The organism is Gracilimonas qinghaiensis (genome assembly GCF_046602855.1).
Taxonomy (GTDB): Bacteria; Bacteroidota; Rhodothermia; order Balneolales; family Balneolaceae; genus Gracilimonas.
The window spans coordinates 634,388-749,730 of the sequence record NZ_JBKINJ010000002.1; the positions used below are offsets into that span (position 1 = coordinate 634,388).

Consider the following 115,343-nt stretch of genomic DNA (forward strand, 5'->3'; position numbering starts at 1 on the left):
AACTCGAAAAAACAGATATCAGCAAGCTTCAGGCAATGGGCTGGAAGGCACCGGAAATTTTTAAAGTTAAAGCAGCCGATGGTGACACAGACCTTTACGGAACCATGTGGAAGCCAAATGATTTTGACTCTACAAAAAGTTATCCATTGATAAGTGATGTATATCCGGGACCAAACGGAGAACCAATTCCCCGCAATTTTAGGATTAGCGGTTTCGAAGGCAATAACACAGCTATGGCTCAGCTTGGTTTTGTAGTAATTGCAATGGGGCAGCGAGGTGGATCGTATTTTCGTTCAAAAGAATATTTGAGTTATGGCTATGATAATTTTCGTGATTTCCCGTTGGCAGATAATAAGTACGGCTTAGAACAACTTGCAGCACGCCATTCTTTTATTGATAAAAACCGGATTGGAATTTATGGGCATTCAGGTGGCGGCAATATGAGTACCGGTGCTATTCTTACTTATCCGGATTTTTATAAGGTGGCTGTTTCTTCTGCGGGTAATCATGATCCTAATATGTATTGGTACCCATTTATTGAACTCACTAATGAGGTTGAAAAATCTGTAGAACCTAACACGAAATTAGCCGAGAATTTGAAGGGTAATTTACTGTTGGTGCATGGAACTTTAGATGATAATGTCCATCCTGGACATTCCTTTCGTATGGCTGATGCCCTTATAAAAGCAGAAAAGCGATTCGACATGATGATGTTGCCCGGCGAGGGACATTATATTCATACACTTCCCTATTGGGAAAGAATTATATGGAATTATTTCGCTGAACACCTCTTAGGATACAAAGCTGAAAGTGCAGATTTAAATATTCGTAACTATGAAAATTAAGATATGGATTTGCAAAAACCTGGAGGATTTGTGATGATAAATTATCAGCTTGAGCTCGTGAGAAATAGACAGTTAAATATCGAAGGTTTATCTGGTGTGAAAGAAATAGAAGAAATAGCTTAAAAATTCACCTAAAAAACGTTTTAAATCGGACGCGGACGGGCTGCGATGGAAACTTGTTTGCAAGCAATTAATTTCGCTACTTCAAAGAAATCACAATCCCCGCGCCGGTTAAACCGCAGTTCGCTAACAGGCACCCCGTCATTCAATCAAATAAAATGAATACACTCAAACATCTAAGCTGTATAATCCTGCTATCAATTATAATGTGGGGATGCGGCACACAAGATCAGAAGGAATATAGAGTGGAAATTGTTGCATACGATTATGCATTCCAGGCACCCAGTGAACTACCATCGGGGTGGATAACCTTTGTTTTAAACAATGAGCAAGCTCATGAAATTCATGAGATAAGTTTTGCCCGTATTCCGGAAGGTGTTACATACCCCGAATATTTGAATGAATATGTGGGAGCCTGGGGTATTTTACTGAAAGAGTATCAGGACGGTGAATTTGAACGGCCCGGTCTTTCGGCGCGCGCAAATGAACTGTTGCCCGAATGGGCCGATGGCGTGGAGTATGTGAACGCCAGGGGGCTGGTTTCTCCGGGAAGGTCAGCCGAAAAAACGGTATATCTGGCCCCGGGATTATATTCAGTAGATTGCTGGGTCAAAACGGAGGATGGTATTATTCATTTAACAGCCGGCATGACACGACCGCTTACCATTACGGAGGAATCTGCCAACAGCCCTGAGCCCTCATTTGATAACAGTATAACACTGCATGAAAATGAAATCGATGTTGATTGGAATGCTGAAACCGGTTTTCACTCATTTGCCGTACGGATGGAAGCAGACTCTGAAGGAAAGCCGGCTCATAATAACATTCATCTGATCAAACTGGAGGAAGACACCAATCTGGACGAAGTCAACATCTGGATGGATTGGTACAAAGTTGGAGGCCTCAGAGCTCCAGCACCTGCAGAGTTCCTTGGAGGTGTGAGCACCTACGATGCTATCCCCGGTGAAAGTGCGACTTATTTTTCTTTGGAAATTGATGAACCCGGAGAATATGCCTGGATCGTTCAGGTGCCTGAAGGTGAGCAACTGTGGAGGACATTCAATGTCCAATAACTGGTCTTAAACTAACAGAATGAAAAAAATAATGCAGAAAACGAAAAAATCTTTTAAGGAGAATGTGCTAAAAAGCAGGGTTCTTAATTTCAAATATAATAATTGAGGCTTACAATGAAATCACTTACAGATAAATCAGTCCTGGTAACGGGGGCAACCGGCTTTGTAGGTTCCCGTCTGTCTGAATTATTATCTACAAAAGAAAAAGCAGAGGTTACCGGCATAGGCAGGGACCTTGATCGCGTTTCTCATCTTAAAAAGAAGGGAGTAAGCCTAGAGGCTGTGGACATTCTCGATACGGAGGCACTTAAAAGTATGGTGGAGGGCAAGGATTTCATCTTTCATACTGCCGCTGACATGCAAGCTGATCCTGATACTGCACAATCGGTGAATGTAGAGGCAACTGAAGATTTAGTAAGGCTAGCAGGAGAGGCCGGTGTCTCTCGCTTTATTCACGTGAGTACCGTTGGCGCTTATGATATGGCCGAAGTAGAAGTGGTAGATGAGTCCACGCCACTGGCTTTGGATCATCCTTCTACCTACGCACGAACGAAAGCGCAAGCTGAAAAACGGGCTGCTGATATGGCTGAAGAGTTTGAATTAGAACTTACAATAGTGCGGCCCTCAATGATCTACGGACCCGGGCATGGATTTTGGTCCGAAAGTATGTTCAAGAATGTTCTGGAAGGCAAACCGGTATTCCTGGGAGATGGTTCAACGCATTTTAACCCCGTTTACATCGACGATGTCGTGGAAGCCTTAATACTATGCGCAAAGCAACCTAAAGCGGCCGGGGAATCTTTTAATGTATCGGCAGATATAACAACATGGCGTGAGTTCATGAGTCATTATGGGCGATTGTGCGATAAAGAACCTAAAGGCCTGCCATTGATCATTGCGCGCCTGATGGTTTTCGCCAACAAGATACCCGGTATTAATACCCCAATTGATCAGGGATTCATAGAAATGGCGAATTCTTATAAACGCTTCCCTACCCAAAAAGCAACGAAACTTCTTGGTTGGGGGCCTGAAGTAACTCTTGAGGAAGGGCTAAAAAGAACCACTGAGTGGCTTAAAGAAGAAGGTTATAAAGACTAGATAAAGATTCGGCAAACAAATCTTTCATTTCCCTTCCTTTCGCTCGTTCAAACTGAAATTAGAATCTACCTTTAATCATCATTAAAGTGCATTTCAATGCATATGAGTGAAGGCTTTTGCTTTCTTCCGGGCGTACATAGACGTACTAACGCCAAGCCATAAGATATTTACTCACAATATCTTATGGCTTTTGTGTTTTTAGGGTGGCCAACATACGGCAAACATTTTCACTTAAATGCTCTCTATTGATTCTAAGGTGTATATTCATGGTTTGATCCACAAATCGCCAAATAACAATATTTACACATTAGAAAAACAGCTGTTCTTCTGACTCTATTTTAATGTGAGGTTATATTGCCAATAAATATTACTCCGTCTCAAACTGTGCCAAAAGTGCCGGAATCACTATCATATTCAGCAGAGTTGAACTCAATAATCCTCCAAGGATAACCTGCGCCATTGGAGACTGTATCTCATTCCCCGGTTCACCGGCTGCTAATGCCAGCGGAATGAGGGCAAGCCCGGCCGTCAACGCCGTCATTAGAATAGGATTGAGTCGCTCCATGGCTCCCTGCCTAATCGCCCGTATGAACGCCTTACCTTCCTTTCTAAGCTGTTGATAATGAGATACCATTAGGATTCCATTTCTTGTTGCGATACCAAACAAGGTGATAAACCCAACCATGGATGCAATGGAGATAATCCCACTGGTAAACAGCACGGTGTAAATTCCACCGATCAGTGCAAACGGCAGGTTTACCATAACAAGTAAGGCGGTTTTAAGTGACCCGAATTCTAAGAATAGAAGCAGATATATTGCCGCAATAGCTACAATACTAAGCAACGAAATAGTTCTCGTTGCCTGAGCTTCACTTTCAAACTGACCGCCATATTCCACAAAGTAACTTTGTGGGAAATTGACGTTTTGTGAAACGTTGGCCCGAATGTTATCTACCGTACTTCGGAGATCCCTTCCCGCAACATTAGCCGAAACTACGATCTTCCGCTGAACATTTTCCCGGCTAATGGTATTGGGTCCGCTTCGGGATGTTACCGAGGCCAGTTCTGCCAACGGAACAATGGTTCCGTCTTCCAGGTTGAAGGTTGCTTTTTGCACCGTTTCGATGCTGCCACGGTGATCCTCATCAAATCGAACCAGCAGATCAAACATCTTATCGCCTTCCAAGACCTGTGACACCACCTCGCCTGCAAACGCTACATCTACCATCTCAGCGAGTTGCTGAATAGTAATGCCATAACGAGCCAATGCCCTGCGGTCAGGACGAATCTGTATCTGGGGCACATTTTGTTGCTGCTCAACCGACAGATCCACCACGCCTTCTACCGTTTCCATTTGCCCACGCACCTCCTCGGCCAATGCTCGGAGTCGGAACAGGTCGGTTCCAAAGATCTTCACAGCGATGTTGGCTCGTGTGCCCGAAAGCATGTGGTCAATTCGGTGCCCGATGGGCTGCCCAATGGTGATGTTAGTTCCGGAAACCACACTTAGGTCTTCCCGGAGTTCTGCCAACACTTCTTCTTTGGTGGTTCCTTCCGGGATATCCAGCTTGGCATCAATTTCTGAGGCATTGACTCCCTGGGCATGTTCATCCAGCTCGGCTCTTCCGGTTCGGCGTGAGGTAGAAGCAATAGCCGGATGTTCCAGTAGAATTGTTTCTATGCGTTTGCCGATTTCATTGGATTCGGTCAGCGAGGTACCGGGTATGGTTACTGCACTGATCACCAGCGTTCCCTCGTTAAATTCGGGAAGAAAAGAACGTCCTAAAAAGGGTAATACCACCAATGTGCCAAGAAACAGAACCAGCGTACTCACAATGATGATCTTCTTAAAGCGAATCACCACATTAAGCACGTGCTCATATCCGGATTTAAGTTTTTTGGTAAACCAGCTCTCCTCCAGTTTTCCTTTGGATGCCTGACTGGGCAACAGGTAATAACACATGGCCGGAGTTACGGTCATGGCAATAACCAACGAGGCTCCAATGGAAATGATATAGGCAAGGCCCAACGGCTGCAAAAGTCGACCTTCAATCCCGCTCAGAAAGAACAGAGGAATAAACACGATCATAATGATCAGCGTGGCGTTAATAATAGAAGATCGTATCTCTTTCGAGCCCTCAAAAACGACGTCAATGGACAGCTCCTGTTCTTTTTCAGGTAACTTCGAGTTTTCCCTGAGCCGCCTATAAACATTTTCCACATCAATGATGGCATCATCCACGATCACTCCAATGGCAATAGCCATCCCGCCCAAGGTCATCGTATTGATGGTGATGTCAAAGAATTCCAGTACCAGGATCGAAACGATCAAGGCCAGTGGAATCGACGTTAGAGAAATCAGGGTCGTGCGAAAATTTCCAAGGAATAAAAACAGAATGATAACCACCAGAAAGGCTCCATCCCTAAGTGCTTCCACCACATTTTCGATGGCTAGGTCAATAAATTCGGCCTGACGAAACAAGTGCGTATTGATCTCAAATCCGGCCGGAAGGCTCGATTCGATCTGAGCGAGCGTTTCATCCACCCGATCCGTTAGCTCCAGGGTATTGGTATCCGGCTGTTTTTGAATGGAGATGATCACAGCCGGATCAGCGTTCACGGAGGCATCCCCAATCTTTTGAGCTGCTGCAATTTCTACCGTTGCCACATCTCCAATTGTAATTGGGATATTATTTCGCTGGGTGATCACAGACTGTTCCATATCGTCCACTGAATACGCCCGGCCTATCCCACGGATAGTATATTCCTGACTGTATTGCCTGAAGAAGCCACCAGAGAAGTTTTCATTGGCTTGTTCAGTGGCCTGTAATACCTGATGCAGTGTGATATTGTATTGTTTCAGTTTATCAGGATTGACCCGCACCTGATACTGTTTTTGTCCGCCACCGATGGGGATCACTTGAGCCACACCGGGAATGGCCAGCAACCTGCGACGGATTTCCCAGTCGGCGGCTGTTCGCACCTCAAGCTCCGAATGCTCGTCACTATCCACACTCACTAACATGATCTCTCCCATAATGGAGGAAATTGGTGCCATGATGGGTGGCGGAACTTCTTCGGGAAGACTGGTAGCCACCAGTTGTAGTTTTTCGTTCACAATTTGCCGGGCCCTGAATATATCGGTACCCCAGTCAAATTCTACCCATACAATGGATATTCCTTTGGCTGTAGATGAGCGAACTCTTCGCACGCCTGTTGCCCCGTTCACTGAGGTCTCCACCGGGATAGTTACCAGCCTTTCCACTTCTTCCGGAGCTAATCCGTGGGCTTCGGTCATAACCGTAACTGTTGGTGCGGTTAAATCGGGAAACACATCCACCGGCATCCTATCAACGACATAAATACCGGCCGCTAAAATTACAACTGAGCTTACCAATACGACCAGTCGGTACCGTAACGATCCTCTGATTATTGCATCTAACATAATTTATTTCCTTTCCTGATGATTAATGAGAATGACCGTGTGCAGGTGCTTCAGAGGACAATGAAGCCAATTTCACCTGGTACGCATTAGTAGTAACCACATACTCGTCTTCTTCAAGACCCGAAGTCACTTCCACCCATCCTCGATTTCTTATGCCTGTAGTTATGGCTCTTTTCTCGAAGGATTCACCCGCTACATGCACGTACACCACGAAATTTCCTTCTTCCTCAATGAGCGCTGATTCCAGGATGGCGATCACGTTTTCTTTTCGATCGGTGTCGATCTCAGCGGTTACAAAGAGTCCGCTGTGTAAACCTTCTCGATTATCAATTTCATAGATCAGAGAAAGCGTTCGGGTTTGGGGGTCCACTTGTTTGCCCGCGCTAAGCAAGCGCCCGTTAACCTCCTCCATGTTGTACATTTTCTCATTTCCCTGCACGTAAAAAATGGCCGCTCCGGGATTTTGGATAGCTGTTCGTTCAGATGCGGGAACGTGTAAGCTCAGCCACATTTTGCTCATATCAGCAATTTGCAAAAGCGGCTCTCCGGCTTTCACCTGCATTCCAGGCCGTATATAAGATTCAACCACGGTTCCGGAGATCGGGGCTTTCATTGTAAAGCGATACGAGGATTTTGTGTAGCCATAGGTTTCTACGGTAGAGGTATCAATTTGAGCGATCTCATTGATGGTCTGAAACTGAGTGACTGCTTGTCGGTATTCGATCCGGGCTTTTTCCAGTTCTACTTCCGGTATGGCCTCTTTTTCATATAACCGCTTAGACCTCTCCAGGTTCTTTTGGGCCAAAGAGAGTTGTGATTGCGCATTGATAAACTGCTGAGCATAGTTTTCTCCATCCGCTGATTGTATAGATGGATTCAGCTGCACCAGTGAGGTGCCTTTACTGATGTCTTGCCCTTCAACCGGTAGGCTTTGATTGGCACTGCTCAGTATGATCCCTGAAAATGGAGCCGAAACCGTAACTTCCCTGCTTTGAACTGGTTTGAGCTCGCCATGCGCATCCACTGTTTCTGACAGTGTGTGGCGACCAACTTTCTGCGTAGCAAACGGGATCTTCCACTGCTGCTCTTTCAGAAAGGATATCAAATTTGGATCTTCATCCTCGTGAGTAGCCGGAACGTCTTCTGCAGAGCTATAAACTGGAATGCCATCAACCTGAAGTGTGTCTTCTACCATGCCCTGAATGATAATCGTAAGGTCATAACGTCCTGCCCGGTCAAAGATAACATCCGGACCGTAGATCCCCCGAATTTGAACTTCCGTTTCGGTAAGGGAACCTTCGTTACCCCGCTCAGAGCTAAACACAAACTGCACTTCTGATTCAGAAATGGGGCTGAAATCCGAAAGCCGGGTCAGGTGAACGGCAAAGGTGGCTTCCTGACCCACGATAAGTTCCGGATACTCCATGAAGAGTTCGGTCTTATCCGTCCATTGCGTGATCACTCCGGCTCCTTCCAGTTGAGATTCTCCCTCATGACTATGGGCGTCTTCTCCATCATGGGAGTGGCTATAATCTTCTTGCGCTTGCTGAGTCGTTTGCTCGTGGGTATGATCACCTTCTTCGTCATGACTGTGGCTTTCATCACTGCTACCGCCGCAACCCATCATAAACAGGGATGTACTTAGAATTAGTAATGGTATTAGCTGTTTCATTGCATCAAATTTTGGTCGTGATAGGTTTGTCTAATATTTAGGGAATTAGTAACTGTGCTCTTCATCTCCGTGTGAATGGGTTGAATCTTCATGGCTGTGTTCCTCCTCATCATGGCTGTGGTCACTGTTTTCGTCATGGGCATGAGTTGAATCATCTTCTGTTGAATGGTGGTCTCCACCTCCGATCCGAACTGCATCACCATCATCGGAAGTGGATGATTGAGCCGGAGCTTCATGGGTGTGATCACCGTCTTCGCCATGACTGTGTGTTTCTTGTTCTGAGCCGCAACCGGCGATGATAAATGCAAGGCTTACAAAAAGTGCTGTGAATAGATTTTTCATTGTTCTGAGGTTTTTTGAGTTGAGAATATTTTTCCTGAGGTGATGGTATCGAGGGTAAAAAGAGCTTGTTGGTAATCCGCGGTGATGCGATGTTGTAGGCTGCGACCATCGACGTAAGCCTTGGTGGCATCCAGCAGTTCGACCAGCGAATAACATCCTTCCTGATAAGCAGATCGTGATGTTTCCAACATTTCAGCAGAAAGTGGATTTTGTTGCATCTCTTGCCATTGCGCATACAAATTTTGAACACGACGGTAGGCTACATCCACCTGATTACGAATGGTTCGTCTTTGTAGCTGCAACGATGTTTCCACGCTGCGATGTTCGGCTTCTGCCATGGTGATGCTTCCGCTGTTTCGGTTGAAAATAGGTAGTTGTATGCCCCCGCCAATGACAAAACCTTCCGAGCCGTCCGACTGATTCTTATAGCCGAAATTCACCTTTAAGTCCGGCAGGCGTTCTCGTTTTTCCACTTTGTATTTTAGTCCGAGAGCTTCCGCCTCCAGCTCCATAGCCCGAAGATCAGCCCGACGCTCCAACGCATATTGCTGAAGTGTTTCAAGGTCTTCCATGATCGGCTCTACCGATAATTCTTGTTCCACCTGAAATTCAAAGCCGGGCTCTTCGAATGAAGTGATCATGGAGGCCAATTGGTTGCCAACCTGCATCATTTTCAGTTCTACTTCATTTCGCTCACGGAGGTACCGGTTCTTTTCAACGGTAAAACGCTGCACTTGAAGTCCTGACTCGGTGCCTTCTTCTTGGCGGTCTTTAGCTGATTCCAGCACCTGATTTATCACTTCAAGCGCTTGATCATACACCTCAAGTTTTTGGCCTGAATACCAGTACTCAACATACAGAGATTTTACTCTTTGGATTAAAACCGACCGTTCGTATTGATAGCTTAATCCAGCCGCTTCAGTGCTTTTATCAGCGCTTTTATTTCGGAGGAAGGCCTGCCCCAGGAGTTCAATCGGCTGCGAGATCTGATAGGTGGTTTCATCATAATCGAGCGTACCGGCATTGAGCTGTTCGCTGAAAATGCTCACCTCGGGATTCATATATGATTTATACTGTTGAGCCGTTCCCTGTTTTCGAAGTTCTTCGAGTTTAGCCAGTTCCTGCTGGAGACTGTGTTGCTTGAATCGCTCAACAACCTCCTCTAATGAAAGTGTTGTGGATTGGGCGTGAACCTGCATTGGTACCCATAGGAATACCAAAAACAAGATCCACCACTTGGATGAATTCATAAATAGAATGTATTAATGGTTATAGAATGCTATTGAGATAGCTGAGAAGAGATGCTATCTGGCGGAGGTATAGATCTATCCCAGGGGTGGGCCGCGAAGAGAATAAGAAGAGAAATGATTGGATTGGTATAGATGAACCGGCGGTGGCAGATCCAAATAAAGCAGGATCGAAGACTCTAAAGGTCTTTGGCTGCTTAAAACGGCTGGGGTAGAAAAAAGCTCTGTGTTAGTGGAAGCCTTACTTGTGGTCTTCTGGGTTAATGTTCCCGTTAGATCAACGGTAGGGGTTGGATGCTGATGGGCGTCCCTATCGTCAAATTCTTCTGCGTGGCTATGACTTTGGGCTTGATCTTCGGAATGAGAATGCACAAAGGCGTGGATATCACCATGATCGAAAATATGATCAAATATGCCATGAAAATGCACGCCATTTCCCAAAAATACACACAATACACTGGCCACAATCAGTAGCCTGGCCGTTTGTTTGAACACTATTTTTTGGGTTAACTTTATCACGGATCTAAAATAGGTGCTGAAAGGCTAAAACCAAAAGCTTTTATTACATCTGATCTGGTATAGTGATTTTTGAGAGGAAAATAACGGACATTTTAGATCTAGTAACTTTCAGTTTTTGTAACCCAATTACCGGTAAACAAAAATTCATTCCCCTTCACCTCAGCCACTTAAACAAAAAATAGATTTTGCCTGTAATGATAAATAAAGTGCATTTTAAAGCAATAGGGTGAAGACCTTTGCTTTCTTCCGGGCGAATACACAAAAGTCACATAAGATAACACATCTTGTAAGGCTTTTACTTATTCCCATATCCCAACAAATTTAAACTGTTTTGTTTGGCAAATACAACCCACCAGTCTCCCGTCCGACGACTGAAACATGGCCGGGCAGCACAATCTTGCAAAGAGTCGTCCGACGGATGGTGGTCGAATCGGGGCAGTGTTTTCTGAATCCACCTCCCAACAGCCTTCAGCAATAAAAGCAAACCAATTTTACCTTTCGACTCAAGTGGAGACCTTCCGAACCAGGCTTATAAGTTAGACGCAAAGCAACGCAACAAGTAGAAAATATCCCAACTTCTAACTAAAACCTAACCCCCTAATCTAATATCTCTCTCCTAACACCATACCGAAACCGGCGGTTATCCTCTATATCCTTCTCGCGGATGATGAGCTTTTCATTGACGCCAAAGGTCTCCTGCACTTTTTCATTGACGGAGCGGATAGTTTCATTACGCAGTTTTCTGCGGTAATCGTAGTTATCCACGTCCGGCCACACGAGTTCCTCGAGTTCGTTTGTCTCCGGCATGTAGTCGGCGTTGCATAAAGCATTCAACAGAGAACGCTCGGTCTCATTGAGTTCCTCCTCAAGTTTATCCTTGGAGAATTGTTTTTTGTCCTCGATAGCGGGGATGGCGCTGCCGAATTTCAAATATAAAAGTCCCAGTATCAGCAGTAATCCAAAGCCTAAGGCTGAGGCATAGACCAGGGTCACATCCGGGCCCACCGGCTCAAGTTTCTCCAGAAGCCTTTGTTCAGGTATCTTTTTGACGATCACGGGAAAGAGTTCCTGATTTGACCTATTGTGATAACCAAGCAAGATAAGTTCCTTTGATTTTTGATCGAATAGGACATGAGTGGCAAACATTTCTTCCTCCACAGTGAGATCCAGATCTATAAGCTTGTATTCGGTATGATCCTTCAGGTCAAAAGTTTTTAGATATAGGGAAAGCTGGGACGAACCACTTGTCCTTACCGGAATGTACCAGTTTCCGGAGCTTAGGCTAAAGGCTGTAGAGGATAAGGATGTTAAGCTTACACCACTCAAGGTGCTGATGGCATTGTTTCTCATTGGCCACCCCGACAAAGGCTCCGTTTTCATTACATATGACCATTCCATGGTGTTGAAATCAAACTTCCAGAGGTTATTTTTCCAAGTATGGTTGGAATTGCTGTCATCGTGTGGCCGTCCTTCAATGACATTTCCTCCGTAAATGTAAAAGGATTGCTGATCCGGGACATACATGCCTTTACTGTTGCTCCGCTCTTTGGGAAATGGGGATTTTTCAGCGGGAGTTACGATCTTCCATTCCCTTAGATTCGGCACAAAATGGGTGATCAGGTTTTTATTTTGCCATAAACCGTATCCGCCAAATGCATATATCATGCCTTCACGAAAAAAAGGAGTGTGACCAAACTGATTTTTATGGGGGAAAGACTGATCCAGCCGTGTGACCTCATAATTTTGCAGATTAATACGATAGACAAGGCCTACCCCGACTGACCATAAATACAGGTCTCCCGTAACCTGATCGAATCCAAACTCCTTAGGTTGGTCAAACAGTTCATCCGTTACGTCATCATCAAAGCTGTGCAGGAAATTCCACTCATCTGTTTTCAGGTCATACGACCATAATTCTTCATAGACCAGTGTGTAAATGATCTGATCTACCGTATCAATATCAGCGAAGAAACTGCCCCGGCCTACAAGGATCGGCTGATTTGAATCCTCATATAATCGTGCCACCTGATCTGCGGGATTTGCATGCAATGCTGTTTCACTGAGAATAAAACTCAGAAATAAAAGCCCTAAAGATTTTGCAGACAAAAAGAATAGATGCTGCATGTTTGCCTGATACGTTTTCCGTTAACCTATATCATATAAAATAATAATTTAGCCATAGAAAAGAAGAGATGTTTTAAGAGAAAATGATCCTGTCCTTATGGAAGAGCTATTTAAGATCTATTAGTTCTGAAAATCCCGGTTCAAAATGAAATGATACGCTCAAAAGGGCGTGCTCATCTGAACAATCTCATTAGCCGACCAAGCGTATTCTTCCCTGTGCAAGGGGAGAAACAAAGAGGGGTAGTGAATACGGGCAACCAAGCCATTGCATGCCCCGCACATCCACCACCCGGCTTCGCATACTCTCAGCTCGGCACCTCCTTCAAAGGAGGAATTTCCGTGGTTGGATTCAAACTCTATATAGTCATTCTTAACCCGGTTTATCAGGATGAAGAACCTGAACATGCTTAATTAGGCGCGATCGCCGTATTCAAACCCCGCAAACCCCTCGTCACTAACAGCAAGCCAATGCGGAGCAAGACGCAGGATGTTGGCGCTAAGACTTATGAGTTAGAAACAAAACAGCGTAGTACGTAGACAACCGGTCCTCCGTCCCCGGTCCTCGATCCAAACCATACATGTTAGCCAAAGACCGCCGCGATCAAGCCCAAACCACTTGCACCTTGAACCTAAAACCTAACTAAACACTAACTAATCTTCCTATCCAAAGAATACTTCCCGCCGCCGGTAAAGAACGTGATCATAAACATGAGTAGAAATAACAGCGCTTTTTCTTTCTGTCCGAATGGATCGCCGGCATGCTGTATAAACAGAGCAACGGCCATATTAATGGCGATGATAAATGACGAAAGGCGGGTTCCAAAACCGAACAGCACAAAAAGGCTGCAAATACCTTCAGCGAAAGCAGCAAGGATGAGAGAGATCTCCGGTCCCAGGCCAATAGGATCAGCGAAGGAGAAATCACCTGAAAAGACCTTAATTGATTTTGGGAGACCATGCGTGAACAAAATGGCCCCTGCCCCAAAGCGCAGTAACAAAATGGAAAGGTTGACATCAATGAACTTACTAAGATCGGTCGAGAGTAACTTTTTGAACATGTCAGTTTAATTATGTGGGTTTGCTTTGGACTAATAAAATAAAAATTTAGGACTTTATTCGTATCTCATTTCTCAAAATGTGAAAATCCCAGATGAATCCGTTCACTAAGGAAATTGGACTTAAGTGGAATGCCGTAACGGAAGCCGGAAGCGTTGTGGTGGGCGATGAAGTTAAACTGCATATGAACGTTCAGGTAGTGGAAAGCGAGCCTGTAGAAGCATAGTAAACTATTTATATTTATACCCCCCCCAAGATAAGGCGATCGTTGAGAGCGGTCGTCTTTTTTATGTCGTGTACCTTTGAAGAAATGCTTCCTTATAAGAATGGCCGATCGGGATAAATTTATCCCCGATCTTGATCCTGTTGCCTTCCAGGAACTCGATCTTTGAAAGGGAGACGACATACGACCTGTGAACCCTGCAAAACTGATCATCGGGCAAGATCCCGGAAAGCTCTTTAAGCGAATGATAAAAGGTTATGTTCTTATCAGCTGAGTGAAGGGTTATGTAATCGCCCTGACTTTCGGCAAACAAAATGTCATCGTGTAACACCCGGTAAAGTTTACCATCCGCTTTTACCGTGATGGCAGAAGATGGTCCACTCGCTCTTTCACTTTGAAGTTTGACCTTATCAATGGCTTTAAGGAAACGCTCAAATGAAAAAGGTTTGAGCAGGTAATCGGTGACCCCAAGTTCAAAGGCATCAATAGCGTGTTCGGAATACGCTGTTGACAAGATGATCTGTGGTGGCGCACTCAGTGTTTTTATGAAGCTGAGACCCGATAGTTTGGGCATGTTTATATCCACAAACATAAGATCGGCGGTATGACCATCAAGCCAGCTTCTTGCCTGCAGGGCATCCTGACAAATTCCGGCTACTTCTGTATCAGGGCAGTCAGTGATGTAAGTTTCAAGGATATCCCGTGCAGCCGGTTCATCGTCTATGATCAGGCATTTGATCATGTGAGCTCCATGTATAAATTGGTTTTAAAGATGAGATCATCGGACGATAATTCAAGCCCGAATTTATTTGGATAGGCTAATTCAAGTCGCTTTTTGGAGTTCTCAATGCCGGTTCCTGCCCTTAGTTGGTTCTGTGAATACATATTGACAGGGATAGAGTTTTCGGCTGAAAATTTCAGCGTGTTGTCCTGAATTGAAATATGAATATGTATAAAGCCTTCATCGCTTTGCAGGTCAGCATGCTTGAAGCAGTTCTCTACAAAATTGATCAGCAACAAAGGGGCGATCTGAAGGTCACCGGGTTTTCCATCGACCTTAAAAGTGATCCTGGAGGGATCGTTCAGCCGCATTAACTGCATCTCTACATAATTACTCAGATAATCAATTTCATCTTTCAGGGGGGCGCGGTCTGAACCGATCTGATCCAGAACATAGCGCAAAAGATCAGAAAGCTGAAGGATCATATTTGGAGCTTTATCGGTCTTCTTCAATGCCTCACTGTAGATCGCATTCAGGGAGTTAAACAAAAAATGCGGGTTTACCTGAGATCGTAATGCCTTTAGTTCTGCCTTTTTATTCTCTTCCTCAAGTTGAGCCAATCGCGCAATGTCCTGTTGTTGAGCGAACCAGTTTCTGGCAATGTCGATCATCTGAAAGACAAAGATGTAGACTAAACTGAATCCAATGATCTCTATCGGTTCATATAAGGCCACAAAGTAATAGTCGGGAAAGATCCATACAGAAAGATCATTGAAACTGAACAGATAGATGAAATAAGTGGCACCGAGGAGGAAAAAGAAACTGACACCATAGCCTATAAACTTCCTATCCAAGAGTAGCCTTTTGAAAAGAACCTGATCATGGGCGTGGACAGCAAATATCATGGGTATATGAAACAAGCAAACATAGATCAGATCAAGCATTCGGATCGTCTCAGTTTGGGAAAAGATCTGAAGCGTGAGCCAGAAAGATGCCCCCCAGAATAACAGCCACTGAAAGAAACGCGATCGGACTATGTTGGTGAGCACTTTCAAAGTTGAATTCTTTTGAGATTAATGGGGTCCCTATAGGCTTCCGACATAGTACCGTATTTGATGATAAATTTCTGAAGCTCTTCAGTCCCTGCTGTGATCAAAACGGAATCATTCGTTCTTTCATGTTTGATGCGAACCCTGCTTTCGCTTATCTGCTCCTCGATCCATGAGTCTTTAAAGAGGCTGATCACCAAACTGTCTTCCGTGAGACGTATTTTCGAAAATGTGTGAACCGGCAAATAATGACTGTTTTCAAAGTCAAAAGAACCGAAATCCAGAGGGAAAAGATCGAGGTAGTGATCACCATTAAGCATGGCAAAGGACCCAAAGAAGTAGGAGGAATCGATACGATTTTCATTCAAGTCTTCATAAATGACCATGTAGGAATGATCACCTGTATCTGTTGAGTCACCGCCTTCATCCGTCATGGTAATAGAGAATGTTTCGTTACCCTGAATCCCTGTCATTTTAAGATCTTCGAATTCCCCGTCTTTGATAAAGGTCCAGCGCTGATCATCTTTTTCCCAAACGCCGGTGATACCGTCAACTGCAACGGCTTCCTCTTCACTTACAAGTGGGTGCAGGGATTTTAGAAAACAGCCGCTTAATGTTATAGAGAGTCCCAAAGTCAAAAGTATAAGCTTGATGTAGGTTGTCATAGGTCTTCGATTAGTTATGAGTTCGAAATAAAGAAACTGCAGATAACAAATGGAAGAAAAAATATTCGATGAATAGGGGTATTTCTTCGATGAATGAGGTTTTGTCTGGGATCAGGAGGATCGATTCAGCTGCTAAAAACAGTAAAAGGTGAAATCAGTTCTTTAAATATCGATGAGAGTGCTGTATAATCTGACAAACCAAACTCAATGATCGTTATGAAAAAATATCTATCTCTCTTTACCATATTTTCGTTATTGATACTTACCTCAGCCTGCCAGCCAGTAGAGGAGTCAAACACTGAGCCACAGGAAAGCAGGGAATGGTCAATAGCCCTGCATGGCGGAGCCGGTTATGTTTCCAAGGATATGCCTGAAGATCGTAAACAAGCGTATATGGAATCTCTTGAAGAGGCTCTTTCCATAGGTTCAGAGATCCTCGAAAATGGCGGCACAGCCCTGGATGCCATTGAAAAGACCGTAAATTACCTTGAAGACAATGAAATGTATAATGCCGGAAAAGGCGCTGTATTCACGTCCGAAGGTCGCAATGAACTGGATGCCGCGATTATGGACGGTTCAACCCTGAATGCCGGTGCTATAACGGGCGTTACCACGGTTAAAAATCCAATCTCGCTGGCCCGTAAAGTTATGACAGACTCCAAGCACGTTTTCTTTTCTGCAGACGGAGCTGAGACGTTTGCTGACCAAACCGATGTGGAACGCGTGGATCCTTCTTATTTCTATACCGAAAGCCGATATCAGTCACTGCAACGAGCACTGGAGCAGGAAGAAGAGGGACAGTCAAGCCTGTTGCCTGTCACCGATGAGCAAAAAGCCTGGAAGTATGGAACCGTGGGAGCCGTTGCCAAAGACGTGAATGGAAATCTTGCGGCAGCAACATCCACCGGCGGTATGACGAACAAGAAATACGGCCGCGTGGGTGATGTGCCGATCATTGGATCAGGAACCTATGCCAATGATGAAGTGGCGGTATCAGCCACCGGATGGGGAGAGAAGATCATGCTGAATGTTTCAGCTCACACGCTGGCTATGTACTATAAACTTAACGAAGCGACCCTGCAGGAATCCATGAACTACTTGGTGGACGATGTCCTTGAACCGGGTGATGCCGGCTTCATCGCCGTCGACAAATATGGTAACTATTCCATGAAAACAAACACTGGCTCCATGTTCCGCGCAGCAACAGATTCCGATGGCAACAAAGAAGTGGGGATCTGGGAAGACTAGGTTTAGTTTTGAGTTCTTTGTGACGGAGGACCGGAGACGGAAGACCGGCTTGGACTCGCTCCGGACGCTCTGCGTCTGAGCGAGAACAATCACTTGAATATTGGAAATTGAGTGTTGGATATTGAATATTCACCAACCCGGTCCAAAACATAACGTTCCGGCACTAGCGCAGGCGTCTCGCCTGTGCGGGGGATACGATGAACCGGTTTTCCAAGCCAATATAGCCCACAAGTCATCCTGATGGTACTCCTGAAGGATCTTGCCTTTGTGAAATTAGTAATTTGCTATAGACAAGTGACTCGATACAGGCTCAGACATCCGTTGCCATAGTAACATCTCATGCTTCGCTAAAGGCAGCCGCAGCGTATTAAAAGCAAGCCCAATCACTTGAACATTGGAAATTGAGTGTTGGATGTTGAATGTTCACCACCCCGGTCCAAAAACCTAATCCAGCCCCATTCTAAACTGATCCCTCAGCTCCTGAATATACACGCCGATATCATTTCTAAGCTCAAAGAGGCGGGCATGCAGGTCTAAATATTGATGGGCCTTGAGCAGTTTCTTTTTCTTGAACAGCGGCATCAGCTCCAGACCGTGATTGGCACATTTCAGCGCCTTCTTGGAATAAGCGATGTTGGCGCCGATGTATTCAGGTTCAAATCCAAATGAATGACCGCCGGCAACCTTAGCACCGATCTTAAGCGTTTCATCTACAAAATCCTGAAACTCCTGGGTTTGGTATTTTGGATGGATCGTCTCCGCCCATTTCAGGACATCAACAGCCAGATCCTTGGCATCAACGAAGATCCCAAGATCATCAATATCGGAGTGATCGGAGTACATGTAATCGTCACTCAGGCTTTTCCATTCCTCACCATCTTCAAAATCATCGAAGTCATCTTCATCGGGACCCATATCCATAAAATGATCACTGGAATCACCGAACAGAAAATCCTCGTCATCCCAGTCGTCCTCTTCATCATCCCAATCGTCTTCGTCCTCGGGAAAATAAGCTTCGTCCATTAACAGCTCTTCTTCCACATAGGCTTCAAACGCATCATCCTCATCCTGACTTTCCTTTAGCAGGGTCAGCCATCTCGGGACGTTGCCTTTGGGGTCAGAAGCTATGAATTTCCGCAACTGTTCGCTCTTTCTCTCGACTTCGTTGAGGTGTGCTTCCCACTTGAATTCATCCCATTGGTGATCATCGAAACCATCAAAATGCTGAGGCATATAGGCAGACAATTAGTTGGTGTTTATTATAAGAAAAGAATTGTGAGTAGTTATGCAATACTTTGTGGAAAAATAACGCTTTTTGTGGATAATTAATCTGTCTGTTTGGTAAAAATTTAAGCTTTATTTTATGTGGCACTCACTAATATTCGGCAGATAATGAAACGAACACTCACGTTTTTTTTACTTTTACCCTTGGCGCTTTTAACGGCTAATTCAGCCAAGGCGCAGGATTTCTATTTCGGTAATGATCTGTCTTATGTAAATCAGATGGAAGATTGTGGGGCTGACTTCAAAGAATGGATGCAGCCAAAGGATGTTTATGATCTGTATGCTGAGCGTGGTAACGATCTGGTGAGAGTACGATTGTGGGTTGATCCGGCTTGGCAGGAAGAGCTGAATCAGCCTGCCGGGGTAAAACCGGTATACAGTAATTTCGAGGATGTGAAGGAAACCATACAGAGAAGTAAGGCAGCCGGCATGCAGGTTTTGCTCGATCTTCATTATTCAGATTTCTGGGCCGATCCCGGTCGCCAGGTGATCCCATCCCGATGGTATGATATTGCTTTTGATGAAGAGGCCCTGGCTGATTCTGTGTATAATTACACTCATAAGGTTCTGTCTGACCTGAACACTGAGGGACTGATGCCGGAAATGGTACAGGTGGGTAACGAGACCAATAGCGGAATGATGACGCATCGCTCGATGGACGAGAACTTTGAGGCCACAGAGCCGATCAGCAGTTCATGGCAGCGACACGCCAAAATGTTCAATACAGGTATACAGGCTGTGAGAGATGTATCAGCTACATCAACTGTTGATACCAAGGTGGTTCTTCATTACGCAGGTGTGGGCAGTGGCCTTGATTGGTGGTATCAAAATGCGATCAGTAACGGTATCACTGATTTTGATGTGATCGGTTTTTCATACTACTACGCATGGCACGGAAGCAGCGTTGAAGCGGTAGGTGAACAGATCGGATCCCTGTCACAAAGCTACCCGGATAAAGAGATCATGATCCTTGAAACCGGTTACCCGTGGACTGATGAGAATTTTGACTCCAATGGAAACATCATCACAGATACCACTCCGGAATACAGTCCTCCTTCACCTTCTGTACAGCTCGATTATCTGGTGAACCTGACCAAAGAGGTCATGGCATCTGGCGGGCATGGGGTGATCTTCTGGGAATCAGCCTGGGTCACAACCTCATGCACTACTCCCTGGGCAACAGGCTCGTCTCACGATCATGTGGTCTTCTTTGAGCCGTTCACTGATAACTTTATTGGCAGCGGTGGTGGGCTGTGGTTGGATCCCGGTTTCTATGTAGACATGAATTCGATTCAGGTGATCTACAAAGTGGATATGAACGGTCAGGATCAATCCAATGGAGTCTACATCGCTATTGATGAAAATGAAGACGGCTTAAAAATATCCAAACGAATGTATCATGAAGGGTATGGGATCTACAGCTATACCACGTATTTGTCGCCCGGTACGGAGACAGCAAGTTTCTTTCACACCGGCAGTGATCCCCAAAACAGAGAAACAGTTCCTGCGGCCTGTGCCACGTCAGGTGTTCGTGTGACCACAGTTAGCAACGCCAACATGGAGACGGGTTATCAGTGGGGGACCTGCGATGCCATCGCAGGAGCAGGTTCACGTGATCTGCTGCTGACTATAAGTGCTTCATAGATAATGAAAATATGAGTTACATGTGCTACTTTGGCAATTGCGATACCTTGATTTTGCAGCACCTCAAAACCTGATCTGTTTGGGAACCCGAAAGCATTTTCAGGCTCTTGCAGAGTTCATAAAGGCAATTTATAACAAGATCAGAGTCGCGCCAGCACTTCAACGATAACCTGAGTCATTTTCGGCTCGGCCATGGCAGCTGCAGCCAATACATCTTCTATCACAACAGGTTCAAGGGCATCCGGAAAGCATTCATCTGTGATCACGGAGATGCCAAGCACATCCATGCCCATATGAACGGCCGCAATAACTTCGGGGACGGTACTCATACCAACCACGTCAGCCCCGAGCCGGCGCATATAGCGGTATTCGGCTTTGGTTTCAAGCATAGGTCCGGATGCAGAAAGATAGACGCCCTGATGCATTTTAATGGAGTTTTCGAGAGCCACATTTTCAGCCAGTTCCAGCAGGCGTTCGGTATACGGTTCACTCATGTCAGGGAAGCGCGGACCTAATTCATCATCATTGGGGCCGATCAGTGGATTATCCCCTAAAAAGTTAATGTGATCCGTTATCAGCATGATCTCGCCCTTTTTGTAATTAGGGTTGAGTCCGCCGCAGGCATTACTGACGATAAGTGACTGAGCCCCGATGGCTTTGGCGACTCTTACCGGGAAAGCGATCTGCTGCATGGTATAGCCTTCGTAGTAGTGAAAGCGACCGTGCATGGCTACGATGTCTTTTCCACCGAGCTTACCGAAGATCAGCTTGCCGTCATGTGTTTCCACCGTTGATATAGGAAAGTGAGGGATCTGATCGTAGTCAATGGTGTGCACCGTATCGATCTCATCGGTCAGTTGACCCAAGCCGGTCCCTAAAATAACAAGATATTCCGGCTGAAAATCGGTCTCACCTTTAATATGATTGACCGCTTCATCTCTTTTAGCGCGGAATTCTTCAACAGTATCGTACTTCATAAAAGTGTTGTATTGTATTGGGGCAGGATCGTGCTAATTGCTTAATCTATTTCATCTAGGATGTCATCCAATCGGTCACTGCCGGGAGGGAAAGCGTGGTCTTCATCTTCTTTTCTGGATGTTGTTTCCTCTTCACCTTCATCATCCAGGTCTTCATCGTCTGCATTTTCATCCAGCATGAAGCGGGCTCCGCCACCGTTACCCGTATTTTCAATGGCTTCTTGCAGGTTGACTTCTTTGGGTAGTCTGAAGACATCCATTTCATCATTGCCAAATTGTTCAATAGATTTTTTGGCGTTATCCAAGTAAGAAGAAATGCCGTTTATGATCTCCTCTCTGCGATCCAGTAATCGTAAAATGCTCTGCCGGATCTGTTGACGATTATGATTGGCTTCCTGAATGATAGCATTGGCTTCCATTTCAGCTTTTTCGATCGTGCTTTTAGCCTCCTGACGGGCACCGGTCATTTTCTGCTCAACCGATTCCTTGGCGGTTTGAAGGGTTTCATGAAGGGCGTCTTCAACACGTTCGTAGTGCTTCACTCGATCCTGAAGCTTGTCGATCTCCTGTTCAAGTTCTTTGTTCTTGTTCAGCAGGTTTTCAAATTCATTCGAAACAAGAGTCAGAAAGGCCTGAACGTCAGCGGTGTCATATCCCCTGAGGTTTTTTTCAAAGGTCTGTTGTTTGATTTCAAGCGGAGTAAGTTTCATAAATCAGTGATTTTAGTCGTCCTTAAGCTTATTTAAAGTAACATTTATTCATTTAACATGTTACGCAAATTGCTGTTGTTGTCACGATCCTCTTTGCGTGAAGAACGGATCTCTTCCTCTTCTATTTCGATATCACCCATACTTTCGTGCTCCCCGTCTTCAACGCGATATCGTTCTTCCTCCAGTTCAGCAACTTTAGCTTCAAGGGTAGCTAATTTCCGTTCTGTGTTTTTCTTGAATTCGGCCAAAGCCCTGAAAAACTGTGGATCCAATTGAGAATTACCGCCTTTTCGGTTGATCCACTGCTTGATAAGGCTGAATATGTTCCAAAACAAAAAACCGGCAAATCCGAGCCCGCCTACAATGGCAATGGCTGCAATTAAAAACTCTTCTGGTGTCATATAACCCCTTAATTACGTGTTGGTGTTTTACCTTGGCTGTGAGCTGAATTATCGGGATTTTGATCCTCAACTTCATCATCAATTTCAATATCGCCTAACGAACCTGAGGTCTTGTTCGCAGAGTTTTTGCTCTGTTTCTGAAGATCTGATTCCAGTGTGTCTATCCTGGATTTAAGATTATGCACCACTTTTCGCAGTTCATTCAAGTCCCTCACACTGGTCATTCTCTTTGACTCCATTTCCATTTCTTTTTCTTTGAAAGCGTATAAGAGTCCGCCTGCTATGGCAACAATAGCCACAATGGCGAACCATGGTAATCCGAATAACATAAGCCCTAATTCTTGTGTTAATTACTGTTTGTGCTCAGATAAATTGATCTACGGGAAAACATCAATCATAGTTGCGCTCGCCAAAAATGGCGCTGCCGATCCTGAGCATGGTTGCACCTTCTTCGATGGCTACCTTAAAGTCGTTGGTCATACCCATGGAAAGATGCTCAAGTTGTACACTGCCTTTGTTATATTTTTGATGGGAATCGTACAGTTCTTTCAAAAGCTTGAACTCGTCTCGTACTTCTTCAGGATTATCAACAAAAGTGGCCATACCCATCAATCCTTTTACCTTCACATATTTATAATCCTGGGCTGACTCCAGAATGCCGGCAAGGTCTTCCGGTTTGCATCCTCCTTTTTGTTTTTCATCACTGATATTGACCTGTATCAATGCATTGACCACTCGATCGGCTTGACCGGCGCGTTTATCGATCTCTTTCAGGTACTTGGCTTTTTCAACGGAATGGATCCAGTTTACACGGTCAGAAATGTACTTGACCTTGTTGGTTTGGAGGTTCCCAATAAAATGCCATACAATGGCTGTATTGGAAATACTTGCCATTTTATCCTCCAGTTCTTTCATGCGGTTTTCGCCAAAATGGAACTGCCCGGCGGTAACGGCCTCCAGAATTGCTTCATTGGGCTTGGTTTTACTGACTGCAACCAGGGTTATTTCTTTGGGGTCACGACCTGCAGATTTACAGGATTTCTCTATTTCTTCGTGAATAGAACTTAGATTTTGGGGAATATCTTCATTACTCATATCAAAAATGGTGGTTTTTTAAGGATTCTAAGTAATTAACTGTAAGATAAGCTTTTATCATTCATGAATAAGCCTTATTTTTGGAAGCTCTAAAGACATTGTAATTAATGGTTATTTATTGAGATTGATAAAGCTCAAAGTCATAATTCAACATTTTTCTTCGACGAGAAGGTCGGATTCAATAAAACAAGGGGATAGATAGCATGTCAACCCGAATCCGACAAATATCTACCTTCCTCGATCAGTGGGCTCCACCACAGGTAAAAATGGATTACGATAACGTCGGATTGCTTGTCGGAGACCCGAACGCTTCTGTAAGCTCAGTACTTACCTGCCTTGATATAACCGACGCCGTTGTGGCTGAAGCTATCGAAAAAGGCAGTGAACTTATTGTTGCCCATCATCCTCTGATCTTCAGTAAGATCGGAAGTATCAATCCCACAGATGAACAGGGGCGAATTATTTACAAACTGATTAAGAATGATATCGGCCTGCTGGTGGCTCACACTAATCTGGATGCCGCCCTTGATGGCGTATCCTTTGTGCTTGCTAACATTCTGGGACTCGATAACCTTCGGTTTTTGGACAAGAACTACTCCATCAGTCGAAAGATCAGGCTTATTACCTCCCATACCGACAGTGATGCCGTGTTGAAACTGCTGAACTATCATTCAGCAGAAGAAGCCCATTACTTTGAGGTGAATAATCGTCAGGATGGCCTGAAATGTTTTGAAGCGATCATCGATCAGCATAACGTTTCGGTGCTCAAGAAAGCGCTCAAAAATGAAGGCATGCTGAAAGAAGGGAGTTTTCAGGTGATAGACCTGGCTTCGACCACTCAAAATTTCGGTATGGGTGTGATCGGTGAATATCCGGAAGAAGGCATCGGTAAGAACGAATTTCTGCATTTGGTTTCAAAAGCCCTGGACGTGAAAGCTATCAGGTTTTCCGGTGATGTGGATCGAATTAAAAAGGTAGCGGTCTGCGGTGGCGCCGGTGTCTTTCTGAAAAATAAAGCCATCCAAGCAGGGGCTCAGGCGTTTGTGACTGCTGATATCAAATATCATGACTATTTCACCGAGAAGGATGACTTCCTGCTCGTTGATGTAGGCCATTATGAAAGTGAATTCCCTATTGCTGAAGCCCTGAAAAATGAACTGACCGAAGCATTTGAAAATGTGGAAGTATCGGTCACTCGTACTGTAACTAATCCGATGCAGATCTATGTGTCGGACCCCGAACCAAAAACTATTCAACAAAGTTGACCCTCACTCCATGAATGAAGTATTACAAAAATTAGCGAACCTGCAATACATTGACAGCCGAATTGATGAGCTTAAACAGTTAAGAGGTGACCTGCCTGAAGAAGTACTCGATCTGGAAACAGATATAGCCCGAAAAGAGGCACGTCTGAATAGCCTGACTGAAGAAAAGCAAAACCTTCAGGTTGAGTTGGATAATCTGAAACTGGATCTCCAAAGTTCAAAAGAGAAGATCGAGAAGTATGAAGAGCAACAGCTGAGTGTTAGAAATAACCGTGAGTATGATGCCCTGACCAAAGAGATCGAAGCTCAGAAACAAGTGATCGAAAATGCTGAGTCTCGCATCAAAGAGATCGAGAAGAGGCAGGAAGAGATAGAGCCCGAGATAGAAGTAGCTGAAAATGCACTTGAAGTTGCACAAAAGATGTATGATGAAAAAAGCAGTAACCTTGACGATGTTGTAAAGTCAACACAGGAAGAAGAGGATGAACTGCTGAAAAAACGCAAGGAAGTTGAAGATGAGATCGACGACCGCTACATGCGCAGCTATACGCGACTTCGTGACGGACTAAATAACGGCATGGCCGTTGTGGCAATGGATCGCGGAGCCGCACTTGGTATGGCTCTGCCTCCGCAAACACAAGTGGAAGTTCGCCGTAAGAATAAGATCATCATAGATGAGAATAGCGGGCGTATCGTGGTAGATCAGTCATTCTTCGATAAAGCCAAAAAAGAGCTTTCTATCTGATAGTAGCACATTCAATGTAGAATTTTAAAAAAGGGAAGGCTGGCCTTCCCTTTTTTATTTGGTATGGTTTAGTCATTTGATGTAATAACCAAAGAAAAGCCGTATTTTAAGAAAGCAGGAAAGCCGGATGATCGCCCGGCACATACTTGTTGGTTTATTTCTGATTTTAGAGCTTAAACCTGTCGTTGTCACCCTGAGTGTAGCCAAGTCACATTTGGTCACAAAAGTTAACCGCGAAGGACCTCAGGGATTCAATTAGGGAAGTAAGTTAATTTTCGGATTGAAGAAACAATTATGTGCCGGGAGGAAAGTCCGGACTCCAACAAGCACCGCGCTCCCCGATCCGGTTCAGCCGGCGAAGGGGAGGCTGAGTGAGAGGAATCTCACTTTGACAGACAGTGCAACAGAAAACAGACCGCTTCAAACATAATTGATTATGTGTGAAGTAAGGGTGAAAAGGTGAGGTAAGAGCTCACCGCCCTGTATCGTGAGATCGGGGGCACGGTAAACCTCGCGGGGAGAAAGTTCATGCAGATGGTATATGCCGCTTGTCGTGACGCCATCGGGTGGGACGCGACAGATAAATGATCATCCTCGACAGAATCCGGCTTACAGGCTTTCCTGCTTGAATTTATATCAAAACCTTGCTCCCCAAAGGAGTGAGGTTTTGTTTTTTAGAACCGTCGTTGATCATACAAATAGCCAAAAACTGAGCACACCACCGGTAGAGATAAGAACGATCAGCCATAGCAGTTCCAGGCTTTTCTTCCAGCCCGCAATGAAAAAGAAGAACCCGGCTTTTACCAAGGTATTGGAAATAACGGATATGATGATGCCAAGAGAGGCTACGGCATGGGTGATATCATTTTGTGCCATTTTGGAAAGGGATAGAGTAATTGCATCCACATCCATCAAACCTGAAAGCAGAGCCAGTAAATAGATACCCTCATCCCCAAACCATTCTTTTAAGGCCGTAGAGAGAACTAAAATAACACCAAGCAGGGCTCCAAACTGCAGAGCTGTTTTAAGTTGTAATGGATTGCCAAGGTCAAGAGTAGGGTTATCTTCATCGGGTTCCTTTCCTGAACTTTTATAAAGCCATCCCACGCAGCCAAAGGTAAGTATAAGCATGGCTGCAAGAGGGATCCACAGGGGGTGCAGAAGTTCGGGGTTTACCACAGAAACTTCCACAAATACACGAACAAACATGATAGCGGAAGCTATTAGCACACCGGCTATATAAACCTTGTTTCTGTCTTCTGCGGTTTGTTTACTGATCTGAGCCAGACTTATTGTAACCGCCGTTGATGAAGCGAGTCCACCAATGATAGCGGTCAGAATTGTACCCTTTCCCTCACCGATATATTTTACAAGGATATAGCCTAAAAACGAGAGTCCCGATATCAGCACTACCATCCACCAGATCCAGTATGGATTGAGTGCTTCCCAGGGGCCGTAGCCTTTGTTGGGTAAAATGGGTAAAAGAATAAGCGAAATAATAAGCAGCTTGATACCGGCATAGATAACTTCCACATCGATCTTTTGCAGCCATTTATGGAGTACGGGTTTCATGCTGAGTAAGGTCATGACAACTACCGCGCTGCTCAGAGCTTCGATTTGACTTCCAAGGGCTGCCCAGATTCCTAACACAAAAGTCAGAATGAGGGCGACTTCTGTGGTGATACCAATATCCTCTTTATCCAGAACTTTTATTTCAAAAATGTAGGAAGCAATAACAAGTGCCGTAAAGGATAGAATTGAAATAGGTATCATCCATTCACCGGCATGTGGTACTAAAGCCGCAGTTATGCCGCCAAGGAGCCCAACCAGACTAAACGTTCTAATACCGGCAACCCGGTCGCCCTCATCCTCTTTTCGGCCATACCAACCGCGCTCGGTTCCGATCAGTAAGCCTACGCCGAGGGCAGAAAATAATTTCCAAAGTATGTCTAACTCAGGGTTCATATTTGATAATAAGCAAAGCTACTCAAAATTAAGAATGTAATATTTAGCTACATATTGATCTTGTAGTTTCCCTTAACGTTTCGTTCTATTTGTCGCTTAGCATCTTTTTCTTTAATGGACTCTCTTTTGTCGTACTGCTTTTTACCCTTGGCTACACCGATCAGAACTTTGGCATTACCATACTTGAAATACAGTTTAAGCGGAACAATGGTATATCCTTTTTGCTCGGTAGCTTTTTCGAGCTCTCTGATCTCCCGTTTATTGAGTAATAACTTTCGGGGACGGGTTTCATTATGATTGAAATGTGAGCCGTGTTCATACGGCTTGATGTACATGTCCCTCAAAAATACCTCACCGTTTTGTATATAGGCAAAGGAATCTGCAAAACTGGCCTTGCCCTGCCGCAGTGATTTCACCTCCGTTCCCTTAAGAGCAAGTCCGGCCTCATAGGTCTCTTCAACATTATAGTCGTGGCGAGCCTTACGGTTCTGTATGGTAGGTGTTGTCTTTTTTTCTTTGTTGCTCATGGGAGCTGTATCTAATGAAAGGGCTTATTTGATAAAATTGCCAGGTAAGGCGTATGCAATACGCCCTAATCTTACGGTTTATACTTGAAAGCCGAAATCTTTTAGTTGTTCCAGGACATCTTCAGCAGGTTGCCGGTCAGGGAAGGTTCTGTAGATACTCAATATCTGTTCGATCTCAGCTCTTGCTTTTTCATTTTCAGGATTGAGTTCCAAAACGGCAACAAATTCCCTGAGGGCATTATTGGCATTATCCCGCATTTGAGAAGGATCAGCATTATAGATCAGATAAATACCGTGTTGTAAATGGACCTCTTCCCGAAGTTTTAAGGCTTCTTCAGAAGATGATTCGTCTAGCAAAGTCATTGCTTCATCAAATTTAGCTTCGGTGACCAATTGATCTACCTGTTGCTCGAGTGTCATTTGAGTCGTGTTATCAGATTGCGAACAGGCGGTTATAATTCCAAAAAGGGCAATGGCCAGTAATACTTTTTTCATAATAATATTTAGTTCATGTAAATAGGGTTTGGGCTGATACAGAGTATGAAGATAAGCATACTTAGCCAGCCTATCACGCGACGTGTGGGTGTTAATTTTTCTTCAAAATCAACGGGAGGATGTTCGACTCCTACTGCAAAGGCGATGAAAAAACTCCATACAAGCCATATAAGAGAGGCCTGACCGGGTTCAATGCCCCCAACCAGATAGCTGTAAAACCAAGAACCGGCTAAAGAGACTATCATCATGCTGTAAGTCCAGCCGCGGTCTGTGCGAAAGGCCTTGTTCATAAGTAAGAGAAGAATAAGTGCCCATGCAATCCATCCAACGATCGGCAGATCGATGTATCCTGAAAGATACGAGTTGAGAAATGGCATAACCTCAGCTCCGGCCAGTGCGGTTACAAGGGTAAAAAATAATCGTGCTACTACGCGGTGTCTTCTGTATCCGATCAGTGAGTATAGTATATGCCCACCATCAAGCTGCCCAACCGGCATCAGATTCAAAGCTGTAAAGAACAAACCCAGCCATCCCGCGAAAAGAAATGGGAAGTGATACATTTCCCACATTGGAGGTACGTTGTCAAACAAGGAAGCGAGTCCGGTATAAAGAAGTGTGTTACCTATGGTCAGAACACCCTGTTCGGTTCGGTCTGTGATGTGTTCGGGATAGGTCCCATTTTGAGCAACGTATTCCTTGAGCTCATCATGACCGGCAAAATTCATGACATAATCGGGTTCAGGCAGGGTTGCAAAGCCGATCAATAAAACCACAATGGCAACGATGAATCCTGCCACAGGACCGGCGGCTCCAATATCGAAAAGCTTATGCATCTTTCGGATGCGCTCTTTGATCCGGATCACAGCACCGAGTGTACCGATACCAAGTGGTATGGGGATGTAGTAGGGAAGTGTCACTTTTACCTTATGGTGTACAGCGGCAAAGTAATGCCCAAATTCATGAACGGTTAAAAAACCGAGCAGGAGTCCTGCAAAAAGCAGGCCTCTAAGTAGATCGGTAGTGTTGGGTAAGGCAAAGGGAAACAAAACGGGATCAAGCCCCACAAAGTTAGCCCCGGTCATCGTTACAAAAAAGACCGTTAACAGAAACAAGACGGCATGTTTTATAATGGTCTTGGTGTCCGGCTTGTTCTTGGGTTCTTCTTTGGTAGAAATTACCTCATAGTCTGAATTTATCTCTTCCTGAAATGGATTTTCGCTCAATAGTCTCTGATGAATTTACTGGGTTAAACTCTTTCTTGAAATCGGCATGGTCATACATCTGGCGCCACCGCGTCCGCGGCATAGTTCATGCCCCTGAAAGCTGATGGCGATCTTTTGGTCTTTTCCGGGGTTGAAGTCTTTGTCGGCAAATTCTTCCACAAACTCGAATTGTGTCATTAGGTCATAGCCATGATCCACAAGTGTGTTAAAAGTGTTGGTATTACGTTCATATCCGACAATTATTCCGGGTGCTAAAGCAAAAACATTGGCGCCATCGGTCCATTGTTCCCGAAATTGATTGGTTCTGTTCTCACCGCCACATTTGATGAAGTTGAAATCTCTGGCGGTTGCTTCCTCCAGGGCGCTTTTTAAAGAGGGTTTGGTTTCAGATCTGATCGAATCACCGTCTTTAAACAGGGCAACTACATTTTCTTGTTGTTCCATGATTGCAGGAGGAAAGGCGATGCATTCATTTTCGTCTGCAAAGGTAAAAATAGTATCGAGATGCATAGACGAACGTTGCTTGGGGATATCAACTGCCAATACCGTTTCTACCCCTCGCTGAAGTAACCCTTCGGTTCCTTTCATAAGTCCACTGAAGGATGTCCGCTCACTCATTCCAATGAGCACCAATTTATCAGATACCACAAGCACATCCCCGCCTTCAATGGATTGTTGGCCGGAAATCCGAATGGCATTATTTCTAACAGATTCAAACATTGGATGATACTCAACCAGTGTCTCCATCATCAGTGATTCCCTGAGCCGGGCTTTTTTAGCAGCCCGTGAGATCAATATTCCGTTTCCAACAACTGCTGCAAGGTCTCTTGTAAAAAGGAGATTAGGCGATGGATGAAGGGTGAAGCCCTTTGATTTTTCAAGGTAACCTTGTATCACGAACTTGAGCAGGTCATCAGGCGATAACTGATGCAATTCTTTTTCAATGACGTGTAGATTTTCTTCCGGAAATTCTTTGATCAGCTGTTCAATGAAATACGAGCGGGCATCTTCAATTTTAAATACATCCTTGAACAGATCTACGATCTCGATGACTTGCCCGTCTTTTGGCATGGCAGCTTTAAAGATATCTAGCATATCGAGGTGTTCTCCCCGTGCGTCTTCTTCAAAGATGATGTCATCGAATAAGAGTTCATCCTTAAGTTCAGGGTTTACCAGAGAAACTTCGTGTCCGGGTGTATGAACGATCACTCCCTTTAGGTGACCGATCTCAGAAGAAACATTAATGTCCATATAATGGTTGTCTATGTAGGTTAACAGAACCGTTAAATATAACGGATAACAAGAGCATTTATAAGAAGTAATTGGATCATTGAATTAATATCTTCAATGCCAATCTGAAAACGTATATAATGACCTCAAAATCAGAGATAGAGTCGCTTTTATTTTTAATGGATGATCCGGATCCATTTGTACAGCAAAGTGTGCAAAACAGGCTGCAAGAGCTTGGAGAACGCGCTGTTCCGCTGCTGGATCAGTATAAGTCGACGGTAAAAGGCGCCGATGCCAAAGAAAAAGTGAACGAGGTGATCCATAACCTGACCTTTAATACACTGGAGTCTGACTTTATTGAAGTGCTTGAAGGAGGCTTGAAAACACGGAAATCACTTGAGGTAGCTGTTCTGACTATTGCCCGTTTCGGAAATCCAACCCTGCGTATCAGTGAGTATCAGAAAAAGCTGGATCATTTCGTGCAGATGGTTGAGCCGCAGGTTAAATATAAGCTCGACGAAAAGCGAAAGATGAAGCGGTTACTCAATTTTATTTTTGAGGACTTGAATTTTCATGGCGATGCAGATAATTATCACGCACCGGAGAACTGTTTTTTGGATCAGGTGATCGATCGACGCAAGGGACTTCCAATTTCTTTAAGCCTGATCGTAATGTTTATGGCACGGCGACTTCAAATGCCATTCTTTGGCATCAATATGCCCATTCATTTCATGCTGAATTATGTGGGAGATAAAGAAGAATTGCTTGTCGATCCCTATGATAACGGGGCTATTGTTACCTACGATCAATGCTATTTCTTTTTGAAAAAGAATAATGTTGAACCCCGACCTGAGCATTTTCAGATGGCAACCAATCTGGATATCGTATTACGCTGCCTGAGGAATCTCATTCATAGTTATGAGCGTAAAAAAGAAATGGAGCGGGTTGAGGACCTTAGCAGGCTGCTGAACATAGCCGAGATGTACAAATAGAAGTAGGTCAGATGAAATTTACGGTCTAACTTTGTGGAAATGTAAAGGTAAAAGTAGTTCCTTTCCCTTTTTCAGTTTCGATATTCATTTTTGCATTTAGCTGATCTGAAAAGGATGTAATGAGCATGGTACCAAGACCATTACCCTGATCCATTTCAAAATCATCGGGTAAACCGGGGCCATTGTCAGAGACCCTGAGCAGTATATTTCCGTTCTTCTTTTTCACAGTTATTTTGAGCTCACCATGCTTGCCTTTTTTAAAAGCATGTTTGTAAGCATTTACCACCAATTCATTGATCAATAATCCGGAAGGGATTACCTTATCAGGGTCAACTTCAATTGTATCAAGATCAAAATTTAAAGATACATCATCCTCATATTCAGTAAAAGTACCATGAGTAGCCTCAACAAGGTCCTTGATGTAATACCCCAGATCGATATCGGTTAAGGATTCAGTTTTATAAAGTTTTTCGTGTATTAAGCCTATGGAGTGAATTCTATTTTGGCTGTCCAAGAGTGCATTTTTAGCTTCTTCACTATCTGTATTACCCAGCTGTAATTCTATCAGTCCGGAAATAATGGCGAGATTATTTTTGACCCTGTGATGAATTTCCCGTAGTAGAGTGTCTTTTTCTTTTAGAGATTTTTGGATATCCTGAGTCTTTGAATTTACACGGTACCGTAAAACAAAAACCCATCCTACAATGAAAAGAATTGCAATACCAATTGCGCTCAGGATAAGGTTCCGGTAAAAACGAGGCAATTGTTCAAACTCAAGGTCATCAGGAGTTCTCAAAAATAGCTTATAGGATCTCCGCTCAGGGAACTCAGGATTGTACTCGGTGATAACTCCTTTGACATGTATAACATCACCCTGCCTTAATATTCCAAAATCAAAATCTTCGTAGAACACATGAAAGTTGGAAACATACACCATAATGCTTTTAGCTGTCTCAGCCAAAGAGATGATAACGTATTTCCCATTGAAAGTGGCTCCTTTTTCTATCACACGACCGGTTCCCTCAGCCATCATTCCCAGATAATTGGCTGGATCCTCTGCTACTTTTAATAGAGGTTCAGGAGCAGGCAGGCCGGATGAACTCGGGTGAACAGAGTAGGAGGTGACCTGAACTTCAATGAGACCGTTATATTGGTCGATGTATCCATTTACAACAAGGCTATCACCCACCCGGAAGGGAGTTTCAATATCTTGTGCAAAAATGGAGATTCCGGAGCTATCATTTTGAACGAAAGCCTGTAAAAATTTTTCATGAAGTATCCCGCTGTTGATATTTGCAATGCCAGTAACGGTCACATCTTCTTTAATGTAATCCGGAACCTGATCACCATCAAGGTCCGTACGGATCTGATCGAAGGTCCAGATGGAATCCGACTGAGTACTTTGAGATTGGGCTGGCAGGTATAATGCCGTGAATACCAAAAAAATACCGGTAAAGCCGATGCGTAAAAAATTTGTAATAATTTTACTCATTTATTGAGAAAATGCTTGTAGCATCTATTATCGCTGAAAACTTTAATGACTTAAATATACAAAAAGGAAATTTTCTAACAGGTAATATTGGAACAATCTATAATTGACACAGACCTGGAATTCCCTTCTCAATTATATCTTCCTGACAACAAACCAAACCAGTATTCCCCCAATTACGATACAGCTTATCCCAAACAGGATATTTCCGAAGAATATCTGTCCGAGGCCGTATAGGAATCCAAAGATGGAACCAATTGAAAGTGCAATGTTGACAAGAGAGGGAAGCAGCTCATCAGGAGATTCCTTGCCTTCCGAAAAACGGCTCCAATTACCCATGGGTGTTACCTTGGCATAAAACTTTTTCAGCGTTTTGTCCGATTCCGGTTTTGTAATAAAGGTAGCTGTCAACCAAATGGCTGTTGAAAAAACTGTAGTAAATATCATTCCGCCTGAAAAATCATATCCCATCTGGTTGGAGTAGACAGCCCCGATCATGGCGGCGATCATAGCAGATATCTCACTCCATGCATTGATCCGCCACCAAAACCATCGTAGCAGTAGGACTCCGCCAATGCCCGCGCTAAGAGATAGAATGAATTCCCACCCACCCGATACGGAATCAAAGAAATAGGAAACCCCAACACCCAGAGCGGCCATCAAAAGGGTGGCAATGCGGGAGATAAATACATAGTGTTTTTGAGCTTTATCCTTCGATTCAAAATCCTCCGGTGTTTTGATGAATCGTTTGTAGAAATCGTTGACCACATAGGAGGTTCCCCAGTTAAGCTGTGTGGATATTGTAGAAACGAAAGCCGATAGAAAGGCCACCATCAACAGCCCCATCCATCCTACGGGGAGCACTTCCAGCATCATCAGAGGATATCCCGTTTCGGGATCCTCAAGGTTTGGAAAGACTACCATGGCAACCAATGCAACCAGGATCCATGGCCAGGGCCGTACCGCGTACATGAGAATATTGAAAAGAAGGGTTCCACCTACAGCATTCTTTTCATCTTTGGCAGAGAACATGCGCTGGGCAATATAACCTCCGCCACCGGGTTCAGCCCCGGGATACCAGGCTGCCCACCAGTTCATTCCAACCCAGATGAGAGCCGTCGTCATTGCGATCTCAGGATTTGTGAATGGGTTGAAGCTGAGTACATCGTAGTTGACGGCATCGCTTAATTGTGTTTTGAGTTCATCCAAACCGCCAACATGATCCACAGCAAAATAAGCGAGCGCAATGGTGCCGATCATGGCGAGAATGAATTGAACAAAGTCGGTAACAATGACTCCCCAAAGACCGGAAATAGCAATGTATAGACCGATAAGTCCATAGAGAATGATGATCACGATCCACTGATCGGCCCCGGTAACAACGGTAAGGATCTTGGCCATCCCAACGGTTACCCAACCCATGATGATACAGTTGAAGGGAAAGGCAAAATACAGTGCCCTGAATCCCCTTAAAAAACTGGCAGGCTTGCCGCCATAGCGAAGTTCAATGAACTCGACATCGGTTAGTACATCAGCTCGTTTCCATAATTTGGCATAGATGAAAACCGTCACGACTCCGGATATCATCCAGTTCCACCAAAACCAATTACCTGCAATTCCCTGTCGCGCTACAATGCCTGTGATGGCAAGCGGAGTATCTGCAGCAAATGTGGTAGCCACCATCGAAACACCGACCAGCCACCACGGCAGGTTTTTACCGCCTGCAAAAAAATCATCAAGGGATTCTTGTCCGCGCACTTTAGCTGCCCAGGCTACGCCTATCATCAGGAGGACATATCCTGCAACAACAAGGTAATCAAGGGTTTCAAAAGGCATTTTAAGAAATTAAAAATGAGAGATTTTGGATCTAAAATTATATGCGGAAGAGTATAATCAAAATTTTCAGTTAATAATCCTGATACTTCGGGATAAAATGACTGTATTTTTATTTTCATAAGAAAAAACGCAGTCCTTTGTGGGGGCTGCGTTTATTAATAACAGGTACTGATGATCAGAAGATTAGTTTTTCACTATTTTACTTCTTGTCTTTCATAGCGGGACGTTCGATGTATGGGATTCCGCTTTTGATCCATTTTGGAGCGTCTTTCCCTTTCAGGAAATGCTCATGCCATTGGAAAGCCCGGGTAGCGTAGTCGATACGGTTTTCCTCCCTGCGCAGGCCGTGATTTTCACCTTCGTAAACCAGCATTACATAGGGTTTCTCCATCCGGCGCATGGTATTGTACAGCTCTACTCCCTGATTGAAATCAACAGCTCCGTCCTCGGTTCCAAACTCAACCAGCAGCGGAGTTGTATTATCTTCCATCTGGAAGATGGGGGAGTTCTCAATGAAATTTTCCCAATCATGCCAGTAAGGGTCCGGGAAACGGCCCTGACTCACTTCGAATATCTGAGCATCCGGAGTGCCTGAATTCCAATAAACGGAACCATACATGCTCACCATATTGGTAAGAGGAGCGCCTGCTACGGCAGAATTGAACATATCAGTTTGGGTGATGATGAAAGCCGTTTGATAAGCTCCCCATGAGTGACCTGTCAGTCCAATTTTGGTCTCGTCGATCATTCCGCTTTCTATAACTTTTTCTACGGCAGGCACTACACTTTCAACCGCTGAAACGCCGGGATCTCTAAGCACGTAATTTATGTCAGGCTCAAATACAAAATATCCTTCTGAAGAATACCGTCGCATATTATACGGGCTCGTCCGAGTTGGAATGCTATAATTATGCATGTTCTGTGAACGCAACTCATAGATGTACGTGATCATCGGGTATTTCTTGCCTTCCTCATAATTGGCGGGATAGAGTAATCGTCCCTGAAGCTTGTCTCCTCGGGCATTGGTAAAGGTGACCAGTTCGTCATCAGCCCAATAATATTCGTCTTGTTGAGTATTCGTGTTTGTAAGAGCTGTTGGATTCTCGAAATCGTAGTTCACATGATAGAAGTCTGGGGATTCCGTGGCGGATTCCATCATAAATACAAAATCATTGGTTGATTCTGCTTTATCCAGGCGACTGATCATTTTAGAGTCATAAATAAGTTCTGTTAACTGGTTTCGGTTATCAAGGCGCGCATAGCCACGGTCTTTGGTATAGTAACCATACTTAGAAAAATAGATCGCTTCATTTTCAGATAGATGATCATCTTCATAATCGATCCTGTTTTGGCGATAGCGAATTTCGCTGGCCGTTCCATCGGTGAGCTTCTCATAGTTCTCTCCATTAGCCCAAATGCGGTACACATCAAATTCATCATAGACCAATAGCCAGTCATCGCCCTCTACCCACTGACCTGTGCCAAAGGGAGGAAAGTCTTCAGCGCCAAAAATAGCTTTATAATTTTGGAAACGTGTATCAATGTTACCGGTAATGTTCGTGTGTTTGTCGTTACCGATGTGGTAGGTAAACCAGTTGTTATCTTGGAAGTAGTAAATATATTCACCTCCCGGACTGCTATCCACATTTTCGTGGCGTTCCAGGATCATTTTACGATCGCCTGATTTTACATTGATGACATATACATCATTCCATTCTTCGCGGAAAGCCGGTTCATAAGGATTTGGGTCGTAGCCTATAGCGTGTTCCTGATCACCGGTTAAAGAAACGTTCTCGATCTGCTCGTCTTCAAGCTGCATAAATTCGTTATTATCAAGGTGCCAAGCTGAAAGGTAGTTAGCTTCTTTTAGCTGACTCTGTCTTACTTGCTGCTGCGGCTGAATTGGATCATCCTGCCAGTGCCAAACTTCCACATTGGTTGAATCCATTCCCTCATTCAATTTAGCTATAGCCGAGGTATCTTTAGGCTCTTCTTTTTCTAATTCCCATTCTTTGATTCCAAAAAATACCGTTTCGGCATCTTCAGCCCATTCAATACCTGCATGTTCAACGACCTTGAAATCTTCCGGCAGGGCATTGTTTTGGGTGTGATCGAAGACCTTTTGCGCAGAAGGTTTGGTTACGTCGGGATAGGCAAATACAATATGTGAATCACCTGTATGCACGGTATCAGAGGTAGTTTTCATGAACGCCAATGCGCTTTTCTCCTCATGCCAGGTAAGTCCTTTGTATGCTTCCGTGTCACTGTCTAAAACTGAAATGCTGTTTGTACTCAGGTTTAAAAGCTGCACTCCATTTCCGAGTTTCTCATTGGCATCTATTACCACCGCGAGGTGAGTCCCGGCATCATTAAATCTAAAATCAGACACATTTCCCATCAACTGATTGGTGCCGGTATTTAAATTCCGAATAACAATATCGGTACCACTCGTTTTTACTTCCTCGGCTTGATATTTTTTCATTACCAGGTGACTTCCGGATTCCGAGAATTCAAAATCCTGAATCGCTTTAAACGTATCCACTTTAGCAGAAGTGAGATTTACAAGCCCGAGATCATATTTAACACTCTTGTCATCTTTTTTTAGTTTTTCTTCTTCTTCCTCAGAAACACCTATCCGGAATGCAAACCATTTGCTGTCGTTTGAAAAAGTTGGCTGCGAGCTATACATGAATTTATGCTCTTCTTCAGAATTCACCTTTATCAGCATTAGCCAGCCATCGCCTTCAACTAATGAAATCTGGTAGGCAAACCAGTTGCCGGCATCAGATAAACTTGCAGCGTAGATTTGCTCCCATTGTGCGTAATCGGCCGGAGCAAGGTTCTTTTTTTGTGCTTTCAATGGAGAAGTCAGTAACAAAAGTACCGCTAATACACCGAATAGAGAGTTTTTTAGTGACATTTTATAAATAATTTTATTTAATTGTTAACCGCTATTAAGCGACAGAAGCGGTCATGAATATGGCACTAGTGTACAAATAAGATTTACAAAAAATAAAAAAAGGTAGATTTTTTACAACAAACGGTACTAAATCATAGGCAATCCCAACTAATAAAGTTATTGAACTATAAGAAATGGTATGTGATTTAGAGAATTAGTTAATTACACTCAAAAGATTTAAAGAAATAAAAACCACAATGCCATATCATTTGGGGTGTTCAGTTTGGAGTCAACCGGAATGGAAGGGGGAGTTTTATACTGAAGATGCCAAACCACGTCAATTCCTTTCACAGTATGCCTCCGTTTTTAATGCGGTAGAGGGGAATTCGACTTTTTATAACATCCCGGATGATTCTGTTGTAAAGAAATGGGGCGAACAAACTCCAAGGGACTTCAAGTTTTGCTTTAAGTTCCCAAAGCATATTACTCATGAGAAACGAATGTATAACGTAAAGGGGGACGTGCTTGATTTTGTAAGGTTGTTTGAACCCATAAGAGAAAAGCTGGGGCCTTTCATGATACAGTTTCCTGAAAATTTTTCCCCAAAAGAGTTATACCGCCTTGAAGATGTCTTCTCAATACTGCCAAAAGCCTTTAGCTATTCAGTAGAAGTAAGGCATGAAGATTTTTTTGATCATGGAAGGAATGAGCGAAATCTGATCTCCTTGCTTAAAAGTTATGATGTGGATCGGGTCATATTCGATACGAGAAAGTTGCACTCTATGAAGGCAACCGAATCTTCAATTGCAGAAGCGCAAAAGAAAAAACCAAAGGTACCTGTACGTTTTGATACCACCGGAGCCCGGCCGGTGTTACGGTACGTGGGTTCAAATGACAAACTTAATAACGAACCCTATTTGAAAGAATGGGCCATCATTGTGGCAGAGTGGATAGGCGAGGGACTACACCCGTATGTGTTTATTCACTCACCGGATCGGGTATCACAGGCTGAATTGTGTCGTTACTTTCATGAATTGTTATCTGAATTGGTTGAATTACCCCTTCTTCGGGAATGGCCGGTAAATAAACAGGATACTCAGTTAGGATTATTCTGATTTTTACTCAATTATACCCATGTAGGCCACGCTATTTACATAGGGTTTACTTTCGAGAAGTGTAATGATCTCATCCTCATCATTTGTGCCGGTAAGTATCACGGCAGCTCTTCGTCCTTGATTAAGTGTATTAAATTTCAAATTCTGATACTGGCCTATGATACGGTCTGCATCTTTTATGGCAGCATTATCTTCCAATATTACAAATACGACTTGATACTGATCTTTGAATTTAAAATCGCTGATGAGATCAGGGTCTATACTTTGCAAAGAAATGTCGGTTAGAGGAGCCGTTCCGCCGGATTCAGATTTAAGATATGAAGCTTCGTTGATCACCATCTTGACCGTTTCATTTTTTTGTAGAGATCGTATATCGTCTTTTTCAGGATGATTTTCGATGATCATAACCACATTTTCAAACTCACTTTGCTTGATCTGCAATCCAAGTGAGTGTAGCTCCTTTTGAATGAATGACAACGTTGTTGTATCGTTAAAAACGACCTGTAGTTGACCCTCAGCTAGTTTATACTGTCCGCTTTGGAGCTTATTCAACTCAGAAGTGTCAATAACTTGAGCCTGAATAACAAACAGAGGAAGGATGGTGAATAAAAAAATTAAAAGCGATCTCATGGTATGATTGATTGATGAAAAACCCGTTTCTATAAATAAAAGTAATTTAGCTCTAAAATATGAAGAAATTGATGTGTTGGATTTTAAGTTTCAAACTTCGTTCTTGAATAGATAAATTTTTTCTATAAAACAACTGGTATGGCAAAATACGACGTGATCATTCTGACAGATTCAAGGTATGTTGACCCTGAAGATCCTGATCAATACACTCAAAATATCCTGACAGAAGATAGTTTGGTCAGAAAGGCTTTGGAAGAGAAAGGTTTTATCGTTGAAAGAAGATCCTGGTCCGACCCTGAATTTGAGTGGAAAGAGACGTTATCCGTTTTATTCCGTACCAATTGGGATTATTTTGATCGCTTTGCAGAGTTTTATGCCTGGACAAAAAGAATTTCAGATCACACACAATTTATTAATTCCATCGATCTTTTGAACTGGAATATAGACAAGCATTACCTGGAAGATCTTGGTAATAAAAAGGTGCCGATCATCCCGACCCGTTTCATTCCGCGCGGTTCATTATTGACGCTGAGTGAACTGCATAATTTAACGGGGTGGAATCACACTGTGGTAAAGCCGGCTATCGGTGGTGCAGCAAGGCATACTTTTCAGATCACTCAACGTACTATGAATGAAGTTGAGGAGCACCTGAAACCACTAATGAAAGAAGAGGATTTCATGCTGCAGCCTTTTCAATATTCAATTCCTGATGAAGGCGAGGTCTCCTTGATGATATTTGGAGGAGCCTACAGTCATGCCGTACTTAAAAAAGCCAAAGCCGGTGATTTTCGGGTGCAGGATGATTTTGGTGGAACCGTTCATGATCATATAGCTTCAAAAGAAGAGATCGAACTGGGTTTACAGGCGGTGGAGGCCTGTCCCGAAAAACCGGCTTATGCCCGTGTAGATATCATGAAAGACAATGATGGCAATCTGGCGGTTTCAGAACTTGAGCTTATTGAACCTGAATTATGGTTCAGGAGGAAGCCGGAATCAGCCAAGATGATGGCTGAGGCTGTAGTTGATCGTTTACAACAATAAAGCGTTTGTTAAGCTCATCTAGTTGTTGAACTCCTTAACGTAAGATCGGATCCGTTCTGCATTGATGCCCAGATCACCGCGCCCTATACGTGATTTGGAACGGATATCTATACGACTGCCGGTTTCAGTGGTATCAACCCTGATGACCACATCGTCTATAAAGCCATACCAAGGCAATTTCTCGTATGCTTCAATCTTGCCCTCCTCTCGGCTCTCATTAACTAAAGTCCAGGGCATATCTTTTGCTGTGTCCAAGGCTTTATTATACGCCTCATCATAACTTAACGAGGTTTCAATAGGGGAAATATCCGGATAAAAAGATTTTTGAGTTTCAGCAGGTCCGTCCTCAAATATATATTCGTGTGCATTAGGCGCGTCTACCCTCAGAGGGATGATCTCATCAAATTGAGGAGGATGCACAGTATCTGTGGTAATGTCGTGAATAGGCGGGTAACCCTTTTGGATCTCTAAATACCAATATCCAATATTGACCAATGCAATGATCGCTAGCCCGATACCAAAGGTACCTGCAATAGTCTGATTTTTCGTGCGATCAGGGATCTTAAAAAAACCAATGGCAGAAATTAGACCGCCAAGAATAGCTACTCCGGTACCCCAGGGAATGATGCTAAAACCAAATCCAAATGACCACCAACCCCACTGATATCCGTAACCGGAAAGAATTACGGTTAATCCTCCAATTATAGCAAGAGTGGTTCCGCTAATTATGAGCCGGTTTCCTGTGTGATTAGTCATATATGAACCTTTAATTAATGTGAATGGTCACTGCACCAATATACATTAAATTTGAAGGGATTGGTTTAAAAACAAAAGCCTCACGCTACTATAAGCATGAGGCTCTTAAAATTGATTAATTTATGAAGAGATCTTACTTCAAGGTGCTTTTAATGCGGTTAAAGATCTCATCAATCGTTCCGAGTCCATTCACTTCATGAACTTTACCTTGCTTTTGGTAATGGTCAAGAACAGGCTTGGTTTCCTTGCGGTATACCTTCAGACGCGTTTTTACTTTTTCTTCTGTGTCATCGGCCCGGCCTTCGCCTCTTGAAAGAATGCGTTTAACGAGTTCTTCTTCAGGTACGGAAAGGGAGATGAAAGCGTCCAAAGTGTCATCATTATCCTTCAAATACTCATCAAAAGCTTCAGCCTGAGCAACGGTTCTCGGAAAGCCATCAAGGATGTACCCATCATCATACTTCTCCTTTGAGAGCTCATCAGCCACAAGGTCTACAACTGTTTCGTCCGGCACCAGTTCACCATTATCCAATATAGACTTAACCTTGAGGCCCAGGGGCGTTTCGTTCTTAATGGCTGCACGGAAAATATCGCCTGTGGATAATTGTGGAATATTGAATTCATCCTGCAGTTTTTTGGCCTGAGTTCCTTTACCTGCACCGGGCGGTCCGAATAAAATGATGTTCATGAGAAAATTATGTTTTCTGATTTAGATCGATATGTGTCTGACCTGTCAGGTCAGACAAAGACATGAGCGATCTCTGTAGCTGACATAATTATATCACCTCATAAATGAGACCGCTGTCAGTAAAAGGGTCAGAAATGTAATCAGAATGATTACTTCTTGACTTCCTTATCCTTGATACGAGCTGCTTTACCGCGCAGTTCTCTCAGGTAGAATAATTTAGAACGTCTGACCTTACCTTTTTTCTTAACATCGATCTGAGCGATGAATGGAGAATTCAAAGGGAAAACACGCTCAACACCGACGTTACTGCTGATTTTGCGCACAGTAAAAGTCTTGTTTGGGCCGCTTCCACGTTCGGAAAGAACAATGCCTTCATACTGCTGAATACGTTCTTTCTCACCCTCACGAACACGATAGTGTACATTGACCGTGTCGCCTGCAGTAAAGTGAGGAACATCCTCGTTTATAAGGCTTTGCTCTACAAGTTTTAGCTTATCCATGATTTCTGATTTTTAACCTCCAATCAATGGAGGTTCAGTTATTAATGTTCTTTCTTAAATTTTTTGTACAGATCGTCTCTTCGTTCTTTTGTCTTTTTTAAAGACTGCTCATGCTTCCATTCTTCAACTTTTTTGTGGTCGCCGGAAAGCAGTACGTCAGGTACTTTTAAACCTTTGAATTCTGAAGGCCGGGTATATACCGGCGCTTCCAGCAATCCATCCTGAAATGAATCATTCAATGCACTTCCCACATCTCCCAACACACCGGGAAGAAGCCGGACTATAGCATCGGTTATTGCTAAAGCCGGGATCTCACCTCCCGAAAGCACATAATCACCAATGGAAAATTCCCTGGTGATCAATTCATCTCTTACACGCTGATCAACTCCTTTGTAATGCCCGCACAGGATAATGATGTTTTGTTTCATAGAAAGTGCATTGGCATCTCCCTGTACAAATACATCGCCATCGGGTGCCGTAAATATGATCTCATCATACTCACGTTCGGTCTGGAGTTTCTCGATACAGCTAAAAATCGGCTGTGGAGTTAACACCATTCCGGGCTCTCCGCCATAAGGATAATCATCTATTTTATTGTGTTTGTCTTCGGTATGATCCCGAAGGTCGTGCACATGGATTTCAGCCAGGTTTTTGTCGATGGCCCGCTTTACAATACTGTGGTTGAGCGGACTCTCTAAGAGGGCGGGAACAGCGGATATGATATCGATTCTCATCATATCAAATACCCTCCAGCTCGTCAAGATTCTGGCAATAGATGCTTCCATCGCGGGTGTCTCGCACAAAGTGTTCAATGTAAGGAATGAGTCGGCTGCCCGAGGTGGTTGCTACCACTAATATGGGGTGAGCCGGATTCTCCATTACATCTATCACAAGGCCAAGCGATTCATTCTGATCATTGAATACTTCATGGTCGATCAGGGAATTATCGGTTTGGCTGCTGTCGTCTGAGAGTAAGTCGGCATTTTCTGCTTCCAGAAAGATGCCTTTCCCTTTCAGGGCTTCAGCGGCTGTGCGATCAGCGATATGGTCAAATTGTACAAAGAACGAAAATTTATTTCTCTTACCTTCAACCCGGAAATCTGTGATGCGGGCAGGGATAAAATCGCCACGGTCGTTTCGCAAGTACACCAGAGTGAGATCTTCTACTTTGGCAGGATCATCGACGTCAAAGAAAACCCTGAGGTTGCCTTCGAGTCCATGGGAGCGTTCAACATGCCCCACCTGAACAAAATCCGGTGTAATGGCGTCCTGATTCATAGGCGCCGGATAGTTTGATTATCCTTCTTGTTTACTTTCCCAGGCACGCTGAACCGTTACACGGTCTTCATCGTCGGGTACAAATCCTTTGAGGTCATCAAGATCCGTATCATTGATATGATCAATAGCCTCTTTGGCAGTCATGTCGGTTGAAACCTGACCGGAAGTTTCTTCTTCGTCTTCCTTTGCTTCCTCTTCTTCAGCAGGAGCTTCGTTTTTGGTTTCTTCCTCAGTTTCGGCCTCTTCAACAGCAGGCTCTTCATCAGCATCAGCGATGTTTTCTTCAACGGCTTCGGCTGCTTCTTTTGCAGTAGGCTCTTGTGGCGCTGCCACATCTTCTTCTTCAACTACTTCAGGAGCAGCTTCGGCTTCACCGACAGGTTTTTCAGCGTCAATTTTCTGGTCGTCCTCAACCTCATCCGCTTCTGCTGCTCCGGCTACTTCACCTGATACAGGTTCGGTATCTTTCACGGCTTCTTCTTCAGCAGCTGCAGTTTCTTCAGTTGATTTCTCAGCGTTTTCTAAGGCTTCCTCAATTTTGTCTGCATCAGACTTGGGACCTTTTTCTTTTTCCAGCTCACCGGCTGCTTTTTCAGCTTCAACTTCAGCTGCAGCTTGCTTGGATTTTTCCTGGATATGCTTTTTGTATTCCTTTTCTTCAGCAGCAAGAACGGCCTTATGGTCTTCTTTACGGCTGGCAGCATCTTCTCTTTTGGAATCGCGGTATTCTTTCCACTCAGCCATTGCAGCTTCAATTTCTTCTTCGCTTTTGCCCCAGTTCATGAGGTGGCGTTTGTACAGAATTCCTTCTCTGCGAAGAATTTTTCTAATGGTATCGGTAGGTTGTGCACCGGTATCTAACCAATATAGAATGCGGTCTTCGTTGAGTACCACTTCTTTTTTCTCGGTAACGTTGTCATAACGTCCCACTCGCTCAACAATACGGCCATCGCGTGCTTCATGTCGCTCTGCAACTACGATATGCCAGATTGGGCGTTTCTTACGTCCTTTGCGTTGTAATCTGATTCTTAACAATGCTGTTCTCCACTATGTGTGTTTGAGTTATAAGTTCTTATCGGCCGATAGGCAGATTTTTCAGTCCTTGAAGAGCACGTCCGGCTTTACCCATTTTTGACATGGTCTTCATCATGTTTTTCATTTGATCGAACTGTTTCATGAGTTGATTTATCTCACGAACTGTGGTGCCAGAACCTTGGGCTATTCGTCGTCTTCGACTTCCATTCAATAGCTCGGGATTCTGACGCTCCTCCGGCGTCATTGATAAGATTATAGCTTCAATCGGTTTGAACGCATCGTCGTCGATTTCTGCATCATCCAATGCTTTGCTGGCGCCGGGTATCATATTAACAAGATCACCGAAGTCTCCCATCTTCTTGATCTTTTGAATTTGTTCGAGAAAGTCATTCAGGTCGAATTTATCCGACTTAATTTTCTTTTGAAGTTTTTCAGCTTCTTCCTCATCAAATTCCTTTTGAGCTTTTTCAACAAACGAAACCACATCACCCATGCCCAGAATACGCTGTGCCATTCGGTCAGGGTAGAAAGGAGACAGAGCATCCAGCTTCTCGCCGGTACTCACAAATTTAATAGGCTTGTTAACAACGGTTTTAATGGAGAGGGCAGCACCACCACGGGTGTCACCATCCAGTTTGGTAAGAACCACACCGTCGAAATCAATACGTTCATTGAATTCTTTGGCTGTATTTACAGCATCCTGTCCGGTCATAGCATCGACAACAAACAGGATCTCATGAGGGTTTACGGCTTTCTTGATTTCCGCAACCTCATTCATCATGCCCTCATCTACGTGTAAACGACCCGCGGTGTCAATAATAACCGTATCGAGTGCCAAGCTTTTGGCCATGGAAACAGCCTCTTTGGCAACGCGAACGGCATCTTTCTGTTCGATGGAATACACCGGAACATCAATTTGAGATGCGAGTGTCTTAAGCTGGTCAACAGCGGCAGGGCGATAAACATCGGCGGCAGCAAGAAGAGGATTCCTTTTATGCTCCTGCTTTAAGTGTCGGGCTAACTTACCAACAAAGGTAGTTTTACCCGAACCCTGAAGTCCGGCTATAAGAATTACAGTAGGTGGGGTGGGAGCGAGTGCAATATCAGCCTTTTCACCACCAAATGTTTCAACCAGCTTGTCGTACACGATCTTCGTGAACTGTTGGCCGGGATTAACACTGGTGAGTACATCAGAACCGAGCACTTGCTCTTTAATATCTTCTGTAAACTGGCGGGCAACCTCATAGTTAACGTCAGCATCAAGCAGGGCACGGCGAATTTCACGGACAGTCTCCGCTATATTCACATCCGTGATGCGAGCTTCCCCTTTCAGGGATTGAAATGCTTTATCTAATTTTGAGGACAGATCTTCAAACATAGTATTGTGTCAAATCGATTTTTCTCCGCCAAATACAGAGCCTGTAAAAATACGAGTTCTAATCCGCCTTATCAACAACAATGTGGATAAATGTTTTTTTGATAGATGATAGTGGTTTGACCTCGTTACTTGATCGGGTCGAGAATTCTACATAAAGCAGTTTTAAACCACATGAATCCATCATTTCATTCAGAGTATCATTAAGAATATCTTGTCAAGCTAGAAATGTGCAAGAGTGGTGCCGGAGGCTTCGATATAGCCAGCCTGTGAGCAATTCACCTTATTTACCTTGAAGCCAATTCCATAACACGGATCTCTTAGAAATAGATGATCCATTCCTGCTCGAACTGAACCAAAGGAATGAGTTGAAATAATTTTGAGCTAGAGTCTAAGTCCTAAAATTCGCGATATCACTCATAATCTGATCTAGGAGTGGTAGAAAAGATCGGTTCCCGCCAGTTGGGGATGGTGAGCCGGAGTATATAATAGTATACTCCCATAAATAATAGCGGCAATAGGATCAGTACATTCATCCATCCGATCATATTGAATATAGTATAGAACCCAACGGTTGGCAGTACTATAAACAGAATAAAAGAGATCAGCCAGCCATATCGTTTTAACTTATACAGATCCCATAATATGACAGGAGTGGAGATCACTGCCGCAAAAATACCGGCTCTGGAAACAGCATCCAGAAACAGAAAAGTGGGGCCGGGGAAAGAATCACTCACATCAAAGTTCAAGATCTTCTGCAGTCGGTCCAGATGCCTGTTTGGTTTGTACCTGAGATTCATAGTTGAAAAAAATTTCACAATTTATGTGTAACAATCCGTTTAAATATCAGTGTAATGAATATCCTATCCAAATCGCTGTTTCGGAGGTGAGTTTTAGATTCATGCTCCGGGGCGGCTTTTTTTATGTGTTAATGTGTTAAAGTATCTAAAAGGGTACTTTAACACGTTAAGACCTTCGTACAGAAACACCTTAAAGAACAAATTCACAGTCCTTCTTCAGTGCCTTCTCCAGCATATTTTCGTACTTATCAGCTTCGATTTCAGTGCAGCCAAATTGAGCCAAATGATCCGTGTAAAACTGAGTATCCCACAGCAGAAAGCCATTTTTCTTCAATATTTCATGGCAATAGTACAAGGCCACTTTATCGGCCCACTTCTCTTTTTTGAACATACTTTCGCCAAAAAAAGCAGCTTTGAGCTTTACGCCGTACAATCCCCCCCACTAATTTACCTTCCCGATAGGTTTCCACGCTGTAGGCATTTCCGTGTTGATTCAGTATATCATAGGAGTTGATGATCAGATCGTTGATCCAGGTAGAGTCACGGTTGGCGCATTGTTTGACGACTTCCCGGAAATTATGATTGACATGAACCTCAAACCGTTGTTGCCTGATTATTCGGGCAAGATTATCTGAGGTGTGAAAACCACCGATAGGAATGATTCCCCGCTTTCTGGCAGTGTACCAATCTACATTCTCGGCATCCTTGCTTTCGGCCATCGGGAAGATGCCCTGAGCATAGGCTTCGAGTAGTTTGTCGGGTGGGAGGATGCGCATAGTTAAAGTAAGACATTGCACAGAGCACATAGCACAAAAATATGTGCTGTGTGCAAAGTGCTATGTGTTTTAATTAGAATTCACAATAAAACATGCCTTCGCTTCCGATCGGTGAACCGGGAGGTGTAGCAGGAGCCTCTTCAACTTCAAATTCTTCGGGATTGGTCAAGAACTGTGCGATCAGGTGTGCCCCATATTGGCTATCGGCATCATTTTTACCGGTAAGTACGGTTTGCAGTTCAATAAGCTTCTTATGCATAATAGCCTTGGTCACAGGGTTGGCCCTGTTGGAGACAGCTAATTGAAACATATTTTTGAGAACAACATGCTTTACGGTTCGATGAATTGACCCTAAATATCCTTTAGGTGAGTTTTGATCCCAGCTGATACTAACAAGCGCATCTAGAACTTCTTCGAGGCTAAGATTACCGGTTCGCGCGGAATATTCCACTAATCGATTCGCGCGATCAGCATTTAGGATTAAACTAACGGGAAGGTCGGCTGCTGTTTCAGCAACGGCAAGTGGGTCTAAAGCAGGACCTGTATTACCAATGAATAGTTCACGGGAGTAGCCAAGTCCGGCCGGGCGTGGAGGAATGATCTCTAGTAGATCTTCCGGTAAAGCCAGTGCTTCCGGTGAAATAGTTGCCAGCATTTCATTTAGTGCTTTTTCTTGTGTTGTCCTGTCAACGATCTCAGGATAGGCTTGTTCATCCCCCTTCACTTTGTAGGTGTAGTCGAGTCCGCCGATCACTTTCACAGTTGCCTCTACCTGATAGCGATGGAACAGGTAGATGGGTACGAGTACGTCCTGTAATTCAGCCAGCGGGCGACCGGTTTTCAAGTTAGCCTCCCCAAAATTTTCTAGAGCTTTGTTTCTGATCTCCATGATCTTTGGGAGCTGAGCAACAGGATCATCACCAAATTCCCAAAGGTGTGCATATGGGTGGGCACCGCTTTGCGGCCTCGCATCCTGATCAGATATATATTTCAATCCTGTGCTGTAGGCTTCTGCAAGTATTTCATTTAAAGCAGCCTTTTCGTCGGTTCCATCGGGAAAATCCTGATAGCCATAAGCCACAGCCATTTTATCCCATTCTCCGATTCCAACATCATAGGCATCAGTAAGGTCGATCTCACCATTAACGATCCTAGGTTGTGGATGCGGATAGTCCATCACCGAAGCATCATTATTTACACTTGCTGCAAAATTGTGCGCAATTCCAATGGTATGACCTACTTCATGAGCTGAAAGCTGTCGGATACGGGCCAGCGCCATTTCCTGCATCATGGCATTTTCCTTAGATTCATCAGCATAGGGCGCAAGCAGTCCTTCCGCGATCAAAAAATCCTGACGGACACGGAGTGAGCCAAGCGAAACATGTCCCTTGATGATCTCACCGGTGCGCGGGTCACGAACGGAAGAGCCATAAGACCAGCCCCGGGTTGAGCGGTGTATCCACTGAATTACATTGTAGCGAACATCGAGCGGGTGGGCATCCTCAGGTAGCACCTTCACAATAAAAGCATTCTTATAACCGGCGGCTTCAAAAGCCTGATTCCACCAGCGGGCTCCATCTAAAAGCGCACTTCTGACCGGTTCAGGAGTTCCGTTGTCCAAATAATAGACGATCGGCTCAACCGGTTCACTTACTTCAGCTTCGGGATTTTTCTTTTCTAACCGATGGCGGGAAATGAATCGTTTTACAAGTGGTTCATCTATGGGCGTGCCATAATCCTGATAGGTAATCCCAAAATACCCGGCACGCGGGTCATATTCTCTTTTATTATATCCATCTTCAGGTAGTTCCACAAAGGAATGATGCTGGCGAACCGTGATGGCCTCCGGGGTTGGAACCACGGAGCGAACCCATCCACCGGGATTGCTGCCGGCAAATGTCAGAGTAACTTCAAATTCTGTGTTTTTGGGGAAATTCATGGTTCCCTCGGTATACATGGCGGAACGGTTTTTATCCAGGCTATAGGAACCCTGGTTGGAGCGACGAAGTGAGTTGGTGACGCCATGGGCATCCTGCATTAAAAACGGAGTCAGGTCGATCAATACTTTCCCATCTTCTTCAGCAGCGACCTCGAACCCGGCAAGAATAGATTTTGCAAAAGCCTCTCGAACAGATTTCTTCTCAAGTTCATTATTGGTCTCAGCTCGGAAGCCGTAGTTGGGCTGTATCATCATCACTTTTGGTCCTCGGCGTTCAAAATAAACAATACGAGTATCGCCGAGCTGACCACGGTCCAATCCGATGTCATTTGAGCCAATACCGGCAGTAAGGGAATTTACGTAGATGAATTCAGAATTCAGTTTATCGATCTCAAGCCAAAGCTGATCTTTGGACTCATCATAGTAGTAGTCGAAAAACCCCTCTGTTTTGGTAAGTCCTTCTGTTTTTTCAGTAATAGTTGGGATCTGAGCTAAGGCTTGTACAGAGACAAAAACCATCAGCAGGAATAGTATCGCTCGCTTCATATTTTGGGAATTAGTGATTAGAAAAATTGAATTATGGAACAGTTCAGAATATGCAAAAGATGTAGCGGTAAGGAAAGAGACAAAAAATTAAGGAACAGAGTTTAACAAGAATGATGGGCTAAAGCCCTTAACAGTAAGTGTTTTGTGACATATACACCGGCATGAAGATCAGTGTGATTATCCTCTAAAAACTAAACCTTATTTTTTATATTCCTGAAATTCGCCCGCTCTTAATCTTTTGAAATAATCTTTGGAAGCAGCTCTAACTTTTGGTGAAAGCAGCAGGGCTGAGATCATAGTAGGTACTGCCATGAGGGCAAACATCCCGTCAATCAGGTTGATCACAGCATCAAGGGAGGCAACGGCTCCAAAGATGATGGAGAAAACGTAGAAGTAGTTGTAGAGGTGCTGTTTGTCGGCACCCAGTAAAAAGCCCAGACATTTTGACCCGTAGTAGGAATAGGACAGCATAGAACTGACGCTGAAAGTGAATACAGAGATCATCAACAGGTAGGTCCCAAAAGTGGGTAAGGCCTCGTTGAAGGCATTCAGGGTCAAGGTTACACCATTGGCTTCGGTGGTTTGCCAAACGCCGGTCACCAGAATGGCAAGGGCGGTCATGGTACAAACGATCAGTGTATCGATGGCGGGTTCCATCATAGCAACAAGTCCTTCGCGAACAGGTTCTTTGGTTTTGGAAGCACCATGAGCCAGCGATTCCGTACCAATTCCTGCTTCATTTGAGAAAGCCGCGCGCTGAATGCCAATGATGATCAACTGACCAACGGCTCCGCCCATCACAGCCTTTCCGGTGAAGGCATCCGTTATGATCAGTCCTAAATAATAAGGCACGTCTCCAATATGGACGGCAAGAATAAACACAACGGAAACGAAATAGATAACCACCATAGACGGAACAAGTTTTGAAGCGACTTTACCGATCTTGGTGATACCACCAAAGATCACTAGCGATACCAATCCAACCAGCGCAATACCGGTTATCAGGTTTCCGGAAAAAGCAGCATCGGCTTCAACCCAGCCGTTCGGGATATAAACAAAATCTCTTAAAATTTGAACCAACTGATTTGTCTGAAAGATCGGCAGTGGCCCAAATAATCCCGCAAGAGCAAAAAGGTAAGCAAGTGGCATCCATTTCTTGTTTAAACCTTCGCGTATGACGTACATGGGGCCGCCCTGAATCTTACCTGAGCTGTCTTCACCGCGATACATGATGGAAAGGGTACACGTGAAATATTTAGTGGCCATACCAACAATAGCACTCATCCACATCCAGAAGAGCGCACCGGGACCTCCCATAAAGATCGCTACAGCAACCCCACTGATATTTCCCATTCCCACAGTAGAAGCCAGTGCGGTTGAGAGGGCCTCAAAATGATTTATATCACCGGGATCATCAGGATTGTCATATTTACCGCGAACCAGATCTATGGCATGGAAGAAGAACTTGAATGGGGTAAAGCCCGAATAGATCAGAAACCAAAGTCCGCCACCGACCAATAAAATAACGAGTGGATATCCCCACATGAATGAGGAAAAGGCTGCTAAATATTCTTCGAGGAGTAACAGGGCGATGTCCGTTTAATTGCGATTAAGCGTAGAAACTAATGAATAGAGATGTTAATTGTAATCAGAAGGTGAAAAAAGAGAGGGAACTGAATGGTAAATATATGTTAGCCAATACCATAGAACTTTGAAATTCCGTTGATCACAAATTGTATACCTATAGCCAGTACAATGAAACCCATCATGCGGGTAATAACAGACATACCCGACCTTCCAATATATTTAACTAATTTAGGTGAAACCCGAAGTATGAGATAAGCGAGAAATGCAGTAAATAAAACAGCTAGCCCGCTTACAAAATAATCGGCAATGCCCTGAGCTTCAGATCCAAAACCGATAACAACGGCTATACTGCCCGGACCGGAGAGTAATGGCATGGCTAACGGACTGAAAGAGACGTCTTCTTTATCCATGGCAGCTTCCTGATCTTTTTTGGTGAGTTTCTTACCCGCATTATCAGGGCTCAACATTGAGAAACCTGAGCGAACAATGACAAGTCCACCGGCAATTTGAATGCCGGGAAGACTGATCCCAAAAAAACTTAGGATGTAAGTACCGATCAACAAAAAGGTGATGAGTACGAAGAACATGTACGTACTCGCTTTTCGGGCCGTGCGGATTTTTTCAGGATCGGTGTGGCTTTCCATCAGGGAAATGTACACCGGCATGGCTGCAAAAGGATTCACCACTGAAAACAGAGAGGAGAAACTGGCTGCAAAAAGGCCAAGTGCACTCATAAAGAGTGTTGAAAAGGGTATTATGTCGTTAAATAATTCTTCCATTCGACCCCAAAGATAAGGACCTTTTTATGAATTTAAAGAAGATGTTTTTGCTTTCCGTAAAGCTTAACTTTGGCTTCATAGTATTTATACAACATTGTCTGAAACATTCAGTATCCATTTACTACCAAACATGAGCCTTACACAAAAAACTGCAGATCATATCATTTCAGAAACAAAAGTAATCCTTGACCGAAATATTGCTCGCGATGAAAAATTATTAGCTATTTGCGAATTGATCGAAAAAAAGGTGGATACGTTTGATTGGGTGGGATTCTATTTTGCCGATCCGGGTGGTAAGAAAGAACTGCATCTTGGTCCTTTTGTGGGTGAACCGACTGATCATAACCGAATACCGTTTGGCAGTGGCATCTGCGGACAGGTTGCTGTATCTCATGAAACATTCATTTCTCAGAATGTTCACGAAGAAGACAATTACATTGCCTGCAGTGTGGATGTGCAGTCTGAGATCGTCGTTCCGATCATGAAGGATGATGAATTTGTGGCTCAGATCGATATTGATTCAAACACCCGCGGTTCCATCACCAAAAAGCAAAAAAAATTACTTGAAGATGTTGCTCAATTGCTGGGATCGGAATTTTGATCCTTGCCATTGTCTAGCTTTACCTGAACCGGAAGCATATCTACCGCTGTAGTTACGTTAGAGCTGAAGGTGAATTTATTTTCAGACAAGGCGCTGTGGCATGTATCCATGATGCGTGACTTTATCTCAAACAGATCAAGGTTGGTGTCAAAAAGGTTCGCCCAGAAGAGAACTTGAAGTTCGACGTAAGTTGCGGTGAAGTTTGAAACCTGAATAGAAGAAGCCGGATTATCTAATACCAAATTGCTGTTATCAATAGCTGCCCGAAGAACACGTATGGCTTCTTTGAGATCATCTCCATAATCAATTCCAATGGTGAAATCGGCGCGTCGGAGGCCATCACGTGTAAAATTATGAAGCGCATTCTTGTATATTGTTGCACTGGGAATGTAAACATCACATCCATCTGCAGTACGGATATGGACATCACGGATCTCTATACGTTTGACTATGCCCCGAATTCCATTACTTTCGATAAGGTCACCTACATCAAATGAACGGCTGAAGGAAAGGAAAAACCCGGCAAGCAGGTTTTCTCCGATTTCTCTAAAAGCAAAACCCAAGACCACTGCTACAACACCACCGGCAGCGAGAAAACTGGCGGCTACCTGTGTAAGCCCAAGAATGTTAAGTGCTATTACAAATCCGATCAAATTAAAGCCCCACCTGATAAGTTTTTTAACCAAACGAACTTGTTTAATAGCCGAGGTTCTGGAATCAAGGATTTTTGTAAAGCCACGGCTGGCAATTTTACCGATCAGAAAAAATATTACAAGCAGGGTAAGTGCGGCTATGATCTCCGGAAGCGTATTTAGTATATTATCTAACTGTTCTTCTAATGTTTCTCTCATAATTTTCTGCTTTAAAGCCAATCCACGATCTGATCTTTTTTCTCAACGTCCACATATTTCTCAAAGATCTCATGAAGACTGGAATCTTTTTGTAATTCTTTTCGACTTACGGAATCAAGGTAGGCCTTGATCTTACCTTGATGTAATATCGCAATATCGCCGCAAAGATTTTCAACGACTTCCAGAATGTGGCTCGTAATGATTATGGTCACACCTTTTTCCTTTAATCTGCGGATCACGGTTTTCATGCGTTCTATGGAGATCACATCAACCGATTCAAAAGGCTCGTCAAGCAGCAATAATTTTGGTTCAACCAGAACGGCGGTCACAAAAGCCAGCTTCTTACGGCTACCTGAAGAAAGCTTATTTACTTTGATCTTGGCAAAGTCCTTAATATCAAAATAGTCCATAAGGGAGTAGGCTTTTTCAACCAGTCCCTCTTTATCGATCTCATAGATCTCACAAATGTATTCAATGAATTCCAGACTGGTGAACTGTTCAAATAAAAGGGGAGGCTGAAGAACCGAAGCAATGATCTTCTTGATCTCAAGTTCGTTTTTGGTGTTAAGTTCCATGTTATGGATAGATATAGAGCCTTCTTCAAAGCTCAGTAATCCAGTCAAAACACCGATCAGCGTGCTTTTTCCGGCCCCATTGGGACCAATCAGCCCAAATATAGTTCCTTTTGGAATCTGAAGATTCAAGTCCTTCAAAACGGGCTCGTCTTCATAACACTTTAAAAGATCTTTAATCTCTATAGCTCGTTCCATAATCTCATCAAAACTCGATTTTTAAACAGGTTAACTAATACTTCCATATGCCGCCACAGATAAATACACATGATCACTATCACGGTGCTCATAATAGTAAGCCGGTACCATTCAAGTCCTTCCAAAGGTACGAATACGAGGTATCCCATCGAAAAGATCAGGAATGAGATGGCAAAGGTAACTTTTTGTGGGATTATAGGGTGCTTGTAACTGAAAGAAGAATAGGTGGCACGCTGATACTGGAAATAAGAACTCCACACAAACAGTAGCATGAACATCAAAAAAAAGAAGGTATTGGCGACAAAGATCTGCAGGGGTGAACCGATCTCGGGAATAACAAGCAATTCAAAGACGGTGATCAGGTAAAAGACCAGCAGCGGCAATACGATAACGCCGAGGAAACGTTCTTTGAGCTGTTTTTCCAGGTTGATGGGAAACTGAAGATGAAGGAGGAATTCTCTGTTTTCATAGCCATACATGTTGGCCATACCCATAGCTAACAGAGCTACAGGGATGCCGGCAAGAATGGTTGGGATGAGAATGGTCTTGGCGATCTCAAAATCAACGTTCATCAACAGTGGTACGTAAACCAGAGGAATGACGGTAAGTGTTAGAACCTGAAGGCGGTTGTATGGATGCTTCATTACGTAAAAGTAATATTTACCGGCATTTCTGCCCAGTACTTTTCTTAGAAAGATCCATAACTTGCTGCTTTCCTCTTCTGCCTTTTTAAGGCCCGGATTTAGCAATCCTTCTTTAGTCTTGTTAAAGTGATCTATCACCGTGAGACCAACCAGTAGCAATGAAAATACAAATATGATGGCGGCATTAAGCCATCCGTATTCTACCGTTACTGTTTGGATAAGTAAACCACCGGGAAATAAGGATAGGAAGTAATTCACGGTTTCAACCTGAGGGATAAACTCAGCAAATATCCGGCTGGAGTTGGAGGCAAAAAGGGAGACCAACTGGAATAACCCAAATACCAGAAACAGGAAACCTATCACCACCGCGATGAATCTTTTTTCCACCACACGAATGAATCGGTGCTTTACTGAATAAATGAGCACATAATTCAGGGCAATAGCCGAGAGACCAACCGGGATCTGATAAGCGAAATCGACTTGTATCATCAGGAACACCACCCACGTGAAATTATAGATAATATTTACGGGGTGGCAAAAACCAATGAGCGTTAAATATTTGGCCAATCGCTTAAGAGGAAAGCCAAAACCAAGCAGCTTTCTGTTTTCTTCAATATTCAGGAGCCGCATGTTTGTGAAAGAAAAGTGCATGAGCCAATAGGCATTCCCAAATACAAGCAGGATGAATTTATAAATATCGGGAGTAAGCCAGGGTAATTCTACCTGCATCCATGGCCGACTGTCCATGAGTACCACTACAATAGCGGTACCGATCAGGTTTACCAGCATGATCCCCAGAAACAGGATATAGCCGATGGTCAGCAAAAGCTGGAATCGGTTCAGATTAGAAATAAAGATACGCCAATTCAGCGTCAAAAGCCGGTAGAACAAGAGTGGTTTTGCTTTTATTGAAGTTGTTTAAAATCAGTGCACTATTATAAAATAACAGAACTGTTAATTCTATTTGAAAATTCAAATAAAAGCCATCGGCAGTAAAGGGAAGAAGGAGTTTTAGTTATCTACCAGTTTCAGGAGGTTTTCGGGCACATCTACATCCATTCTCAAAACCTGCGAAGCATGAGTTTTACCCTGAGCATCCAGTTTAAGGGAAACGGTTCCGCCGCCGCCAAGGCTTTCATTCAACATGAAATTTAAGGCACCGATGTTAGGCATCTCATACCGTTCAACTTCACCTTTACACACATGTTTCATGTGCTCCTTAACGCGTTCTGCAGTTAAGTTTTTTTCAAGGAAGGAATAAATTTCGGGATGGCGGGCGATGATCCCAACATTACTGCCATTTCCTTTATCGCCGCTGCGACCGTGTGCAATTTTGAGTAGTTTTACCGTAGGCATAAGAACATTATTTAGGCTGATTTTTTCTAAAGATAACAGGAATTGGTTTTACATCACAATGGATTCGGTTGTAATGTGTAGGAACAGGATCTAACGTTCCTGCATTATCAATCCGATAAATAATAAACTACGGTAGAAACGACTCTCACATTTTTGATATGTGGATTGTTATTATCTCTCGGAGATATACTGAACTGTCCCTTATATGCCGTTTTGATCTTGCCCAGTTGACTGTTGGAATCTTCTGCAAATTTCTATGCAACGGCTCTAGCTTCTATGGTGGCTGCTTCTATCATTTGGGCTTTATGTCATTCAGGCTATTGAAGATATATTCGGGGCGTACCTGATATTCGACCCCGGACAACGTGATAGCCTGTTTACCAAGTTCAGCAAGCTGACTCATAACTTCGCGGATCTTATCTATATTTTCAGAATAAATAGTCACAGTCTGATCGGTAACAAAGCGGAATTGGGCATCCTGCGGGCCTACCCATCGTTGTGCAGTTTTATCGGTTACCAATGGGGTAGAAATGGAGGTTTCATCTTCACTCACTCCAGGATCAGTTAGAAAATTCCTGACTTTTTCACCGCTGTACTCAAGCTGTTCATAAATATTCTCGAGTTGATTACTGGCTTCTGTGAACTGAATGGGCCATATCACAATATCAGGCTTCAGCTTTCAGCAGTTAGCAACTGAAAGCTGAAGCCTGATAGCTGACAGCTAAAATTAAGCGCGTTCAGCCATTTCCAGCCATACGATTTCCTTTTTTTCTATCTCTTCTTTAAGCTCATCTAATTCTTTAGAAAGTTCATTTAAGTCGCCGTATTCCAGATCGCTCGTACCCATCTTTTCTTCCAGCCTGGTCTTTTGTTTCTCTAATTTGGCGATCTCTTTTTCGAGCTTGTTGAATTCTCGCCTCTCGTTGTAACTCAGTTTTTGAACGGATTCAGGTTCCTGTGGTTTTTCTTTAGTTTTTGAAGATGTTTGGGTCTTTGATTCCTTTTTATTGTCGTCTGAAATACGGCTTAGTATCTCATCCCTATATTCATCGTAGGTTCCGTGAAAGTCTCTGATCACGCCCTGTCCCTCGAATACAAAATAATGATCGACCAGTTTGTCCATGAAAAAGCGGTCGTGAGATACAATGATAAGGCACCCTCCAAAGTTTTGCAGAAAATCCTCGAGTTTGTTGAGGGTGAGGAGGTCAAGATCGTTTGTGGGCTCATCCAAGATCAGGAAATTCGGGTTTTTGATAAGTACCATCATTAACATGAGTCGCCGCTTTTCACCACCGCTTAGCTTTTCAACAGGTGTGTACTGCATCTTACCGGGAAACATAAAATGCTCCAGAAACTGTGAGGCCGTGATCCTGTCGCCATTAGCCAGTTCAATGACCTCAGCCACTTCCTTGATGACTTCTATAACGCGCTTGCTTTCATCGATCTGAATTCCTTTCTGCTGATAGTGACCAAAAACGATGGTTTCACCGGTCTCAACCGTGCCGGAATCAGGCTCTATTTCACCCATCAGGATCTTGAGAAATGTACTTTTGCCTACTCCATTTTTGCCAAGTATACCGATGCGTTCGCCTTGCAGGAACTGATAGCTGAAATCATCCAGGATCACCGTGTCATCAAAGGCCTTAGAGAGGTGTTCAACCTCGAGTACTTTACCGCCCATGCGACTCATATTTACATCCAGCTGCATCTCCATTTCTTCACGGGCTGAGTTGGCTTTATCCTTGGTCTCATAAAACGCCTTGATGCGTGACTTGGATTTAGTGGTTCGCGCTTTAGGTCCCCGACGCATCCACTCCAGCTCTTTCTTCATCAGTTTTCCGGCTTTGGCAATTTCCGTAGCTTCAACCTCTTCCCGTTCCGCCTTCTTCTCCAGGTAATATTCGTAATTACCTTTGTGGTGATAGAGCTTTCCGTAATCCAGCTCCAGAATATTGTTACATACCCGATCCAGAAAATAGCGATCATGAGTTACCATCAATAGGGTCATTTTGCTGCCGGCCAGATATTGCTCCAGCCACTCGATCATTTCCACATCCAGATGGTTGGTGGGTTCATCAAGTATCAGCAGGTCAGGTTCATCCAACAGTACAAAAGCAAGAGCTACCCGTTTACGCTCACCGCCCGATAATGAGCTTATTGACTGATCAAGGTCATGAATATTCAGAGCGCTTAAGATCTGTTCCATTTGCTGTTCCACATCCCAGGCTTCGGCAGCATCCATGGCCGCTGAGGCTCTTTCAAATTGTTGCTGCGTTTGTGCGTTGAAGTTTTCAGCCTGATCATGAACCGCCTTATCATAACGCTGAACTATCTTTACCTTCTCGGAATCACCATGAGCAATGAACTCATTAATGGTCATGCTTTCATCAAGTTCAGGCTCCTGTGCCAGATATCCCACCTGTATGCCCTTTTGGATCATTACTTTACCGGAGTCAGGCTCCATTTCTCCGGCAAGAATCTTAAGCAGGGTTGATTTACCGGCTCCGTTGGGTGCTATCAATGCAGTCTTATCACCCTGTGAGATCCCAAATGTCAGGTCTTCAAACAGCGGCTTGATGCCAAAATTTTTGGAAAGGTTTTCGGTGGAAAGGTAGGTCATGAATTGATATTTATGAGATCTCTGCTGATGAATTATTAAAATAAGGAATATGCGACAACAATTAAGGTCATCACAAACTTAATTTTTTGGATTGAATCTGACCGCCTATCTGTTTAAAGTATAGGAAATAAAGAGATACGAACGTGGATTTTAAAATACCTCCGAAAAGAACAAATCAAGAAGGCAAAGAACGGACTGTGGGATTCGAATTTGAATTCACCGGTGTGGAAATGAAAGATGCCGCCGAGATGATCACCGATCTTTATAATGGTGATGTTGAGCAGGTAAGTGGTTACGAGTACAAAGCAGTGAATACTGATTTTGGTGATTTTTCTTTGGAGCTGGATGCAAGCTTATTCCTGAATAAAAAATATGAGAAAGTCCTCAAAACTGTAGGTTTAAATGTTGACAAGCTGAAGAACAAAGACAAGCTGGAAGAAGCCTTGCGAGACATGGCCTCTACTGTGGTTCCGTTTGAGATCATCACACCGCCCATTCAAATGTCGAACCTGCCACGAATGGAAGAACTAGTTAATAAACTTCGGGAATGGAAAGCAAAAGGAACTAAAGGTTCATTTTTTTATGCGTTTGGCTTGCACTTGAATCCTGAAGTTCCTGCACTGAATGCGGGAACATTGCTTAGGCACCTGAAGGCATATGTGATGCTGGATGCCTGGATCCGTAAAGACGCAGAAGTCAACATATCCCGTAAAATAACGCCTTACATCAACGAGTATGGCATGGATTACATCCGGTTTATTTTGCGGGAGGATTATCAGCCCGATCTGAAAGAGTTGATAAGGGATTACTTTACGTTTAAGAACTCAAGAAACCGCCCTTTGGATATGTTGCCTGTATTTATGTATATGGATAAGGCATTCACGTCTAAACTAATGAAGGAGGAGCTGACCTCTGCACGGCCAACATTTCATTACCGTTTGCCCAACTGTTCTCTGGGGGATGAAAGATGGACATTGGCTGCTGAGTGGAACCGCTGGGTCCTGGTAGAAAAACTGGCAGATGACGAACAGGCACTCAGTCAATATTCAAGAGCATTTCTGAACATAGATGATAAATCGGTATTCAGCATGAAGAAAAAATGGATAAAGTTAATGGATAGATGGGTGCAGAATGCTGAGTAAAAAACCGGTAATTGGGGTGACGGGTCCGAATGAAGGAGGTGCCGGCGCATGGTTTTTTACAGCCTTTTCGATCAGGCTGGCCGGAGGCAAACCACTCCGGATAACCCCGAATAAACCCAAAAGTATTGACGAATTAGATGGCTTGATCCTGGGTGGAGGAGCCGACGTTGAGCCACTTAAATATGGACAACAGCGAATAGAACGATCAGTTTTGGTTCGAAACAAAAGGACCATTTTTGAATGGATACTCTCCATTTTATTTTTTCCGATCTATTGGTTGGCTCGTTATTTTCAGCATACAAAGCGCTCCCCCGTTGATCCGAAACGGGATGAACTGGAATTTAAGTTGCTTGGCCGGGCAGTGGATAGAAAGTTACCGGTATTAGGGATATGCCGGGGAATGCAACTCATGAATGTGCATTTTAAAGGAACCCTGCATCAGGATATTCGTGGATTTTACGGTGAAAAATCACAGGTGTCTTCTATTTTTCCAAAGAAACGGGTTGAGGTCAAAAAAAGAAGTAAGCTGCATGACCTGCTTGAAACTGAAGTGTGTAACGTGAATGCCCTGCACAATCAGGCGATCGATAAGCCGGGGGAAGGGCTTGAAGTCGTGGCTAAAGAACTGAACACTGAAGTCCGTCAGGCTATTGAACATACAGAATTGCCTTTTGTAATAGGTGTTCAATGGCATCCCGAATATCTTATCCAAATAGCCCGCCAGCGGAATATCTTTAAAGAACTCGTTAAATCAGCAGCTAAAGCTAAATGATGTCTGAGGTCTGGTCTGAACTCTAAAATTAAGGCTGAAACTTGGTGATGTCTCACCAAAGAAGAATCCAAATAAATAGATCAGCAATCTCTATCGTTCATCTCAGTAGCCTAATATAAAGTTTTGAATATTTATACATGCCGGTTGATGGAGTTGGGAAGAAGCCTCCTCAAATCATCAGGAAGGTCACAGCCTGAATTGCCCACCATCTTTCAGGGTGAAAAGATCTATTACATTGGCTCAGTCCAGTATTTGAAAACTTTAAAGATGCAACTGTTCGCAAGGTGCCTGGCAATCAATACAAGATTCGTGTCTTAATGGTATGCTTTACCTTACTTAGCTTCTCAAGTACCCGGTCGTTGTAGTCCTTGTCAATATCGAGGACAACGTAACCGATGTATTCATTGGTCTTCAGATACTGACCCAGGATGTTAATATCCATATCAGACAGGCAGCTGTTGATCTCGGACAACACGCCGGGTTTGTTCTCATGAATGTGAAGTATGCGGTGTGCGTCTTTCTGAACCGGGAGGTTTAATGAAGGTACAGTATGAGAATCTACCGTGGTTCCGTTGTCTATCAATTTTATCAGTTTGGTGGATACATCTAAACCGATATTGTATTGAGCCTCAAGGGTCGATCCACCTATGTGGGGCGTTAAGATAACGTTAGGCAGATTTTGTAGTTCTGAGCTGAATTTTTCACCCTTAGATTCCGGCTCTTCAGGATATACATCTATACCGGCGCCGGCAATATGACCTGAGTCGACAGCCTCTTTCAGGGCGTTAATATCCACCACAGACCCGCGGGCAAGATTAAGTAAAAAGCTTTTCTCTTTCATCTGTGCCAACTCTTCTTTCCCGATCATCATGTGTGTATCGGGGGTGGCTGGCACATGCAGCGTTATAATATCTGAGATCTCAAGCAGCTGCTTCAGGGAATCAACGCGCGTGGCATTACCCATGGGGAGTTTGGGTTCTATGTCGTAATAGAATACATCAAAGCCCATATTCTCTGCAAGAACGGAGACCTGCGACCCAATGTGGCCGTACCCGACTATGCCGATCTTCTTACCGCGCACCTCATAACTTTCTTTGGCGTCTTTAAGCCAAACACCTTTATGAGCTTCTTTATCACGCAAAGGGATCCGGCGCATAAGCATGATGGATTCAGCGATCACCAACTCAGCAACAGAGCGTGTGTTGGAATAAGGGGAATTGAAAACGGTGATACCATCGAGGGTAGCTGCTTTCAGATCAACCTGATTTGTGCCAATGCAAAAACAGCCAATGGCCTTTAGTTTCGAGGCTTTTTTTATCACCTTTTCAGTGATATGTGTTTTAGAGCGGATTCCGATCAGTTGTACATCTTCCATCTTATCGAGGAGTTCTGCTTCACTTAAGGCTACATCATAAGTTTCAATGTTGTGGAAGCCATTTTGGTTGAAATTTTCAACTGCTTTGGGATGAATGCCTTCTAATAAAAGGACTTTGATCTGATCTTTAGGGTAAGAGAGGCCGTCAGTTTCTTGAGACATAGTTTAGAAAAAAATATTATTTGTGAGTGAGTAGGCTGAATGTACTAAAGATTTAGGTTTTCGATAAGTGGTTATTACAAATGTTATAACTGAGAAGTCAGACTTTGAAACATTATTTGATGTTACCCGAATAAAACCCGAGAATTAATTTTTTAGGGTGGGCAATGGTGGATCCAAATGCTTGCTGCATTATTAATCAAAAACAGGCAAAGGTTATGAAACAGTGCTTATCGATACTAATAGGTGTACTCATTTTTTCGGGAAGTGTGTTAGCTCAGGATGCTTCTCAATTGAAACAGGGGGAGGAGGTCAATAGGTCTCTGACAAAAGGAAGTGAACATAATTATACACTTTTATTAGATGCAGATATGTTTGTATTTGGTCATGTTGATCAGAAATCAGTAGATGTGGTTATAAAGATCATGGGACCGGATGGAGAATTGGTAGGTCAGTTTGACGGCCCGGCGCGAGGACAAGAATCCTTTCGATTCAGCACAGAAGAAGAAGGTATTTATGCAATACAGATCATCCCGTATGAAGACGGTGAGGGTGAGTACTCAATTCTGATACCCGTTATTGAACCGGTTGCTCAAACACCGGAGGGCAAAGTCGACCAAATGATGTCGGAATATTCGGGTGAGGTTCCGGGAGCCGCTGTGATGGTACTTCAGGATGGAAATATATTGTTACAAAGATCATATGGTATGGCAAACTTGGCGTATGATTTGAAAATGCATGATGAGACGGTTCACAATATCGGCTCTACCTCAAAGCAATTTCTAACCTTTGGTTTGCTGCTTTTACAGGAACAGGGAAAGCTTTTTCTGGATGAGGATGTAAGAGTTTACATCCCTGAACTTCCGGAATTTGACCACACAGTGACGCTAAGGCATTTAGTAAATCATACCAGCGGTTACCGGGAATTTCTGAACCTCATGGCTATGACGGGGCAAAACATGAGCCAGGATATATCTCAGGAAAAAGTCATTGAGTTGGTTCAAAATCAGCCGGAACTGCAAAATGAGCCCGGCGCAGAGTTCAATTACAACAACACAGGATATGTGCTTATGACGGAAGTGATCGAACGGGTGACAGAAACAGATTTTCCAACCTGGATGAAAAAGAACGTTTTTGAACCGATCGGTATGGCTCATACAGTGGTGAGAAGCAGTCCTTATCAAATTGTCGAGAATCGGTCCGTGGGATATTCCTATTCTGAAGATGGAGGTTTCAGGGAGGTGACTGATCTGGGCGGTGCTGCCGGGGCAGGGGGCATACATTCAACGATGGGTGATCTTAAAAAATGGATCGAAAATCTGTTAGAGCCGACTGTGGGCACTGAAGAGATGGTAACTGAAATGTCAACGTCATTCAAACTGAATAGTGGAAATGAGACCGGCTATGGTTTGGGGTTATTTGTTGAAGAATATAAGGGGCTTAAACGGATCCAACATGGAGGAGCCGATGTCGCTCACCGTTCTATGCTGATGGTCTTTCCAGAGATCAATGGGGCTGTTGTGACCCAAAGCAATTTTTCTAATTTTGATGGCAACATTGCGAACAAGATAGCGGACGTATATTATTCAGCTCATCTTCAGGAGAATGAAAGTGAAGAAACACCTGATGAAGGAATGGCAGCCTTTGAATATGATCCGGAAGACTTTCAGCCACTGACCGGCCGATACGAATTGAGCATTATGCCGGGCTTTGTGTTGACATTTGACAGGGATGGGGATAGGCTTTACACTCAAGCCACAAATCAGCCCGAGGTCAATATTACAGCTACCAGTGATTCAACCTTTAGCCTGGTTGGGGTCAATGCATCCGTCACGTTCCACAGGAATGAGGATGGCACGGCTGATTCGCTGACACTGCATCAGAATGGGAATCACCTGGCGAAAAAGATCGAATATGAACCATCTTTCGAAGAGCTGAGATCTTACGAAGGCCGTTATTTTAGTGAAGAGATAGATACCATTTATGATATTGTAATGGAAGACAGCTCCCTAACTATGAAAACTTTCCTTATTAAGGACAGTATGCCCCTTGAAGCTACGAATGAAGACACCTTCAGTTCCGGATTCCCAATTGCTGAAGTGAAATTCATAAGGAATGAGGCCGGTAATATCACGGGATTTGAAGCCTCCAATGGAAGGACAAGAGGGGTCTTTTTCAAAAAATGGGATCAGAATTAAATAACGGTTAGATCCATGAGCAGGGCAGGCGATCTGTTACCGGCCCTGTACTCTTTTCCTAAGGCTCATTTCGGTTTTGTATTGTTTGTTATCCCGGATAAGGTGCAGTTCCATTTTTTCGCCTTCCCCATATTCACGCATAAGCGCCCAGGCATGCATTTCGCTGGTTACGCGTTCTTCGCCGATCTGTACGATAACATCACCGGGTATCACTCCACTTTCGTAAGCAGGTCCGTTCTTATTCACTTCCGTAACGAATAATCCCAATACTCTTGGTATACCTGGATATTGCATGATAAGTTGACGGGTCACCGGAACAAATTTCATTCCGGGGTCGTAATCGAGTGAGACTGTGCCGGATTCCTGAAGCTGTGAAATGATCTTCTGAACACGGTTACTTGGGATGGCAAAACCAAGCCCCACAAACCCGCTGCTTGTTCCACCGGTAAATATGAAGGTATTGACGCCCATCACTTCACCGTTGCTGTTAACCAATGGTCCTCCGGAATTACCGCGGTTAATGGCCGCGTCGGTCTGGATCATTTCAACATACACACGGGGATCCTGAGGATCGGGCCTGAAATCACGCTCTTTGGCACTCACTACACCAACTGTAACGGAAGGCTGGCCATCGGCAAAAAGCCCAAACGGATTCCCCATGGCTATACTCCACTCTCCCACCATGATGTTATCAGAATCAGCGAATTCAACATACGGATAAGATTTATCCTGATCTTTTATCTTAAGGAGTGAAAGGTCGGCGAGTTCATCAGAACCCAGTAATTCAGCCTCATAGCTGTTTCCATCTGATAAGGCCACCATGATGGTTTTTGAGTTTTTGCTTGCCACATGTTCGTTAGTGACGATCAAGCCATCTTCACTGATAATAAATCCTGAGCCTACACTTTGTACCTCACGCTGAATGGGGACATCAAAATACCGGAAGAAAAATGAATCAAATTCACGGGTATATCCGCGCTGCAGTTCTGTAACCGTGATGCTTACTACAGCAGGGCCGGCTTTCTCGACGGCATTGGTGATGGCATTTCGGCGGGAGTCTTCAACGGCTACTTGAGGAGTGTCCTGATCCGGTTCATCCTGAACCCTGCCTTGTTGTTCGTTTACTGTGGGAGTGACCGATGCAACGGGGAGAGATTTATCAGTCACTGCAGGGTCATTATTTGAACAGGCTGTGAATATCAGCAGACATACAACTGTAAGACTATTTTTGATCATAGGTTTCAGATAAAATCAATTTCGAAGAATTAAGCTAAACGGATATTACAAACGAAAAGAACCTCTATCAATTGCCATAAAGGATACAAAAAGCTAAAGGTCGTTGTATAATCGCCAAAGCGTAGTGCCAAGCTGCATCATCATGAGGGTCGTTAGCTTATACTCATGGGACGTGAATAGCTTTTTACGTTTTATGACCACATACCCGAATAAAGGAGTTTTAGGAGGGATCTTCATTTTATTTTTGATGAGTTCCTTTTCTGTAAGAGCGAATAATGGAATACCGATCTCAGCAGGCAACCCTTCTTCTTCCGACAGTTCCGGAAGAATACCTTTATCTGAATTGAACACGTTGTTCACCAAGTAAGGCCGTTTTTGCTCAAGTACCAGTTTGAAGGTCGGTTCTTTTTTTAAGTCTTTTGGCCCATATTTTCGGGGAAGTTGTATGCCATAGGCCAAAAGCATCTGAATGTTTTCTTGACTCATGGTCCAGAATGAAAGGTGATCTGCCTCAAGTTTGTTGAATATGATCTTACATAACTTTTGTGAAGTAGAAATAAAATCACCTGATGAGACTTCGAACAAAACACTTTTAGTGATCTCTTTTTTGTCTAGATCCAGTTTCTCAGGCAGGTCGGGAATATCCACATTGGCTACCAACTTGACCCGAATACGGTTCAGCAACTCATCGCGATCGGAATTGAAAAGTGATTTGTCGATGAAATCAGCCGCCCCCAAGCCCAAAGCCTTTTGTTCCTTTTCGATGGTTGGGAGGCTCGTCATGATCAATACCGGAATGTTTTGCATCTTAGCATCAACCATCAAAGCTTCAAGAAACTCAATGCCACTCATACCAGGCATGTGAATATCTGTCAGAATGAAATGGATCTTTTTCTCAGCCAGCTTATTGATTCCTTCCTGAGCAGTATTTGCAGTAACAATATTATAATCGCTGCCCAACATACTTTTAAGCATGATATGCATGGCCGGGTCATCGTCAATTATCAAAAGGCTGTAATTCTTGTCCATTCGTCAGATTTTGTTGATCAGTAAAACGTCGACTAGTTACAGTAATATAAGGCAGTGTCTATAATTGTTCTGCACCGACAGCTATGACATCTTTGATGGCATCTTCAAGGGTTCCCTTAAAATAAGCTCCGGCTGCTTTTTGATGCCCCCCACCATTAAAACTACGGGCCCATTTGTTCACGTCAATATCATCACTTTGTGAACGCAAACTTAGTTTGATGCGGTCTCCATCTTCTCTTAATAGGATGCAGGCCTGAACTCCTTCTACACTCAGCGGATACTGAACAAATCCCTCGGTATCTTCGCTGGTGGTCTCTGTGAGATCAAGCATTTTCTGCGTTATGATGATAGAGGCAAATTTTCCGCCTTTATGCAGGGTAATGGTATCCAAAGCCTGACTCAGTAATTTAAGCTGACGAAGCGGTCGTGAGGAATAGATCCTTTCTGCGATCTCATTCGGCGTGAAATTTCCGCGTTCAAGTAGGTCGGCTGCTGCGTGCATGGTTGCCGGTTTTACGCTGTCGAACTGGAAGGAACCGGTATCTGTGACCATGCCAAGATACATGGCTCGTGCTGATTTCGCATCGATCTGATCAGCATCGTGTTCGGCATATAAATGATAGATCAGCTCGCAGGTTGACGAGGCCGATACTTTAGAGATCGGCGCTTCAAAAAAGTCATCAGGATCAGGATGATGATCTATTATATAGATTGGTTTATCGGTATTAAGAGCCGATTCAGCCGTTTTACCAAACCGGTGCAGGGCATTGCCATCAACAATGATGAATGCATCATAATCCGAAAGGTTCGGATTATTTGGTTTGGTGATGGGAAAATAATCAAGCAGCCAAGTCATATTCTCAGCGATATCATCCTCATTGAAAGCTGAGACATCAACTCCATTCTTTTTCAACCAAAGCGATAATGCGACCTGTGAACCGAGACAGTCGCCATCCGGTCTGAGATGTGAAAAAATAGCAACTTTATTGTGTTGTAATACTTTTGAAATAAATTCTTTAAACATATGTTCTCCTTGGTCCAAAAATAGGCGAAGATTGGCACAAATCCATGTATTTTAAAGCTAAATAATAAGAACAGGATAAACCTGATGCACGCAGTTATAGTTAGTAACGGTTTCCCGCCTTCCAAAAGTTTGCTGGAAGAAGAATTTAAGGCAGCTGATCTGCTACTTGGTGCCGATGGGGGAGGCAGAACTATTTTAAATCATGGCTTTAAACCGGATGCAGTTGTAGGCGACCTAGACAGTTTTGATGCTCCTGAAACCCCGGCCTTTAAAGTAGTTCATAGACCGGATCAGGAAACAAACGACCTCGAAAAGGCGCTTACCTATGCCCTTGAGCAGGGCGTAGAAACCTGTACGGTACTGGGAGCCTTTGGCCACCGGATGGATCATTCTCTTAAAAATATGTCGGTACTCAATAAATTTCACTCTTCCTTTGATGAGCTCATCTTTCGTGACGAGGAGTTCGATGCCGTTCTTATCGAGGATACGTTTTCAGCGAGGCTGCCTGTTGGAAATATAGTGTCACTGTTCCCTGTTTCGGGTGAGGTGACCGGCATTCAAACTGAAGGTTTGATGTATGCACTGAATAATGAAAGCCTCGAAACCGGGGTGCGTGACGGAACCTCAAATGAGACCATATCAGATGAGTTTTCGATACGTATAGAAGCAGGAGCGCTGGTTATCTTTTTCGAACGATGATGTGCCTAAGCTGTGGCGCCAGCAGCTGAATTGGCACGTTCTCTTTTCTTTTTTTCTTCTTCCTTTTCCATGGACTTTTTCCAGGCAAAGTAACCGGCAAAAGCAATGATGGTAAATACCAGGAACTGAAAACTGGTAAGTACCAGTCCTTTGTAAAAATATAGCGGGATGGAAATAAGGTCAGTGATGATCCAGGCGATCCAGCTTTCAAGTTTTTTACGGGCCATCAGGAACATGCCGAGAATAGCGAAACAGGTGGTGAGGGAGTCCCAGAAAGCCACATCACTGTCGGTAAAGGTAGAAAGTACGTAATACAGGATGGTGAATGAGCCAACGGTAAGGGCAACCGAAAACAGGTTTTCAGCATGTGTATTCATGGTAACCGGTACCTGGTCACGGGAATCATTTTTTGGATGAACCCAGTAATACCAGCCATACACACTAACCACAAAATAGTAGAAATTTACGCCCATATCGGCGTATAGCTTGTACGAAAAGGCAATGTACACGTAGATCAAAACACTGATAATTCCGGTGGGGTACACCAGAATGTTCTCCTTCATGGAATACCATACACTAGCCAGCCCGGTGGCCACTGCGATCCACTCAAGTAAAGTGGTTTGGATCACTCCGTTTATAATGCCGTCAATAACGTAGTCCAGAAATTCCATAGATATTGTTGAGAAAAATTCAGCCGTGAAGATAACAAGTGTGGGAGAGACTTATACATAAAAAGCCCGCCAATAATTTAAGTCAGGGAGATTGAGGGGATATCATAGAAAAACGACCCCATAAAAGCAGGTTTTCCATTATAAGGAATTGAGGTTAAGACTAACTATGGTGCTTCTCTGTCTATTATTTTACCATCCAGTAACTGGATCTGCCGGTCTGTTTTGGACGAAAAAGAATCATCGTGAGTGACCATGAGAATAGTTTGATCGAACTCACGTGTTAGGTTCTTGAGCATATCGAAGACATTCATTGCATTCTTTGAATCGAGGTTCCCGGTAGGTTCGTCACAAAAGATAATTCGAGGCTCATTGATTAGCGCTCGTGCAACTGAAACCCGCTGTTGCTGCCCACCGGATAATCGATTAACCCTCTTCGTCGCCTGATCGGCAATACCTAACAGATCCAGTTTTTGCATGGCCTTATCTTCCAGCTCTTCGTGGGGCAGTTCGCCAAGTTTAAGACCCGGAAGCATAACATTATCCAAAGCGGTGAAATCCGCCAGTAGATAATGAAACTGAAAGATGAAGCCAATTGATTTATTGCGTAAATGTGCGAGCTTCTGATTGCTCAGTGATTTCAGATCTACATGGTTGAACAACACTTGTCCCTGATATTCCCTATCCAGGGAGGATAAGGCATACAATAAGGTGGACTTCCCGCTCCCGGATGGTCCAACAATAGAGGCAAATTCCCCCGAGTATATCGACAGGTTGATATCCTTTAACACATGAAACTCCACCGGCTTGTGGAAATACTTGTTCAACTCTTTTGCTTCTAAAACTTTCTTCATGGCTACTGAGACCTGATGATATTGATGGGGTCAATTTTAGAAGCCTTTCTGGCAGGCAGGTACCCGGCTATACCGGTGGCTACCAAACCAAAGACAAATGCCAGCAGATAAAAAGCAGGATCAAAATTGATATTCAGGTATTCCGATGATACAAACCCTTCGATATTAGTTGGAATGATGGAAGTGATCCAGGAGATCACAAACCCGATCAATAAGCCGAGAAGGCCACCCAAAAAACCGATAATAAGGGCTTCCAGTAAGAACACATTCCGAATATCAACATTCGTGTATCCGATCGACTTCAGAATGGCAATATCATTCATCTTTTCATAGATCATCATGGAAAGGATATTGAAGATGCCGAAACCTGAAACCAGCAGGATGGATATGATCACTAGATATGTAACGATATTCTGAATTCTGAAAACACTGAAGATACCTTCGTTGGCTTGTTTCCAATCCTCGGCCGTATATCCAAAACGGGACTGAAATTCACGAGCCAGAACGCCCGATTGATCCACATCCTCGAGTTTTATGTTGATGTCTGTGATGTAGCTTCCGGTCACGTTCATAAGCTTTTGGGTGTTTCGGATACTGCTGTAAGCACGACTATCATCAAGATCTCTAAGTCCGGTTTCTAAAATACCAACTACCTTCATTTGCAGGGCCACACCGCCGGGAGAAACAACCGTGATATTATCATTCAGAACCGTGCCTAATGATTCTGACAAACCGGAACCCAGAATGATCCCGTTGTTTACGGTTTCAAGCCGGATAATGGACCCGCTTACCATATCTTCTTCCAGATCAAACAGCCGGTTTTCCTTGCGGATATCCACTCCATTGATAATACCCGAAACATCCGCAACGCCTATCTTAAAAATAGCCTGGGTACTCAGGCTGGGAGAAACTCCGGTCACTTCCGGATAAGACTCCAGGATCTCCACGATCTGAAGTCCGCGTTTCAGTTTAGGAAGCTCATTTTTACTTTTGATATTGGGCACAGAGATCCAGGTGTCTCCCTCTGAGTAAACATACCTGAGGAGGGGAGGTGATTTTTGGTTTTTATCCTGATAAATGTGGATATGAGCCGTGGCGTTGATGGTCTTCTCAATAAAGAAATCCTGTAAGCCTGTGATCACACCTGCCTGAAAGATGAATACGGTGATCCCAAAGGTAACACCCAGCATAGATACGATGGTCTGTCGCTTCCGGCTGGTGAGATGCGTGATGACGATCTTTAAGATGGGAAAGCGGTTCATGATTCAGGTTTTAAAACGACATCTCCTTCTTCAAGTCCTGAAATAACCTCTGCATTACTCAGATCACGGATCCCGGTTTCAATTTTTTTTCGGGTGTTGTCTTCCAGGATCACCTCATTTTCTTCAGTGATGTAGTTGACCGGAAGCACCAGCACGTTTTCCTTTTCACTGATCACGATATTGGCTTCGAGCGCCATGCCCGGATACATTGGGTAACCTGATGGATCGATGGAGGCGATCACTTTTGCGGTGCGTTCAATGGTATTAATTCTTGGATAGATCACACTGATCACCCCGCTCAAGACGGTGTCTTCAATGGCATCCAGTTCGTAATAGACTTGTTGCCCTTCTTTCACCTTAACAATGTCCGTTTCATCCACCTGCAGTTCCGTTTCAAAATGATCGGTGGCTCCGACCTCCATGATAGGGCGGTTTCCGGCAATAAGCTCTCCTTCTTTGGGGGTTATATCATATACCTTTCCTTGAATGGCAGACAGGATGGTGTAGTCGCCCGTTCTGCTTTGCTGAGCCTGATAGTTATTGCGCGCGTTGTCGAGTTCTATTTGAAGACGATCGCGGGTTTCTTGAAGTTTACTGACCGCAATTTGATAGTTATTCAGAGAGGTTTCGTACTTAAGATTTGCACGATCAAGGTCTTGTTGTGAACCGATGTTGTCTTCCTGAAGCCGGCGGTAGCGCTCAAGATCAACGGAGTCCTGCTTAAATTTGGCACGTGAAATTTCCACTTGTTGTGATAGTTGCTTCAGCAGGTCAGAATCAGGTTGGGCATTTTCGCGGGCCAGCTTAAGCTGATTCCGCGCGATATGAAGGTTCGATTCGTTAGGCTGGTTTTGAAGCTTTACCAGTGGTGTGCCAACGTCAACTTCCTGACCCACGCTTACCAGGATCTCATCAATAATGCCTGAAACCTTACTAGTAACCTCATAATGGCCGATAGGCATTACATTACCGGAGGCATAAACGCCCTGAACAAGATCCATCTTTTTTACCTGAACCTGTTCACGTTCTGAACAACCAATGGATAACAGAACAAGAAGAATTAGTAAGGAGGCAGAATAGAAAGGTCTCATATAGTCAGAATTAGTGCTCCGGGTGAGGTTGCAAAATACAGGTCTTGAAGTACAATATTTTGTCAAAAGAGCAATGTGTTATGAACATCAAAAGATCGTTATTGCCGGGTCTGAATTGCCTGAAAAACAGCGTGTACAAAATAGGCGATTGATCGGCGATAGGTAGATTTAAGCTAATGCTTAATAACTGTTTCATATGACCAAAATGACATTTTAACCTATTTTAAACTTATAACGGCCAATTCAATTACCAGTCAACTTCACAAATGCCGCCCCTGAATTGCATGCTTTCGTTCGTATACTGGTGAAACTCAATTCTAACGCCATTAGGATCTTTTGTCCAAGATTGCCAGGTTTTATCCCCGCCAAGTTCTTTGTCAGTGGCTTCAAATCCATTTGTACGCAGTTTTGAAATAACAAGGTCTATATCATCTGTTTCAATGGCCAGATGATCTATGTTTCCTACGCCTCCGGGCTCCCCTTTGAATACCTCAATAAAGGTCTTTTCACCTAGTTTGACATAGAAGCCAAATAGTGCCATGTCTTTTTCAAATTTGAACCCTTTCTCTAGGCCAAGTGCCTCACAGTAAAATCGTTCGGTCTCAGTAAGGTCGTTGGTATGAATACAAATATGGGCTAATTGGGCGATCATAGAAGTAAAGTTAAATTCAATGTTTAAAATCATAGTAAAATTGAAATGTTCACAAAGAATTTAACTAACAATGGTAGCTTATCCCAAGTATGAATAGTTGAAATGATATTTCAACCGTACTGAGAACATAGAAAGATATTTGAACAGTAAAGTTTTAGTATTTTTATTTTCTCAAACTCACTCACAATTAATCTTACTCTTCATGTACTTTAGTACAACAGACGACGGCATAGAACTCGAAAAAATTCAGAATGACCTCACTTTTTTACATAACTGTTATGTTGAAATGCTGCGTGGTATCGGCGAAGATCAGGTTGCCAATGCCATAGAGCAAGGCCATCATTCAAGATCAGATTCTGAAAAGATCAGCAAGGCGTTTTCGTTGTACTTTCAGTTTATAACCATTGTGGAAGAGAATGCAGCTGTTCAACTGCGCAGAAAGCTGGAAGACGAATACGGACTTGCCCGTATCTCCGGCTTATGGGGAAAGACCCTGCAGGATCTTAGTGATCAAAAAACGCCTGAAAAAGAAATTGTCAAGCAGCTTCCGAAAATAAAAGTAGAACCGGTTATGACCGCTCATCCTACTGAGTCAAAGCGTTCTACGGTCATCGATCAGCTCCGGTCGGTCTATCTGTTGATGGTAAAGCGTGAGAATCAGATGTGGACGGAAAATGAGAAAGATCAGATCCGTGATGAAATAATGACGGCCATGCAGCGATTATGGAATACTGGGCAGGTTTTCCTGCATAAGCCTTCAATACAGGATGAACTCAACAATATCATGCATTATCTCACCAATGTATTTCCAAATGTACTTCCTATGCTCGATCAACGGCTACGTGAAGCCTGGGAAAATGCCGGATTTGATCCTGATCTGCTGGATGATTACAGAAAATACCCTAAAGTAAGCTTTGGGAACTGGGTAGGGGGCGACAGAGACGGACACCCCTTTGTAACAGATCAGGTAACCCGTGAAACATTTTTAGACCTAAGGAAACAGGCGCTGCATTTACTAAAAGATGATCTTTCGGATCTGGCCCAGAAGTTAAGCATATCATCGTATGCAGTTGATGCTCCTGTATTACTGATCGTTCGCATGTCTGAGATGAAAGAACGAGTCGGCGAAGCTGCCAAGCCGGCTCTCGAGAGAAACATAGATGAGCCGTGGAGGCAGTTTTTAAATTTAATGCGGGTTCTGCTGCCACTGCAGGAAAACGGTGAGCCTGTGGAGAAACCTGATGCCGGGCGTTACTATACCTCAGAAAATGAAGTACTCGCCGATCTCGATATTCTTATTGAATCACTGCATGAGATCAACGCTAAACGCATCATTAAAAGTGATGTGGAACCTGTAGCCCGTAAAGCTGCTACTTTTGGATTTCATCTTGCCACAGTTGATATCAGGCAAAACAGTAATTTTCACGATCAGGCGATGGCTCAGCTATTGCAAGCCTCAGGTATTGATGACGGTGAAAATTTTGAAAACTGGCCTGAAGAAAAACGGGTCGCATTCCTAAATGCCGAACTTAAAAGTTCGCGTCCTTTCGTGCGCCACCGTCAGGGGCTTGGAAAGGAAGCCGATGCAGTGCTTGCTTGTTATCATGTGGTGAATAAGCACATCAAACGATATGGCACGAATGGTATTGGTTCATTTATCGTCAGTATGACGCGAAGTCTGTCTGACCTGCTTGTGGTATATGCCCTGTGCCGTGAAGCCGGCCTCATGGAACTCACGGAAGACGGCATGGCTTCCAAAGTGCCGGTTGTGCCTTTACTGGAGACCATCGAAGATCTGGAACAAGGGCCTGAAATATTGGATGAATTTTTAAAACATCCTGTCACACAGCGTAGCATTACGCACCGCCAACAGCGTGATGAAACAGACCGGTTCCAACAGGTGATGGTTGGCTATAGTGACAGCAACAAAGACGGGGGCATTTTTGCCAGCTTATGGAGTTTAAATCAGGCTCAGCTTAAGCTTACAGAAATTGGGAATAAACATGATGTTAGAATTCGCTATTTCCATGGGCGGGGCGGAACCATTAGCCGTGGAGCCGGACCTACCCATCGGTTTATTGCAGGACTTCCCTCCGGTACGGTTCAGGGAGATATGCGACTGACTGAGCAGGGTGAGATGATCTCACAGAAATATGCGAACACGGTGACTGCATTGTATAATTTAGAATTGCTGCAGGCGGGAACGGCATCACATACACTTAGTGATGACAAGGAAGAAGATCTCCAAACAAAGCTTCAGCCTATCGTAAATAAACTATACGATTACAGCCTTGAAAGCTATCAAAGACTTGTGCAATCTGATGATTTTGTGAAATTCTTTTCGCAGGCGACACCAATTGATGTCATTGAATCGAGCAGTATCGGCTCAAGACCGGCGCGACGGACGGGTAAGCGTTCTTTTGGGGATCTCCGCGCCATTCCATGGGTATTTAGCTGGAGTCAGGCACGGTTTTTCCTAACGGGTTGGTATGGAGTTGGATCTGCCCTGGAAAGATTACGCAAAGAAGATCCGGATGCTTTTTCAGAACTTAGCAAAGATGCCGTAAACTTCATGCCATTCAGGTATATCATTACCAATGCGTCATCAGCCATTGCCCTCACAGATATTGAGATCATGAAAAGTTATGCGTCTTTGGTGGAAGATGAAGCGCTTGCAAAAAAATATTTCAAAAAGATCGAAGGAGAATTCAACCGAACGCGAGAAATGCTGGAACATTTATATGGACATAAGCTAACCGAAAGACGTCCCCGAATGTATCGTATGATCGAATTCCGTTCAGAGCGATTAAAGCCGCTTCACCAGCTGCAGATCGAACAGCTAAATACATGGAGAGAACTCAAAAAGGAAGGCAAAGAAGAGGAGGCAGCTGAACAGTTACCTGAAATGCTTCTTGTTTTAAATGCCATTGCAAGTGGTTTGGGCACTACGGGATGATGAACCGGAGATAAGAATTTAAGCAAGGTCATTCCCTTCACATCCATTTTATTTCTTTTAATGTAATTTCTAAATCAGGAAAAAATTCATGGTTTTTTTAGCATCGCTTTGTATTCAGAAATGCGGTTAAAAGCTTTTTCAAAATGTGTATAGCTGACTGTTAAGTACCGGCCTGTGCAATCGGATCAAGCCAGTCACGCATCGCCAAGCTTGAAGGGGGTGATCCAGGTATTTCTCTGGATCTCATGATTAAAGTACTTCTACGGCTTGGAACATCAAAAAAGCAGATTGGAAAACTGTTAGAAGGAGAGTTGGAACCAACCTGATTCGAAGGGTACTTAACGGCCTGGCGCGTAACCGGCGCACAGGCCAATGTGAATGCGATTATAGTTTACTATTTGGCACCCAGAAAACAAAACAGGCAGGGTAGGCGAGGTGCGTCCGCGTTAATGCGCGGGTTAGGTTTAACATTAAATTACTTACTCTTTTCGTGAGTTACCTGTATCCATTCTTTGAGACCTATTAGTACATGTTCTGCGGCAGGTGGGTCCAAGTTCGATAATACTATTATTGTGTTGTCTGTCTTTAGATTAGTCCTGAGCCAAGTATTTGCTCCTTCAATCCCTCCTGCAAATCCAAATCTTGTAGCATTTTTTTGATCTTCTTCAAACTGATTCATCAGGAGGGCAGTGTGCCGTTCATCCAATAACTTACCATCTATTACAGCACGTTGATAACGGTATAAGTCCTCGACTGTTGAATAAGCACCACCTGCGGGGGAACAACGATAAGCCATTCTATCGTAAGCTGGTACTAACTCTCCATTTGAATTTTTTGTATAAGGTGTCGCGCGGCTATCCGCTGGTTCATGAATAAAACACCCTGTAGAAATCATATCAACTGGTTCCCAGATGTTCTTATTCACTGCTTCTTCATATGAGAGTCCGGAAGCAACCTCTATGATGGCGCCAAGCAGTTCATAGTTAATATTACTATAGATCATTTTAGTATCTGGCTCAACCTTGGGTTTAATACTACGGATAAGTTTTACGTAGTCAGACACAGTTCGGAAATCTTTGGGATTGTTTTGATAGGCCGATTCGCTCATATAGTCACCCCACCCTGATTTCATTTGCAGTAAGTGACGAATTGTAACCTTTTGTCCATAATTATTCGGAAGTCCATCAATCCATTTGCCGATAGGTTCATCCAGACTAACAGTACCATTTTGGGCTAGTTTTAAAATTGTTGTAGCTGTGAACAATTTGCCAACAGACGCTAGGTTAAAGGCTGTTTGAGGGGTACTGGCAATGTCTTTATCCCGATCTGCCAGTCCAAAAGCTTCTTCAAGTAGGATTTGATCGCCATCAGTAATCAATACAACACCCCAGAACTTAGTCTCTTGCTCAAGAAGATCTAGTTCTTGTTGTAGCTCTTTCACATTTGAAGCTTCGAACTTTATTGGTTGAGAACGATGATTTTGAGCCGTTACCGATTTTGAAAGCATAATAAATGCAATAGATAGTATTGTAACGGATAGTAAACGGAAGTCTATATTGAAAATATTTTGGACGACAGCTGTTTTCATTGGAAACAATGTTGAATTTGAGTTGATACATTAAATGTAGGAGCTACGTAAAAACAGAAAAATAGTTACAGAATATTTCAGGGAATGCATAGGAAAGATAAAAATTGGTTACACTTAACGACATGGCGCATAAGGTGCGCACGCAAGATTGTTGATCTGTTAAATATTGAACGGAGAGCTAAAAAGCCAGAAAGTTGTAAGAGGGGCGAGGTGCGTCCCCTTAATGCGCGTGTTAGCTGTTTTTCTGCTAGCTATATTTTGATTAATTCAAAATATACTTCATGAATTTCATCGCCAACTGGTACTTCTAAGCGATATTTACTGAATGATTTATGTTTAAAAATGATATTGCCTGCAATATAAGAGCCGGGAAATAGTGTAGTTTTCATGAGCAAGCCTTCTTTTACACTATTTCTATAAAGTTCTGCTTGTCTAGCTTGTTTATTTAGTTGTCTTTGATTTTCTGCTTGGGCAGCTCTTTTTTCACTTTCATCAGTGGTGGTCGAGTTTCCATAATAGTTATATGATGTGCCATCGGAACCATAAGCTGTTCCATAAGTTGTTGTTGTAGAAGTGCCTGCATCCATATCTTCCATTGCTTTACCAAAAGCTGATAAGGCTAATGCCAAGTTTTGTTGGTTACGCATCTTTTTTAAATACCTCTTGGGATTATATGTATGTAGTTGCTTAGTGCTCCCATCAGATTCTATCCCATAAACCTTAACATCTTCTGGAAAGACGTTAATATATTGTTCTTGAGATTCATTTTTGAAGAATACAAAAAGAGTTATTTCTTTATTTTCTCTTTCTCCAAAGAAAGCCACAGTAGAGCTATCTTCTACAGATAATGCTATTTCCTTTCCCTCAGAAAGAAATTTACCAACGCCATTTTTCGTATCTTTTTTAGGTGAGACGTATGAAGTCGTAGAACAACTGGCGATGAAAAGTGAAAAAAGTAACAGTGATATTAAGTTTTTCATAAATATCCCATCTCAGTGATGATTTATGATCATAATATACAAAAAATAGCTAACGACCCGGCGTTTAAGCGGCGAGTCTGGGATTTAAAATTAAGGTTTCGAACCCTAAACGAGTCCGCTTGAAACGCTTGTTATAGGGCGCTCATAAGTTAAAGAAGAAAGTCAATTGCATGTATAGCATTTGCTTTACTACTTAGAATTCCATTTTCCTCTGCTTCTTTGTAGAAGTTAATTACGGCTTGTTTCATTAGAGTGTTGTTCTTTTTCCAAACTGGTTTCAAATGTTTTACCCACAATTCTAATTCCTCTTTAGTAGACACTGAGGATTTTTTACCACCAACAAATACTTTAGCAGATCTCAGAATTGAAGTAGCAAGATCTTTGTCGATGATTTTATCTGGTGTACTCCAATTTTTGTTTTTAAAATACTCGGTATAAAAAGCCAGCTGTTTTAAATATTCAAATGATTTTTTTGACTTCTCATCAGACAGTAAATACTTCAGTTCATCAAAATGATTATTACCCTTTTGAACTGCTTCGAAAAAAGCCAATCCCCAGTTTTTATCTAAGTGATTTCTAAATCGTTTCCATTCTTTATTTAATTCTTTTTGATCGTCTTCCATTAGAATAGATCGAATGATAGAAACTTTACCGGCTTCTTCAACAGCTAAAATTGATAATGCTGTTGCTCGCTCATACCTACCATGCTTATATAACAGCTCAGCATCATCTATAAGTGAATGAGCGTTACTTTTAATGGCATTGATACCTTCAGCAGCTTTTTCTGGTGTTAGCTTTTGATTGTATTGCGATTTTTTCATGCAAATTCAGTATTTGTCAGTAGTTATCGGAATTAGTAGCGAAACTATTATTTGAAGATTCATTTATTAAAAAAGAAACCGGCGTAAAATACTGAACGAGTGCTAATGGTATTGTTGAGTAATATGATGTTTTATTTAACTCTTGTTGACTCATTGCTAATCTATACATTTCAGATTCAATATCATCTGGTAAAGGAAGGAGAATTTCTTGAAATAATTCTTTCTCGCTTTTTTCCTCCACATAGACTGTGACTTTTTCGATATCATTCTCTGTGTATTCTAAGTAGTTAATAGACAATAGACTATCAATGTTTTGGTAAAGGGAAAGACTTTTTTTGAAAAAAGTCTCATTTCTCTGAAACTTAAGACTGTCTTGTATACTTTTTAAAACTCCAATATTTCGTTTTATATTTTGTCTGTATTCGAGAGATTCTTCAATTGAACCTGAAGCAATAGTGTCTAACGGTACTTGGAATGTGTAATAAGGAATGGTTTTACCATTTTCTTTTATCAGAACACGGTGTGTTGGATATTTAAAGTAATTTTTTATGGGTTCGCCCTTTTCAATTCTTTCCTTCATTATTTGGTCTACATAATAAGGGCTTTCAAAAGTTGTATAATCATCAATACTTAATGATGAAATCCCCATTATTAGGATATTTAGGAAAAGTAGATTAAGGGATATTCCAGCCACAATATGGCGAAGACGGCTATAAAAAATATTAGCTGAGTAAAAGAAAATGTAAAGGTATAATATTAATACTATTAGGTTGTGGGCGAAATAATAATTGTAGTTTTCAAATGAAACGAAAAGTCCAAAGAATACTATTTGGAAAGGTGCTATTAAAATCTTGGCAAGAATTGAAAAAAATGTCACCTTTTCAAGAGAAAAGGATACAGGGGTGAATTTGCTGATTGTTAGAGCGCTGACAGATAAAATTAATACTATCGTAAACAAGGATGCTAATTCAAAAATCATGAATTTTATCATCTCTCTCAAAGTAATATTCTCGATGGTAAAATAGCCCAGAAAGATTAGCAGCATTATATAAAAGAGAACCTGTAGAAATTTTTCTTCAAAATCTTTTTGGAAGAATTTTTTAAAAAAAGATTTAGGTTTTAAATAAAAGATTGGCAACTCTTTAATAAACTTTAGAAGCCTTTCAAAACCTACGTACTCTAATATTTTTTCAATCGATCCCATATTGATCTTTTATAGCCCTATAACGACCTTGCGTTTAAACGGCGCGGGGATTATGATTTTCTTTGAAGTAGCAAAATTAATTCCTGGCAATCAATTTCCATCGCACCTCGTCCGCGACCGATTTAAAACGCATGTTAGTGTGCTGGTTCTATTGTTCAATATCCTTCAATAATTTGAAACGGCTCTTTTCTTTCCATTAGTATTCTTTTTCCGGTTGCGTCAATGAAGTAGATTTCGCCTTTACGTGAACTTTCTCTCAACATATTCTTGTAATAAGTACTGTCCGACAACTCCAGTTTGTCATCATCTAAGAAAGCTAAATCGCCAGTTCGTAGAACAATTCTAGAGGAACTATCTGGCGGTATCAAAACTTCACGTTCTCTCAAATTATCAAAGCTATACGATATCAGTTTTAGTGTATCATTTTCCAAAAACCATAGAAACTGATTTAAATGGCTCGAGACTTGGAATCTATCCTCAAAATTAACTTTGACTGTATCTTTGGAGAGATTTTCAATGCGACCAAAAAAATGAATTCTTGGATAATTGTGTGATCCAATTAAATCATAGTGAATTTGAGAATTTGTAAGTACACCTTTCGGCACACTTTCAGGCTTATTACAAGATGAAAGAGCTAAAAAAAGAATAACTAGAATTGGTAGAATAGTTTCTTTCATTTCTCAAGCACACTAACGGTTTGGCGGTTGTGTGGCGAGGCGATTACTATTCCAAAGCCCCGTAGACAAAACGAGTCCGCACGAACCGCTGGTTATGCGTTCGATTCATTAATTCTGTTATTGAGCAATTAAACTTTCAACTTTAGAAACCATCTCTTCTCCACGCAAATCCCGCCCAATAATAACACCCTCTGGGTCAAGTAAGTACATCCTTGGGATTCCTGAAACATTAAATAAACGAGCTAGCTCTCCTTCCCAGCCATCTTCTACATATATTTGAGGCCATTGCATTTCCCTCTCTCCAATAAAGTCCATTAGCGTATCTTTATCTCTGTCTAACGAAATCCCGACTATTGTAAATCCATTATTTTGATAATTTTCATACAGGTCTTTTAAGTGAGGTATTTCAGGTAAACATGGACCACACCATGTTGCCCAAAACTCCAATATTACGTATTGCCCTTCTAAGCTGGAAGGTGAAATCTTATTACCATCTAATGTTTGAAATTCAAAATCAGGGGCTTTTTGACCAATGTTCAAAGATTCAAATTCATGCAAAAACCCCAGTCCCTGCCTGACATAAAATTCATGTGCATCGAGTTCAACAAGTTCACGTGCCAATTCAACGGCCTCATTTTTCGAGCCTTCCTGATCCGACTTTCTTCTTAGTAATTCGAGTAAAACTTCTGATCTGCTTTTCGACTCTGTCAAATTTTCTGATAAATATTCGAGAAGGTCATAATATTCAGACATTCCCAGTTCTTGATTTCTTGCATAAATACTGGAAATAGGAAGAATGATCAGCCTCCAAAGTTCAGAATCATAGTCTAGAGTTTGAAAAGCCTCACTTAAAAATTCTGATTTACCAGTATTACCCCACATTAAAAATGCCTGACCGAATGCTTTCCCACCAGTTTCAGTATCTGGATTCTCTTTGTAGTATGTATAGAACTCTGACGAATAAACATTTTGTAAGCTATCAGAATTTTCAGACTGCCTGATCTTATCCCAAGCTTGATTCATATAGTTATCAAAAGTTGAATCAACTTCTGCAGTTGAACTTTGTCCAAAAATTGTGTGAAATGGGCTAAATATCAATAAAAGGACAATTCCTGATTTAATTCGACTCATCTTACTTGTGTATGGTTTTAATTTGAAGACGCATAACGACCCAGCGTTTAAGCGGCGAGCCGAGTTGTTAAAATTAAGGTCCCGAATCCTAACCGAGTCCGCTTAAAACGCCTTGTTAGGCGGATTTAAATTCTGACAAATTACGAATGAAGTTCACTTTCTCTCTTTTAATGAAACTAGTAATTTTTTTCTGTTCTCCTTCCTCGTCAAAAGTAAACTCCATCAGATTGCTAAAGATTTTATCCTGAGTAATGCTGGTAATCTGTTTAATATATATATCATCTGGATTAAGAATTTCATTTGCAAACACAGGTCCTCGAATAGTGAATTTCATATTATTCTGATCTAAATAAGCAATGTCTAAAAACCTCATAGTCCTGACGACCCGAAACCAATGGGGAAATATGATCAGCCAAAATATTCCTAAAACAAATAATATTGCCAAAGACAGTGAAATGGGATCATTTTGAATATTACTCCAAATACGATTTACAAATAAAACGAATAAGGCACTACCACTTAGAATCACTAATGTGATCCCTAAAAAACTATTATTCCAAAAGGTATTCGATACGTTTTCTGATTTTATCATATATCTATAATTCAAATCCGCCTAACGACCCAGCGCATAACGGGCGCGGGGATTATGAGTTAATAAACGGTTAAAATTTCAAAACAAACAACCCTGGAAATCAACGGTACGTCCGCGTCCCCAGTTGATGCGCATTGTTAGCCGTATTTCTATAGCCAAGTATCGTTAATCTCAGATTTCTTAATCTTAAATTTTAGTTGATGCTTCTCTTTAAGGAATTCAATGATTTCTTGAAGTCCGTATTCAATAGCAAAAGGTGAAAGGTATACTTCTTCAAGCAACTCATTCAGGTTCACATTAATGTTCTTGAAACGTAAATTTTCATCATCGCCAATTCGTGTGAGACAACGAACTTCTTGTTCAAAATTATAGTATATGTGTTTAGTAAGTAGAGTAGAAAATTGTCCAAAACCATACACTGGATTATTTTTATCGAAATATTGTACTTCACCAATAAATATTTCTTCTTTTGCGCTACTAAAGCTACGCTTGAGATGTTCAAGGTCAGTTTTAATTGCTACACCAAGCTTATCTTTCGCATACATTTTCCAAAGTGCAAACGACTCATGTTCTGCGGCAGTCCATGAAGATATTAATGTCTGATTTCTTGGGTAGTCTTCCATGAATTCTTTGAAAACATCAACAAAATTGTCATCCCTACCTTGTCTTTTATCATGCTCTTTCATCAATTTATATACCGTATCTGGAATCTTTCCTTCCAACTGATCACCCAACATTTCAATTGATGAGAAAAAAAGTGTTGAGGTATTTATGATTTTCAAAAATTTCCACAAATCCATGTACCTCCACAAAGGAAGATTCTGAATATTTTTAGTGGTTAAATCTTCGTGATCAGTGTACATGTTGTAATACGGCTAACATAGTATTATCCGAACGAGGGGTTTGTTAGGGCGAACTGTGTAAAACCCCTTGGACCCGCTAATTTGCCCCTTTGTATTCGTATAATGTGATTATTTGGATGTTATCCGAACGGTCGTTCGCCTAAGGTGTTCGTATAAAATCCAAAATTTTTGTAAGGAATTGCTTCCTCATCGCTCTAACAAGATAATACCTTCACTCAATAAATCAAGGTTGTCATGGCAAAATCAAAATTGTTAGAGCAGGTAAGGCAGGAAATTCGCCGAAGAAATTATAGCTATAAAACGGAGCAATCTTATACAAGCTGGGTCGTACGTTATGTTAAGTATCATGGTACGGTGCACCCTAAAAAACTGGGAGATGCGGAGGTTGAACAATTCCTGAATCATTTGGCAAATAACAGGAATGTTGCGGGCGGAACCCAAAATCAGGCGTTGTCTGCTTTGGTGTTTTTATACAAAGAAGTACTGAGTAAGGAATCCCTGGAACTCAGTAATTTAAAACGGGCAAAAAAACCAAAACGTCTACCGGTAGTGTTGTCGGTAGAGGAGACTATGGCCTTGTTTAAGGAATTGCATGGCGTAGCCGCCCTCATCTGCCGGTTACTGTATGGCAGTGGTCTTAGGATTTCTGAAGGATTAAGGCTTCGGGTTCAGGACATTGATTTTGATTACGAACAACTTTGGGTGCGGTCGGGGAAAGGCTTGAAGGACAGGGTGACATTACTACCCCAAAAGTGTATTCCCGAACTCAGGGAACAGATCAAAAAGGTGGAAATGCTTCATCAAAAAGATCTTTCAAAAGGGTATGGTAAAGCTATATTACCAAAGGCACTAGCCGAAAAGTACCCGAATGAAAACAAAGAACTGCGGTGGCAATATGTATTTCCCTCCAAAATAATTTCCAAAGATCCCAGGAGTGGTTTGCAGCACCGCTACCATCTGTCTGACAAATACGTGCAGAAACGAGTGAAGAAAGCCGCAAAAAAAGCGGGCCTGAATAAAAAAGTAACCTGCCACACTCTCCGCCATTCGTTCGCAACCCATCTCCTGCAAAATGGCTACGACTTCCGCACCGTCCAGGAACTCCTCGGCCACAAAAACCTGAAGACCACCATGATCTACACTCATGTGATAAATAAGGGCGGCAACTACATCAAATCCCCGGTAGATATTTTGTAGATCGTCCATCGCAAATCAGTCCATCGGTTTTTCGTAGATCATAAACGAGGGAACAATGATTAACCAAACGACCGAGTTGCGAATCTCTTTAGCGACCCTCTGAAAAACACAAAGTTTCAGAGTTGAAAGTTGGGTGTTCCTTGTTGGATGTTCAATAACTTACCGCCCCTTTAGCACACCCGACAAATTAAGCTTATGAATAGGAATGAGATAAGAAGAAAGCATTTCATCTTTATGAATGCCAAGCTCGCCGGTGCCCCTGAAATCAACCATACACACCTTTTCGGCTGTCTGAACAACTTCCCCGATGCCATAATATTCAGGACTGGGACCATAATATACCAGATCACCTGTTTTCAGGGTGTTATTCGCCCGCCGGTGATAGGGCATGATCACAGGGAGAAGGTCCAGCCGGTAAGATAATTTTCTTTTATTAGAGAGTGCCATCACTCTGAGTTCTTCTGATGAATAAGTATATCTCGCTCAGACCCTGAAAGATGTAAAATTTTGATCCAAATCGCATTGTCAGGAATAAGGGAGCCGATCTTTTCAGGCCATTCGACCAAACAAACGCCGTCACCGTAAAAATATTCCTCGGCTCCAATCTCAAGCGCTTCTTGCTCATGCTTTAACCTGTAACAGTCAAAATGATAAACTGGGATCTCGCCTGAATACTCGTTTATCAAGGTGTAGGTCGGAGAATTAACCTTGTCAGGATCCACACCAAAAAAGGAGGCGACACCCTTTATAAAGTGCGTTTTACCCGCCCCCAGATCACCTGTCAGACAAACCACATCACCGGGACTAAGTTGTTTACCAAACTCAGATCCGGCACGAATGGTTTCATTCACAGAATGAGATCTAAAAGGCGTGTTAAGGTTCATAAAGTAATTTATGCTAACTGATTAATTACAAAAACACCTAAAGATAACACCCTTTCCAAACATCTTTGAGGGAAATATGGGCAGTGTTTTTAATAATTGATGTAAACCCTATGAATTGTAAGAGGTACAGATTTTATATTGTCAGTCACGCTTTTAAAGTGGATAATGGTACAAAACATAAGAACTTATAGTATTCAGAGTTGGGCTGAAATTTCGATTAAGTTTCACGATCAGTATTTCGAATAATATTATGGTTAATCACATCAGGTTGGGCTTATTATCTAAAGACAATTCACTTACTCAGGAAAAAATAATATTGGCCAAGGCCGGAATTTTTTATAATTTAAATAAAGGATAAAAAGGTATTTATCTCTGATAAAAACCGCTTTAAAACTTAAAACCCACAAAAGTTATGAAAATCATAAAAAAACTAGGCACACTGGCGATAGTGACAGTAATATCAATGACATTAATATCGTGTGGAAATACACAAGAAAGATCAAATAACAGTACCACAGAAGATAAGACAGCTTCTACATCAAATACCGGACAAGCCGGAGTTGTGGACGATGAATCTCAAGCACATATCTTGCGAATTGCCAAAGAATCACCTGATCATACCATATTGGAAAAGGCGATCGAAGCAGCAGGGATCCAAAATGTGTTGGCAAATCCGGGGCCGTTAACGGTGTTTGCTCCCAATGATGAAGCTTTTGAAGCACTGCCCGAGGGTACGCTTGATGAATTGATGAAGCCTGAGAACAAATCAAAGTTGGCTAGAATCTTAACTTCACATGCATCCCCGGCTTCACTAAGTAGAGATCAATTGGCCGACGGCATGGAGGTGTACCTTGCTACCGGACATTATGTTCAGTCAGAAGTGAAGAATGGCGATGTATATGTAAACGGAGCCAAAATATTAGCCTCGGTTGATGCCTCAAACGGTGAGGTACACGTAGTTGACAAGGTGTTCTTGGTAGCGAACTAGAAAGAATACTCTCAGTTCATGATTTTAAAGTGCGGTAGCTTAGAGTTACCGCACTTTTTTGGTTATGAGCACTTCTATAATCCTGCATTATAAACATTCAAGTAATAACAGGGTTTATCAGGTCAAAACTCCATGTTCCTTACTTAATACTCATTGCCTTTATTTTGGCTTAAGCGTAGCAATTGGAAGAATAACTTCCTCCATAGACGCTCCGCCATGCTGAAAGGTGTCGCGATACAAATTCTGATATTTGTGATAATTGGTAGGGTATACAAAATAGTAATCCTCGCGTGCCACCATGTAGTTGTTGACAGCACCGACTTTTGGAAGCCTGAATTTCCCGGGATCATCCATGAAAATAACAGCCTCGGATTCATCAGCTTTCAGATTCCTGCCATACTTATAACGCAGGTTTGTAGCCGTGTCTTTGTCGCCGTACACTTTGGTGTCTCTCAAGGCGCGGACTGAACCATGATCGGTAGTGATGACAAGTGTTACATCTTCTTTAGCCAAGCCCTTGAACATTTGCAGAAGTGTGGAATGCTGAAACCAGGCTTCGGTAACAGATCGGAATGCGGAGATGTCGGGAGCCAATTCCTTGATGACATCAGAGTCGGATCGTGAATGAACGAGCGTATCCACAAAGTTGAACACAAAGGCGGCCAGCCGGGATTGAGCATAACTGCCCATGCGGTCCGCTACTTTACGTCCGGCATCAGCATTCAGGATCTTTTCATATTTAAAATTGATGTCGATGCCGTGGCGATCCAACTGCCGTTTTAAAAGTTCTTCTTCGTGGCGGTTCAGAGAAGTTTCATCCTGACCCTGTTGCCATAACTCGGGATACATGCGCTCAATATCAGCCGGATACAGCCCTGAAAAGATGGCGTTACGCGAATAGGGTGTGGCTGTTGGTAAAATAGAGTAGTAGAAATCAGTGTCGATGGAAAATAGATTGGATAGGAATGGCTCAAACAAAAGCCACTGGTCATAACGCATGCAGTCAATAACAAAGAACATCACATTCTCACCTTTATCCAAGTGAGGGTTCACGTACTTCTGAAAGACTTCAGGTGAAAGCATGGGGCGATTTTCATCCTTACGCATCCAGCTTTGGTACTGCTGATCCAAAAACTTACCGAACTCTTTATTGGCCTGATGAAATTGATCGGACAGAACTTGCTTGAGTCCTTCATCGCCATCACCAAGGTCGATCTCCCACTGGCTCAGTTCCTTATATACATCGATCCATTCCTTCCAATGTGTGCCTGGGTGAATGCGTGACGAGAGTTTATTGAATTGCCGCAGATAGGTTTGAGCCGATTTTTCTGACTGAATACGGCTGCGTTCCAAAAGTCGCTTGGTGGTCAGCAGGATCTGATTTGGATTTACAGGCTTGATGAGATAGTCAGAGATCTTTCCACCAATGGCGTCCTCCATGATGGATTCTTCCTCACTTTTAGTGATCATAACCACAGGCAGTGAAGGCTGTATGGCTTTGATCTTTTCAAGGGTTTCTATGCCACCCATGCCGGGCATTTGCTCATCCAGATATACAATATCAAAGGGTTCGCTGCTGATGAGACTGATGGCATCGGCTCCGTTGGTGACCGGTGTGATATCAAACCCCTTTTTTTCTAAAAATATGATGTGTGATTGCAGATGATCGATCTCATCGTCTGCCCAAAGAATTTTTGGCATATGCCTGTTTTGTTAATCTTTAATTATGGATCTAATGTTACAAAGGGGCGAATGGCTTCCAGTCGCTTCTCACCAATGCCCTTTACGTTTATGAGTTCTTCTATGGTTTTAAATCCGCCGTTCGCTTCGCGATACTCAATGATCCTTCCGGCGTAGGCAGGACCAATACCATTCAAAGTCTGAAGTTCATCAGATCCCGCTGTGTTGATGTTGATAATAGCAGGCTTTGTTTCCGATACCTCTGAAGGACTATCTGTCATCTCCGTAAGAGCCGTAGCAGATTTTTGTTCAACAGCAGTTTCAGTATCGGGATTCCCAGCGTTATTAACTGTAAAATCAGGATTATATTTTTGAGCAATTGCCGCTTTTTCGCGTTCGGCCAGTTGTGTCCGTTCTTCAAACAGCTCTAGGATCTCGTCATATTCTTCTTGCTGATAGTTCAGCTTCTGTTCTATAAATAATGAACTGATGAGCAAAAGGCATAAAATTAGCAGTAATAACGAGAAAGAAGTACGTTCTTTTCTCGTGATCTGTAGTTTATCGATCCAGAAAAAGGCCTTTCTTTTGAAATTTTGCAGCTTCATTCAGGTAATATGAGTCTGAGAAAGGAAAAACTCAATAATATTCTTGTTTCAGTCTGCAGGAAGTGTGAAGTTTGGCAAAATTCAGATCATGGCAAATAATTACATATTCAACTACGGCGACCAAAAGATCATTTACCAAACTACAGGTTCGGGTAAACCCCTCGTAATACTGCATGGTTGGGGCAGTAGCAAGCGGGTAATGATGCCGGTGGCTCAAAATTTGTCACATCTCAGGACGAGTTATGTGCTGGACCTGCCGGGCTTTGGTGATTCACCGGAACCGGATCGAGGCTGGTCAATAGATGATTACACCGATGCCGTTGAAGCGTTCATTAAACAACTACCGCATGAAAAAGTGGACGTTTTGGTACATTCCTTCGGCGGAAGGATCATTCTGAAATTGCTGGCCCGTGGATTTGGTAAGACTCACATCGATAAGGTGTTGATAACGGGAGGAGCCGGGATGAAGCCAAAGCGGTCCATGAGGTACTATATCAGAAAGTATACCGCCAAAACGCTTAAGGCTCCATTCATGATGCTTCCGGTAAACCTCAGGGGAAAAGCACTGAGCTGGCTGAGAAGTACATCACTATGGAAAAGCCTGGGTTCAAGCGAATACAGTGAATTATCCGGGGTGATGAGGGAGACCTTTGTGAAATCGGTAACGGAATATCTGGAACCAACATTGCCTGAGATCTCTCATGAAGTACTGTTGATCTGGGGACGAAACGATGATGCAACGCCTGTTTATCAGGGTCAGCGCATAGAAAAAGGGATTGAAAATGCAGCTCTTGTGATTATAGAGGATGCCGGCCACTATGCCTTTCTTGATAAGCCCAAACAGTTTGCAAGGATTGCGGAAGCTTTTTTTAAATAGGTGTTAGGTTTTAGGTTCAAGGTGCAAGTAAATTCTAACACCTAACACCTAACACCTAACACCTAACACCTAACACCTTGAACCTTGCTTCTATATCCTCCAATTATCCGGGATATCCAATTCAGCTTTAATACCCAGTGACTCGATCTCCAGGCCTGCATTCAGCAAACTGATGGCTTTCTTTTGGGCAGTACGGCTGCTTTTATCGCCATTTATACCATAGATCGGATCATCGATGATCGGGTGTCCCCACTGTTCCAGATGTAGGCGGATCTGATGGGTTCGGCCCGTTTTTGGGTGGCATTTTATAATGGATGAATTGCTTCCTTTTTCTACTACCTCAAATTCCGTGATGGCTTCTTTGGCTTTAGTAAGACCCAAACTAGACTCGAATACAAAACCCGTTTTACGCCGAATGGGTGCATCGATGATGGTAAACGGTTTATCAGGAGTGCCGTCAACTCTAGCGAAATAGGTTTTTCTGACATCGGAGCGGCTAAAACTGATCATAGCTCTTTTTGCAAATTCCTTATTGCGGGCAAAGAGAACCAATCCTGAAGTAACGGCATCCAGCCGGTGTACGATCCGCAGGCCATTATATCCCTGTTCTTTCAGGATCTCAGTCATGGAATTCTTGTTGTATCGTCCGCCGGGATGCATAGGCAAAGGGGCCGGTTTGTAGACTATCAGGTAATCCTCATGCTCCTCCAGCACGCGTACTTCATCGGGGACGGACGGTTCAATAGCCCTGGGATTGTGGTGAAAGATTTCATCCTCAAGTTCCAGAATATGATCATACCTGACCTCACTGCCATTCACTCCAACCAGTCCGAAGCTGATCTTATCTTCCCAAACTTTTTTTTCATGAAAAGGAAAACGGGTGGTCATAGCGTGGAGCAGGGTTGTGCCATGGAACTCCTCTTTTACCCTGAACCGATAGGTGATGGGGTAGGGTTTTACAAGGCGAATATTACGCGCATCCAACAGGTCGTTCCTTGAAGTCCTCGCCAAAGTAATTGTACCATTTTCGGAATGGTTTGAAGGCGTTTTCAGGATCGAAAGGTCGTTTATATTCACTTTCCATACACGCTTCACTGCAGCAACCTTCCATTTTATAGGCACCTTCCTCGGAGCACACAAAGAGCTTATTGCACTCCATATTCGCGCAGTTTATATAAGTGTCTGCCGGTTTTCCGGTGATCTCACATCGCGCGATCGGCTCCAGGTCTTTGGGATTTACAGGTACCACCAGGCGATCGTCAAATACAAAACACTTGCCTTTGAAATGTTTACCGCCTTCTTTCTTGCCATAGCGTAAGATACCGCCATGCAGCTGATTGACGTCATCCCAGCCTTTCTCTTTCATTAGAACAGAGAATTTTTCGCACCGGATACCACCGGTGCAATACATCAATACTTTTTTGTCTTTGGGAATGTCTACTTCATCCAGCCATTGCGGGAAGTCATAGAAATTCTCAAGGTCCGGTTTGATGGCTCCCTCAAAATGTCCAACCTTTGATTCATAATTGTTGCGGACATCAATCATCACGTGATCTTCTTCTTCCAGCACACGGCGCCATTCTTCCGGCTCCAGGTAGTTTCCTCCATTTTCAGGATCAACATCGTCCATATGCAGAGAAACGATCTCATCACGCACCTTACAGGTCAGCCGGGGGAAGGGAATGTAATCAGATTCATCCTGCTTGAATGCAGTATCAGAAAAACCGGGAGTAGACCATACAAAATTCTTGTACTCATCGATCTGTTGTTCTGTTCCGGCTGCCGTTCCATTCAGCCCTTCATCGGAAATGTAAATGCGGCCTTTCAACCCGATCTCTTTACAGAATTTCTTGTGGGCTTTGCAGAACCTTTCCGGCTCCTCTATCTTCTGGAAGTTGTAGTAAAGTATTACTTGATACATTTTTCTCTTAAATTATAAGTATAAGAAGTGTCAGGTCTTGACGTTCATCATTTGGGCGAACCTGAAAGTTAAGCAAAATACAAACAATGCATAAGTCCGGATTTACAAATAAAAAAATCAAGAGAGTTCTGTTTCTGATGTTCTTTTTACCGGGAATGGCATTTGCACAGGTACAGCCGGTAAATAACTCTCTGTTATCTGTTCAGGCCTCATTCGAAAGAGGGGAAACCGGCCTTCAATCTGCGGCTATGAGACAGTTAGAGCTACTTGAGCGACCTGCAGATAGGGATGGTCATCAGCCAGTCAAGTGCATTACTCCAACTACCATGTTTTTGCATGAGCACCGGAATGAGCTTAACTCTGAAGTGCTTGCAAAAGCTCAAAGTCTCGGGCTTACAGGTCAAAGGAATATTTCCATGGCTGAAGAATCTTATATCTCACCGTCCGGAAAGTTTGAGATCATTTATCAGACCTCAGGCCCGGATTCTGTCTCGATAACAGATAATGACGGAAATGGCGTGCCGGACTATATAGACCACGTGGCTGAGTCAGCTGATTCATCCTATCGGCATGAGGTCATTAATATTGGATTTAAAGACCCGATTCCGGCGGGTCAAACCTATAAGGTATATGTGGAAAATGACCTTTCAGGTGGTGCCTATGGATATACCAACACATCTGCTTCATCACCGGGTGGTACTTACATAGTCATTGAGACAGATTTTGATGGGTTTCCCGAGAATACACATCCTGAAGGTAATCAAGTAGGAGCTATTTACGTGACGATGGCGCATGAGTTCAAGCATGCCATTCAGTATGTGCAAAACAACTGGGCTTCACCATCAGGGGCTTTTAACTGGTCAGAAATGGACGCTACGCTGATGGAAGAAGTCGTTTATGACGATGTGAACGATTATTATAATTATATCAAGAACGGTCTCAATTCTGACAACCCCAATTCAAGCTCCATATTCTTTTCACCCGCTTCAGGTACACCCGGAGCTTATTGGCACGTAAGCTGGATGATCTATTATTATGAAAAGTTCGGAAGCGAAATTTGGCGGGATGTCTGGCAGGAAATTGAGGGCGAGAATACTTTAAGTATTGACGATGCCTTGCGACGAATTCTTCCGGGTCAAAGTGAAGATTTCGGCAAGACTTTTGTGCAAAATCATCTGTGGCACCTGGCATCCGGATCAAGAACGGGGACTGACTCTTATGGATTTGAGGAAAAAGACAATTATCCGAACTCTAACTTAGAGGCAACCTTCAATTCAGTACCGGCAACAAGCGTGAACTTGAATAGTGTGGATCGCATGGCTGGACGTTATTACGAGATCATCCCGGGCTCTAACGATGAGGGCGCTATCGAAGTGGCGGTAGATTTTGACAGCACGCAGGTTGGGGTTGGTCTTCTGCTTTATAAGAAAAATGGAGAAATGAGCGACGTGGTTATCACCGGAGAAAATAAAGGACAGGTGTTTGTCCCTGCCCAGCTAGCCTGGACAGACATTGATCGTCTCGGTATTGTGGTAGCTAATTACAGTAATTCTGAAATCACCCGGAATCTTAATATTCAATTCGGGAAAACCGGGCAGGAGGTTGATATCCGTGATCCTGCTTATGGTGATCTTCCGGAACAAATAGCTGTATACCAAAATTACCCTAACCCATTCAATCCATCCACAAAGATCCGTTTTGAACTTCCTCAGTCGGCATTCGTAAGGCTTGAAGTGTACGATATCATGGGGCGGAAAGTTCAGACGTTGGTAAACGAAACCTTGACTGTCAGAAGCAGGCCATACGAATACACCTTCAATGCTAAGGGATTAAGTTCCGGAGTATATATTTATAGGCTTAAAATTGATGACGAGATCATTACCAAGAAAATGACCTATGTGAAATAACTTTGGCTACCATGCCGGAAGTATCTTTCCCCTCACTTTTCCGAAGCCTACCCGGTATCCGTCACCCTGACCAAATCCGGTCATTATCACTTCGTCCCCGTCTTCAAGATAGCTTCGTTTCTCACCGTTGGGCAGTTTGATAGGGTCTGTTCCCATCCAGGCTAATTCCAGCATGCTTCCGTAAGAATGTTTTTCTGAACCGCTGATAGTGCCCGAACCAAAAAGATCGCCTGTTCTCGCATTGCAGCCATTTACAGTATGATGAGCCAGTTGCTGTTCCATGCTCCAATAGAGGTTTCTGTAGTTTGAGGTGCAGATCTTGTACGGTTGATCCAGTTTCTCAGTTTTTAAATAAGCTTCCAATTGTATATCAAAAGCGGATCTGTTGTTCGATGTTAGATAAGGAAGGGGTATTGGTTCCTGTTTCGGAGGTTTTGTTCTGAAAGGTTCAAGGGCCTCTAATGTAACTACCCAGGGAGAAACAGAAGTCCCCCAGTTTTTAGCTAAAAATGGACCTAATGGCCGGTATTCCCACGTTTGGATGTCTCGTGCACTCCAGTCATTTAGCAATACCAAGCCGAAGATGTGATCTGCAGCTTTTTCTATTGGGATCGGCCGACCAAGTTTGTTTTCCGGTCCGGTCAAAAACCCGACTTCCAGTTCAAAATCCAGTTTTTTGGATTCAGAAAATATAGGGTTTTCATCGTCATCGGAAAGTACCTGTCCTTTTGGCCGGTGCAGATCGGTTCCACTCATAACAATAGAGCTGGACCTTCCATGATAGGCCACGGGGAGATGTTTCCAATTAGGAAGAAGGGCATTTTCAGGATCGCGGAACATAGCCCCTACATTGCGGGCGTGCTGCTCGGATGAGTAGAAATCAGTATAGTCTCCCACTTCTACCGGAAACAGTAGCTGAACTTCGCTTTTTTTATAAAAAGCTCTATCCTTTAATAATTCGTCATCCCTCAGCGTTGGATCCTCTGCTGAAAGCAAAGCCTGAAGAGTACTCCGGGCCTCGGCCCAGGCCGCTTTACCCATGCTCATGAAATAATTAAGTGAGGAATCCTGAAATGCCATCTGTTCGCTAAGCTCGGGTCCTGTGAACAGGCCTTCTTCATCCAGAACAAACAGGTCGAGTACGTAATCCCCAATAGCCGTACAGAGATGAATTTCCCCTTTATCGGTCATGAAGGCACCGTATGGCAGGTTCTGAATGGGAAAGTGAGAATCGGGATCAATGTCTATGAAAGATCTGAGCATGCTTGTATTTCTTAGTTATTTATAATTTCATGGGATGATAACAAACCTTAATGTATCCCAAAATCTTAAATAATGCGGAATAGCAGAATATTAGCTAAAATTGCATATTTTACCTTTATAGCATTTATTCAGTTGAACGTTGGTACAAATTAAGGATTTGCTTTATGACTAAATCGGAGGTACTGAAGTCGATTTCAAAAGAAATGGATCTGACCATATCAGAAACAGAGGAATTATATGACTCTCTTGTGGATGGGATGAACATCCTGCTTTCCAACAATGTGGGATTCACCCTGCCGGGAGTTGGAAGCTTCACTACCGAACTCCGGGATTCTCATAAGTCATATAATCCACATTATGAACAAATGATGTTGATTCCTCCTAAAAAGGTCGTGCATTTCAGCCAAAGCAGCACCCTGAAAGAAGAGATAAACCGGGGTGATGATGAATAAAAAAGTAACCTATTCTGATATCGTAAATGCTCTCTCTAAGAAAACGGGTTTCAGCAAGCACAAGAGCGAGGAATTTGTTAAAGCCCTTCTAAATGAAGTTAAAGACGAACTGAAGGGTTCAGGTAAAGCCTCGATCACAAACTTTGGAAGTTTTAAAGTCAAAGAGGTAGCCGAGCGACAGGGGAAGAATCCACAGACAGGTGACCCCATCACAATACCGGCTCATAAAAGGGTTTCCTTCTCACCATTTAAGTCACTGCGGGAAGATGTAAATGCCGAATACGGACACCTTGAAAGTGAGCTTATTGAAGAGGAAGAATCTTCTGCAGATAACGTGGCGACTGATCCGGGTGAATCTCCTGAATCAGGTGAAGTAGAAAGTGAAGAGAAGATTGATGAAGATAATGAAGATGATATAAGCTCTGCCGAGGCAGAAACTGATGAACAGGGCTCAGATGCTGAGCCTGAGGTAAAATCAACTCTCGAAGAAGAGGTTGTCAATGAAAGTGAAGAGCCGGATATTTCAGAAATAGGGGAAGCCTCTGACTCTGAGGAAAAGATCTCTGAACCGCCGATAAGGAAAGAAAAGAATTATACTAATTTACTGGCTTCACTTGCTGTCCTGTTGCTAACAATAATTGCAATTACATCTGTTTGGTTTCTAATGGATAATGGCAAAAAGGAAGGGCAGCAGAATAATGCAGTCACCCGGAATAATGTTCAGTCCGGAAATGCAGCCGATGGGCGGGAAGTCGCTCAATCGCAAAATGTCAGGAATTTTGAATCAATTAAGAATGAGGCGGATGAACTTGAGAAAAGGCTGAATAAAATGATCGAAGAGGAAGAGCGACTCAAAGCACAAGAAAAAGAAAGAGCAGAAAGATCAGTTGCTGCCCGCGAAAGCACTTCAAATAATGATTCATCAGAAGGCAATGGATCTAATTATTCAGTTTCAGAAGATCAGCCATCTGTTCAAAATTACGAGGTCGAGGAAGGGGAATGGTATTGGGTGATATCAGATAAACTATATGGTAAACCACGATTCTGGCCATTGCTCTTCAAAGAAAATCATTCGGTCAATGAAGATCCTGATAAGCTGTTTGAGCAGGTAAGTATTAAAGTGCCTGATATGGAGGGTACGGCTGCTAATCCGACCAAACAAGATTATAAAGAGTTGGCGGCGGCCTCGAAAATGGTGGCTCAAGCTTATAAGAATGCCGGTAAAACCGAAAAGGCAAATGAGTACGCTAAATTTGCCCGCATGTGGGAACAACTTGGTGCCTGACGGGTTACTTGGTCAGTATATCTAAAAGGATAGCATCGGCGATCTTTAACCCTTTCTTAGTGAGCTGTATGTTTTCGTTAAGAATAGCTTTTTCATCATATTCCAAATGCTTGAGGTGTTGAAGCTGATCGGGGTTGAATGAATATTGATACCGGTTTTTAAGCTCATCAATAGATACTCCGGTTCGGGTGCGGAGACCTAACATTAGTCGCTCTTCAGCAAGATCATGTATATCCAGAAATTCAGCTTCAAAAGGTTGCTCCCAATCACTCTTCAGGTAGGACCTAAGGTCCGGTTTGTTACTCCATCGTTGGGCTGAACTTAAATCTTCATCCCACCAGAAAGAATGAGCTCCCGGTCCCAGTCCCAGATAATTAACGTGACTCCAATAATTTGAATTGTGAACGGCTTCCTTACCCAGTTTAGCATAGTTACTCACTTCATACTGCATGATACCGGCTTCTTCCAGCTTATTGATCACCAGATCAAAGTGCAGGGCAACGGTGTCATCCTCAGGTGGAATAATGCGTCCGAGTTTAACTTGCTTACCGAGTCGGGTCTGAGGCTCAACGGTGAGGGAGTAAGCAGAAATATGAGGAGGATCAAATTGAAGAATTGTGTCAATATCCTTTTCCAGCAAATCCAGTGATTGTCCCGGATTGCCATAGATCAGATCTACCGTAAATACGTTAAAATCAGAAGACTGCAATAGTTCAAGACACCGAAGGGCTTCCTCAGAATTATGGGCCCGATGCATGAAATTTAGAAGGTCAGTATCAAAACTTTGAACACCCATACTTGCGCGGTTTACACCGGCGCTTTTAACACCTGAAAGAAACTCGCGCGTTACATCGTCAGGGTTCATTTCCAGGGTGATCTCTTCAGCCTGAAGGTCAAATACCTCATCAATGGCAGTCATGATAGCTTCTACCTGGGAAGGAGTTAGCAAGGAAGGAGTTCCGCCGCCAAAATATATTGTTTGAATAGGATCAATGGTGAAACGCGAATCTTTCCTGGATTGGATCTCCCGGATCAGTTCATCTACAAAATCCTGTTTATACTCTTGTCGGGTTACGAAATAAAAGTCGCAGTAGGAGCAGGCTTGTTTGCAAAAGGGGATATGAAGGTAAAGACCGCTCATGGGAGTTTTGAGTGTTAAGTTTTGAGTGCTGAGCTAAATAAGAATTAAGCACTCAAAACTAAAAATTACTTAGTGTAGAATGGATTTTCTTTGTGTTGATCTTTGCCTTGGTAGGCGCGGGAGTACTTGACGTAATTGGACGCGTACTTTCTGATTGACGCGATCTCCTCAACAGTAAGCTTTCTGGCTTTAGTTGCGGGTGAGCCCATATAAAGATAGCCGTTTTCAAGGGTTTTACCGGGAGGGACCAGCGTGCCGGCTGCCACGATCACGTCTGACTCAATGACGGCTTTATCTAAAATCGTGGCATTGATGCCTACCAGTACGCGGTCATTGATGGTGCATCCATGTACCACAGCTCCGTGACCGATGGTTACTTCATTCCCAATAATGGTCGGACTGGTCTGATTCATCACGTGAATGCATACGTTATCCTGAACATTGCTCCGATCACCTATCTTAATATAATTGACATCCCCGCGAATGGTAACATTGAACCACACGCTGCTTTCTTTTCCAAGCGTAACATCGCCTATGATCTCTGCACTTTGGGCAATATGAACAGAGTCATCAAATTGAGGAGAACGGCCGAGAAATTCGTGGATCATGGAAGTGAAGGTTTGTGGGATTTAAACGAATAGAAAGGTAGGGAGAAAAAGGAGTCAATATCTACCTGTGGAGAAGCTTTCAGCAGTCAGCTATCAGCTTTCAGTTATAATCCAAAAAACTGACAGCTGAAGACTGAGAGCTGATAGCTAAAACAACCCCTCACTTCTCAAACTCACAAAATCATATCCGGCTATGATCACATGGTCATCCACCGGAATGCCAAAAAGCTTACCGCATTCGGCGATTCGCTTGGTAAGCTGGATGTCGGCTGTGGAGGCTTTGTTATGTCCCGATGGGTGGTTGTGGATGAGGATAATGGAGTTGGCTTCATTCAGCACAGCCTGACGCATAACCTCCGCTGTATCTACGATAGTAGCGGTCTTACCGCCGTTGCTGATCTTGGAGAAGCCCATCAGCTTTTTGGCGTTATCCAGAAAACCGACGATAAAGGTTTCTTTGGTAAGGTGACGGAGTTTTGGGGCAAAGTAGGCGTTTACATCTTCCGGTGAGGTGATCTGAATTTCTTCCCCGAGTGCAGCCACCTGTAGGCGTCGGGCAAGTTCAAAAGAAGCCTCCAGCGTGATGGCCTTAACCTTGGCGATACCGGGAATCACCTGTAGGGATTTCCAGTCCTTGCGAACCAGGTTGTGCAGGCCTCCGAACTGGTTGAGCAGGGCTTTGGCCGTATCTATCACATTAAGCTTTTTGGTTCCGGTACGGATCAGGATGGCTAGGAGCTCGGCATCGGACAGGGAGTCAGCTCCATAGTTCATGAGTTTTTCGCGCGGCTGCTCATCGGGCAGCATCTCTTTGACAGTACGGTTATGGAAGTTTTCAACGGAAAAGGATTCTTGGTGTGTCATATCTCTCAGTTTGTTTTCTTTTTATAGAGTGAGAGCGATGAAAAAGGAAATCCTTACAAATTTTTTTCTTTCAGATAAAAACTAGTAGGTAGGTGTGCAGTAAGGGCGTATTGCGATACGCCCTTACGCGGATCAAAACAAAGTGATCTCTCGGTTAATGCCTGCCGGACTGAGATCTAAAAGCATCAGGAGGAATCAAATGTTGATTCTATGGCAAGCATTTAGATTCCCGCCTTCGCGGGAATGACGGAGTGGTTAGGAGTTATTGGTCCTCCGAATACTCCAGAATATCTCCGGGCTGACAGTCCAGGGCTTCACAGATGGCTTCTAATGTTGAAAAACGTATGGCCTTCGCTTTACCGGTTTTCAGGATCGATAAGTTGGACATGGTGATTCCAACCTCTTCCGAAAGCTCGGTGAGGCTCATCTTTCGCTTGGCCAGCATAACGTCAAGATTTACAATTATGGCCATGGCTACACCGTTAATTTTTGTTCCTCATAAATGCGGGTGCCTTCTTTGAATACATACCCGAGCACGATCATAAAGATGCCTGCGAACATGAAGTCCTTCCCAAATAGATCTAAATAAGTGACATCAATGCTCTCGGGGAAACCAAGGTTATTTAAGATCGGTAAGGAAATAAAATGCCCCATATTCAAAAACTGAAAGGAGAAATTGATCGCGCCTACTGCTAACAATATTGTTCCGATTACTGAAAGGTGCGTTGAGTTTTTTGCATGAAAAGGACTTCCTTCAGCTACGTTTCTTAGGACCTTTGCAAAAAAGAATAATAGAATAAAAAACACGGCATTTTCATAGATCTTTAATCCATTATAAAAGAAAAAACCACTTTTAACTTCGTTGTATGGTCCTGAAATGTGTATGTCAGTGGACATACGTTCAGGTATGCTTATGTAAGTGTTTTCAAATTCTACATCCCTGTATTCCTCAAACTGCTCGAGTTCAATATGAACCGGAATATTGTCAATGATCACATAATCGTTTGAGAATAGCGAGGCTGACATGAATAGTTCAACCCCAAGATTAATAATGATCAGCCAATATCCGATCTGACAGATATAGAGTAAAAAATAAGCAAGAGACCAGTCTTTTCTGATATTCATAGCAGCCAAATTGATTTCTATTTCCTCAAAAATAAAACCAAATAATTAGTGAATAGCAATAATAATTTATTGATAAACAATATATAGTTGCCGATTAAAGAAACTAAAGTGACTAATGATTGTGTTTAAATTGCAGGTTAGTATAGTTATGAAAAGAGGAAAAAGGTCAGAGAAAAACGCCCTTACAATGTCATCTCACGGCGCATGCTTGAGATCAAAGTGCTGACCAAAGCAAGGTATGTGTTAAATGGCAAGATCAAGATTCCCGCCTGCACGGGAATGACCATGGGGAGAATATCCAACACTCAACACGCAATAACCAATATCCAGGTGATCTTACTTGAGCATTCTGTGATGAATATTGGTTATTCTTACTCGGTACCACCCATCAGCGGCTCATTAAACGCACGGATGCTGGAGTTGGGTAATCCTTCCGGGTAATTATCCTTTACCATTTGAAGCGCATCGATCACCATTTTGAGGTGGAGTTCTTTAGAGTTTTGGTAGAACGACTGGGCATATTGGGAAAGTTTAGGCTTACCGTGCAAGGGCTTATCACTAACACAAAGCAGAGTAGCGTGAGGGATGCGATATCGAAATCCATTGGTGGCTACTGTGGATGACTCCATATCAACAGCAACGCTTCGGCTCATGTGGATTTCTTCGACCGTTCGGGCTTTCGAGAATTCCCAGTTGCGATTAGCTGTGGTGTATACGGTTCCGATACGGTGTTTCATCTCATTTTTGTCCAATGCTTCCTGCATGTACCGGTTCAGGATGTAATTTGGTGAGATCGGAATCCCTATTGGGAAAACATCATCCAGTACTCTATCGGCTCTGTAGTAACCATTTGCCAGCACGAAATCACCGATACCCTGGTGATTTCGAAGTCCGCCGCAATGACCGACCATCACCATGGCATCAGGCCGAAGCACGCCAACGTGGTCGGTAATAGTTTTGGCATTTGAAGGCCCCACACCGATATTCACTAATGTGAGGCCGGAGTTATTTTCCATTTTGTGGTGGTAGGCTGGCATCTGAGCACCTTCGTTCACCGGTTTTTCACAATTGGGAAACATGTCAAGGAACACATCAACATGCATATCGTAGTTTGTAAACAGAATGTATCGCTGGAAATCTTCCGGTTTGGTTCCTGTATAGTGGAAAAGCCGGTCCAGGGAAATGTCAATGCGTTCGGCGCGGAATAGAAAGAGTTTCTTTTGGGTGATATCCCATTCGTTTTCATCCAGGTTATCGAATAGAACGGGGTCATGTAGTGGCAGAACATCACGTGAAGGTTTTACAAAAACCGTGGCATCATTTTCCACAAGGCGTTTAATTTCTCTACCCAAATACCAGCGATAGGCAGCGGGCTGGGCTAATTCTCCGTCTATGACGGGGTTGTGACTGCTCCATGAACGCTCAACGATCAATTTTGGATATTTACCGGAAGCATATATTTTCTCCATCAGGTCCAACGCTTTATCTATAGCTTTTTTAAGTTCTGCCTCCGAAGAAAACTGATCTTTAACTAATTTGAGCGTGTCCGACATCTATGAATACCCGTAAATTTAAATTTTCGATTGAACCGTGGATCACCACGAAAGAAGAGCTCAAATATACGACGAATATCTTCAAACTTTTAAGTCGGGATATGAAAATTATGTCAGAAGATCATTCGGCTACATTTTCGATCATTAAGGCACCTGAGTGGATGAACGTGATCCCTCTGACTTCAGATAATGAGATCGTATTGGTGGAGCAATTTCGTTATGGTATAGAAAAACCCACACTGGAATTACCTGGAGGTATGGTTGATGAGGGAGAAACTCATGATGAAACCGCTCGCCGGGAATTACTTGAGGAAACAGGGTATACAGGAAAAGATTGGAGTTATTTAGGTAAAGTAAGCTCGAATCCTGCTTTCCTGACAAACTATACTCATTTATACGTAGTCAAGAATTGCCGAAAAATTCAGGAGCAGCAGCTCGATGGGAACGAAAGGATCAACGTTCATACCATGCCACTGGATGATTTTCTGGAGTTGGTGAATGAGGGAACGGTTCATCATTCCCTGGTGGTAGCGGCCGTGGCAAAGTTCTTGTTGTGGGAACGTACCTTAGCTCGCTGAGCCGAAGGGTAGTTGCATTGGCTTAGGTGGAATCTGAGGTTCAGGCAGGAATTCCGAACGAGACGTTCGTAACGAGTGCAAAGACTTAAACAGATCAACCTGAGCTGAAATCGAACGAATACCTTCTTACTTTCAGTTATCACAATCCATCAACGAAAAGAAATTAAATTAAACGACTATGTTAAAAACCGGAAGCAAAGCTAATTTCGATTTTACTGTAAAGGCAGTCCAAAACGGAGAAGAAAAGGAGATCAATTTTAAAGACCTGCTGGATAAGCCCACTATTGTGTCGGTATATATGAAGAATAATACCAGTGGCTGTGATCGTCAGACAAAAGATCTGGCAGATCATGCCGAATGGTTCACTGAAAAAGGTTACAATCTTGTAGCATTAAGTAAGGATACCTGCGGTTCACATAAGCGCTATGCAGATAAGCAGGGAATTGATTTTACGTTGGTTTCGGATCCCGATTATAAATTTGCAGAAGCCACGGATTCCGTTGTTCAAAAAAAGATGTATGGAAGAGAGTATGAAGCTCCTTCACGTTCGGCCTTTGTTATTGATACAGATGGTACTATTTTGGGAACTATCAAAAAAGTGAATACGAAAGACCATGCCGGAGAGTTAAAAGAGCTGGTCGAAGAATTGAATTAATCCTGTTTATACATGAAAAGTCTCGTCATTGTAGAGTCTCCTACAAAAACCAAAACTATTAAGAAGTATCTGCCTAAAGGGTATGTAGTAGACTCCTCTATGGGTCACATTCGTGATCTGCCTTCCTCGGCCAAGGAAATTCCGGCCAAGTATAAAAAAGAGAGCTGGTCAAATTTGGGTATCAATGTGGATGATCGTTTTGATCCGCTGTATGTGATCCCCTCATCTAAAAAGAAAGTAGTTACCAAGCTCAAAAAGTTGCTTAAAGATGCGGATGAACTGATCCTTGCAACGGATGAGGATCGTGAAGGGGAAGCTATTTCATGGCATCTTATGGAGATCCTGAAACCGAAAGTGCCGGTTAAGAGAATGGCATTTCGCGAGATCACCAAAGAGGCAGTTATGAACGCGCTGGAGAACACCAGGGATATAGATATGAACCTGGTCCATGCTCAGGAAACGAGACGAATTTTGGATCGCCTGGCGGGATACACGGTTTCGCCACTGCTATGGAAAAAGATCTCCCCGGGTCTTTCAGCGGGACGCGTACAATCGGTAGCAGTAGAGTTTTTGGTTGAGCGCGAACGTGAGCGCATGAAGTTCAAAAGTGCAACCTACTATGATCTGAAAGCTCAGCTTCATAAAGAAGGTGATGACTATAAATTTGATGCAGACCTGACACACCTTAATGAAAAGCGTCTTGCCAGCGGTAAAGATTTTGATGAAAACACCGGTAAGCTGAAAAAGCCTGAGTCCGTAGTTTTACTGGATGAAGATAAGGCAAGCGTCCTTGTGGATGACCTTAAGGAAGCAAAGTGGTCTGTGATCAACGTCGATGTTAAAACGCAGAAACGTAACCCGGCGCCACCTTTTATTACCTCAACTCTGCAGCAGGAAGCTAACCGCAAGTTTGGGTTTTCAGCTCGCGACACCATGAGTGTGGCTCAGAAATTATACGAAAAAGGTTTTATTACGTACATGCGTACAGATTCAACCCGATTATCCGGTCAAGCCATCAGTGCTGCCCGCGATGCGGTGACGGATGAATATGGTGAAGATTATTTATTTGAGCGGGTTCGCAATTACAGTAAGAAAGGTAAAGGTGCTCAGGAAGCTCATGAGGCTATCAGGCCATCAGGCTCGCGTTTTGTTAAACCGGGTAAGGCCGGGTTAAGCGGCCGAGAGTTCAAACTTTATGACCTGATCTGGAAGCGTACCATCGCTACTCAGATGGCTGAAGCGGAACTGGAGTTTACCAACGTAACGATCCGTGCAACCAATAATGGAACAGATGCAGATTTCAGAGCCGGCGGCAAGAAAATTATATTCCCCGGTTATTTTCGGGCTTATGTAGAAGGCAGCGATGATCCGGAAGCAGCTCTTGAAAATCAGGAAAATTTCCTTCCGGCAATGAGTGAGGGAGATGGTACTGGGCTTGATGATCTGAACTTTGTCAGCCATGAGACCAAACCTCCTGCACGCTATACAGAAGCAACTTTGGTCAAAGAACTGGAGAAACGAGGTGTTGGTCGGCCAAGTACCTATGCGTCCATCATCAGCACCATACAAGATCGCGGTTATGCGAAAAGCGAAGGCAAAACATTGATCCCAACCTTTACAGCCTTTGCGGTTTCTTCATTACTGGAGAAACATTTCCCGGATCTGGTCGACAGTCAGTTTACTTCTGATCTTGAGGATAAGCTGGATGCTGTGGCTGAAGGGAAGCAGGATCCGGTCAAATACCTGGAAGACTATTATAACGGTGAGAATGGCTTGAAGGCCAAGGTTGATACTCAGGAAGATAAGATCGACCCGCAGGAAGCCAGATTACTGGATCTGCCATTGGATGGTCTGGAAGGCATTAAAGTGGCTGTTGGGCGTTTTGGACCCTATATCAGTAAAGGAGAAGATGATGACAAAATAAATGCATCTATACCTGAACAGTATAATCCAAGCGATCTTACGGCAGAGTTTATCGAAGAGATCATCAAAACTGAAAAAGAGGGCGACACCCCGATCGGGAAGGATCCTGAAACGGATGAGCCAATATTTCTTCTTACAGGTCGATATGGTCCCTATGTGCAGCGTGGTGAAGTAACGGAAGACAATAAAAAGCCGAAACGCGTGTCCTTGCTAAAAGGTATGGAACCGAGTGATGTGGATCTGGATCTGGCCCTGAAACTGTTAGAACTTCCTCGGAAGCTTGGTGAGCATCCTGAGGATGGAAAAGTTGTTAAAGCCGGAGTTGGACGATACGGTCCATATGTGGTTCATGATGGTAAATTTAAGTCTATTCCCAAATCGGATAATGTTCTGGACATTGAACTGGACCGTGCCGTTGAATTACTGGCTCAAAAGAAGAAATCGAGAAGAGGAAGTAATGAGATTCAGGATCTTGGTAAACATCCGGATACCGATAAACCTATTAAGGTGATGACCGGTCGCTATGGTCCTTATATCAAGCATGGCAAAAAGAACATCAGTTTACCGGACGGGGAATCACCTGAAGACTTTACTCTTGCTAAAGCCATGGATCTGATCAAGGAAAAAGGATAATTGGTTCAGGGTTGAACCGATTTCGCTGATCGGTGGCTTTATAATTTTTTTTGTAGATTTATATTCACTACTGTCATTAACATAAAGACAGCCTAAGGATCTCATGCAAAAACGCAGCGATTTTTATTTTAAATATCCACCCAATATCCACGAACTGGATCTGGCAACCATGGTGAATATGTATCGCAGCCGGGGCGAGCCGAGAAAGGCTCAACCCGGTCAACCGTTTGCCTGTGCATCATCGGGTCATTTATTAAGAGAGGCTAAGTGGTGGTTTGGTCTATACTATTCGCAAAGTACATGGGATGAGTTGCTTACCAAAGGCAGTGAAGGTTTTCCACTGACTGATATCGAACTTAATGTGTTAGGGTCAGTTTACATAAGTGAAGATGAACCGCCTCACCGGGAGTATGTGGAGAAAAACGCCGGGGTTACCGAAAAACTGGCGTATTTGATAGTCAACGACTTGCGTTCCTTTGGTTTTTTGGATGAAGATGATTCCGGTTTTCTTAGGATCACTCCAAGGGGAGAAAAAGCTCTGCATGGATTAGCCCGTCGTATATATGAAAAACGCTTTATGCCGGAAATGCTTAAAACCTTTACACCATCTGATGAACCTCAGATCGAGCAGGCACAGAAAGAAGATAAAGAGCAAACCAGCTTATTCTAAGGACCTACTCTGTGGATACATACAATTTTGAGGATAATTCTTTTTCTTTTAAACGATATCCGGAAACCACCAATCGATCACTGCGTGCCTGGAGTGCAGCTGATGAATATTTGATCAAGAAACTGTTTGAGGATGATCCGGATACCGGAAATGTCCATATCGGCATTTATAATGATCGCTTTGGTTTTTTGAGCTGCTTGTTGAAAAAATTTGAACCTACCGTTGTAACAGAGAGAAAGAGTCAGCAGCGATCTGTAATCCAAAATCTGGAAGCCAACCGGATAGATCTAAAGCTAATTAAGTTCATGGATCCTTTGGAATGTCCTGTGCAAAACTTTGACAGGGTATTGCTCAATATCCCTAAGTCCATGGACCTGTTTGAGTTGTACCTGCATCAGATCCATTCAAATTTAACGGATAATGGTACGGTGCTTTGCGGGTTCATGACAAAGTATTTCACTCCTCAAATGCTGAATATCGCTGAAACTTATTTTGAGAATGTTGAGCAGAGTCTGGCGCTTAAAAAGTCACGCGTATTGGTATTAAAAGGAAAGAAAGAGTCAGTAAACAGATCTCTTGTTCACCGACTGAATTACGATTTTGGCAGGAAGACCCAAAGTGTAGTTCAACAGAATTACGGGGTGTTTTCAGCTGATCATATCGATTACGCTACCCAGTTTTTGATCGATAACCTTCAAGTCAAAGAATCTGAAAACAAGGTGCTTGACCTTGCGTGCGGTAACGGGGTGATCGCCATGGCAGTTCAGCTTCAAAAACCGGAAGCTGAGATTTATCTAACAGATGATTCCTTTCTTGCGATCGAATCCGCCAAATTAAATATTGATGGCCCCGGCGTTCATTATTTCTGGAACGATCGGTTGGATGATATTCCTAAAGATAGTCTTGATCTGGTTGTGACCAATCCTCCTTTTCATTTTGGATTTGAGACGAACATTGAAGTGACCATCAGACTGTTTAACGAAGCGGCTGACAAGTTAAAAAAAACAGGCAGGTTTGTATGTGTAGCCAATCAGCACCTGAACTATAAAACACATCTCGAAAAGATCTTCAAGGTAAGTGTTCTTGCCCAAAACGATAAGTTCATCGTTTATGAATGTGGGTTTGAAGGTTCTGGCCCTTAAGGGGACACATATGAATAACCCCGGATAATGAAATGCGATAGCATGGAAGCAGTCCGGGGGTAAATAAAAAAATTAAAAAAAAGCTTCGCCCGATAGGTTGTTTTGCTTGTACTTATTTTCATAGCTTGGGCAACCATCTCAATTACACCTACTCGCCAAACCCTGCGATTGCACTGAAACGTTGATAAACACTGATGCTTGGGTTTTCTTTTCTTTGACTATCTACCCCAGGGTTGCACACGCTCGCGCGGTCTTACACTGGGCTATTCATATGTGACCCTTTCAGGGCCTGTGTGAGAACGAGACCAAATGATAGAGTTACCAGTCTACTTAAATCAAAATTACTACCCCCACTTTCTTCTCAATTCGTAATGTTTATATTCAGGGTAGTTATTAACAAATCATGGGATATTTATGAAACGACGCATCACTTTTCTGATACTTACTCTTGCACTCATAACAGTTCACATCAGTTCTTTTGCACAGGGAACTCAGTTACTCAGGGAGCCCACAATATCTGACAACGGGATCGTGTTTGTGCACGCGAATGATCTTTGGAAAGTTGGTATGGAAGGTGGAAAAGCCATTCGACTGACAAGCAACATCGGAGGCGAAAATAACCCTCATTATTCACCGGACGGAAGTATGATCGCTTTCACGGGACAATATGAAGGCAATTCGGATGTGTATGTAATTCCTTCTGAAGGTGGTTCACCGAAGCGACTGACCTGGCATCCCGGGACGGATGAAGTTACTGGCTGGACACCGGAGGGTGAGGTGCTTTTCAGGTCAGGAAGAGATGGTCATCCCACACAACTTAACAGGATCTGGAAAATTGATACGGATGGCGGGAATGCAGAAGTGCTTCCGGTTCCCCGCGCTGCTACAGGTGAAATGTCCTCCGATGGAAAATATCTCGCCTATAATCCGATCACATTCTGGGATCCGGAGTGGAGAAATTATCGGGGTGGACAGGCACAACCTATTTGGATCGTTGATCTTGAGACTTTTGACCTGATCCAAACACCACGACCCGATAATGAAAGACATACCGATCCGGTGTGGCACGATGGAAATGTATTCTATCTTTCCGAGCGTGATTATGCCAATAACATCTGGTCATTCGATCCTGAAACAAAAGAAGAAAAACAATGGACCTTTCATTCCGACTTCGATGTGAAGAGTCTGGATGCCGGTGATGGAATGATCGTTTATGAGCAGGGCGGATTTCTCCACCTGCTGGATCCTGCAAACGGGAATACCGAGCAGCTGGAAATTCAGGTATCCGGTGACATGAGCTGGAGCCGGCCGCGATGGGAATCACCTGATGCTAACGACTTGAATAACGCTTCAATATCGCCGACAGGAAAACGAGCCATCTTTGAATTCAGGGGTGAGGTCGTGACGGTTCCAAAAGAAAATGGTACATGGAGACGGCTTAGTGAATCATCAGCGAGCGCAGAACGATACCCTATATGGTCACCTGATGGTGAAAGAGTGGCCTGGTTTTCAGACCAAAGCGGTGAGTACACCCTTATGATCACTGATCAGTATGGATTGGAAGACCCTAGAATGATAGAGCTTCCAAATCCAACTTATTATTTCCGACCTGATTGGTCACCGGATGGCAAATACATAGCCTATACAGATACTGATTATAATCTGTGGTATGTAAATGTGGAAAACGGTATTGCCAAAAAAGTAGATACTGATGGATATGCACATCCTAACCGGACAATGAATCCAATATGGTCGCCTGACAGTAAATGGATCGCCTATGTGAAACTGCAGGATAATCAGTTCAAAACGGTTCAGGTTCACAATATTGAAACAGGAGATACCCATCAGCTGACGGATGGGATGTCGGATGCCATTACACCGGTTTGGAGTGAAGACGGGAAATATCTTTATTTCCTTGCGAGCACTGATTATGGGTTGAACACGGGTTGGCTGGATATGAGCTCATACAACATGCCGGTTACAAGAGCACTATACATGATCGTTTTGTCTGATGATGAGCCGTCACCTTTATTGCCAAAAAGTGATGATGAAGAAGTACCTGAAACTGATGAAACAAACGGTGAACCCAAAAATGAAGCCGTATCAGTAACTATTACTCTTGATAACATTGCGGAGCGAACGCTGGCATTGAATATCCCGGAGCGAAACTATACAGGATTGATGCCTGGTCCGGGTGGCGATGTATTCTATACGGAGTCAGTTCCAAATGAAGGAACGCGCCTTAACAAATATGATCTGGAAAAGCGTGAAGGCAGTCTTTTCGTTAATAATTTTAATGAAGGCGCGGTGTCTCAGGATAGAAAGAATCTGTTGTATAGAAGTGGTGGAAACTGGGCTATCGTGACTACTGAAACAGGTGAAAAAAGTGCAGGTAACGGAAGCCTGAATATTTCAGGTATCAATATCAAAGTAGATCCGCAGAAGGAATTCCATCAGATATTCAGAGACGGCTGGCGCTTCATGCGCGACTTCCTGTATGTGGATAATATGCACGGTGCTCCATGGGATGAAGTCTATGAATGGTATGCTCCGTGGGTAGATCATGCAAAACACCGTTCCGATCTGAATTATGTGCTGGATATTATGAGCGGTGAGGTGGCTGTGGGTCACTCTTACGTTGGCGGTGGAGATTTCCCTGACCTTGATAACGTACAAGCAGGCTTGTTGGGCGCTGATATTTCAATTCAGAATGGAGCGTATAGAATTGATAAGATCTATTCAGGAGAAAGCTGGAATCCTGATCTCACAGCCCCGCTGTCAGGACCTGGAATTAATGTAAACGAAGGTGACTACATTCTGGAAGTGAATGGGGAAGCATTGGATACATCAGAGAACTTCTATACTTATTTTGAGGGAACTGTTGGCCGACAGGTCAAATTACTGGTCAATGATCGTCCTCAATCCAACGGGGCAAGGCTGGTGACTGTAGTTCCTATTGGAAGTGAAGCCGGTCTGAGAACCCGTGATTGGGTGGAAGGCAATCGCAGAAAAGTCAATGAGATGTCTGATGGGCAGCTTGCATATGTCTGGGTGCCGAATACCGGACAGGGTGGATATTCCTACTTCAATCGCTACTATTTTGCACAGCAAGATAAAAAGGGTGCTATCATTGATGAACGTAACAATGGGGGAGGTTCAGCGGCTGATTACATGGTTGATATCATGGCGCGTGAGCTGCACGGGTTTTTTAACAGTAAAGCTGCAGACCGTAAGCCTTTCACAACACCGGGTGCAGGTATATGGGGACCTAAGGTGATGGTCATAAATGAACGTGCCGGTTCCGGCGGTGACCTGCTTCCTTTCCTCTTCCGTAAGATGGAGATCGGTCCATTGGTTGGTGCTAAGACCTGGGGTGGATTGGTTGGAACCTGGGATACACCACCTTTTGTGGACGGCGGTTATTTTGTAGCACCACGAGGAGGCTTCTATAACCTGGACGGTGAATGGGATGTTGAAGGTGAAGGTATAGCTCCTGACATCGAAGTGATGCAAACACCAAAAGAGGTGATCGACGGACATGATCCTCAGCTTGAAGCAGCAGTGGAAGAAGCTCTTCGCTTACTTCAAAATTATGATGACCCGATCATCCCCACTCCTGAAGATCCGATACGTTGGAAGCGACCGGACCGTGATGGGGACTAAGTCCATTTCATTTTATTGAAATTAAATCAGCCTGGTGGATTTAAATTCATCAGGCTTTTTTTTTGCCGGAAATCCATCATTCCGTCCTGTATAATTTGGCATATTAAATTTGATTCAAGCCATGGACGGGGTGATGGATGAGGTTGACAAGGCTGTCAAACCTATGACTCACTCCATCACCCGGTTCCAAATAGGTTTAGACTGTAGGTGATGAGTATATGCGGAACCGAATGATGGAGTTGCCTGTTTAAAACATGATCAAATAAGTAACTTTTGCAACGGCAGCCTGACTGTTCATGATCATATCCCGGTGCGGATCGAACAGGGTTTCATTATCTCCTGTGAGATGATAGGAAGTATTAAATACAAAGAACAGGTCGCTGCCCGGTGTATGGATCCAGTTGATGCGGATATTAGCCTGCAGGTCTCTTGAAAAGTTATCGTATTGTATCAGAGCTTTTGCAAACAATTTACGGCTTAGCGCTCCCAGAATAGAAGTCGATACCGTTGTGGCTTCAAACTCCCCGTTAGTAATAGGAAGGTCAATAATACTATGATCGAAATTCGCTTCAAGGTGCAAGTGCTTTGACTGACGATATCCAATACTTCCATTGAAGCCTTTTCGGTTTCCACTGAAAAATTCACCAATACCAATAGAGGCGGATCCGAATATACGTCGACTCTCATCAGTAGTTACACTCAGGCCAACTCTGTCAAATGTGTAATCGCCTGCTGGAATAATAGCATCAGGCCGAATGTTGAAGGGAGCAATTAATCGTTCAAACTCACGGTTGGCAGAAAGTGTCACATTTTGCCGTCTGCTGAACTCTGCCCTTATCCTGCCTGACCAGTATGCAGATTGTTTTACACCATCTTGTCCTTCTATATAATCATAGTCTGTTCCAATATTAAAGCGGCGAATACCTGGAATTGCTGCTATATCAACAGTGGGATTATAGCCCATATTACCTGAGTACTCTCTCATATCTAATCTTCTCACAAATCCAAGAGCCGGAGCATAATTAGTTCCAACACTGGTGTAAGAACCGCCGACTTCATATGTGTCGTTCTGAAGCTGAAGACTGGTATGTCCGGCTTGATCGTTCAACAGATCGGTGTCGTCCCATACCTTGGTATACCAGGCATTGAATTCACTGGAAGTCCAGAACCGGTATTTAGTATCAAACCCGAGTGCCCGGTTATAACCATCTATTTGTTCTACATTAGTAACGATACTACCAACTGTGGCACGAGGAAAGATATCTGTTCGGATTCTGGCTACAGAATTATTGACGGATTGACTGCCAAAAGCTTGTTTGAATTTATCTCCGGTCTCAATATTCATGGCTCCGATCGAAAATCGTCCCACCTGTCCGGTCATGCGTGCTCCCGTAAGGATCTGATCGGTCAATCCGATTCGCCTTGAGAAAAAGGTCTGGGTTGAGCGACTGTTACCGTGCAGAAAAAGGCCTGATCGCTCCAAGAAGAATTCCCTTTTTTCCGGAAAAAAGAGGCTGAAGCGCGAAAGATTCAATTGTACGTTATCAGACTCCACCTGGGCAAAATCCGTATTTAAGGTCATATCCAATGTTATATTAGAGGTAATACCCCACTTCAGGTCACCGCCAATGTCGTAGGTATAATCGGTATTTGTAGCTTCATTTTGAAGGTCGGGGCGAACTTCCTGAACGCCTGAGATCACGTAAGGTTTAAGCTCAATATTGTTCCCGCGGCGGATATTTTTGATTCCTTTCAAGGTGCCATATTGTGAAGCAGCAGCCAATACACCAAAACTGCCTCCATATTCCATTCCGATAGCCGGCCAGAGCACGCGTTCATTCTTGCGGTTGATCATGCGGGATACCATCAGCCCGAACTCAAGCTCTTCACCCTCAGGAAAACGTAACTGACGAAAAGGAATGGAAACCTCAAGAGTCCAGCCCTCATCGTCGATCTTAGTTTCGCTGATGAAGACCGCATCCCACGAAAAACTTTCATAACTGATCTTCTCGTCGGTTATCAGGGCATCATCCTGTGTACCCAGTGCATTTATTTCGAACAGATAAGCATTACGACCATCGCGATAGGTGTCTATACCAATGTAGGCATGATCATCCCGGTTATTGCGGCCGCCGCGTTCCAGGTTCTTAGCACGGATAAGCTCAGGATTCTTATCATAAAAACGGAATGCGAAGTAAAGGTGGTCGCGATCGTAGGCTATGCGCACCTCAGTATCTTCAGTGGCTTCGGCTCCGTCGTCAGGCCATACCTGTGTAAGGTTTGTGATGGGTGGAATGTCCTGCCACACTTCGTCACTCAGGTTGCCATCAACATAGGGTGGGTTTTCGGTAAAAACAGCGGTAACTTCGAAATCGGTCGGTGCTGGAACCGGTGGCTGTATCTGTCCAAAAGCACTAGTGGAGTATGCTGTGAACAGGATCATAAAAGCTGATAAATGTATGAACCTCATTACGTTCCTGATATTTGATCATTAATAGAAGTCAGAAAAAGTAAAGATTTTGAGCATCAGTCGGTGGCTTGAAATGTTAAAATAATGAAATGCTTTATTTTTTTGCCTCACTCAAAGATCCCTTGAGTGTTGAGCGAGGATGATTATATAAATTGAGAAATAATGTTAGTCAAGCGGAGGCTTAAGGCTTCTTTGATCTTAGCCAAAACAAATTCTTTTGTTAATAAGTATAACGGAGGCTTCAATTCAGTCTCCGCAATTACTGTAGAGACTGAATAGGGCCCTGGATGCTTTGCTTAAATTTAAATATTACTCTGCATTTTCTATGATGGCATCTGCCACACGCTGTGGTACACGTTCATCAAAGGGACTTGG

At 43.3% G+C, this 115,343-nt stretch carries 105 protein-coding genes, 1 other RNA gene and 1 pseudogene (2 of these 107 running past the window's edge); 31 read left to right on the forward strand and 76 right to left on the reverse strand.

The genetic code is table 11. The annotated features are described in order from the left end of the window. From ACKGJO_RS12680 to ACKGJO_RS12690, 3 genes are all read left to right on the forward strand, one after another. A protein-coding gene (locus tag ACKGJO_RS12680) for a S9 family peptidase (protein ID WP_411323811.1) crosses the window boundary here: on the forward strand, positions 1–845 show its 3' portion. 1,453 nt of this gene lie to the left of the window's left edge; the window shows 845 of its 2,298 coding nt (coding positions 1,454–2,298); the start codon falls outside the window, past its left edge; its stop codon occupies positions 843–845. Between the two features lie 278 nt (positions 846–1,123). Beyond that, the gene (locus tag ACKGJO_RS12685) at positions 1,124–2,038 is read left to right on the forward strand and encodes a hypothetical protein (protein WP_411323812.1); all 915 of its coding nucleotides are present in this window, start codon (positions 1,124–1,126) and stop codon (positions 2,036–2,038) included. Positions 2,039–2,152: 114 nt separating this feature from the next. Continuing rightward, a complete protein-coding gene (locus ACKGJO_RS12690; RefSeq protein WP_411323813.1) occupies positions 2,153–3,136 on the forward strand; it encodes an NAD-dependent epimerase/dehydratase family protein in 984 nt (327 codons plus the stop codon). Positions 3,137–3,503: 367 nt separating this feature from the next. Here the strand turns inward: ACKGJO_RS12690 and ACKGJO_RS12695 are convergent, their stop codons facing one another. The 6 genes from ACKGJO_RS12695 to ACKGJO_RS12720 form a co-directional block, all read right to left on the reverse strand. After that, positions 3,504–6,581: an efflux RND transporter permease subunit gene (locus ACKGJO_RS12695; protein ID WP_411323814.1), complete on the reverse strand. Its 3,078-nt coding sequence runs from the start codon at positions 6,579–6,581 to the stop codon at positions 3,504–3,506. Between the two features lie 22 nt (positions 6,582–6,603). After that, positions 6,604–8,253, reverse strand: a complete 1,650-nt coding sequence (locus ACKGJO_RS12700; protein ID WP_411323815.1) for an efflux RND transporter periplasmic adaptor subunit — start codon at positions 8,251–8,253, stop codon at positions 6,604–6,606. 45 nt (positions 8,254–8,298) lie between these two features. Further along, a complete protein-coding gene (locus ACKGJO_RS12705; protein WP_411323816.1) occupies positions 8,299–8,595 on the reverse strand; it encodes a hypothetical protein in 297 nt (98 codons plus the stop codon). Continuing rightward, complete coding sequence (locus ACKGJO_RS12710; protein WP_411323817.1) at positions 8,592–9,845, reverse strand: TolC family protein; 1,254 nt, start codon at positions 9,843–9,845, stop codon at positions 8,592–8,594. The genes ACKGJO_RS12705 and ACKGJO_RS12710 overlap by 4 nt, the downstream gene beginning before the upstream one ends. Before the next feature lie 75 nt (positions 9,846–9,920). After that, positions 9,921–10,337, reverse strand: a complete 417-nt coding sequence (locus tag ACKGJO_RS12715) for a hypothetical protein (RefSeq protein WP_411323818.1) — start codon at positions 10,335–10,337, stop codon at positions 9,921–9,923. A gap of 621 nt (positions 10,338–10,958) precedes the next feature. Then, a complete protein-coding gene (locus tag ACKGJO_RS12720; protein ID WP_411323819.1) occupies positions 10,959–12,485 on the reverse strand; it encodes a hypothetical protein in 1,527 nt (508 codons plus the stop codon). A gap of 150 nt (positions 12,486–12,635) precedes the next feature. Here ACKGJO_RS12720 and ACKGJO_RS12725 point away from each other — a divergent pair, with 150 nt between their 5' ends. Then, the gene (locus ACKGJO_RS12725; RefSeq protein ID WP_411323820.1) at positions 12,636–12,896 is read left to right on the forward strand and encodes a hypothetical protein; all 261 of its coding nucleotides are present in this window, start codon (positions 12,636–12,638) and stop codon (positions 12,894–12,896) included. Positions 12,897–13,132: 236 nt separating this feature from the next. Here ACKGJO_RS12725 and ACKGJO_RS12730 read toward each other — a convergent pair whose 3' ends face one another. Then, on the reverse strand, positions 13,133–13,543 hold the full coding sequence (locus ACKGJO_RS12730) for a DoxX family protein (protein ID WP_411323821.1): 411 nt from the start codon (positions 13,541–13,543) through the stop codon (positions 13,133–13,135). A 107-nt stretch (positions 13,544–13,650) separates the two neighbouring features. Between ACKGJO_RS12730 and ACKGJO_RS12735 the strand changes: the two are divergent. Beyond that, a pseudogene (locus tag ACKGJO_RS12735) lies at positions 13,651–13,767 on the forward strand (YceI family protein); the annotation flags it as partial. 61 nt (positions 13,768–13,828) lie between these two features. Here the strand turns inward: ACKGJO_RS12735 and ACKGJO_RS12740 are convergent. From ACKGJO_RS12740 to ACKGJO_RS12750, 3 genes are read right to left on the reverse strand one after another with little or no spacing between them, the layout of a single operon-like run. Further along, the gene (locus ACKGJO_RS12740) at positions 13,829–14,506 is read right to left on the reverse strand and encodes a LytR/AlgR family response regulator transcription factor (protein WP_411323822.1); all 678 of its coding nucleotides are present in this window, start codon (positions 14,504–14,506) and stop codon (positions 13,829–13,831) included. Continuing rightward, entirely contained in the window at positions 14,503–15,534 is a 1,032-nt protein-coding gene (locus tag ACKGJO_RS12745) for a sensor histidine kinase (protein WP_411324090.1), read from the reverse strand. The genes ACKGJO_RS12740 and ACKGJO_RS12745 overlap by 4 nt, the downstream gene beginning before the upstream one ends. A gap of 2 nt (positions 15,535–15,536) precedes the next feature. Further along, positions 15,537–16,199, reverse strand: a complete 663-nt coding sequence (locus tag ACKGJO_RS12750) for a hypothetical protein (protein WP_411323823.1) — start codon at positions 16,197–16,199, stop codon at positions 15,537–15,539. A 216-nt stretch (positions 16,200–16,415) separates the two neighbouring features. Between ACKGJO_RS12750 and ACKGJO_RS12755 the strand changes: the two genes are divergently transcribed. Next, complete coding sequence (locus ACKGJO_RS12755) at positions 16,416–17,447, forward strand: isoaspartyl peptidase/L-asparaginase family protein (protein ID WP_411323824.1); 1,032 nt, start codon at positions 16,416–16,418, stop codon at positions 17,445–17,447. Between the two features lie 444 nt (positions 17,448–17,891). On the opposite strand, the gene ACKGJO_RS12760 is transcribed toward ACKGJO_RS12755, so the two are convergent. Further along, complete coding sequence (locus ACKGJO_RS12760; RefSeq protein WP_411323825.1) at positions 17,892–18,680, reverse strand: hypothetical protein; 789 nt, start codon at positions 18,678–18,680, stop codon at positions 17,892–17,894. Positions 18,681–18,839: 159 nt separating this feature from the next. Here ACKGJO_RS12760 and ACKGJO_RS12765 point away from each other — a divergent pair, with 159 nt between their 5' ends. Beyond that, positions 18,840–20,375, forward strand: a complete 1,536-nt coding sequence (locus ACKGJO_RS12765; RefSeq protein ID WP_411323826.1) for a glycoside hydrolase family 53 protein — start codon at positions 18,840–18,842, stop codon at positions 20,373–20,375. 140 nt (positions 20,376–20,515) lie between these two features. Here ACKGJO_RS12765 and ACKGJO_RS12770 read toward each other — a convergent pair whose 3' ends face one another. The 5 genes from ACKGJO_RS12770 to ACKGJO_RS12790 all read right to left on the reverse strand — a co-directional run bounded on the left by ACKGJO_RS12770 (position 20,516) and on the right by ACKGJO_RS12790 (position 23,558). After that, positions 20,516–21,352 (reverse strand): purine-nucleoside phosphorylase, encoded by an 837-nt coding sequence (locus tag ACKGJO_RS12770; RefSeq protein WP_411323827.1) that lies wholly within the window; start codon positions 21,350–21,352, stop codon positions 20,516–20,518. A gap of 41 nt (positions 21,353–21,393) precedes the next feature. Beyond that, on the reverse strand, positions 21,394–22,062 hold the full coding sequence (locus ACKGJO_RS12775) for a DivIVA domain-containing protein (protein ID WP_411323828.1): 669 nt from the start codon (positions 22,060–22,062) through the stop codon (positions 21,394–21,396). A gap of 44 nt (positions 22,063–22,106) precedes the next feature. Next, entirely contained in the window at positions 22,107–22,463 is a 357-nt protein-coding gene (locus tag ACKGJO_RS12780; protein WP_411323829.1) for a hypothetical protein, read from the reverse strand. Positions 22,464–22,471: 8 nt separating this feature from the next. Continuing rightward, a complete protein-coding gene (locus ACKGJO_RS12785; RefSeq protein ID WP_411323830.1) occupies positions 22,472–22,792 on the reverse strand; it encodes a hypothetical protein in 321 nt (106 codons plus the stop codon). A 61-nt stretch (positions 22,793–22,853) separates the two neighbouring features. Continuing rightward, positions 22,854–23,558 carry a YggS family pyridoxal phosphate-dependent enzyme gene (locus tag ACKGJO_RS12790; RefSeq protein WP_411323831.1) on the reverse strand — a complete coding sequence of 235 codons (705 nt, stop codon included), beginning with the start codon at positions 23,556–23,558 and terminating at the stop codon, positions 22,854–22,856. Positions 23,559–23,761: 203 nt separating this feature from the next. On the opposite strand from ACKGJO_RS12790, the gene ACKGJO_RS12795 reads away from it, so the two are divergent. The 3 genes from ACKGJO_RS12795 to rnpB all read left to right on the forward strand — a co-directional run bounded on the left by ACKGJO_RS12795 (position 23,762) and on the right by rnpB (position 26,196). After that, entirely contained in the window at positions 23,762–24,823 is a 1,062-nt protein-coding gene (locus tag ACKGJO_RS12795; RefSeq protein WP_411323832.1) for a Nif3-like dinuclear metal center hexameric protein, read from the forward strand. A gap of 10 nt (positions 24,824–24,833) precedes the next feature. Further along, positions 24,834–25,568, forward strand: a complete 735-nt coding sequence (locus ACKGJO_RS12800; RefSeq protein ID WP_411323833.1) for a zinc ribbon domain-containing protein — start codon at positions 24,834–24,836, stop codon at positions 25,566–25,568. A gap of 256 nt (positions 25,569–25,824) precedes the next feature. Further along, positions 25,825–26,196: RNase P RNA component class A (gene rnpB / locus ACKGJO_RS12805), an RNA gene on the forward strand. 62 nt (positions 26,197–26,258) lie between these two features. Here rnpB and ACKGJO_RS12810 read toward each other — a convergent pair. From ACKGJO_RS12810 to ACKGJO_RS12830, 5 genes are all read right to left on the reverse strand, one after another. Continuing rightward, a complete protein-coding gene (locus tag ACKGJO_RS12810; RefSeq protein ID WP_411323834.1) occupies positions 26,259–27,533 on the reverse strand; it encodes an MgtC/SapB family protein in 1,275 nt (424 codons plus the stop codon). Positions 27,534–27,580: 47 nt separating this feature from the next. Beyond that, on the reverse strand, positions 27,581–28,060 hold the full coding sequence (gene smpB / locus ACKGJO_RS12815; protein ID WP_411323835.1) for an SsrA-binding protein SmpB: 480 nt from the start codon (positions 28,058–28,060) through the stop codon (positions 27,581–27,583). A gap of 78 nt (positions 28,061–28,138) precedes the next feature. Beyond that, positions 28,139–28,555 carry an outer membrane protein assembly factor BamD gene (locus ACKGJO_RS12820; RefSeq protein WP_411323836.1) on the reverse strand — a complete coding sequence of 139 codons (417 nt, stop codon included), beginning with the start codon at positions 28,553–28,555 and terminating at the stop codon, positions 28,139–28,141. Positions 28,556–28,563: 8 nt separating this feature from the next. Continuing rightward, positions 28,564–29,778 carry a site-2 protease family protein gene (locus ACKGJO_RS12825; RefSeq protein WP_411323837.1) on the reverse strand — a complete coding sequence of 405 codons (1,215 nt, stop codon included), beginning with the start codon at positions 29,776–29,778 and terminating at the stop codon, positions 28,564–28,566. Between the two features lie 15 nt (positions 29,779–29,793). Then, the gene (locus ACKGJO_RS12830) at positions 29,794–31,029 is read right to left on the reverse strand and encodes an arginine deiminase (protein WP_411323838.1); all 1,236 of its coding nucleotides are present in this window, start codon (positions 31,027–31,029) and stop codon (positions 29,794–29,796) included. A 119-nt stretch (positions 31,030–31,148) separates the two neighbouring features. Between ACKGJO_RS12830 and ACKGJO_RS12835 the strand changes: the two genes are divergently transcribed. Next, positions 31,149–32,000: a transglutaminase family protein gene (locus ACKGJO_RS12835; protein ID WP_411323839.1), complete on the forward strand. Its 852-nt coding sequence runs from the start codon at positions 31,149–31,151 to the stop codon at positions 31,998–32,000. A 25-nt stretch (positions 32,001–32,025) separates the two neighbouring features. Here ACKGJO_RS12835 and ACKGJO_RS12840 read toward each other — a convergent pair whose 3' ends face one another. The 3 genes from ACKGJO_RS12840 to ACKGJO_RS12850 all read right to left on the reverse strand — a co-directional run bounded on the left by ACKGJO_RS12840 (position 32,026) and on the right by ACKGJO_RS12850 (position 38,245). Next, on the reverse strand, positions 32,026–33,492 hold the full coding sequence (locus tag ACKGJO_RS12840; protein ID WP_411323840.1) for a sensor histidine kinase: 1,467 nt from the start codon (positions 33,490–33,492) through the stop codon (positions 32,026–32,028). Between the two features lie 132 nt (positions 33,493–33,624). After that, complete coding sequence (locus ACKGJO_RS12845; protein WP_411323841.1) at positions 33,625–35,325, reverse strand: sodium:solute symporter family protein; 1,701 nt, start codon at positions 35,323–35,325, stop codon at positions 33,625–33,627. Positions 35,326–35,524: 199 nt separating this feature from the next. After that, on the reverse strand, positions 35,525–38,245 hold the full coding sequence (locus ACKGJO_RS12850) for an alpha/beta hydrolase family protein (protein WP_411323842.1): 2,721 nt from the start codon (positions 38,243–38,245) through the stop codon (positions 35,525–35,527). Positions 38,246–38,481: 236 nt separating this feature from the next. Between ACKGJO_RS12850 and ACKGJO_RS12855 the strand changes: the two genes are divergently transcribed. Further along, on the forward strand, positions 38,482–39,339 hold the full coding sequence (locus tag ACKGJO_RS12855) for a DUF72 domain-containing protein (RefSeq protein ID WP_411323843.1): 858 nt from the start codon (positions 38,482–38,484) through the stop codon (positions 39,337–39,339). Positions 39,340–39,342: 3 nt separating this feature from the next. Here the strand turns inward: ACKGJO_RS12855 and ACKGJO_RS12860 are convergent, their stop codons facing one another. Further along, the gene (locus tag ACKGJO_RS12860; RefSeq protein ID WP_411323844.1) at positions 39,343–39,969 is read right to left on the reverse strand and encodes a hypothetical protein; all 627 of its coding nucleotides are present in this window, start codon (positions 39,967–39,969) and stop codon (positions 39,343–39,345) included. Between the two features lie 138 nt (positions 39,970–40,107). Between ACKGJO_RS12860 and ACKGJO_RS12865 the strand changes: the two genes are divergently transcribed. After that, on the forward strand, positions 40,108–41,010 hold the full coding sequence (locus ACKGJO_RS12865) for an ATP-grasp domain-containing protein (protein WP_411323845.1): 903 nt from the start codon (positions 40,108–40,110) through the stop codon (positions 41,008–41,010). Between the two features lie 18 nt (positions 41,011–41,028). Here the strand turns inward: ACKGJO_RS12865 and ACKGJO_RS12870 are convergent, their stop codons facing one another. The 13 genes from ACKGJO_RS12870 to ACKGJO_RS12930 form a co-directional block, all read right to left on the reverse strand. Continuing rightward, positions 41,029–41,766: a DUF1499 domain-containing protein gene (locus ACKGJO_RS12870; RefSeq protein WP_411323846.1), complete on the reverse strand. Its 738-nt coding sequence runs from the start codon at positions 41,764–41,766 to the stop codon at positions 41,029–41,031. Between the two features lie 133 nt (positions 41,767–41,899). Continuing rightward, entirely contained in the window at positions 41,900–42,454 is a 555-nt protein-coding gene (locus ACKGJO_RS12875; RefSeq protein ID WP_411323847.1) for an adenylate kinase, read from the reverse strand. A 149-nt stretch (positions 42,455–42,603) separates the two neighbouring features. Next, positions 42,604–42,954, reverse strand: a complete 351-nt coding sequence (gene rplS, locus ACKGJO_RS12880) for a 50S ribosomal protein L19 (protein WP_411323848.1) — start codon at positions 42,952–42,954, stop codon at positions 42,604–42,606. A 41-nt stretch (positions 42,955–42,995) separates the two neighbouring features. Continuing rightward, positions 42,996–43,688: a tRNA (guanosine(37)-N1)-methyltransferase TrmD gene (gene trmD, locus ACKGJO_RS12885; RefSeq protein WP_411324091.1), complete on the reverse strand. Its 693-nt coding sequence runs from the start codon at positions 43,686–43,688 to the stop codon at positions 42,996–42,998. A 4-nt stretch (positions 43,689–43,692) separates the two neighbouring features. Next, the gene (rimM, locus tag ACKGJO_RS12890) at positions 43,693–44,232 is read right to left on the reverse strand and encodes a ribosome maturation factor RimM (RefSeq protein ID WP_411323849.1); all 540 of its coding nucleotides are present in this window, start codon (positions 44,230–44,232) and stop codon (positions 43,693–43,695) included. Positions 44,233–44,250: 18 nt separating this feature from the next. Further along, positions 44,251–45,267 carry a 30S ribosomal protein S16 gene (rpsP, locus tag ACKGJO_RS12895; protein WP_411323850.1) on the reverse strand — a complete coding sequence of 339 codons (1,017 nt, stop codon included), beginning with the start codon at positions 45,265–45,267 and terminating at the stop codon, positions 44,251–44,253. Positions 45,268–45,304: 37 nt separating this feature from the next. Continuing rightward, on the reverse strand, positions 45,305–46,645 hold the full coding sequence (gene ffh, locus ACKGJO_RS12900; protein WP_411323851.1) for a signal recognition particle protein: 1,341 nt from the start codon (positions 46,643–46,645) through the stop codon (positions 45,305–45,307). 410 nt (positions 46,646–47,055) lie between these two features. Continuing rightward, a complete protein-coding gene (locus tag ACKGJO_RS12905; protein ID WP_411323852.1) occupies positions 47,056–47,460 on the reverse strand; it encodes a hypothetical protein in 405 nt (134 codons plus the stop codon). 172 nt (positions 47,461–47,632) lie between these two features. After that, positions 47,633–47,833 carry a hypothetical protein gene (locus ACKGJO_RS12910; RefSeq protein WP_411323853.1) on the reverse strand — a complete coding sequence of 67 codons (201 nt, stop codon included), beginning with the start codon at positions 47,831–47,833 and terminating at the stop codon, positions 47,633–47,635. After that, positions 47,805–48,218 (reverse strand): leucyl/phenylalanyl-tRNA--protein transferase, encoded by a 414-nt coding sequence (locus tag ACKGJO_RS12915; RefSeq protein WP_411323854.1) that lies wholly within the window; start codon positions 48,216–48,218, stop codon positions 47,805–47,807. Before ACKGJO_RS12915 ends, ACKGJO_RS12910 begins: the two co-directional genes overlap by 29 nt. A 73-nt stretch (positions 48,219–48,291) precedes the next feature. Continuing rightward, entirely contained in the window at positions 48,292–50,703 is a 2,412-nt protein-coding gene (locus ACKGJO_RS12920) for a zinc-dependent metalloprotease (protein ID WP_411323855.1), read from the reverse strand. A gap of 198 nt (positions 50,704–50,901) precedes the next feature. Beyond that, positions 50,902–52,248 carry an alanine/glycine:cation symporter family protein gene (locus ACKGJO_RS12925; RefSeq protein ID WP_411323856.1) on the reverse strand — a complete coding sequence of 449 codons (1,347 nt, stop codon included), beginning with the start codon at positions 52,246–52,248 and terminating at the stop codon, positions 50,902–50,904. A 146-nt stretch (positions 52,249–52,394) separates the two neighbouring features. Then, positions 52,395–53,069 carry a MarC family NAAT transporter gene (locus ACKGJO_RS12930; protein WP_411323857.1) on the reverse strand — a complete coding sequence of 225 codons (675 nt, stop codon included), beginning with the start codon at positions 53,067–53,069 and terminating at the stop codon, positions 52,395–52,397. 130 nt (positions 53,070–53,199) lie between these two features. Between ACKGJO_RS12930 and ACKGJO_RS12935 the strand changes: the two genes are divergently transcribed. Continuing rightward, positions 53,200–53,670 carry a GAF domain-containing protein gene (locus tag ACKGJO_RS12935; RefSeq protein ID WP_411323858.1) on the forward strand — a complete coding sequence of 157 codons (471 nt, stop codon included), beginning with the start codon at positions 53,200–53,202 and terminating at the stop codon, positions 53,668–53,670. On the opposite strand, the gene ACKGJO_RS12940 is transcribed toward ACKGJO_RS12935, so the two are convergent. The 6 genes from ACKGJO_RS12940 to ACKGJO_RS12965 all read right to left on the reverse strand — a co-directional run bounded on the left by ACKGJO_RS12940 (position 53,646) and on the right by ACKGJO_RS12965 (position 59,911). After that, positions 53,646–54,521, reverse strand: a complete 876-nt coding sequence (locus ACKGJO_RS12940) for a mechanosensitive ion channel family protein (protein WP_411323859.1) — start codon at positions 54,519–54,521, stop codon at positions 53,646–53,648. The two genes, ACKGJO_RS12935 and ACKGJO_RS12940, sit on opposite strands and share 25 nt — an antisense overlap. Before the next feature lie 11 nt (positions 54,522–54,532). Next, entirely contained in the window at positions 54,533–55,291 is a 759-nt protein-coding gene (locus ACKGJO_RS12945) for an ABC transporter ATP-binding protein (RefSeq protein WP_411323860.1), read from the reverse strand. Beyond that, positions 55,276–56,826 carry a hypothetical protein gene (locus ACKGJO_RS12950; RefSeq protein ID WP_411323861.1) on the reverse strand — a complete coding sequence of 517 codons (1,551 nt, stop codon included), beginning with the start codon at positions 56,824–56,826 and terminating at the stop codon, positions 55,276–55,278. Before ACKGJO_RS12950 ends, ACKGJO_RS12945 begins: the two co-directional genes overlap by 16 nt. Before the next feature lie 120 nt (positions 56,827–56,946). Continuing rightward, entirely contained in the window at positions 56,947–57,291 is a 345-nt protein-coding gene (locus ACKGJO_RS12955; protein WP_411323862.1) for an AtuA-related protein, read from the reverse strand. Positions 57,292–57,583: 292 nt separating this feature from the next. Then, a complete protein-coding gene (locus ACKGJO_RS12960) occupies positions 57,584–57,952 on the reverse strand; it encodes an SIMPL domain-containing protein (RefSeq protein ID WP_411323863.1) in 369 nt (122 codons plus the stop codon). 66 nt (positions 57,953–58,018) lie between these two features. After that, positions 58,019–59,911 carry an ABC-F family ATP-binding cassette domain-containing protein gene (locus ACKGJO_RS12965; RefSeq protein WP_411323864.1) on the reverse strand — a complete coding sequence of 631 codons (1,893 nt, stop codon included), beginning with the start codon at positions 59,909–59,911 and terminating at the stop codon, positions 58,019–58,021. A 143-nt stretch (positions 59,912–60,054) separates the two neighbouring features. Here ACKGJO_RS12965 and ACKGJO_RS12970 point away from each other — a divergent pair, with 143 nt between their 5' ends. Together ACKGJO_RS12970 and ACKGJO_RS12975 are read left to right on the forward strand one after the other, a co-directional pair. Further along, the gene (locus ACKGJO_RS12970; protein ID WP_411323865.1) at positions 60,055–61,053 is read left to right on the forward strand and encodes an amidoligase family protein; all 999 of its coding nucleotides are present in this window, start codon (positions 60,055–60,057) and stop codon (positions 61,051–61,053) included. Beyond that, positions 61,043–61,825: a gamma-glutamyl-gamma-aminobutyrate hydrolase family protein gene (locus ACKGJO_RS12975; protein WP_411323866.1), complete on the forward strand. Its 783-nt coding sequence runs from the start codon at positions 61,043–61,045 to the stop codon at positions 61,823–61,825. Before ACKGJO_RS12970 ends, ACKGJO_RS12975 begins: the two co-directional genes overlap by 11 nt. Positions 61,826–62,120: 295 nt before the next feature. Here the strand turns inward: ACKGJO_RS12975 and serA are convergent, their stop codons facing one another. After that, a complete protein-coding gene (serA, locus tag ACKGJO_RS12980) occupies positions 62,121–63,362 on the reverse strand; it encodes a phosphoglycerate dehydrogenase (RefSeq protein ID WP_411323867.1) in 1,242 nt (413 codons plus the stop codon). Positions 63,363–63,577: 215 nt separating this feature from the next. Between serA and ACKGJO_RS12985 the strand changes: the two genes are divergently transcribed. After that, on the forward strand, positions 63,578–65,557 hold the full coding sequence (locus tag ACKGJO_RS12985) for a serine hydrolase (protein WP_411323868.1): 1,980 nt from the start codon (positions 63,578–63,580) through the stop codon (positions 65,555–65,557). Positions 65,558–65,593: 36 nt separating this feature from the next. Here the strand turns inward: ACKGJO_RS12985 and ACKGJO_RS12990 are convergent, their stop codons facing one another. The 3 genes from ACKGJO_RS12990 to ACKGJO_RS13000 form a co-directional block, all read right to left on the reverse strand. Beyond that, positions 65,594–66,793, reverse strand: a complete 1,200-nt coding sequence (locus ACKGJO_RS12990; RefSeq protein ID WP_411323869.1) for a S1C family serine protease — start codon at positions 66,791–66,793, stop codon at positions 65,594–65,596. Positions 66,794–66,886: 93 nt separating this feature from the next. Next, positions 66,887–67,822: a response regulator gene (locus ACKGJO_RS12995; protein ID WP_411323870.1), complete on the reverse strand. Its 936-nt coding sequence runs from the start codon at positions 67,820–67,822 to the stop codon at positions 66,887–66,889. A 58-nt stretch (positions 67,823–67,880) separates the two neighbouring features. Beyond that, positions 67,881–68,846: a DHH family phosphoesterase gene (locus ACKGJO_RS13000; RefSeq protein WP_411323871.1), complete on the reverse strand. Its 966-nt coding sequence runs from the start codon at positions 68,844–68,846 to the stop codon at positions 67,881–67,883. An 84-nt stretch (positions 68,847–68,930) separates the two neighbouring features. Between ACKGJO_RS13000 and ACKGJO_RS13005 the strand changes: the two genes are divergently transcribed. Then, entirely contained in the window at positions 68,931–69,545 is a 615-nt protein-coding gene (locus ACKGJO_RS13005; protein ID WP_411323872.1) for a thiamine diphosphokinase, read from the forward strand. 5 nt (positions 69,546–69,550) lie between these two features. On the opposite strand, the gene pnuC is transcribed toward ACKGJO_RS13005, so the two are convergent. From pnuC to ACKGJO_RS13030, 5 genes are all read right to left on the reverse strand, one after another. Further along, the gene (gene pnuC / locus ACKGJO_RS13010) at positions 69,551–70,216 is read right to left on the reverse strand and encodes a nicotinamide riboside transporter PnuC (RefSeq protein WP_411323873.1); all 666 of its coding nucleotides are present in this window, start codon (positions 70,214–70,216) and stop codon (positions 69,551–69,553) included. A gap of 164 nt (positions 70,217–70,380) precedes the next feature. Then, positions 70,381–71,067 carry an ABC transporter ATP-binding protein gene (locus tag ACKGJO_RS13015; RefSeq protein WP_411323874.1) on the reverse strand — a complete coding sequence of 229 codons (687 nt, stop codon included), beginning with the start codon at positions 71,065–71,067 and terminating at the stop codon, positions 70,381–70,383. A gap of 2 nt (positions 71,068–71,069) precedes the next feature. Further along, on the reverse strand, positions 71,070–72,329 hold the full coding sequence (locus tag ACKGJO_RS13020; protein WP_411323875.1) for an ABC transporter permease: 1,260 nt from the start codon (positions 72,327–72,329) through the stop codon (positions 71,070–71,072). Then, the gene (locus ACKGJO_RS13025) at positions 72,326–73,420 is read right to left on the reverse strand and encodes an efflux RND transporter periplasmic adaptor subunit (RefSeq protein WP_411323876.1); all 1,095 of its coding nucleotides are present in this window, start codon (positions 73,418–73,420) and stop codon (positions 72,326–72,328) included. Before ACKGJO_RS13025 ends, ACKGJO_RS13020 begins: the two co-directional genes overlap by 4 nt. A 247-nt stretch (positions 73,421–73,667) precedes the next feature. Further along, entirely contained in the window at positions 73,668–74,072 is a 405-nt protein-coding gene (locus tag ACKGJO_RS13030; protein WP_411323877.1) for a VOC family protein, read from the reverse strand. Between the two features lie 202 nt (positions 74,073–74,274). Between ACKGJO_RS13030 and ACKGJO_RS13035 the strand changes: the two genes are divergently transcribed. Beyond that, entirely contained in the window at positions 74,275–77,028 is a 2,754-nt protein-coding gene (locus ACKGJO_RS13035; RefSeq protein WP_411323878.1) for a phosphoenolpyruvate carboxylase, read from the forward strand. A gap of 475 nt (positions 77,029–77,503) precedes the next feature. On the opposite strand, the gene ACKGJO_RS13040 is transcribed toward ACKGJO_RS13035, so the two are convergent. The 8 genes from ACKGJO_RS13040 to ACKGJO_RS13075 form a co-directional block, all read right to left on the reverse strand. Continuing rightward, positions 77,504–78,616 (reverse strand): serine hydrolase domain-containing protein, encoded by a 1,113-nt coding sequence (locus ACKGJO_RS13040; protein WP_411323879.1) that lies wholly within the window; start codon positions 78,614–78,616, stop codon positions 77,504–77,506. A gap of 251 nt (positions 78,617–78,867) precedes the next feature. Further along, positions 78,868–79,596, reverse strand: a complete 729-nt coding sequence (locus tag ACKGJO_RS13045) for a hypothetical protein (protein WP_411323880.1) — start codon at positions 79,594–79,596, stop codon at positions 78,868–78,870. A gap of 149 nt (positions 79,597–79,745) precedes the next feature. Beyond that, the gene (locus tag ACKGJO_RS13050; RefSeq protein WP_411323881.1) at positions 79,746–80,417 is read right to left on the reverse strand and encodes an AbiV family abortive infection protein; all 672 of its coding nucleotides are present in this window, start codon (positions 80,415–80,417) and stop codon (positions 79,746–79,748) included. 16 nt (positions 80,418–80,433) lie between these two features. Continuing rightward, complete coding sequence (locus tag ACKGJO_RS13055) at positions 80,434–81,621, reverse strand: hypothetical protein (RefSeq protein WP_411323882.1); 1,188 nt, start codon at positions 81,619–81,621, stop codon at positions 80,434–80,436. Between the two features lie 155 nt (positions 81,622–81,776). Then, positions 81,777–82,298: a hypothetical protein gene (locus ACKGJO_RS13060; protein ID WP_411323883.1), complete on the reverse strand. Its 522-nt coding sequence runs from the start codon at positions 82,296–82,298 to the stop codon at positions 81,777–81,779. 117 nt (positions 82,299–82,415) lie between these two features. Then, positions 82,416–83,429 carry a TlpA family protein disulfide reductase gene (locus ACKGJO_RS13065; protein ID WP_411323884.1) on the reverse strand — a complete coding sequence of 338 codons (1,014 nt, stop codon included), beginning with the start codon at positions 83,427–83,429 and terminating at the stop codon, positions 82,416–82,418. Between the two features lie 115 nt (positions 83,430–83,544). Beyond that, positions 83,545–84,021, reverse strand: a complete 477-nt coding sequence (locus ACKGJO_RS13070) for a hypothetical protein (RefSeq protein ID WP_411323885.1) — start codon at positions 84,019–84,021, stop codon at positions 83,545–83,547. Between the two features lie 149 nt (positions 84,022–84,170). Beyond that, a complete protein-coding gene (locus ACKGJO_RS13075) occupies positions 84,171–84,821 on the reverse strand; it encodes a hypothetical protein (protein WP_411323886.1) in 651 nt (216 codons plus the stop codon). A 297-nt stretch (positions 84,822–85,118) separates the two neighbouring features. Between ACKGJO_RS13075 and ACKGJO_RS13080 the strand changes: the two genes are divergently transcribed. After that, positions 85,119–86,081, forward strand: a complete 963-nt coding sequence (locus tag ACKGJO_RS13080; RefSeq protein WP_411323887.1) for an integron integrase — start codon at positions 85,119–85,121, stop codon at positions 86,079–86,081. Between the two features lie 159 nt (positions 86,082–86,240). Here the strand turns inward: ACKGJO_RS13080 and ACKGJO_RS13085 are convergent, their stop codons facing one another. Together ACKGJO_RS13085 and tsaE are read right to left on the reverse strand one after the other, a co-directional pair. Next, positions 86,241–86,528, reverse strand: a complete 288-nt coding sequence (locus ACKGJO_RS13085) for a hypothetical protein (protein ID WP_411323888.1) — start codon at positions 86,526–86,528, stop codon at positions 86,241–86,243. Further along, positions 86,528–86,965 carry a tRNA (adenosine(37)-N6)-threonylcarbamoyltransferase complex ATPase subunit type 1 TsaE gene (gene tsaE / locus ACKGJO_RS13090; protein WP_411323889.1) on the reverse strand — a complete coding sequence of 146 codons (438 nt, stop codon included), beginning with the start codon at positions 86,963–86,965 and terminating at the stop codon, positions 86,528–86,530. The genes ACKGJO_RS13085 and tsaE overlap by 1 nt, the downstream gene beginning before the upstream one ends. 463 nt (positions 86,966–87,428) lie before the next feature. Between tsaE and ACKGJO_RS13095 the strand changes: the two genes are divergently transcribed. Then, positions 87,429–87,953, forward strand: a complete 525-nt coding sequence (locus tag ACKGJO_RS13095; RefSeq protein ID WP_411323890.1) for a fasciclin domain-containing protein — start codon at positions 87,429–87,431, stop codon at positions 87,951–87,953. 159 nt (positions 87,954–88,112) lie between these two features. Here ACKGJO_RS13095 and porX read toward each other — a convergent pair whose 3' ends face one another. Together porX and ACKGJO_RS13105 are read right to left on the reverse strand one after the other, a co-directional pair. Continuing rightward, positions 88,113–89,654, reverse strand: a complete 1,542-nt coding sequence (gene porX / locus ACKGJO_RS13100; protein WP_411323891.1) for a T9SS response regulator signal transducer PorX — start codon at positions 89,652–89,654, stop codon at positions 88,113–88,115. A 23-nt stretch (positions 89,655–89,677) separates the two neighbouring features. Beyond that, positions 89,678–90,238: a ComEA family DNA-binding protein gene (locus tag ACKGJO_RS13105; protein ID WP_411323892.1), complete on the reverse strand. Its 561-nt coding sequence runs from the start codon at positions 90,236–90,238 to the stop codon at positions 89,678–89,680. 88 nt (positions 90,239–90,326) lie between these two features. Here ACKGJO_RS13105 and ACKGJO_RS13110 point away from each other — a divergent pair, with 88 nt between their 5' ends. Further along, positions 90,327–91,115, forward strand: a complete 789-nt coding sequence (locus ACKGJO_RS13110) for an alpha/beta fold hydrolase (protein WP_411323893.1) — start codon at positions 90,327–90,329, stop codon at positions 91,113–91,115. Between the two features lie 90 nt (positions 91,116–91,205). On the opposite strand, the gene ACKGJO_RS13115 is transcribed toward ACKGJO_RS13110, so the two are convergent. Together ACKGJO_RS13115 and trhO are read right to left on the reverse strand one after the other, a co-directional pair. Then, the gene (locus ACKGJO_RS13115) at positions 91,206–92,192 is read right to left on the reverse strand and encodes a pseudouridine synthase (RefSeq protein WP_411323894.1); all 987 of its coding nucleotides are present in this window, start codon (positions 92,190–92,192) and stop codon (positions 91,206–91,208) included. Continuing rightward, positions 92,086–93,036 carry an oxygen-dependent tRNA uridine(34) hydroxylase TrhO gene (gene trhO / locus ACKGJO_RS13120; protein ID WP_411323895.1) on the reverse strand — a complete coding sequence of 317 codons (951 nt, stop codon included), beginning with the start codon at positions 93,034–93,036 and terminating at the stop codon, positions 92,086–92,088. Before trhO ends, ACKGJO_RS13115 begins: the two co-directional genes overlap by 107 nt. An 86-nt stretch (positions 93,037–93,122) precedes the next feature. Between trhO and ACKGJO_RS13125 the strand changes: the two genes are divergently transcribed. Beyond that, on the forward strand, positions 93,123–94,943 hold the full coding sequence (locus tag ACKGJO_RS13125; protein WP_411323896.1) for a T9SS type A sorting domain-containing protein: 1,821 nt from the start codon (positions 93,123–93,125) through the stop codon (positions 94,941–94,943). A gap of 6 nt (positions 94,944–94,949) precedes the next feature. On the opposite strand, the gene fahA is transcribed toward ACKGJO_RS13125, so the two are convergent. Next, positions 94,950–96,206: a fumarylacetoacetase gene (gene fahA / locus ACKGJO_RS13130; protein ID WP_411323897.1), complete on the reverse strand. Its 1,257-nt coding sequence runs from the start codon at positions 96,204–96,206 to the stop codon at positions 94,950–94,952. Positions 96,207–96,370: 164 nt separating this feature from the next. On the opposite strand from fahA, the gene ACKGJO_RS13135 reads away from it, so the two are divergent. Both ACKGJO_RS13135 and ACKGJO_RS13140 read left to right on the forward strand, forming a co-directional pair. Next, positions 96,371–96,658 carry an HU family DNA-binding protein gene (locus ACKGJO_RS13135; protein WP_411323898.1) on the forward strand — a complete coding sequence of 96 codons (288 nt, stop codon included), beginning with the start codon at positions 96,371–96,373 and terminating at the stop codon, positions 96,656–96,658. Beyond that, positions 96,648–97,943 carry an HU family DNA-binding protein gene (locus ACKGJO_RS13140; RefSeq protein WP_411323899.1) on the forward strand — a complete coding sequence of 432 codons (1,296 nt, stop codon included), beginning with the start codon at positions 96,648–96,650 and terminating at the stop codon, positions 97,941–97,943. Before ACKGJO_RS13135 ends, ACKGJO_RS13140 begins: the two co-directional genes overlap by 11 nt. 4 nt (positions 97,944–97,947) lie before the next feature. Here the strand turns inward: ACKGJO_RS13140 and hemW are convergent, their stop codons facing one another. The 6 genes from hemW to ACKGJO_RS13170 form a co-directional block, all read right to left on the reverse strand. Then, the gene (hemW, locus tag ACKGJO_RS13145) at positions 97,948–99,084 is read right to left on the reverse strand and encodes a radical SAM family heme chaperone HemW (RefSeq protein ID WP_411323900.1); all 1,137 of its coding nucleotides are present in this window, start codon (positions 99,082–99,084) and stop codon (positions 97,948–97,950) included. A 65-nt stretch (positions 99,085–99,149) separates the two neighbouring features. Beyond that, positions 99,150–99,692 (reverse strand): gamma carbonic anhydrase family protein, encoded by a 543-nt coding sequence (locus ACKGJO_RS13150; protein WP_411323901.1) that lies wholly within the window; start codon positions 99,690–99,692, stop codon positions 99,150–99,152. A gap of 147 nt (positions 99,693–99,839) precedes the next feature. After that, a complete protein-coding gene (gene radC, locus ACKGJO_RS13155) occupies positions 99,840–100,556 on the reverse strand; it encodes a RadC family protein (protein ID WP_411323902.1) in 717 nt (238 codons plus the stop codon). Between the two features lie 262 nt (positions 100,557–100,818). Then, positions 100,819–101,028 (reverse strand): helix-turn-helix domain-containing protein, encoded by a 210-nt coding sequence (locus ACKGJO_RS13160; protein WP_411323903.1) that lies wholly within the window; start codon positions 101,026–101,028, stop codon positions 100,819–100,821. A gap of 2 nt (positions 101,029–101,030) precedes the next feature. Further along, a complete protein-coding gene (locus ACKGJO_RS13165) occupies positions 101,031–101,681 on the reverse strand; it encodes a DUF2975 domain-containing protein (protein ID WP_411323904.1) in 651 nt (216 codons plus the stop codon). 371 nt (positions 101,682–102,052) lie between these two features. Then, positions 102,053–103,234: a phosphorylase family protein gene (locus tag ACKGJO_RS13170; protein WP_411323905.1), complete on the reverse strand. Its 1,182-nt coding sequence runs from the start codon at positions 103,232–103,234 to the stop codon at positions 102,053–102,055. Positions 103,235–103,236: 2 nt separating this feature from the next. On the opposite strand from ACKGJO_RS13170, the gene ACKGJO_RS13175 reads away from it, so the two are divergent. The 6 genes from ACKGJO_RS13175 (at position 103,237) to ACKGJO_RS13200 (ending at position 112,498) form a co-directional block, all read left to right on the forward strand. Then, on the forward strand, positions 103,237–103,812 hold the full coding sequence (locus tag ACKGJO_RS13175) for an NUDIX hydrolase (protein WP_411323906.1): 576 nt from the start codon (positions 103,237–103,239) through the stop codon (positions 103,810–103,812). A gap of 178 nt (positions 103,813–103,990) precedes the next feature. Further along, entirely contained in the window at positions 103,991–104,467 is a 477-nt protein-coding gene (locus ACKGJO_RS13180) for a peroxiredoxin (RefSeq protein WP_411323907.1), read from the forward strand. A 12-nt stretch (positions 104,468–104,479) separates the two neighbouring features. Then, positions 104,480–107,023, forward strand: coding sequence for a type I DNA topoisomerase (topA, locus tag ACKGJO_RS13185; protein ID WP_411323908.1), 2,544 nt, complete (start codon positions 104,480–104,482; stop codon positions 107,021–107,023). Between the two features lie 103 nt (positions 107,024–107,126). Then, complete coding sequence (locus tag ACKGJO_RS13190) at positions 107,127–107,693, forward strand: hypothetical protein (RefSeq protein WP_411323909.1); 567 nt, start codon at positions 107,127–107,129, stop codon at positions 107,691–107,693. Positions 107,694–107,704: 11 nt separating this feature from the next. Continuing rightward, positions 107,705–108,835 carry a class I SAM-dependent methyltransferase gene (locus tag ACKGJO_RS13195; RefSeq protein WP_411323910.1) on the forward strand — a complete coding sequence of 377 codons (1,131 nt, stop codon included), beginning with the start codon at positions 107,705–107,707 and terminating at the stop codon, positions 108,833–108,835. Positions 108,836–109,249: 414 nt separating this feature from the next. Further along, the gene (locus ACKGJO_RS13200) at positions 109,250–112,498 is read left to right on the forward strand and encodes a S41 family peptidase (RefSeq protein WP_411323911.1); all 3,249 of its coding nucleotides are present in this window, start codon (positions 109,250–109,252) and stop codon (positions 112,496–112,498) included. A 247-nt stretch (positions 112,499–112,745) separates the two neighbouring features. On the opposite strand, the gene ACKGJO_RS13205 is transcribed toward ACKGJO_RS13200, so the two are convergent. Further along, positions 112,746–114,968, reverse strand: a complete 2,223-nt coding sequence (locus ACKGJO_RS13205; protein ID WP_411323912.1) for a carbohydrate binding family 9 domain-containing protein — start codon at positions 114,966–114,968, stop codon at positions 112,746–112,748. A 309-nt stretch (positions 114,969–115,277) separates the two neighbouring features. Beyond that, positions 115,278–115,343, reverse strand: the end of a protein-coding gene (locus ACKGJO_RS13210; RefSeq protein ID WP_411323913.1) for an NAD(P)-dependent malic enzyme. 1,089 nt of this gene lie beyond the right edge of the window; 66 of the gene's 1,155 nt are visible here — the last part of the coding sequence; the start codon falls outside the window, past its right edge — the gene reads right to left on this strand; its stop codon occupies positions 115,278–115,280.

Excerpts from the sequence above, each read along its gene's own strand:
- ACKGJO_RS12685 (WP_411323812.1), top strand. The coding sequence starts at position 1,124 with ATGAATACACTCAAACATCTAAGCTGTATAATCCTGCTATCAATTATA.
- ACKGJO_RS12690 (WP_411323813.1), top strand. The coding sequence starts at position 2,153 with ATGAAATCACTTACAGATAAATCAGTCCTGGTAACGGGGGCAACCGGC.
- ACKGJO_RS12695 (WP_411323814.1), bottom strand. The coding sequence starts at position 6,581 with ATGTTAGATGCAATAATCAGAGGATCGTTACGGTACCGACTGGTCGTA.
- ACKGJO_RS12700 (WP_411323815.1), bottom strand. The coding sequence starts at position 8,253 with ATGAAACAGCTAATACCATTACTAATTCTAAGTACATCCCTGTTTATG.
- ACKGJO_RS12705 (WP_411323816.1), bottom strand. The coding sequence starts at position 8,595 with ATGAAAAATCTATTCACAGCACTTTTTGTAAGCCTTGCATTTATCATC.
- ACKGJO_RS12710 (WP_411323817.1), bottom strand. The coding sequence starts at position 9,845 with ATGAATTCATCCAAGTGGTGGATCTTGTTTTTGGTATTCCTATGGGTA.
- ACKGJO_RS12720 (WP_411323819.1), bottom strand. The coding sequence starts at position 12,485 with ATGCAGCATCTATTCTTTTTGTCTGCAAAATCTTTAGGGCTTTTATTT.
- ACKGJO_RS12725 (WP_411323820.1), top strand. The coding sequence starts at position 12,636 with ATGATACGCTCAAAAGGGCGTGCTCATCTGAACAATCTCATTAGCCGA.
- ACKGJO_RS12730 (WP_411323821.1), bottom strand. The coding sequence starts at position 13,543 with ATGTTCAAAAAGTTACTCTCGACCGATCTTAGTAAGTTCATTGATGTC.
- ACKGJO_RS12740 (WP_411323822.1), bottom strand. The coding sequence starts at position 14,506 with ATGATCAAATGCCTGATCATAGACGATGAACCGGCTGCACGGGATATC.
- ACKGJO_RS12750 (WP_411323823.1), bottom strand. The coding sequence starts at position 16,199 with ATGACAACCTACATCAAGCTTATACTTTTGACTTTGGGACTCTCTATA.
- ACKGJO_RS12755 (WP_411323824.1), top strand. The coding sequence starts at position 16,416 with ATGAAAAAATATCTATCTCTCTTTACCATATTTTCGTTATTGATACTT.
- ACKGJO_RS12760 (WP_411323825.1), bottom strand. The coding sequence starts at position 18,680 with ATGCCTCAGCATTTTGATGGTTTCGATGATCACCAATGGGATGAATTC.
- ACKGJO_RS12765 (WP_411323826.1), top strand. The coding sequence starts at position 18,840 with ATGAAACGAACACTCACGTTTTTTTTACTTTTACCCTTGGCGCTTTTA.
- ACKGJO_RS12770 (WP_411323827.1), bottom strand. The coding sequence starts at position 21,352 with ATGAAGTACGATACTGTTGAAGAATTCCGCGCTAAAAGAGATGAAGCG.
- ACKGJO_RS12775 (WP_411323828.1), bottom strand. The coding sequence starts at position 22,062 with ATGAAACTTACTCCGCTTGAAATCAAACAACAGACCTTTGAAAAAAAC.
- ACKGJO_RS12780 (WP_411323829.1), bottom strand. The coding sequence starts at position 22,463 with ATGACACCAGAAGAGTTTTTAATTGCAGCCATTGCCATTGTAGGCGGG.
- ACKGJO_RS12785 (WP_411323830.1), bottom strand. The coding sequence starts at position 22,792 with ATGTTATTCGGATTACCATGGTTCGCCATTGTGGCTATTGTTGCCATA.
- ACKGJO_RS12790 (WP_411323831.1), bottom strand. The coding sequence starts at position 23,558 with ATGAGTAATGAAGATATTCCCCAAAATCTAAGTTCTATTCACGAAGAA.
- ACKGJO_RS12795 (WP_411323832.1), top strand. The coding sequence starts at position 23,762 with ATGTCAACCCGAATCCGACAAATATCTACCTTCCTCGATCAGTGGGCT.
- ACKGJO_RS12800 (WP_411323833.1), top strand. The coding sequence starts at position 24,834 with ATGAATGAAGTATTACAAAAATTAGCGAACCTGCAATACATTGACAGC.
- ACKGJO_RS12810 (WP_411323834.1), bottom strand. The coding sequence starts at position 27,533 with ATGAACCCTGAGTTAGACATACTTTGGAAATTATTTTCTGCCCTCGGC.
- smpB (WP_411323835.1), bottom strand. The coding sequence starts at position 28,060 with ATGAGCAACAAAGAAAAAAAGACAACACCTACCATACAGAACCGTAAG.
- ACKGJO_RS12820 (WP_411323836.1), bottom strand. The coding sequence starts at position 28,555 with ATGAAAAAAGTATTACTGGCCATTGCCCTTTTTGGAATTATAACCGCC.
- ACKGJO_RS12830 (WP_411323838.1), bottom strand. The coding sequence starts at position 31,029 with ATGGACATTAATGTTTCTTCTGAGATCGGTCACCTAAAGGGAGTGATC.
- ACKGJO_RS12835 (WP_411323839.1), top strand. The coding sequence starts at position 31,149 with ATGACCTCAAAATCAGAGATAGAGTCGCTTTTATTTTTAATGGATGAT.
- ACKGJO_RS12840 (WP_411323840.1), bottom strand. The coding sequence starts at position 33,492 with ATGAGTAAAATTATTACAAATTTTTTACGCATCGGCTTTACCGGTATT.
- ACKGJO_RS12845 (WP_411323841.1), bottom strand. The coding sequence starts at position 35,325 with ATGCCTTTTGAAACCCTTGATTACCTTGTTGTTGCAGGATATGTCCTC.
- ACKGJO_RS12850 (WP_411323842.1), bottom strand. The coding sequence starts at position 38,245 with ATGTCACTAAAAAACTCTCTATTCGGTGTATTAGCGGTACTTTTGTTA.
- ACKGJO_RS12855 (WP_411323843.1), top strand. The coding sequence starts at position 38,482 with ATGCCATATCATTTGGGGTGTTCAGTTTGGAGTCAACCGGAATGGAAG.
- ACKGJO_RS12860 (WP_411323844.1), bottom strand. The coding sequence starts at position 39,969 with ATGAGATCGCTTTTAATTTTTTTATTCACCATCCTTCCTCTGTTTGTT.
- ACKGJO_RS12865 (WP_411323845.1), top strand. The coding sequence starts at position 40,108 with ATGGCAAAATACGACGTGATCATTCTGACAGATTCAAGGTATGTTGAC.
- ACKGJO_RS12870 (WP_411323846.1), bottom strand. The coding sequence starts at position 41,766 with ATGACTAATCACACAGGAAACCGGCTCATAATTAGCGGAACCACTCTT.
- ACKGJO_RS12875 (WP_411323847.1), bottom strand. The coding sequence starts at position 42,454 with ATGAACATCATTTTATTCGGACCGCCCGGTGCAGGTAAAGGAACTCAG.
- rplS (WP_411323848.1), bottom strand. The coding sequence starts at position 42,954 with ATGGATAAGCTAAAACTTGTAGAGCAAAGCCTTATAAACGAGGATGTT.
- trmD (WP_411324091.1), bottom strand. The coding sequence starts at position 43,688 with ATGAGAATCGATATCATATCCGCTGTTCCCGCCCTCTTAGAGAGTCCG.
- rimM (WP_411323849.1), bottom strand. The coding sequence starts at position 44,232 with ATGAATCAGGACGCCATTACACCGGATTTTGTTCAGGTGGGGCATGTT.
- ffh (WP_411323851.1), bottom strand. The coding sequence starts at position 46,645 with ATGTTTGAAGATCTGTCCTCAAAATTAGATAAAGCATTTCAATCCCTG.
- ACKGJO_RS12910 (WP_411323853.1), bottom strand. The coding sequence starts at position 47,833 with ATGTTCAAAAAAGAGAAGTGGGCCGATAAAGTGGCCTTGTACTATTGC.
- ACKGJO_RS12915 (WP_411323854.1), bottom strand. The coding sequence starts at position 48,218 with ATGCGCATCCTCCCACCCGACAAACTACTCGAAGCCTATGCTCAGGGC.
- ACKGJO_RS12920 (WP_411323855.1), bottom strand. The coding sequence starts at position 50,703 with ATGAAGCGAGCGATACTATTCCTGCTGATGGTTTTTGTCTCTGTACAA.
- ACKGJO_RS12925 (WP_411323856.1), bottom strand. The coding sequence starts at position 52,248 with ATGTGGGGATATCCACTCGTTATTTTATTGGTCGGTGGCGGACTTTGG.
- ACKGJO_RS12930 (WP_411323857.1), bottom strand. The coding sequence starts at position 53,069 with ATGGAAGAATTATTTAACGACATAATACCCTTTTCAACACTCTTTATG.
- ACKGJO_RS12935 (WP_411323858.1), top strand. The coding sequence starts at position 53,200 with ATGAGCCTTACACAAAAAACTGCAGATCATATCATTTCAGAAACAAAA.
- ACKGJO_RS12940 (WP_411323859.1), bottom strand. The coding sequence starts at position 54,521 with ATGAGAGAAACATTAGAAGAACAGTTAGATAATATACTAAATACGCTT.
- ACKGJO_RS12945 (WP_411323860.1), bottom strand. The coding sequence starts at position 55,291 with ATGGAACGAGCTATAGAGATTAAAGATCTTTTAAAGTGTTATGAAGAC.
- ACKGJO_RS12955 (WP_411323862.1), bottom strand. The coding sequence starts at position 57,291 with ATGCCTACGGTAAAACTACTCAAAATTGCACACGGTCGCAGCGGCGAT.
- ACKGJO_RS12965 (WP_411323864.1), bottom strand. The coding sequence starts at position 59,911 with ATGACCTACCTTTCCACCGAAAACCTTTCCAAAAATTTTGGCATCAAG.
- ACKGJO_RS12975 (WP_411323866.1), top strand. The coding sequence starts at position 61,043 with ATGCTGAGTAAAAAACCGGTAATTGGGGTGACGGGTCCGAATGAAGGA.
- serA (WP_411323867.1), bottom strand. The coding sequence starts at position 63,362 with ATGTCTCAAGAAACTGACGGCCTCTCTTACCCTAAAGATCAGATCAAA.
- ACKGJO_RS12985 (WP_411323868.1), top strand. The coding sequence starts at position 63,578 with ATGAAACAGTGCTTATCGATACTAATAGGTGTACTCATTTTTTCGGGA.
- ACKGJO_RS12990 (WP_411323869.1), bottom strand. The coding sequence starts at position 66,793 with ATGATCAAAAATAGTCTTACAGTTGTATGTCTGCTGATATTCACAGCC.
- ACKGJO_RS12995 (WP_411323870.1), bottom strand. The coding sequence starts at position 67,822 with ATGGACAAGAATTACAGCCTTTTGATAATTGACGATGACCCGGCCATG.
- ACKGJO_RS13000 (WP_411323871.1), bottom strand. The coding sequence starts at position 68,846 with ATGTTTAAAGAATTTATTTCAAAAGTATTACAACACAATAAAGTTGCT.
- ACKGJO_RS13005 (WP_411323872.1), top strand. The coding sequence starts at position 68,931 with ATGCACGCAGTTATAGTTAGTAACGGTTTCCCGCCTTCCAAAAGTTTG.
- pnuC (WP_411323873.1), bottom strand. The coding sequence starts at position 70,216 with ATGGAATTTCTGGACTACGTTATTGACGGCATTATAAACGGAGTGATC.
- ACKGJO_RS13015 (WP_411323874.1), bottom strand. The coding sequence starts at position 71,067 with ATGAAGAAAGTTTTAGAAGCAAAAGAGTTGAACAAGTATTTCCACAAG.
- ACKGJO_RS13020 (WP_411323875.1), bottom strand. The coding sequence starts at position 72,329 with ATGAACCGCTTTCCCATCTTAAAGATCGTCATCACGCATCTCACCAGC.
- ACKGJO_RS13025 (WP_411323876.1), bottom strand. The coding sequence starts at position 73,420 with ATGAGACCTTTCTATTCTGCCTCCTTACTAATTCTTCTTGTTCTGTTA.
- ACKGJO_RS13030 (WP_411323877.1), bottom strand. The coding sequence starts at position 74,072 with ATGATCGCCCAATTAGCCCATATTTGTATTCATACCAACGACCTTACT.
- ACKGJO_RS13035 (WP_411323878.1), top strand. The coding sequence starts at position 74,275 with ATGTACTTTAGTACAACAGACGACGGCATAGAACTCGAAAAAATTCAG.
- ACKGJO_RS13040 (WP_411323879.1), bottom strand. The coding sequence starts at position 78,616 with ATGAAAACAGCTGTCGTCCAAAATATTTTCAATATAGACTTCCGTTTA.
- ACKGJO_RS13045 (WP_411323880.1), bottom strand. The coding sequence starts at position 79,596 with ATGAAAAACTTAATATCACTGTTACTTTTTTCACTTTTCATCGCCAGT.
- ACKGJO_RS13050 (WP_411323881.1), bottom strand. The coding sequence starts at position 80,417 with ATGAAAAAATCGCAATACAATCAAAAGCTAACACCAGAAAAAGCTGCT.
- ACKGJO_RS13055 (WP_411323882.1), bottom strand. The coding sequence starts at position 81,621 with ATGGGATCGATTGAAAAAATATTAGAGTACGTAGGTTTTGAAAGGCTT.
- ACKGJO_RS13060 (WP_411323883.1), bottom strand. The coding sequence starts at position 82,298 with ATGAAAGAAACTATTCTACCAATTCTAGTTATTCTTTTTTTAGCTCTT.
- ACKGJO_RS13065 (WP_411323884.1), bottom strand. The coding sequence starts at position 83,429 with ATGAGTCGAATTAAATCAGGAATTGTCCTTTTATTGATATTTAGCCCA.
- ACKGJO_RS13070 (WP_411323885.1), bottom strand. The coding sequence starts at position 84,021 with ATGATAAAATCAGAAAACGTATCGAATACCTTTTGGAATAATAGTTTT.
- ACKGJO_RS13075 (WP_411323886.1), bottom strand. The coding sequence starts at position 84,821 with ATGGATTTGTGGAAATTTTTGAAAATCATAAATACCTCAACACTTTTT.
- ACKGJO_RS13080 (WP_411323887.1), top strand. The coding sequence starts at position 85,119 with ATGGCAAAATCAAAATTGTTAGAGCAGGTAAGGCAGGAAATTCGCCGA.
- ACKGJO_RS13085 (WP_411323888.1), bottom strand. The coding sequence starts at position 86,528 with ATGGCACTCTCTAATAAAAGAAAATTATCTTACCGGCTGGACCTTCTC.
- tsaE (WP_411323889.1), bottom strand. The coding sequence starts at position 86,965 with ATGAACCTTAACACGCCTTTTAGATCTCATTCTGTGAATGAAACCATT.
- ACKGJO_RS13095 (WP_411323890.1), top strand. The coding sequence starts at position 87,429 with ATGACATTAATATCGTGTGGAAATACACAAGAAAGATCAAATAACAGT.
- porX (WP_411323891.1), bottom strand. The coding sequence starts at position 89,654 with ATGCCAAAAATTCTTTGGGCAGACGATGAGATCGATCATCTGCAATCA.
- ACKGJO_RS13105 (WP_411323892.1), bottom strand. The coding sequence starts at position 90,238 with ATGAAGCTGCAAAATTTCAAAAGAAAGGCCTTTTTCTGGATCGATAAA.
- ACKGJO_RS13110 (WP_411323893.1), top strand. The coding sequence starts at position 90,327 with ATGGCAAATAATTACATATTCAACTACGGCGACCAAAAGATCATTTAC.
- trhO (WP_411323895.1), bottom strand. The coding sequence starts at position 93,036 with ATGTATCAAGTAATACTTTACTACAACTTCCAGAAGATAGAGGAGCCG.
- ACKGJO_RS13125 (WP_411323896.1), top strand. The coding sequence starts at position 93,123 with ATGCATAAGTCCGGATTTACAAATAAAAAAATCAAGAGAGTTCTGTTT.
- fahA (WP_411323897.1), bottom strand. The coding sequence starts at position 96,206 with ATGCTCAGATCTTTCATAGACATTGATCCCGATTCTCACTTTCCCATT.
- ACKGJO_RS13135 (WP_411323898.1), top strand. The coding sequence starts at position 96,371 with ATGACTAAATCGGAGGTACTGAAGTCGATTTCAAAAGAAATGGATCTG.
- ACKGJO_RS13140 (WP_411323899.1), top strand. The coding sequence starts at position 96,648 with ATGATGAATAAAAAAGTAACCTATTCTGATATCGTAAATGCTCTCTCT.
- hemW (WP_411323900.1), bottom strand. The coding sequence starts at position 99,084 with ATGAGCGGTCTTTACCTTCATATCCCCTTTTGCAAACAAGCCTGCTCC.
- ACKGJO_RS13150 (WP_411323901.1), bottom strand. The coding sequence starts at position 99,692 with ATGATCCACGAATTTCTCGGCCGTTCTCCTCAATTTGATGACTCTGTT.
- radC (WP_411323902.1), bottom strand. The coding sequence starts at position 100,556 with ATGACACACCAAGAATCCTTTTCCGTTGAAAACTTCCATAACCGTACT.
- ACKGJO_RS13160 (WP_411323903.1), bottom strand. The coding sequence starts at position 101,028 with ATGGCCATAATTGTAAATCTTGACGTTATGCTGGCCAAGCGAAAGATG.
- ACKGJO_RS13165 (WP_411323904.1), bottom strand. The coding sequence starts at position 101,681 with ATGAATATCAGAAAAGACTGGTCTCTTGCTTATTTTTTACTCTATATC.
- ACKGJO_RS13170 (WP_411323905.1), bottom strand. The coding sequence starts at position 103,234 with ATGTCGGACACGCTCAAATTAGTTAAAGATCAGTTTTCTTCGGAGGCA.
- ACKGJO_RS13175 (WP_411323906.1), top strand. The coding sequence starts at position 103,237 with ATGAATACCCGTAAATTTAAATTTTCGATTGAACCGTGGATCACCACG.
- ACKGJO_RS13180 (WP_411323907.1), top strand. The coding sequence starts at position 103,991 with ATGTTAAAAACCGGAAGCAAAGCTAATTTCGATTTTACTGTAAAGGCA.
- topA (WP_411323908.1), top strand. The coding sequence starts at position 104,480 with ATGAAAAGTCTCGTCATTGTAGAGTCTCCTACAAAAACCAAAACTATT.
- ACKGJO_RS13190 (WP_411323909.1), top strand. The coding sequence starts at position 107,127 with ATGCAAAAACGCAGCGATTTTTATTTTAAATATCCACCCAATATCCAC.
- ACKGJO_RS13200 (WP_411323911.1), top strand. The coding sequence starts at position 109,250 with ATGAAACGACGCATCACTTTTCTGATACTTACTCTTGCACTCATAACA.
- ACKGJO_RS13205 (WP_411323912.1), bottom strand. The coding sequence starts at position 114,968 with ATGAGGTTCATACATTTATCAGCTTTTATGATCCTGTTCACAGCATAC.